Here is a 112580-nt window from a genome sequence, read left to right as displayed (position 1 = left end):
CAGCCGCACGTGCCCGCCCGGGATGAGCCGCTTCAGCTCCTCGGCGGTGCCCTCGGCAGCGATCCTGCCGTCGCTCAGGACCGCGATGTGGTCGGCGAGTTCGTCGGCCTCCTCCAGGTACTGGGTGGTGAGGAAGACGGTGACGCCACCGGCGACCAGCTCGCGGATGATCCCCCACATGGTGTGGCGGCTGCGCGGGTCGAGGCCGGTGGTCGGCTCGTCGAGGAAGATGATCCGCGGGTTGCCGACCAGGGTCATGGCGATGTCGAGGCGGCGCCTCATGCCGCCGGAGTAGGTGGCGGCGGGCTTCTTCGCGGCGTCCACCAGGTCGAAGCGCTCCAGCAGTTCGGCGGTGGTGCGGCGGCCCTCGGCGCGAGAGAGGTGGTGCAGGTCCGCCATGAGGAGCATGTTCTCCTCGCCGGTGATCAGGCCGTCGACGGCGGAGAACTGCCCGGTGACGCCGATCGTGGCCCGCACGGCCTGGGGGTCGGCGGCCAGGTCGTGGCCATCCACGCGGATGTCGCCGGAGCCGGGGCCGGCGGAGATGAGGGTGGAGAGGATCTGGACGACGGTGGTCTTGCCGGCCCCGTTCGGGCCGAGCAGCGCGAAGACGGTGCCGGCCGGGATGCGCAGATCGATCCCGTCGAGGACGAGCTTGTCGCCGTAGGACTTGCGCAGGCCGGCGGCGGAGATGGCGGCGGGCGGCTCCTGGCCGCTGCCGTTTCTGGACGTGGGCATGACAGGCGAAGGCACGTGCCCTCCCGATCGAAGGCTGGAATGGAGTGGATGGCGTGAAGGGTGTGAAGGGCGTGAAGGGCGTGAACGGACCGGCGGAGCGGTCCGCCGGGGTGGGACCTCAGGCGCGGGCGCGGTGGATGTCGATGTTTCCGTAGCGCGTACGGGCGCGGACCTCGACGGTGTCCTCGGACGCCTCCGGCCCCTCGGACGCCGTCAGCGAGTTGCGCACGCTCCCGGAGCTCGAACTGACGTCGAGCCAGGCGGCCGTGCCCTCGCGCACGCCCAGGTCGATGGCCCCGTAGGAGGTCTCCAACTGGACTGTTCCGCGTGCCACTTCGAAGACACGCACCGCGCCGTTCGCGGTGGTGGCCGCGACGGAGGCGCGGGCGCGCTCGATGATGATGTCGCCGTTGGCGCCGCTGACCCGCAGGTCGCCGGTGGCGTCGCCGACACTGGTGGTGCCGTGCGAGTTCTTCAGGACGGCGGTGCCCGTCACCGTGCCGACGCGCATACTGCCGGAGCTGGTGGTGATCTCGGCGGGGCCCTCGACGCGGTCCACGGTGATGGCCCCGTGGGACGCGCTCAGGTACAGCGGGCCGGTCGTGTCGAGGCGGACGTCGCCCGACGAGGTCTTCACATGGACCTCGCCGAGGCGCCCGTCGCCGAGCACCTGCGTCCAGGCGCCGGTCATGTCGACGCGCGAGCCCGTGGGCAGTTCGACCGTCACGTCGACGGTGCCGGTGCGCCCGAGGGGGTAGCGCGACTTGCGCGTCCTGACCGTCAGGACGCCGCTCACGTACGTGACCTCGGTCTGGTCGGCCGCCCGCACGTCCTGGTCCTTCTTCGGGTCGCGGGGGGCTACGCCCACGACGGTGTCGGCGCGGTCGGCCGCGGCGAACTGGATGGTTCCGGCGTCCACACGGGCGTCGACCGAGATCGGCTGGGGAGTGTCGAAAGAAGGCATGGCTGTCCCGTCCTCTTGACTGTTCGTGGCGTCCCCGCAGGTGGGACGTGGTGTGGGTGAAGTCGTTCGGAAGGGCTGGTCAGCGCACCCAGCCCGTGAAGTTCTGGCCGATCGTCCTGGTCCTGCCGGTGGTGTGCGGGGTGGCGGCGCCGCCCGTGTCGACCGCGGCCGACACGACCCGTACGAGCCATGCGTTGACCGACAGCCCCTCGCCGGCCGCCGCCTCCTCGGCGCGGTTCTTGAGGTGGGCGGGCAGGCGCAGATTGACGCGGGCGGTGCCACCCTCGTCCGGGTCGGCGGGGGCGGCGGGGGCCGGGGCCGCCGCCGGTGCGTCGAGCGATCCGGTCCGGCCCTCGTCATGCGGCAGCGCCACCACGAAGTCCGGGTCGAGGCCACGCAGTCGTACGTCGACCGAGCCGGGGGCGAGTTCACGGGTGATCTCGCCCATGGCGTCGGACAGCACGTTGAGCAGGGTCAGGCGGGCGGCCGACTCCAGCGGCGCGGTCAGCCGCTCGGCGAGCTCGCGGGCTTCGTCGCCCCCGGCTTCGGCGGCGACCGCCAGTTCCCTGCGGAGCGTTTCGACGTACGGCGTGAGGTCCATGACCCCACTATGGCGCCATAGTGGCGCCACTGGCAAGCCGTGAGGCGCAACGCATGGCACAGAGAGGCGATCAGGGACGCCAGGTGGGGTCATTTCCGCAGGTCAGAGCCGCACTATGCGCGCACCATCCGTGGCACCAATATTTTTCGAGGTGGCACCGCACGACCTCACATGGCGCCGAGTGGCGCCGCATGGCACACACAGCGCCGCCCGGCGGCCCGTGGTGGCGCCACTCAGCCCCGGTCGCCCTTTCCGGGCCGGAGCGCCCCCTCCACCAGCTCACCCCACTGGGCCACCACACGCTCGCGCCGCTCCGCGTCGTCCGTGAGCAGGTTCGCCAGGCCCAGCCCCCGCGCCATGTCCAGCAGGCCCTGCACCGTTTCCCGTACGCCGGGCACGGACTCGTCCGCCCGCAGCAGCTGTACGGCGATCCGGTGCGACTCGCGGCCCACCCGGGCCTCCAGCTCCGTGACGCGGGCGTGCAGCTGCGGTTCGTTCGACGCGGCCACCCACAGGTGCAGGGCGGCCCGGAACAGCGGGCCGGTGTAGAGGTCGACCAGGGCCGCCACCACGGTGCGGCGGTCCTGCGGGGGCAGGGTGCGCAGGGCGGTGGAGCGTTCCTCTGCCACGTACTCGACCGCCGCCGTGAACAGGTCCTCGCGGGTCGGGAAGTGGTGCTGCGCGGCCCCCCGGGAGACGCCCGCGCGCTCCGCGACGGCGGAGACGGTGGAGCCTGCCCAGCCGTGCTCGGCCAGGCACGAGACCGCGGCTTCCAGCAGGCGCTGCCGGGTGGCCCGGCTGCGGTCCTGCTTGGGGCCCCGGCCCGTACCGCCGCTGCCGCCTGTACCGCCGCTGCCCCGGTCCGTCACAACACCCATGCGGGATCCCGTCGTTCGAGGAAGGCCCGTACGCCCTCGTGCGCCTGGGCGGACGCGAAGAGGGACGCCGAGTGGGCGATGAGGTCTTCCGTGTTGCGGTCGAAGTTCTCCAGCACCGTAGCGGTGACCAGCGCCTTCGATGCGGCCAGGCCCTGCGGGGAGGCCCGGCGCAGTCCGTCGATGACCGGGGCGAGCGCCGCGTCCACGTCGTCCGCCGCGCCGGTGATCAGTCCCGTACGGGCGGCTTCGGCGGCGTCGAACCGTTCGCCCGTGAGGTAGTAGCGGGCCGCGGCCCGCGCGTCCATGCGCGGCAGCAGCGGCATCGAGATGACGGCGGGGGCCAGGCCGAGCCGGGACTCGGTGAAGGCGAAGGAGGCCCCGGGCCCCGCCATCGCGATGTCGCAGGAACCGAGCAGCCCGAGCCCGCCGGCCCGGACGTGTCCGGTGACGCGGGCGACCACCGGCCGGGGGTGCGCCACGATCGCCCGCATCAGCCGTACGAACGCGGCCGGGTCCGGTGGCTCCTTGAGGTCCGCGCCCGCGCAGAAGGTGTTCCCGGTGTGGGTGAGGACCACCGCGCGTACGGAGTCACCGGCCGCCGACAGGGCCTCTTCCAGCTCCGCCACCAGCTGCGCGGAGAGCGCGTTGCGGCTCTGCGGGGCGTCCAGGGTCAGGGTGGTGATCCCCCGGTCGTGGGCCGTCCGGATCACGCCGGGTGTGGATGCCGCGGACGTCACGCGCGCCGCCCCCCGGTCTCCCGGCCGCTGTTCCGCCGTTCCCGTTCCCGCAGTTCACGCCGGAGGATCTTCCCCGAGGTGGCGCGCGGGACGGCGCCGATGAACTCGGTCCGCCGGATCTTCTTGTACGGGGCGACGCGCTCGGCGACGTACGCCATCAGCTCCTCCTCCGTGAGACGCGCACCCGCCTGCCGGACGGCGAACGCCTTGGGCACCTCGTTGCCGTCCTCGTCGTACACGCCGATGACCGCCGCGTCGGCCACCGCGGGATGGGTGAGGAGCAGCGCCTCCAGTTCGGCGGGGGCCACCTGGTAGCCCTTGTACTTGATGAGCTCCTTGACCCGGTCGACGATGAAGAGCCAGCCGTCCTCGTCCACCCGGCCGATGTCCCCGGTGTGCACCCAGCCGTCCTGGTCGATCATCTCGGCGGTGGCTTCCGGCCGGCCGAGGTAGCCCTTCATGACCTGCGGCCCGCGGATGGCGACCTCGCCCTCCTCGTCCACCCCGAGATCGCGCGCGGGCCCCGCCCCGGGGCCCTCCCCCGGCTCCTCCAGCGACAGGATGCGCATCTCGGTGCCGGGGAACAGCTTCCCGACCGTTCCCGGCGGCGGGTTCTCCGCGTCGAGCGGGACGACGTGCGTGCCGGGTGACAGCTCCGTCATGCCGTACGCCTGGCGCACCGGCGGCAGCCCGAGCCGGGCCGAGCAGGCGGCGGCAAGACCGGCGTCGAGCGGGGCGGCGGCGCTGACGATGTACTCCAGCGAGGACAGGTCGTAGCGCGCGACGGAGGGGTGCTTGGCGAGGGCGAGGACGATCGGCGGGGCCACGTAGAGCCCGTTGATGCGGTGCTCCTCGATGGCGGCCAGGAACTGTCCCAGCTCGAACCGGGGCAGCACCACGACCGTCGCGCCGTACCGCAGCGGTGCGTTGAGCAGTGCGGTGAGCCCGTAGATGTGGAAGAACGGCAGCACGGCGAGGATCCGCTCGCCGGGCCCCATCCGGGCGAACGGGTGCAGCTGGACCAGGTTGGTGGAGACGGACCGGTGGGTGAGCATGACGCCCTTGGGGGCGCCGGTGGTGCCCGACGAGTACGGGAGGACGGCGATGTCCTCGGCGGGGTCGATCGGGACGGTGGTGCCGGGGGCGCGGTCGCGGCTCTCCGACGAGTCCCCCGGCCGGGCCCCGGACAGGTCGAGCACCGAGCGGTGGCCCTCGGCCCGGTCGCAGACGAAGATCTCCTCGATCCCGCCGACCAGTTCGGCCGCCCGGCGGGCCACGTCCAGCAGGCGGGACACGGTGATGATCCACCGCGCGGCGCAGTCCCGTATCTGTGTGGCGAACTCCTCGGGGGTGGCGAGCGGGTGCACGGTGGTGACCGTGGCGCCCGCCCGGCACGCACCGTGGAAGACGGCAGGGTAGGCGATGCTGTTGGGGCTGTGCAGGGCGACGACATCGCCCTTGCGCACCCCGGCGGCGGCCAGCCCGGCGGCGACCGACCGGTGGAAGAAGTCGAGTTGGCGGTAGCTGACGGTGGTGCCGTCCACCGCGTCGATCAGCGCGGGGGCGTCTCCGTACTCGGCCGCCCGGCCGAGTACCGCTTCGTGGATGGGCTGGTCGAGAACCGGTACGTCCTCGTACTCGCTGTGGAACACCATGCCAGTCCCCTTCGACGCGCGACATGTGCGTGGAGCCCGGTGCCTCAGCGCCCTGGTGCCTCAGCGCCCCGGTGCCTCAGCGCCCTGGTGCGCCGTTGTACCGGGCCGGCTCCTGGGCCGAGTCCGGTCGGGCCAGAATCGCCCCTGTCAGTAGGACTTGGGGAGACCCAGGGACTGGTGGGAAACGTAATTGAGGATCATTTCCCGGCTGACCGGTGCGATCCGGGCCACCCGGGACGCGGTGATGAGCGCCGCCAGACCGTACTCGCGGGTGAGCCCGTTGCCGCCGAGCGTGTGCACCGACTGGTCGACCGCCTTCACACAGGCCTCGCCCGCCGCGTACTTGGCCATGTTGGCCGCCTCCCCCGCGCCGAGGTCGTCGCCCGCGTCGTAGAGCGCGGCGGCCTTCTGCATCATCAGCCGGGCCAGTTCGAGTTCGATGTGGGACTGGGCGAGGGGGTGCGCGATGGCCTGGTGGGAGCCGATGGGCTCCTTCCAGACCTGCCGGGTCTTCGCGTAGTCGACGGCCTTCGCCAGCGCGTAGCGGCCCATCCCGATCGCGAAGGCGGCGGTCATGATCCGCTCGGGGTTGAGCCCGGCGAAGAGCTGGAGCAGCCCGGCGTCCTCATTGCCGACCAGGGCGTCGGCGGGCAGCCGTACGTCGTCGAGTACCAGCTCGAACTGCTTCTCCGGCGCCTGGATCTCCATGTCGATCTGCGTGCGGTGGAAACCGGGGGCGTCGCGGGGCACGAGGAAGAGGCAGGGCTTGAGACGTCCGGTCCTGGAGTCCTCGGTGCGGCCGACGATCAGAGTCGCGTCCGCCATGTCGACGCCGGATATGAAGACCTTCCGGCCGGTGAGCAGCCAGTCCCCTCCTCCGTCACGGCGGGCGGTGGTGGTGATGCGGTGGGAGTTGGAGCCCGCGTCCGGCTCGGTGATGCCGAAGGCGAGCGTGAGCGATCCGTCCGCGAGGCCGGGCAGCCACCGCTGTTTCTGCTCGTCCGTGCCGAAGCGGGCGATGACGGTGCCGCAGATGGCGGGCGAGACGACCATCATCAGGAGCGGGCACCCGGCGGCTCCCAACTCCTCCAGCACGATGGAGAGTTCACTGATACCGCCGCCTCCGCCGCCGTACTCCTCGGGGAGGCTGACTCCGAGATAGCCGAGCTTCGCCGCGGCGGCCCAGAGCGCCTGCCGGTCGTAGTCGCGGTGGCTGGTGCCCGCGTGGCGCCTGCCGAGGGCGGCCACGGCGGCGCGCAGGGCCGCGCGCTCTTCGGATTCGACGGCGGTACTCCCGACGGCGGTACCCGTCTGCGTGCCCGTCTGCGTGCCCGTGCTCGTGCCAGTGCTGGTGCTCATGACTCCAGGGCCTCCTGTGCGTCCGGCTGTGCGTCCTGTGCGGTCTGTACGACGGCGAGCAGTGCGCCGACCTCGACCTGGCGGCCCGGGGCGGCGTGGAGTGCGGTGAGGGTGCCGGATGCCGGAGCGGTGATGCGGTGCTCCATCTTCATGGCCTCCAGCCAGATCAGCGGCTGCCCGGCGGTGACGGCGTCCCCGGCCGCGAGCCCGTCGGCGACCCGGACGACCGTGCCGGGCATCGGCGCGAGCAGCGAACCCGGCACCGCGCGGGCAGCCGGGTCGGGGAAGCGGGGCAGCCGGGTGAGGGTGTGCGGGCCGACGTGGGCGCGGTCGCCGTGCACCTCGACGTCGAAGTGGCGCAGCACCCCGCCGGCTTCGAGCGAGACCCGGTGCGGTGTGGCGGCGTGCAGCCGTACGCCGGGGAAGCCGTCGGCGCGCAGCCCGTCCCGGGTGAGGCGGTAGCGGATCTCGTACACCTCGCCGTCCGGTTCGGAGCGGTAGGTCTTGGTCTGCGGCTGGGACGGTACGTTCCGCCAGCCGCCGATCCGGGCCCGTGCCGCGTCCGCGAGGGCGGCGGCGAGCGCGGCGAGCGGGTCGGGGGCCGGGACGGTGAGTCCGGGCAGGTGCCGGTCGTAGAAGCCGGTGTCGAGCCGGGCCGCGCTGAAGTCCGGGTGGCGCAGGGACCGTACGAGCAGGTCGCGGTTGGTGACCGGCCCGTGGATACGGGCGCGTTCGAGGGTGTACGCGAGGGTGCGCAGCGCCTCGGTGCGGGTGGGGGCGTGAGCGATGACCTTGGCGAGCATCGGGTCGTAGTGGATGCCGATGGTGTCGCCGCCGGTGTAGCCGGTGTCCAGCCTGACGGTGGTACCGGCACGCGTACCCCCGGGCGCGCCGCCGGTACCGGGCACGTCGAGCCGGTGCAGGGTGCCGGTCTGCGGGGCCCATCCGGCGGCCGGGTCCTCCGCGTAGAGCCGGGCCTCCACGGCGTGGCCGTGCGGCGGCGGGGGGCCGCCGGGCGGGAGCGGTTCGCCGTCCGCCGTCCGGAGCTGGAGCGCGACCAGATCGACTCCGAACACGGCCTCGGTGACGGGGTGTTCGACCTGGAGCCGGGTGTTCATCTCCAGGAAGTACGCCCGGTCGCCGCTCTCCGTGACGAGGAACTCCACGGTCCCGGCGCCCCGGTACTCCACCACTCGGGCCGCGGCGGTGGCGGCCTCGTGCAGCGTGGTGCGCAGGGCGTCGGACAGGCCCGGGGCGGGGGACTCCTCGATGACCTTCTGGTGGCGGCGCTGGAGTGAGCAGTCCCGGGTGCCGAGCGTCCAGACCGTGCCGTGGGCGTCGGCCATGATCTGGACCTCGACATGGCGCCCGCGCTCCACGTACGGCTCGGCGAAGACCTCACCGTCCCCGAAGGCGGACCGCGCCTCGGCGACGGCGGCCGTCATCTCGCCCTCCAGCAAGCCGAGTTCGCGTACGACGCGCATACCGCGGCCGCCGCCGCCCGCCGCCGCCTTGAGCAGCAGCGGCAGGTCGTCGGCGGTGGCGCGGTCCGGGTCGACCGGGGCCAGCAGGGGGACTCCGGCCCCGGCCATGAGCTTCTTGGCGTGCGTCTTGGACGCCATCGCCTCGATGGCACCGGCGGAGGGCCCGACCCAGATGAGTCCGGCGGCGGTGACCGCGCGGGCGAAGGCGGCGTTCTCGGAGAGGAAACCGTACCCGGGGTGGACGGCGTCGGCGCCCGCCGCGAGCGCGGCCGCGACGACGAGGTCGCCGCGGAGATAGGTGTCGCCGGGGGCCGCGCCCGGCAGCCGTACGGCGGTGTCCGCCTCCCGTACGTGCAGCGCGTCCGCGTCCACGTCGGAGAAGACGGCCACGGTGCTGATGCCCAGGGCCCGGCAGGTACGGAAGATGCGGCAGGCGATCTCGCCGCGGTTGGCGACAAGGAGGGAGGTGATCATCTTCGTCCTCACATCCGGAAGATGCCGAAGCCGCCGCGGGCGCCCTCGACCGGTGCGTTGTGGATGGCGGACAGGCACAGACCGAGCACGGTCCTGGTGTCGCGCGGGTCGATGACCCCGTCGTCGTACAGCCGCCCGGACAGGAACATCGGCAGGGACTCCGACTCGATCTGCTGCTCGACCACGGCGCGCAGCGCGGCGTCCGCTTCGTCGTCGTACGGCTGCCCCTTGGCCTGCGCGGAGGCGCGGGCGACGATCGACAGCACGCCGGCCAGCTGCTGCGGTCCCATCACGGCGGACTTGGCGCTGGGCCAGGCGAAGAGGAACCGGGGATCGTAGGCGCGCCCGCACATGCCGTAGTGGCCCGCGCCGTAGGAGGCGCCCAGCAGGACGGAGAGGTGCGGGACCTTCGAGTTCGAGACGGCGTTGATCATCATCGCGCCGTGTTTGATGATGCCGCCCTGCTCGTACTCCTTGCCGACCATGTAGCCGGTGGTGTTGTGCAGGAAGAGCAGCGGGATGTCGCGCTGGTTCGCGAGCTGGATGAACTGGGCGGCCTTCTGCGACTCCTCGGAGAAGAGGACGCCCCGCGCGTTGGCGAGGATGCCGACCGGGTAGCCGTGCAGCTCGGCCCAGCCGGTGACCAGGCTCGGCCCGTAGAGCGGCTTGAACGCGTCGAAGTCCGAGCCGTCGGTGATGCGCGCGATGACCTCGTGCGGGTCGAACGGGGTCTTCAGGTCGCCGGGCACGATACCGAGCAGCTCCTCCTCGTCGTACCGGGGCGGCACCGCGGGGCCCGGCGGATCGGGCTGCGCCTTGCGCCAGTTGAGGCGGGCGACGACGCGGCGGGCCTGGCGCAGCGCGTCGGGTTCGTCCAGCGCGAGGTGGTCGGCGAGTCCGGAGACCCGGGCGTGCATCTCGGCACCGCCGAGGGACTCGTCGTCGGACTCCTCACCGGTCGCCATCCTCACCAGGGGAGGGCCGCCGAGGAAGACCTTCGACCGCTCCTTGATCATGATCACGTGGTCGGACATGCCCGGTACGTACGCGCCGCCCGCCGTCGAGTTGCCGAACACCACGGCGACGGTGGGGATCCCGGCGGCGGAGAGCCGGGTGATGTCCCGGAAGAGCGCGCCGCCGGGAATGAAGATCTCCTTCTGCGAGGGGAGGTCGGCGCCGCCGGACTCGACGAGGCTGATGCAGGGCAGGCGGTTGGCGTACGCGATCTCGTTGGCCCGGAACGCCTTCTTCAGCGTCCAGGGGTTGCTGGCACCGCCGCGCACCGTGGGGTCGTTGGCGGTGATCAGGCACTCGACACCCTCGACGGTACCGATGCCGGTGATCATGGAGGCACCGAGCGGGTAGTCGGTGCCCCAGGCGGCGAGCGGGGACAGTTCGAGGAAGGGCGTGTCGGGGTCGAGCAGCAGCTCGATGCGCTCACGGGCGAGGAGCTTGCCGCGTTTGCGGTGCCGGTCGGTGTACTTCTCACCGCCGCCCGCGAGCGCCTTGGTGTGCTCGGCCTCCAGGTCGGCGAGCTTGGCGAGCATCGCGTCGCGGTGGGCGGCGTATTCGGGGGACGCGGGGTCGATGGCGGTACGGAGGGTGGTCATCCGGGGCTCCTGGGACTCCTGGGGGGGCGGGCTCGGGCTCTGCGGCGTACGGAGGCTCGCCCCCGGTCACGGGCCGGGCAGCACCTCCGCCGGCACGTCGACCAGTCGGCTCCGGAGCCACTCCCCCACCCCCTTGCCCTGCGCGTCGAACCGTTCCTGTGCGGCGACGCCCTGCCCCAGCAGCCCCTCCACCACGAAGTTCAACGCCCTCAGCTGCGGCAGCACATGGCGTGACACCACCAGGCCCCGCGTCTCGGGCAGCAGCTCCTGGAACCGTTCGACGGTGAGCGCGTGCGCCAGCCACCGCCACGCCGTGTCGGTCCGCACCCACACGCCCACGTTCACGTCACCGCCCTTGTCGCCGCTGCGGGCCCCGGCGACCCGCCCGAGCGGGACGCGCCGTAGGGCGCTGCCCCCGGGGAGCACAGCGGGCGCCTCGGACCGGCCGGGCAGCGGCTCGGGCAGGGCCGGCTCGGCGACCGCCGCCGGCTCCGAGGTACGGGGCGGATCAGGCACCACCACCCGTTCCCCGTCCGGGAGTACGGCCACCTGCCGCACCGCGCCCCGGTCCACGTACACCGCGTCGAAGACCCCGTACGGCGCGCCCTTCCCGGGCGGGGCGGTCACATGGAATCCGGGGTAGCTGCCGAGCGCCAGCTCGATCGCGGCGCCGCTCACCACCCGCCCGACCGCCTCCCGGTCGCTGTCGCGCACCACCAGGCGGAGCAGCGCGCTCGCGCACTCCTCGGTGTCGGCATCGGCGCGGTCCGTACGCACCAGCTCCCACCGCACGTCCGCCGGACGGGAGGGGCCCGGCCCGCCCGTCGCCGCGCCGAAGGCGTCCTCCACCTGATCGCGGACCAGCGCCGCCTTGGCCTCGATGTCGAGACCGGTGAGCACGAACACGACCTCGTTGCGCCAGCCGCCGATGCGGGTCACCCCCGCCTTGAGCGTCGGCGGCGGCGGCTCGCCCCGTACGCCCGAGATCCGCACCCGGTCGGGCCCCTCCTGCACCAGCCGTACGGTGTCGAGCCGGGTCGTGACATCGGGCCCCGCGTACCGCGCGCCGCCTGTCTCGTACAGCAGTTGCGCGGTCACCGTCCCGATGTCGACCACCCCGCCCGTACCCGCGTGCTTGGTGATCACGGCTGATCCGTCGGCGCGGATCTCCGCGACCGGGAAGCCGGGGTGGCGTATGTCGTGGCCGGTGAAGAAGGAGTAGTTGCCGCCGGTCGCCTGGGTCCCGCACTCCAGGACGTGCCCTGCGGTCACCGCGCCGGCGAGCTGATCGAGGTCGCCGGGTCCCCAGCCGAAGTGCCAGGCGGCGGGCCCGGTGACCAGCGCCGCGTCCGTCACCCGGCCGGTGACCACCACATCGGCCCCGCCCCGCAGGCAGGCGGCGATCCCGGCACCGCCCAGGTAGGCATTGGCGGTCAGCGCGCCGTCCGGCAGCGGCAGGGCATCGCCCTCGACATGCGCGACCCGCACCGGGACACCGGTCCGCTCGCTCAACTCCCGAACGGCATCGGCGAGTCCGGCCGGGTTGAGACCGCCCGCGTTGGTGACGACCCGCACCCCCCGGTCGTGCGCCTCGCCGAGGCACTCCTCCAGCTGGCGCAGAAAGGTCCTGGCGTAGCCGGTGCGGGGGTCCTTGAGGCGGTCGCGGCCGAGGATGAGCATGGTCAGCTCGGCGAGGTAGTCCCCGGTCAGCACGTCCAGCCGGCCGCCGGTGAGCATCTCCTTCATCGCGCCGAACCGGTCGCCGTAGAAGCCGGAGGCGTTCCCGACCCGCAGCGGCCTCACACCGCGCCCTTCGGGGCGTCCTTCGGAGCGTCCTTCGCTGCACCCTCCGTCGCGCCCTTCGGCGTTCCCTTTGCCGCGCGTCCGGTTCCGGGCGGGCCTGCGAAGGCCTGCGCGATGTCCAGCCACCGGTCGGCGTCGGCGCCCGTCGCACGCAGGGCCAGGTCGTCGCGGTGGGCGCGCTGGGTGACCAGCAGGCAGAAGTCGAGGGCGGGCCCGGTCACCCGCTGAACGGCGTCGGCGGGCCCGTACTCCCAGAGTTCCCCGTCCGGCGCGGTCAGTTCGACCCGGAACTCCTCACCGGGCACGGCGAGACCCCGTGCGCCGAAGGCGAAGCCCCGGGCCCGTACGCCGATCCGCGCCACATGCCGCAGCCGCGCGGTCGGTGCACGCCGCACCCCGAGCGCGTCCGCCACGTCCTGGCCGTGTGCCCAGGTCTCCATCAGCCGCCCGGTGGCCATGGACGCGGTACTCATCGGAGGGCCGTACCAGGGGAAGCGGGCGCCGGCCGGGGCGGTCCGCAGCGCCCGCTGGAGCCGTTCGCGGCCGTCGCGCCAGTGGTCGAGCAGTACGGCCGGATCGAGCCCCGCGCCCTCCTCCGCGCCGTCGTCCACAAAGGTCCCGGGCGCGGCGAGCGCCTTCTCGACCTCCGCACCGAAGGCGTCGGGCTCGGTCACGGCAAGCAGTGCGGCCCGGTCGGTCCAGGCCAGATGGGCGATCTGATGGGCGATGGTCCACCGGGGCGCGGGGGTGGCGAGCGCCCACTGCCCACGATCCAACTCCGCTACGAGAAGGTCCAGTTCGGCACTCTCGCCGACCAGATCATCCAGCACGGCACCTGCATCGGACACGGATCGCTCCCTCCGGGGGCACGGCTTCGTGTCCGGGAGCATGGCAGCGACCATGAAAACAAGCAAGCGTGCTTGCATTATTTTTACGGAGCGGGAGCGGGGCGGGGTTCGCACCTCACGCCAGGGACAACTCGCCGCGTCCGCCGGGGGGGGCACCAATAGGTACGGATGTCGGCTTCACTTCCGCCCTGTCTGCCGTTCTCGATTCGGGAAACCTTCGACTCCTGCCACCCGGTGACAGCAGCAGATGCCCGGCCGCTGGAGAATCCGGCATCCTTGCGGAACCCTCGCAACCGGGCGCCCAGCACTGTGCGCGCTTCTTGTGCTTGGTTACTCACCGAAGAGTCAGGGCTTGTACTCGGTGTGGTGGATGGCGGAGGCCCAGAGCAGATCCCTGATACGGATGCACTCGGCCACGGACTCGGGATCTTCGATCAGCTCCGACCCGAGGACACGCCCTTCCGCGTCGAAGTGGCCCACGGCCAGCAGACGGTCATCGAAGAGCCACCAGTCGTTGCCGGACAGGGGGAAGACCAGCCCGACCGGGAGCTGGTGCCGTGGGAGCCACCTGATGTCTTCGCCAGCCGCCGCATTCAGATGAGTGAGAGAGTTCTCCCAGCCCACGTACGGAGAATGCGGCTCAGTGACCACGCGGACGCGCCGCACCGTCCTGCCCTCGCCAGTCACCCGCTTCATGAGCGTCATCCACGGATCAAGCCACGCGTAGTCGTCAGGCTCTCCCCGCTGCCACCGAGCGTATGGCGTGTCCTCAACGGGCGAACCGTAGTCGTCCCTCAGCTCAAGGTGAAAGGCACTGCGCTCGAACCTGTTGAACAGCTCGTCACGCTGGGCGCTGGTGATCAGGTCCACTGTTCTCCTCCAGGGCCTTACGCAGCCAGTCCAACGGCCCCTGGCCGAGCAGTTCATCGGCCAGGCGACAGGCCGTCTCCGTGACCAGCCGTCCGCGGCTGTTGTCGATCCAACGCTGTGCGCTCTCGTAGCCCTGTGGTCGATACTCGATGCCTTGGAGCAGGCACTCAAGCTTGTCCGCGTCCCTGGCGCAGATCGCCTCGGCGGTCTCCTTGTCTTCGTACTCCCGGACCAGTTCGCGCACCGTCGCGGCCAGCACCTCGGGCATGCCTGCCGTCTGGTCTGCGGTCACCTCCTCCGGGTCCGCGCCGGAGGAGTACTTCTTCCCGAGATGGTTGACGTCCCCCGTGCGGGACTCCTGCGAGTCGTGTCACACCGCAAGGAAAGCTGCCCGCGCGGGATCAGCACCCTCCAGTTTCGCGATGATCGAGGCGATGAGCGACGTGCGCCACGAGCGGTCAGCGATGCTCTCGGGATCACGCACATCGGCCATCCACCACCCCGTACGCCGGGTCTGCTTCAGCGTTCCTGCCTCGTACAGGAAATACGCTACTGCGGACAAGTCGTCAGCCACACCCGTCCCCTCTCACGCCTCAGCAAGGCGGATCGCGTATCGAATACCGTCCAGCTCCCTGCGCGTCCGCGCCGTCAACTCCTGCGTATCCAACATCACGGGCAGCTGCGTGCGCAGGCTACGCACCGATGTTGATCCAGAGCGCAGTACTGCGGGCCGGGCGACGAGCAGCGCCCACAGGGTGTGGACGTTGAGGTCGAAGAACCCGTGCTCCGGTGTCATTGCGCGGCCCTGGCTCGTGCCGACGCGGAGTGAACCGTGCGACGGGCATCGAGCTGCAGCACACGTGGCGGGATGCGAAGAACGAGGCGCTCTCGTGATCTGCGCGAGCTGCGACCGGCCGATCCTGCCCGGCGAGCCGTCGCAGGAGTACGAGATCAGCGGCGGCACCGGCGTGGTCGCGGCGGTGCGCCTGCACGTCGTCTGCCCGGTCCGGGTGCCGCCTGTGCGCCGTTACTCCCCATGAACCGCCGCCCCGGCCGGATCTCTTGGCGGATGCACCGGCCGACCGCCCGCGTGCTCGACTGCTATGAGCCCAGCGTGCACTTGACGTACACGATCAGGAACGCACTCCGCTGTGGCCGGCCGAATAGCTGGGGGCCGGGGCCGTTGAAGGCCAGCCAGGCGAGTTGTGGACCCGGCGGAGGTGACCCTCACCTGCCAACCGTTTCACCGGCCGCCTGGGCGCCCGCCCCCGTACCCGTGCCCGTCTCCGTCAGCGCCGCGCGGTCGATACCCAGCTCGCGCGCCAGCGCCTCGTCCGTCCACTCCAGCATCGTGGCGCGGGCGAGCGACCCGGTGTACCCGGTGTACGACGTCATCTGCACCGCGAGCCCGTCGAGCAGCGCCGTCAGCCGCCACGCCGCGGCCGACGGATCCGCGCAGGGGAACTCGCCCGCCTCGACGCCCTCCGCGATGACCTCGGTCAGCGCGGCCTTCCACTGCTGGTCGAGATCCCGGGTCACCTCGCGCAGGCCCGGGTCCCGCAGCGCCGCCGACCAGCCCTCGATCCACAGCCGCCAGCCCTTGGCCTTCCCCGTCGGCGCGTACCAGCGCACCGCGGCACGCAGCCGGTGCACCGCCGGGGTGCGGCGCCCGAGCAGTTTCCGCAGCTGCGCCAAGTCGCCTTCGGCGGCGTGGTGGAACGCGGCCGCCACGAGCTTCTCCTTGGTCGAGAAGTGGTAGAGAACCAGCGCGTTGCTCACACCGAGAGCCGAGGCCACATCGGCGATCCGCACGGCGGGCACGCCCCGCGCCTCGATCTGCTCGACGGCCGCGCGCAGCATTTCACCGCGCCGCTCCTCCACGCTCAACCGCACTCTTGCCATGCCGTCACCCTAAGGGGCCCTCCCCCGTGCCGGAGGCCGATCGCGTGCGACAGGAGTCAACGGGCAGGCCAGACAGGGGCCGACGGAGTATTGACACCGGGACACGGTGGGGGACACAGTCTCTCTACTGACTGGCCATTCAGTTAGTTACATGTGCCGCGCCAGTACGCTCCAGTACCGCCGTAGGAGTCCCCCCGTGACCCAAGCACCTCCCACCCCGGCCTCCCAGCCCGCCCCGCGGACCCCCGACCTGTCCACCGGCTGGGACGAGCAACGGGGACGGCTGCGCAAGGATCTTCGCCGCCTCGACGTCCTGTTCTTCCTCATCTGCACCCTCGTCGGCCTGGACACGATCGGCTCGGTCGCCGCGCGGGGACCGCAGGGGCTGACCTGGATGGCGATCCTCGCGCTCGCCTTCTTCCTCCCGTACGGACTGCTCGTCGCCGAGCTCGGCTCGGCCTTTCCGGTCCAGGGCGGGCCCTACGTCTGGACGCGGCTCGCCTTCGGGCGGCTGACGGCGGGGCTCAACCAGATCCTCTACTGGATGTCCAACCCCGTCTGGGTGGGCGGCAGCCTCTGCATCATCGCCCTGACGACGTGGGAGGAGTTCTTCACGCCCCTGCCCGGCATCTGGAAGTACGCGGCCGGGCTCGTCTTCATCTGGGGCGGCGCCCTCGCCATCGTCCAGTCCGTGCGGGTGGGCAAATGGGTGCCCGTCGCCGGAGCCGTGGCCCGGATCGTGCTGCTCGGCTTCTTCCTGGTCTCCGTCGTCGTCTTCGCCGCCGAGAACGGCCTGCACGGCCTGCCCGCAGGGGAGTTCACCCCCACGTACACCGGGTTCGTCGCCCTCGTCCCCGTCCTCATCTTCAACTACGTCGGCTTCGAACTGCCCAGCTCCGCCGCCGAGGAGATGACGAACCCGCGCCGCGACATCCCCCTCTCCATCCTCCGCTCCGGGCTCGCCTCCCTCGTCCTGTACGGCGGCCCCATCCTCGGCATCCTCTTCGTCCTGCCGGGCAAGGAGATCGGGAGCCTCGGCGGGTTCATCGACGCCTGCAAGGCCGTGTTCACGGTGTACGGCGGGCACATCGCCACCGACGGCACCGTCACCCTCACCGGCGCGGGCGCCGTCTTCGGCGGAATCGCCGCCGCGGGCCTCATCGTCGGACTGCTCACCTCCGGCGTCACCTGGGCGATGGGCGCCCACCGCGCCCAGGCGGTGGCCTGCGCGGACGGGGCCGGGCCGGCCTGGCTCGGCAGCATCTCCGAGAAGCACGGCACTCCGGTCCGGGTCAACGTGCTCTCCGCCGTGCTCGCCTCGGTCCTCTTCGTCGTGGCGCTCAACCTCACCGGCGGCAACGGCGAGAAGTACTTCGCGGCGGGGCTGAGCCTGACGATCTCCACGACGTTCATCTCGTACGTGATCACCTTCCCCAGCCTGCTGGCGCTGCGCCGCAAGTACCCCGACGCCCCGCGCCCGTACTCGGTGCCCGGCGGACGCGTCGGCGCGTGGACGGTGACGGTGCTCGCCACCGGTCTGGTCGCGTTCACCGTGATCGTGCTCATCTGGCCCGGGTTCGGCGTCGGCTGGTTCGGCACCACGGGCTCGCCGTCCGCCTCACTGCCCGCGTCCTTCGCGGGCCAGCGCCTCGCGTACACACTCACCGAGGCCGTGCCCATCCTGCTGTTCCTGGCCGTCGGGGTGGTCTTCTACGCGCTGGGCACGAAGACCCGCCGGGCAGCGGGACAGGGCCCCGCCGCTTCTCGCGCAGCGGGCGCTCTCAGAGCGGGCGCCGTACGGCGATGACGTTGTCGGTGACGGTCGCGGTCCGGCCGTCCGGCCCGCCGGCGGTCCGCCGGGGCGCGTGGCACCGCTCGGTGTGCCAGCCCTCGTCGAGCCGCAGGGACGCCAGCACCTCCCCGGGTGAGGGGAAGTGCACGTCCTCACCGGCCTGCCAGGACCAGGGCGCCAGCGAAGCGTGCTCCACCACGAGCAGCAGGCCGCCCGGCGCCACCGCACGGGCGGCCCGGCGCAGCACCTCCTCGCGGGGAATCTCGACCGGTGTGTGGAAGTAACTGGCGCTGACCAGGCCGAAGGAACCCTCGGGGAAGGTCTCGGCCAGGTCGTGCCGGGCCGGGTGCACCCGGTCGGCCGTCCCGGCGGCCTCGGCGCCGGCGGCGACCCGGTCCAGGGCCGTGGCGGAGACGTCGACCGCGGTGACGTCCCAGCCCCGCGCGGCGAGCCAGAGCGCGTCGCCGCCGTGCCCGCAGCCCAGGTCCAGCGCGGCGCCCGGAGTGGGCGCCAGGGCGGTGACGAGTTCGGCCAGGACCGCATTGGGCCGGGTGCCCCACTGCGGCGGGAGTTTCGCGTAGTGGCTCTCCCAGAAGACGGTGGAGTCGGTGGTGCTGTTCATGGGATCGGCCTCTCTGCGGCGGTTGGTGTGTGGCCTGTGCTGAGGACACTGCGCCGGGCCCCGGCGGAGTTGCAAAGGTTCATGCCGGTTCGGCATCTTGAGGGGCATGGGTACCGCGAAGAAGGACGTGCTGGACGCCGTCGGGCCGCGCCTGCGGGAACTGCGCCGCAGGCGCGGCCTGACGCTGGCCGAACTGGCCGAGCGGACCGGGATCAACGGGAGCACCCTGTCCCGTCTGGAGGGCGGGGCCCGCAAACCGACCCTGGAGCTGCTGCTGCCGCTCGCGGAGGTGTACGCGGTCCCCCTCGACGAGCTGGTCGGCGCCCCGCGCACCGGCGATCCGCGCATCCACATCCAGCCGGTCACCCGGGACGGCATGACGTACGTGCCGCTCAGCCGCCCCGGTGGCGTGCAGGCCCACAAACTGCTGATCCCGCCCAGGCCGGGCACGGAGCCGGAGCTGAAGACGCATGCCGGGTTCGAATGGGTCTACGTGCTCGCCGGCCGGCTGCGGCTGATCCTGGGCGAGCAGCGCCTGGCCCTGAAGGCCGGCGAGGCGGCCGAGTTCGACACCCACGTCCCGCACTGGCTCGGCGCCGAAGGCGACCGGCCCGTGGAGCTGCTCGTCCTCTTCGGGCACCAGGGCGAGCGGGCCCACCTCAAGGCCCGCACCGACTGACGGGGAGCGGCTGCCGCCCCTGTCCCGCCGGCCGACCCCAACCTCACAGGGCGATACATCTAGGCCGGCGTGCGCCCGTACACCTGCTTGCCGAGCCACTGGCCGCCGTCCAGCGTCAGACACTCGCCGGTCACGTACGCGGCCTTGTCACCCAGCAGGAACAGGGCCGCCTCCGCGATTTCCGCCGGGTCGGCGAACCGGCCCGCCGGGACGGTCTCCAGCACCCCGGCCCGCGCCTCGTCCGTCGCCCACAGCGCCGCGCCCGCGCCCTCCGTCTCGGTCGGGCCGGGGGCGACGCAGTTGAGGCGGATGCCCAGCGGTGCGAGTTCGACCGCCAGGGTGCGTGTCATGGCCAGCACGCCCGCCTTCGCCGCGGCCGAGTGGACGGTCCCCGGGTGCCCGTGCCAGGCGTAGCTGGCGATCACCGACAGCACGGATCCCCCGGTGCCCTGCTCGCGCAGTCGGCGGGCGACGGCGCGCGTGCAGTAGTACGACCCGTTGAGGACGATGTCGACGACCGCACGCCAGCCGTTCGGACTCAGATCGATGCCGGGCACGACGAAGTTCCCCGCCGCGTTGTTGACCAGGCCGTCCACCCGGCCGAAGTGGTCGACGGCGGCGGCCACGAGGGCGTCGACGGCCTCCGGGTCCCGTACGTCCGTCGGTACGGCGAGGGCCCGGCCGCCCTTCTCCTCGACGAGGGCGACGGTCCCGGCCAGCCGTTCCGGGGTCCGGCCCGCGACGACGACCTGCGCGCCCCGGCCGCCCAGGGCCAGCGCGACGGCACGGCCGATACCGCTGCCGCCGCCGGTCACGATGTACGTACGGCCGGCGAACTCACCCGCGCGCACAGGCTGTTCGGTCCGGGTGGGCTCGGGGCTCGTTCCAGAACTCATGCCAGGACTCCATGTGCGTCGAGGGCGACCGCGCCGCCCGGATGGACGAGCAGCGGATTGACTTCGAGCTCGGACAGCTCGGGGTGTTCGACCGCGGCCCGCGCGAGCGCGCAGAGCGCCCCGGCAGCCGCGTCGAGATGGGCGGCGGGAGCGCCCCGCCAGCCGGTGAGCAGCGGCGCATGGCGCAGCGTGAGCAGCAGGTCGCGGGCGCGCCCGGGGGTGAGGGGCGCCAGGGCGAGGGCGGTGTCGGCGAGCAGTTCGGCGGTGACCCCGCCGATGCCGACCATGGCGACGGGCCCGAAGGCCGGGTCGCGGCGTACGCCCGCGATCAGCTCGACGGCGTACGGAGGCCGGGCCATCGCCTCCACGGCGTAGCAGTCGGACCCGGTCGCCTTCCGCATCCGGCGGAAGGCCCTCCGCAGCGCCGCTTCGTCGCAGAGGCCGAGGGCCACTCCGCCCGCCTCGGTCTTGTGTGCCAGTCCCATCGCCTTCAGCACGAGTGGATATCCGGTGCGGTGGGCCGCGTCGGCCGCCGCGTCCTCGGTGCTGACGAACTCCGCTGCGGGAAAGACCATCCCGTACGAGCAGAGCAGCGCGCGGACGGTCCGGTAGTCCCCGTCGGGGAGGCGGTGCGGAGCGGCGGCCGACGGCGCGGACGGCCGGGTGGACGGAGGTGTGGATGGTGGTGCGGACGGCGGCGCCGGGGGCCCGGTCCTTCTCAGCCGGTCCGTGGCCGCCAGCGCGGTCGCCGCCTGCTCGATGCGCTCGTACACGGGGACGCCGTGCTGACGCAGGACGGCGAGGGCCGGTGTATCGCGGGCCATGGTGTGCACGACGAGCGTACGGCCCGACTCCCTTGCGGCGCGGGCCAGTTCGCGGGCGACTTCGCACTCGTGCGCCGCCTGGGCCGGGTTGGCGGTGGCGTAGTCGCCGAAGTAGCCGGTGAGGACGGTGGCCTCGGTCTCGCCCGCGAGGAGCAGTGCCCCGGCGATCCGGGCGTAGTTACCGATGTCCGACTCACCGGCCCCCGCCAGGTCGACGGGGTTGCCGCAGCCGCTGCCCGGGGGCAGGTGCGCGGTGACGGCCGCCCGCGTGGCGGCGGAGAGTACGGGCACCACCAGGCCGTTCGCGCTCAACACGTCTGCGGCCAGGGCCCCTTGCCCTCCGCTGTCCCCGACGACGGCTATCCGGAGCGGCGGCGGCAGGGCGGGGGTGGCCGGTGGGACGGGCGCGCCCGGCCGGCCCTCAGCTGCCAGCAGGCACAGGGCGACATCCACCAGTTCGCCCGCCGTGTCGAGGAGCAGCGCACCCGAGTCCCGGCACACCGCCGCCACCACCGCACGGGCGCTGACCAGGGCGCCGGTGTGCGAGGCCGCGGCACGGCCGGACGCCTCGCTGCGGCCGACGGTCAGCAACAGCACCGGCTTGCCCGCCGCATGGGCGGCGGCGAGGGTGCGGGCGAGGCGGCGCCCGTCGCGGAAGTCCTCCACGTAGGCAGCGATCACGCGGGTCGCGTCGTGCGCGATCAGGGAGTCGAGCGCGTCCGCCGCGTCGATGTCCCGCTGGTTTCCCAGTGACACGAAGCGGGAGAAGCCCTGCCCCGCGCGGGCCAGCAGTCGGCCGATCTCCAGGGCGAGATTGCCGCTCTGCGAGACCAGACCGATCTGCCCCGCCGGGAAGTCGCCCCAGCTGAGCCGGAGTTCACTCGTCGTGTCGACCACACCCATGCAGTTGGGGCCGAGGAGCCGGGCACCGTGCGCAGTGACGAGGGAGGCGAGGCCGCGCTCCGCATCGGCCGTCGCGCCTGCCGCACCGGTGCCCGTACCGGCCACCGCCCCTCCCGAGGTGATCACCGTGAAGCAGCGCGCCCCGATCGACAGCCCCTCGGCCACCACCGGCCATACGTGCTGGGGCGGCACGGCCACCACGACGTGCTCGGGGGCGGCGGGCAGGGACGCGAGTCCAGGCAGGAACGGCACTCCGCCGAGGCCGCCGCCGCGCCGGTTGACGAGATGGACGGTACGGCGGTGACGCCCGGCCAGAGCGCCGGATGCGAGCCAGTAGCCCCACTTCTCCGGACGGTCCGAGGCCCCGACGACGGCGACCGACTCCGGGTCGAACAGCGCGCGGAGAGCGTCGGACGGGCCACCGCTGTCAGTGCCGCCCACCCGCTCCCCGGCCGTGGGTTCTGTGGTCATCCGTACCACCCGAAGCGCTCGGCGATCACCGGCAGCCGGTCCGCGACGATCGCGTGGGCGGCCGCGCGCGGCGGGGTCCCGTCGGCCTCCGACCGGGCCAGCATCTGGTCGATGAGGGTCCGCATCGAACGCCGGATGTGGGCGAACGCCTCGTCCGCGTCGGCGCCGATGTCACCGAACAGCGTCCACCACCACCACGCGTTCGTGGCCGAGTTGACGACCACATCGGGCAGCACGGTGATGCCGCGCTCCGCGAGCAGGGCCTCCGCCTCCGGCAGCACGGGCATATTGGCGGCCTCGACGATCCAACGGCCCTTTATGCGGGCCTGGTTGACGGTGTCGATGGCGTACGAGACAGCAGCCGGCACGAGCACCTCGGCGTCGGCCGAGAGCCAGGCGTCGCTTTCCGGCAGCTCCACGTCGCCGGGGCCGAGGGCGGTACGGTCGACCGCCCCGTACGCGTCCCGCGCGGCCAGCAGCGCCTCCACGTCGAGCCCGCCGGGGTTGGCGATGGTGCCCTTGACGTCGGCGACGGCCACGATCTTCAGACCGGCCGCGGCGAGGAACCGGGCGGTCGCCCCGCCCATCGTGCCGAGCCCCTGCACCGCGACGCGCGTCCCCTCGTACGGGACTCCGGCCCGGTCCAGGACCGCCAGCACCGATTCGGCCACGCCACAGCCGCCCGCCAGTTCGTCGAGGCCGATGCCGTCCACCTCGACAGCGAACGCGTCCGCCAGCCGCTGCCGGGCCGTGGACTCGTCGTCCAGCAGCGGATAGACGGCCTGGATGGAGGAGACGAGGCCCGCCTCGGCGGCGGCCCTGTCCACGATGTCCTGGCTCAGCCCCAGATCCTCGCCGGTGGTCCAGAACCTCTCGATGTACGGCCGCATGGCCCGCAGGTAGCGCACCAGGACGCCGTACGCGTCGGGGCTCCGCGGATCGCAGTCGATACCGCCCTTGGCTCCGCCCAGCGGGATGTAACGGGCCGTCGGGTCGTCGCCGTTGAAGTGCAGGGCCTCCTTCATGGTCATGCCCCGGGCGAGCCCGGCGACCTCGTCGAGGGTGCAGCCCTCCCGCATCCGCAGGCCACCGCTGGACACACCGCGCACCAGCCGGTCGACCACCAAGTGGCCCGCACGGCCCGTGACATGGTCGGTCCAGGTCAACGAGATCAGCGGGGCGGCGGGGGCTGTGGGGGTGGCGGGGCTCGGCTGAGTGGTCATCGGCGTATCTCCTCCGGAACGGTGATCAGGGTCGGGCCCGGCGCGGTCAGCGCCCTGGCCAGCGCGTCGGCCAGCTCATCGGTTGAGTGGGCCCGCTCGCCGAAACCGCCGTAGGCGCGGGCGAGTGCGGGCAGGTCGACGCAGGGAAGATCGACGGCGGTGGGGGTGTCTCCACGGGCGGTCATCTCGTCGCGGATCTCGCCGTAACCGCCGTTGTCGAACACCACGACGGGCAGCGGGAGCCGCAGGTGCGCGGCGGTGGCCAGCTCCTGGACGGAGAACTGCAGGCCGCCGTCACCGCTGAGAGCGACGACCTGCCGGCCGGGGCAGGCGGTCTTCGCGCCGATCGCGGCCGGCAGGGCGTAGCCGAGCGTGCCGAACCCGGTGGGATGCAGGTACCGGCCCTCGGGTCCGACGGGCAGATGCGGCAGCGCACCGTAGTAACAGCACTGGGCGCTGTCGGATGTGATGACGGCGTCGGGGGCGAGCACCCGGCGGACGGCCCGCAGACAGGGCACCCAACGGGCGTCCCGGGCGCGGGTCTCGTCGTCCCGGGCGACGCGCAGCGCGGCGACGGCGCGGGCGGTGCCACCCTCCGGTACGGACGGGATCCGCCCGGCGGCAGCCCCGGCAGCGGCAGCCCCACGACCCCTCGCCCGCAGCGCATCGATGACAGCGCCCAGCGTCGCGCGGGCATCGCCCACCAGGGGGTGCCCGGCGACCGGCTCCGCGTACATCTGGGCCGGGTCGACGTCGATCCGGATCAGGGCGCCGTTCAGCTGCGGCGGAGCGGACCACAGGTCCGACTCCGCCAGCTCCGTACCGACGGCGACGACGGTGTCCCGGTCCGCCAGCCACTTCTGGACGGCCGGGCTGTGCAGCGACACCCCCACCGACAGGGGGTGTGTCTCCGAGACGATGCCCTTGCCGTTCGCGGTGGTCACCACCGGGGCGCCCAGCTCCTCGGCGAGTGCGAGGCACTCCGCCCCCGCGTCGCGCGCACCGCCCCCGAGCACGATCGCCGGGCGCCGCGCCGCGCGCAGGGCGTCCGCCGCCCGGTCCACCTCGGCGCGCGGGGGAACCACCGGCGCGGCGGGCGGGGCGAGCCGGATCGCGCCCACCGGTTCGGCGGCCTCCAGCAGGTCGAGCGGGATCTCGATGTGCGCGGGCCGCGGCCGGCCCGTACGGAACAGCGCGAACGCCCGCGCCACGGCCGCGCCGATCTCGTCGACCGACGACACCCGGTGGCTGAAGGCCGCCACACCGCGCACCGCGTCCGTCTGGCTGCGCATCTCGTGCAGCAGCCCGTTGGAGAGCCGGGGGTGCCGCAGCGGCATGCCGGGCGAGACGACGAGCAGCGGCACGCTGTCCGAGTACGCCTGTCCGACCGCTGCGGCGACGTTCAGCAGCGCGGGCCCGGTGGTGGTGATCGCGACCCCTGGCCGGCCGCTCACCCGGGCGTACGCGTCCGCCGCGTAGCCCGCACCCTGCTCGTGACGCGGCGTCACCTGGTCGATGCCGTAACGCCGCAGGTACCGGTACACCTCCAGGTTGTGGGTGCCGGGGATCCCGAAGACCTCCCGCACGCCGTGCGCCGCGAGGGATCTGACGACGGCTTGTCCGCCGGACATCGCGGACTCGGCTCCGCCGGAGAGGCGGGGTGCGCTGTGCTCGCTCATCTCACATCCCCCGCGAGATCACGAGGCGCATGATGTCCGATGTGCCCTCCTCGATCTCCTCCAGCCTGGCGTCGCGCATCCACTGCTCCACCGGATACTCGCGGGAGTAGCCCCATCCGCCGAGCGTCTGGACCGCCGCCCAGGTGCAGTACGCGGCGGTCTCCGATGCCGTCAGCTTGGCCATGGCGGCCTCCGCCGTGGCGTCCAGGCCGGCGTCGAGCCGCTTCGCGGCCCGCCAGGTCATGAGCCGCGCCTGCTCGACGCGCGTCCGCATGTCCGCGAGCCGGAAGGCCACCGCCTGGTGCTCGATGACCGGCTTGCCGAACTGCTGCCGGGTCTTCGCGTAGTCGCGGGCGTACTCGTACGCGGCCCTGGCCACGCCGGTCGCGGCGGCGCCCAGCACGGTGCGGGAGATGTCGAAGGTGCGCATGAGCCCGTGGAACCCCTGGCCCTCCGCGCCGAGCCGGTCCGCCTCGGGGACGAACGCGTCGCTGAAGAAGATCTCCCGGCAGACGATCGCGCGCTGGCCCATCTTCCGCATCGGTTCGCCGAAGGTGACCCCCGCGGTGTCCTTGCGGAGCAGGAAGGCGGTCACGCCCCGGGAGCGCAGGGACGGGTCGGTCTTGGCGAACACGACGTACTGCTCGGCCTCTCCGGCGTTGGAGATCCACGCCTTCTGACCGTTCAGCAGATACCCGCCGTCCGTGCGCGTCGCCGTGGTGCGGATGGAGGCCGCGTCGGATCCGGAGCCCGGCTCGGTGACGGCCAGCGAGGTCATGGGGGTGTCCGGACCGGCCAGCGGGGTGAGCCAGGCGCGCTTCTGGTCCTCGGTGCCGAGCGCGAGGAGGGGGTCGGCGAAGAAGCCGTTGGAACAGAGCAGATTGCCGATGCCCAGATCACCGACGCACAGCTCCTCCTGGACCAGGCACTGGGTGAAGACATCGGTGAAGCCGCCGCCCCCGTACTCCCCGGGAAGCATGAATCCGGTGATCCCGACCCTGGCCGCCCTGCCCCACAGATCCCAGGGCGTCTCGACATCGGCCTCGTCCACCGCGCGCGCCCTCGGGCGGATCTCGTCGCGCGCGAAGGTCCGGGTGAGTCCGACGATGTCGCGCTGATCGTCGGTGAGCGGAACCAGTTCGGCGGGCAGCTCGGACATGATGCCTCCAGACACGGCAGCAGAAGCGATTTACTGAACCGTCAGTCAGTATCTGGAGGATGGAGCGCCACTGTCAACGAGTGCGCTACTGAATCATGAATCAGTTAATGTCGGCTCTCGCCGTCACCGCGGCCGGTGACGCCGGGCCGGGTGTTCCAGGACCACATGTGCGTGCACCGCGGGCACTGGAGGTGGACGACCGGCCCCTTGTTGGAGATCAGATAGCGCCAGTGCTCGAAGCAGTTGCGGCGGCCGGCGCAGGTCTCGCAGTGGCGCGCGTCGTCACAGACGGGGCAGGCCACCCAGGCGCGACGGCCGGAGTCCGCCTGCGGATCAATGGGCAGCCGCACGGCCCGGCTCCTCCCCGGGCAGGACACCCGCCGCCACCAGCATGTCGTAGGTGCGCCGCTGCTCCGCGTCGAGACCCGAGTAGAGGAGGGCGTACGCCTCGTCCTCACCCCGGAGTGCGGCCACCGGGTCCCAGCCGGGCCCGAGCGCGGCCACGACCTCGGCCCGCCGCCGGGCCTCCTCGAAGGTCAGGTCGATCGCGAAGGGGGTGAGCTCGGTGGCGTTGTCCGGATTCATGGCGACACTTCCGACGTACTGGCAGAACCACCCCCATCCCTACCAGGCCCGCAGGGCACTGGGGAAGGGTGACCTAAGTCGCCCCCGGGCGGCCCGGGGCCGCGTCCCGCCCGGGCCACCGCCGGGACGTCCCCGGATCCACCGACGGGGGCGGGCCGTTGCCGGCACCAGACCCTGAACGCACCGGTACGGCCCCCTCAGGGCCCTGTGACGTACTTCATGGGTCTGCCCCGCAGGACGGAGTGAGCGCGGGTGCGCAGACCGGCACCACCACGCCGGCCCCGCGTCACTTCCCGGTGACCTGCGTGCGTACCGCGCCCATGCTCGCCACGATCACCAGCGCGATCGCCAGCGCGTCCACTCCGGACAGCGCCTGGTGCAGCACGAGGAAACCGGCCGTCGCCGCGATGGCCGGCTCCAGGCTCATCAGGACCGCGAACGTCGAAGCGGGCAGTCGGCGCAGGGCGAGCAGCTCCAGGGTGTACGGGAGTACGGACGACAGCAGCGCCACCGCCGCGCCGAGACCCAGCGTGCTCGGGACGAGCAGTTTCGAGCCCGCGTCCGCGATGCCCAGCGGCAGCATCAGCAGGGCGCCCACCGCCATCGCCAGCGCCAGCCCGTCCGCGCGCGGGAAGCGGGCGCCGGTGCGGGCGCTGAAGATGATGTACGCGGCCCACATGCAGCCCGCCGCGAGCGCGAAGGCCACACCGGCCAAATTCAGACCGCCGAATCCGCCGCCGCTCAGCAGCACCACCCCGCAGAGGGCGAGCCCCGCCCACAGCAGGTTCACCAGGCGGCGTGAGGCGATCACCGAGAGGGCCAGCGGGCCGAGCACCTCCAGGGTCACGGCCGCGCCCAGCGGGATGCGGTCGGCCGCCTGGTAGAAGAAGCCGTTCATGGCGGCCATCGCGACCCCGAAGACCAGGACCGTGCCCCAGTCCGTCCGGGACAGCCCGCGCACCCGGGGGCGGCACACGACGAGCAGCACGATCGCGGCGACGGCGAGCCGCAGCGAGACGACCCCGAGCGCCCCGGCCCTCGGCATCAGCCAGACGGCGACGGCCGCCCCGAACTGCACCGAGATCCCCCCGGCCAGCACGAGCCCGAGCGGCCCCAGCCGACCGCGCAGCCCGGTGGCTCCGGAGTCACCAGCGGCGACGGGGGCGGCGGAGGGTTCGGTCAGCGCGGTGTCGAGGGCCTTGGCGTCGGCGGGGGCGATCGGATCCATGACGTCCAGAGTAAGGGCCCGGGGCCGTATCTCCCTCTTACGGTTTCCGGTCGGCTCCCGCCCGGCCCTCGCCCTCCACGGACCTGTCCAGCCCCTCGGCCAGTACCTCCGCCAGATGCCGTCCCGGCCGGCCGCCCAGCCCGGACAGCTGCTCCAGCTGCGTACGGCAGGAGAAGCCGTCCGCCAGGATCTCCGCCCCGGTCCCCGCCGCCCGTACCGAGGGCAGCAGCTGCTCCTCGGCGCAGGCGACCGACACCTGGTAGTGGCCGCGTTCGAAACCGAAGTTGCCGGCGAGACCGCAGCAGCCGCCGCTGAGTTCGCCCGTCAGGCCGGCCCGGTCGCGCAGCCGGCGTTCGGCCGCGTCGCCGAGGACGGCGTGCTGGTGGCAGTGGGTCTGGCCCGCCACCTCGCGGTCCAGCACCGGGGGCCGCCACTGCGGGGCCTGCTCCTCCAGGGCCTGGGCGAAGGTCCGTACCGCCTTCGCCAGCCGGTGCGCGCGCGAATCGTCACCGAGCAGCTCCGGCAGGTCGGTCCTGAGCGCGGCCGCGCAGCTCGGTTCCAGGACGACGACGGGCAGCTCCGCGTCGAGCAGCGGCTCCACCCGGTCCAGCGTGCGCCGCATGACCGCGCGGGCCTGGTCGAGCTGACCGGTCGTCACATAGGTCAGCCCGCAGCACACCCCGTCCGGCGGCAGTGCGATGCCGAGCCCCGCCGACTCCAGGACCCGCACCGCCGCCCTGCCCACCTGCGGGGCGAGGTGGTCGGTGAAGGTGTCGGGCCACAGGACGACGCGTGCGGGCGGCTGCACCCGGGTGCCGAACCACCGCCGGAACGTCTGCGGCGCGAGCGCCGGGATGGTCCGCTCCGGCGCGATCCCGCCCAGGCGTTTGGCGAGCGACGCCAGCGGTCCCACCCCGGCCAGCGCGTTCACCGTGCGGGCGTAGGGCGCCGCCGCACGCAGCCAGCGGGGCAGCCGGCCCATCGCGTAGTGCGCGGCGGGCCTGCGGCGGCCCGCGTAGTGGTGGTGCAGGAACTCCGCCTTGTACGTGGCCATGTCGACGCCGACCGGGCAGTCGCTGCGGCAGCCCTTGCAGGAGAGGCAGAGGTCGAGGGCGTCGCGCACCTCTTCCGAGCGCCAGCCGTCGGTGACGACCTCGCCCGCCAGCATCTCGTGCAGCAGCCGGGCGCGTCCGCGCGTGGAGTGCTGCTCGTCGCCGGTGGCGCGGAACGACGGGCACATGACGTCGGTCCCGGACGCCGTCTCCGTACGGCACTTGGCGACGCCCACACAGCGGCGTACGGCGGCGGAGAAGTCCCCCTGGTCGTGCGGGTAGCCGAACTCCACGTCCACCGGCTCCGACGGCAGCACCGCGAAGCGGAGGTTCTCGTCCAGCCGGTGCGGCCTGGCGAGCATGCCGGGGTTCATGCCGCCCGCCGGGTCCCAGACGTCCTTGAACCGGCCGAAGAGGCCGACCAGTTCGTCCCCGTACATCGTGGGCAGCAGCTCGGCGCGGGCCTGCCCGTCGCCGTGTTCGCCGGAGAGCGAGCCGCCGTGCGCGACGACCAGCGCGGCCAGTTCCCCGGAGAAGGTACGGAAGCGCGCGACACCGCCCGGGGTGAGGAGGTCGAAGTCGATCCGTACGTGGATGCAGCCGTCCCCGAAGTGGCCGTACGGCGTACCCCGGAGACCGTGCGCGCTCAGCAGCGCGCGGAAGTCCCGCAGGTACGCGCCGAGCCGGGCCGGCGGCACGGCGCAGTCCTCCCAGCCGGGCCAGGCCTCCGACCCGTCCGCCGTGCGCGTCGCGGTACCGCTCGCGTCCTCGCGGATGCGCCACAGGACGCGCTGGGCCGCCGGGTCGTCGATGACCAGGGCGTCCAGCGCGTCGGCCGCGCGCACGATTCCGGCGGCCCGCGCGCGGGCCTCGGCCCGGTCGGCGCCGCCCGTCTCCACGAAGAGCCAGGCGCCGCCGCGCGGCAGCCCGGCGGGCTCGCGCACCAGGTCGGCGGCCATGCCCTCGACGGTCAGCGGGTGATGCGGCAGCAGCCCGGCCGCCGCGTCGGCCGCGTCGCCCTCGTGGGCGTAGCCGAGGACGGCGAGGGCCCGCGCGCGGGGCGCTTCGACCAGCCGTACGGTCGCCTCGGTCAGCACCCCGAGCGTGCCCTCGCTGCCGCAGAAGGCGCGGGCCAGATCGGTGCCGTTCTCGGGGAGCAGGGCGTCGATCGCGTATCCGGAGATCCGGCGCGGCAGACCGGCCGGGTAGCCGGTGCGCAGCAGTGCCAGGTGCGTGTCCACGAGTGCGCGCAGGCCGGCCGGTGCGCCTTCCCAGCCCCGCCCGAGCCGGTGGGTGCCGCCCTGGTAGGCGGCGGTGGTCAGCCGGACGACGTTGTCGGCCGTGGTGCCCCAGGCGACCGAGTGCGAGCCGCAGGAGTTGTTGCCGATCATTCCGCCGAGCGTGCAGCGGCCGTGCGTGGACGGGTCGGGACCGAAGGTCAGGCCGTACGCGCCCGCCGCCGACCGCAGGTCGTCGAGGATCACGCCGGGCTGGACCACGGCGGTCCTGGCCCCGGCGTCCAGCGAGACGATCGCGCGCATGTGCCGGGTGAAGTCGAGGACGACGCCGGTGCCGGTGGCCTGTCCCGCGATGGACGTACCTCCGCCGCGCGGCACCACGGGCACTCCGTGGGCGCGGCACACGTCCAGTACGGCGGCCACGTCGTCGGCGTCGCGCGGGGCGACGACACCGCGCGGGACCCGGCGGTAGTTGGAGGCGTCCATGGTCGTCAGGGAGCGGGCGGTGACCCCGAATGCGACATCTCCGCGCACGGACCGGCGCAGCGCGCGCTCAAGATCGTCGCTGCTCTGACCACTGCTCTGACCACTGCTCAGGCCACTGCTCAGGCCACTGTTCTGCCCGCTCCGCTGCCCGTCCCGGTGCTCACCCATGGCTCCAGCATGCCCCTGTACACAATGTGTATCTGAGCTAACAATTTCCACACCTGCAACTTCCCAAACCGATCACCAACCCTCCTATAGTTGGCATCTGTTACACAGGAATATTCGTATCCCTTTAGTTCACTGATAACCGTTTTACTCCACTTCCACCCCTTCTGACCTATCCGTCCATGAGGACTCCGCCAGATGACAGAGCGCCCCCCGCTCCGCCCGACCGCGCTGGCTCTGCTGATCTCCGTGATCGCTTCGGGCCTGCTGTGCGTATGGGCGGTGGCCGCAGCCCCCGACCACATACGCACCCCACTCGCCTGGTGCTCGGCCGTGGCAGCCCTGCTGTTCAGTGCCGCCGTCGCCACCGCCGTCCACGCGGTGACGTACGCCGGCAGAACATCGCGGAGTCTCCGCGCCCGGATCGATCAACTGAGCGCGGAGAATTCGCAGTTCGGCGCGCGGGCCGCCCGTGCCGACGCCGAGTACGAGAACCGGGCCGCCCAGCTCACCTCCGCCTACGAAGCGAGGATCGCCGAGCTGATCGGGCAGCGTGAGGCCACCGCCGCCGGGCTCACCGGGGAGTACAACGCGAAGACCGCCGAGCTGACCGCCCGGATCAACCGCGCCGAGTCCGTGCGCTCCGCCGCCCTGTCGGCGGCCGCCAACGCCGCCGGCCGGATGCAGGCCCTGGCCACCGGGATGCTCGCCGACCTGCGCGAGATGGAGCACCGGCACACCGACGAGGACGTACTCGGCGATCTGCTGCACCTCGACCACCGCACGGCCCAGGCGGGCCGGCTGGCCGACTCCATCGCCGTCCTGGCCGGTGCGCGCTCCGGACGCCGCTGGGCCAAGCCGATCGTCATGGAGTCGATCCTGCGCGGCGCGATGGGCCGGATCGCCGGATACCAGCGGGTACGCCTCCACTCGACCAGCGAGATCGCCATCGCGGGCCACGCGGCCGAGGGCGTCATGCACGCGCTCGCCGAACTCCTGGACAACGCGGCGAACTTCTCGCCGCCCACCGCCGAAGTGCATGTGTACGTCGAGGAGGTCCCGGCCGGCGTGATCCTCACCATCGAGGACAGCGGCCTGGTCATGAGCGACGTCCAGCTGCGCCGCGCCGAACGGGCCGTCACATCGGAGACCACCCAGCAGACCGACCTCGCCGGTCTCTCCGGGACCAGGCTCGGCCTCGCTGTGGTCGGACGGCTGGCCCGCAAGCACGGGCTGACCGTGTCCTTCCGCCCGTCGGCGCGCGGCGGCACCGGTGTCCTGGTGCTGCTCCCGCACGAGCTGATCACCCGCACACCGCGTCCGGCCGCACCGGCGCCGCTGGCCGCCCCGGCCCAGCACGCCAGGGCGGAGGACCGGCGCACCCTGCCGGAGACCCCGCTCGCCCCGCAGGCCACCGAGGTCCCGCAGATCGCCGAGGCCCCCCGGCTCACCGAGACCCCCGGGGCCGCACCGGCTCCCCTGCCCACGCGCTCGCCCGCACCGGCGTCCGTGCCCGTATCCGCGTCCGTGCCCGCGTCCGCATCCGCATCCGCATCCGCATCCGCATCCACGGAAGCGGAGCCGGCGGCGACCCCCGCCGACCGGTCCGCTTCCGCCTCCGAGCCCGAACCGGCCCACTCCGGCGCCGAGTTGGGCGAGAGCGGACTGCCCAAGCGGCGGCGCGGCCAGACCATGGCGGCGGCGCATCCGGAAGGCACCCGTATCCCCGGGTCCTCCAAGCCCGTCGACTCGACCTCCTCCACGACATCCGCCGCCAGGTTCAGCACGTTCCGCCAGGCCCTACGTGGCGATTCCCCGAACCCGGAAGGCAGCAGCTCATGAGCACGACCACCACCGACGAGAAGCTCAACTGGCTCCTGGAGAGCCTCCTTGAGCGCACCCCTGGCGCCCGGCACGCCCTGGTCCTCTCCCGTGACGGACTCAAGCTCTGCCGCACGTCCGCGCTCTCGGTCGACCAGGCCGACCAGCTGGCCGCCATCTCGGCCGGTATCCAGTCCCTGTCGCACGGCGCGTCCATCGAGTTCGGCGACGGCACCGGCGGCGTACGGACCGCGATGGCCGAGTTCTACGGCGGCGTGCTGTTCATCGTCGAGGCGGGCGACGGCGCCCACCTCTCCGTGGTCGCCGACGAGTCCGCCGACGTCGGCCTCATCGGGCACAACATGAGCGAACTGGTCGAGCAGCTGGGCGAACACCTCAGCGCCGAGCCGCGCGCGTGACCGCCCCGGTGCCCAGGCCCAGGCCGGGGCGTGACGACGATCCGCACCGCCTCTACACCGTCACCGGTGGACGCAGCCGGTCCGACGCCACCGCCTTCGACCTGGTGACCCTGGTCGTCGGTGAGTGCGACCCGACGCCCGGCATGCAGTCCGAGCACGCCACGATCCTGCGGATGTGCGGCCGCCCCACGGCCGTCGTGGAGATCGCGGCCGGGCTGAAGCTGCCCGTGTCCATCACCCGGATCCTGCTCTGCGACCTGCTCGACACGGGCCGGATCAGCGCCCGCCACCCGCGCACCGCACGCGGCGCCGACAGCCTTCCCGACCCTCACATCCTGGAGCAGGTGCTCGTTGGACTCCGCAACCTCTAACCAGAACGCCCTGGCCGGCACCGCCGACAACGGTCTCAAGATCGTCATCGTCGGCGGGTTCGGCGCAGGGAAGACCACCATGGTCCGGTCGGTCAGCGAGATACGCCCGCTGAACACCGAGGAGACGATGACCCAGGCGGGGGCGGCCGTCGACAACACCGACGGGGTGCAGGCCAAGACCGCCACCACTGTCGCCTTCGACTTCGGCCGCATCAGCATCGACGAGCGGACGATCCTCTACCTCTTCGGCGCGCCCGGCCAGGAGCGCTTCTGGTTCCTCTGGGACCGGCTGTTCTCCGGCACGCTCGGCGCGGTCGTCCTGGTCGACACCCGCAGACTCGCCGACTCCTGGTACGCCATCGACCGGCTGGAGCACCACGGCACACCGTTCATCGTCGCCTGCAACGACTTCGGCGGCCCGGTCCACTCCCTGGAGCAGCTCCGTGAGGCGCTGGACCTCTCCCCCGAGATCCCGCTGATCGACTGCGACGCCCGGGACCGTACGTCGAGCAAGTACGTACTGATCACCCTCCTCCAGCACCTGCACGCCCTGTCCTCAGCGTCCACAGCGTCCTCGACATCCGCGGCGGCATCCGCAGCGGCGTCCGCACGGGAGCCAAGCACCACATGACCACCGACACCCCGCCCACTCCGCTGAGCGGCCCGCGATTCCAGACGGACCCGACGCAGCTCTACCGGGAGATGCGGCGCGCGCACGGCCCGGTGGCGCCGGTGCTGCTCGACGGCGACGTACCGGCCTGGCTGGTCCTCGACTACCGCGAGCTGCACCAGGTCACCGCCGATCCGGTGCTGTTCAGCCGGGACTCCGACCTGTGGAACCAGTGGGACCGCATCCCCGACGACTGGCCGATGCTGCCGATGATCGGCCGCAAGCAGCCGTCGATCCTCTACACCGTGGGCGAGCGCCACCGCGAGCGCGCGGGGATGATCGGGGACGCGCTGGAGTCGGTCGACCCGTTCGAACTGCGGCGTATCGCGGAGCAGTTCGCCGACGAGCTGATCAACTCCTTCTGCGGCAGGGGAGAAACGGACATCATCGGCCAGTACGCGATGCTGCTGCCGGTCCGGGTGCTCGCCCGGCTGTACGGCTTCCCGGACGACGAGGGCCCGGCCCTGGTCAAGGCGATGAACGACATGATCGACGGCCGTGAACTCGCCCTGGCGGGAGCGCAGTACCTCGGGCAGTCGATGGCGAACCTGCTCGCCATCCGGCAGGTGTCGCCCGCCGAAGATGTCGCCTCGCACATGCTGGGCAACGAGGCGGGCTTCACCGTCGAGGAGATCGCCCAGGACCTGATGGTCATGATGGCCGCGGGCCACCAGCCCACCGCCGACTGGATCGGCAACTCGCTGCGGCTGATGCTGACCGACGACCGGTTCGCCGCCTCGCTGTCGGGCGGCCGGCACAGCGTCGCCGAGGCGATGAACGAGGTTCTGTGGGAGGACACCCCCACCCAGAACGTCGCGGGCCGCTGGGCCTCGCGCGACACCCACCTCGGCGGCCGGCACATCCAGAGCGGCGACATGCTGCTGCTCGGTATCGCCGCCGCCAACGCCGACCCGCAGGTGCGCACCGACGGTTCGGCGCTGACCGGCGGCAACAACGCCTTCTTCTCATTCGGCCACGGCGAGCACCGCTGCCCGTTCCCGGCCCAGGAGATAGCGGAGGTCATCGCGCGTACGGGGATCGAGGTCATCCTCGACCGCCTTCCCGACGTCGATCTCGCGGCCCCCGGGGAGAGCCTCACCCAGCGTCCTTCTCCCTGGCTGCGCGGCCTGTCCACCCTGCCCGTCACCTTCACACCGGTTCCCGCACTGTGACCCGAAGACCCTCGCAGTGCGGCCGTTCCCGCCACAGGAGGCACAGATGAGTTGCCCGGTCGACCACGGAAGCCACGCCGAGAGCATCGCCCTGGATCCGTTCGTCCAGGATCTGGACAGCGAGAGCGCCGCACTGCGCGCGGCGGGTCCGCTGGCCCGTGTCGTCCTGCCGGGCGGGGTGGCCTGCTACGCGGTGACCCGGCACGCCGAGGCCAGGCAGCTGCTCACCGACTCCCGGCTGGTGAAGGACATCAACCTCTGGGGCGCCTGGCAGCGCGGTGAGATCCCGCTGGACTGGCCGCTGATCGGGCTGGCCAATCCGGGCCGCTCGATGCTGACGGCCGACGGCGCGGAGCACCGCAGGCTCCGTACGCTCGTCGCGCAGGCGCTGACCGTACGCCGGGTGGAGCGGCTGCGCGCCGGGATCGAGAAGCTGACCACCGGGATGCTGGACCGGCTGGCGGAGATCCCGGCCGGGGAGACGGTCGACCTGAAGGCGGAGTTCGCGTACCCGCTGCCGATGAACGTGGTCAGCGAGCTGATGGGGGTCGACGCCGCCGACCACCCCCGGCTGAAGACCCTCTTCGAGAAGTTCTTCTCGACGCAGACGCCGCCGGAGGAGGTCCCGCAGATGATGGCGGACCTCGGCACCCTCTTCTCGAAGATCGTCGAGTCCAAGCGGGCCGAGCCGGGCGACGACCTGACGAGCGCGCTGCTCGCGGCGTCCGAGAACGGCGACCACCTCACCACCGAGGAGGTCACCAACACCCTTCAGCTGATGATCGCCGCAGGCCACGAAACGACGATCAGCCTGATCGTCAACGCGGTCGTCGCCCTCCAGGCCCACCCCGAGCAGCGCAGGATGGCGCTCACGGGCGAAGTGCCCTGGGAGAACGTCATCGAGGAGACGCTGCGCTGGTCGACCCCGACCTCGCACGTCCTGATCCGCTTCGCGTCCGAGGACATCGAGGTGGGCGGCACGGTGCTGCCGAAGGGCGAGGGACTGATCATCTCGTTCGGCGCGATCGGCCGCGACGAGGAGGCGCACGGCCCGACGGCCGACGACTTCGACATCACCCGCACCCCGAACCGCCACATCTCCTTCGGCCACGGCCCGCACGTCTGCCCCGGCGCCGCGCTCTCGCGCCTGGAGGCGGGCGTCGCCCTGCCCGCGCTGTTCGACCGCTTCCCCGAGCTGCATCTGGCGGTCCCCGCGACGGAGCTGCGCAACAGGCCGGTGGTCACCCAGAACGACCTCTACGAGCTGCCGGTGAGGCTGGGCGGCTGAACGGACGCCCGCACCCCGGGACAGCGCGAGCCCCGGGGCGGGCCCGGCGGGGAGAGCCCGCCGGGCCGGGCGGCCGGGAGACCGATGTCACGCCCCGTAGCGCCCGTCTCAGCGGCCGGACCCTCTGTCCGTAAACGCCCGGAACCGGCTACGCTCCGGCACGTGGCTGAGATCCGGATTCCCGCTGACATCAAGCCCGCCGACGGCCGTTTCGGCGCGGGCCCCTCCAAGGTGCGTACGGAGGCGCTGGACGCCCTCGCCGCGACCGGTACTTCCCTGATGGGCACCTCCCATCGCCAGGCCCCGGTGAAGAACCTGGTCGGCGCGGTGCGCGCAGGCGTACGCGACCTCTTCCAGCTTCCCGAGGGCTACGAGGTGATCCTCGGCAACGGCGGGTCCACCGCCTTCTGGGACGTCGCGACCCACGGGCTCATCGAGTCCAAGTCGCAGCACCTCAACTTCGGTGAGTTCTCGTCCAAGTTCGCCAAGGCCTCCAAGCTGGCCCCGTGGCTGGCCGAGCCGACCGTGATCGCCTCCGACCCGGGCACCCACCCGGACCCGAAGGCGGAAGCGGGCGTGGACGTCTACGCACTGACGCACAACGAGACGTCGACGGGCGTCGCGGCCCCGATCAAGCGCGTCACCGGTGCCGACGAGGGCTCCCTCGTCCTGGTGGACGCCACATCCGGCGCGGGCGGCCTGCCGGTCGACATCACCGAGACCGACGTCTACTACTTCGCCCCGCAGAAGTCCTTCGCCTCCGACGGCGGCCTGTGGATCGGCGTGTTCTCCCCCGCAGCGCTGGAGCGCGCGTCGCGCATCCACGCGTCGGGCCGCCACGTCCCGGAGTTCTTCAGCCTGCCGACGGCGATCGACAACTCGCTCAAGAACCAGACGTACAACACCCCGGCCCTCGCCACGCTGTTCCTGCTGAACGAGCAGCTGACCTGGATGAACACCCAGGGCGGCCTGGACTGGACGGTCGGCCGCACGGCGGCGTCCGCGCGCGCCCTGTACGGCTGGGCCGAGCAGTCCAAGTACGCGACCCCGTTCGTCACCGACCCCGCGAAGCGCTCGCAGGTCATCGGCACGATCGACTTCGCGGACGAGATCGACGCGACGGCCGTCGCGAAGGCGCTGCGCGCCAACGGCATCGTGGACACCGAGCCGTACCGCAAGCTGGGCCGCAACCAGCTGCGGGTGGCGATGTTCCCGGCGATCGACCCGAAGGACGTCGAGGCGCTGACGGCCTGCGTCGACTACGTGATCGAGCAGCTGTAGTCCTCCGGACACGGCCTGTACGAGAGGGCCCCGGCAGCCAGTGGCTTGCCGGGGCCCTTCGCCGTACCGCGCCGCAGGTGCCTGCTCAGGCCCCGTCTCCGCAGGTGCCTGCTCAGGCCCCGTCGACCAGCCGCTGAAGCGCGGGCCCGCACAGGTCCGCCAGCCGCTCGGGCGTGGCCAGTTCGCCCGCGCCCGGCCGGTGCAGGCTGAGCGCCGCGCCGATGCCGAGGAGCTGGCCCGCGATCAGTTCGGCCCGCAGTTCGCGCTCGTCGCCGGTGAGGCGGGCGGCCAGCCGGGAGGTGACCTGCTCGCGGAAGCGCTCCTTCAGCAGGGAGCGTTCGTCCCGGTTGCCGAGGGAGAAGACCACCCGCAGCAGCGGGTCGGCCTGCCGCTCGCGGCGGCTCCGTACGAGAGCGAGCACCAGGTGCCGGCCGAGCGAGCCGAGGGGCGCGTCGAACAGCTCGTCGGCGGCCGAGCCGAAGTCGGCGACCGTGTTGAACAGCTCTTCCTTCGTGCCGAACCGCTTCACGATCAGCGAGGCGCTCACGCCCGCGTCGGCGGCGATCCCGCGCATGGTCACCTCGGCGTACGGACGCTGGGTGAACGCGCGCCGGGCGGCGAGCAGAATGGCGTCGCGCCCCGTCGCACCGGGATGCGCGCCCCTGCCGCTCTCACCGGTGGCTTCCGTACCGCTGACTCCCGTACCGCTGACTCCCGTACCGCCGATGGTCATGCGTCCTCCCGGACCAGCGTGTGCGGACCTCGCTCCCCGACCGTACCGGCCACACCGGTCGCACCGGTCGCACCGGCCGGGCGCCCGGGAATGCACAGCGTGACGGCCAGCGCGGCGAGCGCGGCGCCCGCGGCGATCAGGAAGACCAGCAGATACGCGTGCAGGGTGGGCGCGGTGTGGCCACCGACCCGGAAGGTGACGTTCGCCAGCACGGCGGCCACCACGGCGCTGCAGAAGGCCTGGCCGACGGAGCGCATCAGGGTGTTGAGCCCGTTGGCGGCTCCCGTCTCGCTCACCGGGACCGCCCGCATCACGAGCGAGGGCAGCGCGGAGTAGGCGAGGGCGGTGCCGGACGCGACGACCGTGGCGCCCACGATGATCAGCCACAGGCTGTGACTGGTGAAGAAGCGCACGAGGTACCCGACGGCCAGGACGCCCGAGGCGAGCGCGAGCGTGACCTTGGGCCCGTACCGGGCGGAGATCCGCGCGGAGACCGGGGAGAGCGCCACCATGGAAAGCCCGCCGGGCAGCAGGCAGAGCCCGCCCACGACGATGGAGGCACCGAGGCCGTATCCGGTGCTCTTCGGCTCCTGCACCATCTGGGCGGTGGAGAGGGAGTTGGCGTAGAAGGCGAAGCCGATCAGCAGCGCGGCGAGGTTGGCGAACAGCACGGCGGGACGGGCGGATACGCGCAGGTCGACCATGGGCGAGGCGACCCGCAGCTCGTACCGGCCCCAGACCAGCCCGATCACGACGGCGGCGGCGAAGAGGCCGACGATCCGCCCGGATCCCCAGCCCCACTCGCCGCCCTGCGTGGTGGCGAGGAGCAGGCAGACCAGTGCGCCGCTCAGCCCGAGAGCGCCCAGCGCGTCGAACCGTCCGCGCGCCCGCAGCGGCGATTCCGGTACGACGGCCACCACCAGCACGATGTCCAGCACCCCGAGCCCGGCGGACGCCCAGAACATGGTGTGCCAGTCGGAGTGTTCGATGACCATGGCGGCGACCGGGAGCCCCACGGCGGCGCCGATCCCCAGCGTCGAGCTCATCAGCGCGACGGACGAGAGCACCCGGGCGGGCGGCAGCTCGTCGCGCATGATGCTGATGCCCAGCGGTACGACGGCGAGCGCGGCGCCCTGGAGCGCGCGCCCGGCGATGAGCACCCCGATCTGCGAACTGACCGCGCAGAGCACGGACCCGACGACCAGCACCCCGAGCGCGGCGACGAGCACCCGCCGCTTTCCGTACATGTCACCGACCCGCCCCAGGACGGGCGTGCAGACGGCCCCGGTCAGCAGCGTGACGGTGACGAGCCAGCTCGCGGCGGCGGGGGTGGCCCCGGTGAGCGCCGGAATGTGCGGCAGCAGGGGCACGACGAGTGTCTGCATGACGGCGACGACGACACCGCAGAAGGCGAGAACGCCGACGAACATCCGCGGGTGGGGAGCCTTCTCGGGCGCATCAGGTCCGGATATGGCTGGGGACATGTACGGCTCTCCGTAGGACGCAAAGGGGTGCACACACGTTCACGCCACAGGGTAAACGCTTGTGCACCCCGGCCGGAACACGTCTGTCCCGACAGCCCTCGGGCGGACCGGCACGCTCGCCGCATAAAGTGAAACTCCCGCCCCATCCGCACAACCCCCATCTGCCCCACCCCGGAGGCCTCTGCCCGTGCCCGACGACATCCGGTCCGGCCAGCGCCTGAGCGGCAACTGCGCGAACTGCTTCGGGCTGTGCTGCGTCGCCCTCCCCTTCACCGCGTCCGCCGACTTCGCGGTCAGCAAAAGGGCGGGACAGCCCTGCACCAACCTCCAGTCGGACTTCCGGTGCGGCATCCACACCCGGCTGCGCGACAAGGGTTTCCAGGGCTGCACGGTGTACGACTGCTTCGGCGCGGGCCAGCAGGTCTCACAGGTCACCTTCGGCGGCCGGGACTGGCGGCAGGCGCCGGAGACGGCGGAGCGGATGTTCGCCACGTTCCCCGTCGTGCGCCAGCTCCACGAACTGCTCTGGTACCTGACCGAGGCGCTGGCCCTCGCCCCGGCCGCCCCGGTCCACCCCGGCCTCCGCGACCTGCTCGAAGCCACCGAGGCACTCACGCTGCTCGGCCCGGACGAACTGGCCGCCCTGGACGTCGGGGCCCACCGCCAGCAGGTCAATGAACTGCTGCTCCGCACCAGCGAACTGGTCCGCGCCACGGCGGACCAGGCCCAGAAGGAGGAGTTCCGGAAGAACGAGGCACGAAAAGGCCAGGCACGGAAGGGCCAGGCACGGAAGAACCACCGGGGCGCCGACCTCATCGGTGCCCGCCTCCGGGGCGCGGATCTGCGCGGGGCCACGCTGCGCGGGGCCTATCTGATCGCAGCCGACCTGACGGGCGCCGACCTCCGCCTGGCCGATTTCATCGGGGCCGACCTCCGCGACGCCGACCTCACCGGCGCGGACCTCACCGGCTGCTTCTTCCTCACCCAGCCCCAGCTGAACGCAGCCAAGGGCGACGCCACGACCAGGCTCCCTCCGTCCCTGGTCAGACCGGGTCACTGGGGCGCGTAGGGACGGGCTCCCGGCAGCCCCCGTACCTCGCTTCACGCGTCCGGGCGACCGTTTCGGAAGCCCGCTCAGCAGCCCGGACCGGCCTACCATGATGTTCTCGACACCAGCCACCAGGAGGCCCTCATGTCTGCCGCAGCAGTCGAGCGCCCCTGTGACGGCGAGCCGCCGACCCTGCTCGAAGAGGCCGACACCCCCATGGAGCAGCCTCGAAGTCACATCGAGCAACTACAACCAGGACCTGCGGGCCAAGGTGTCCGTGTATGCCGAGGCCGACATCCCCGTCTACGTGATCGTGAACCGCAAGCACCAGCGCGTCCACGTCCTCACCGAGCCGGTCGGCAGTGACTACGCCAGCCACCAGATCTTCGCCGCAGGGCAGCAGGCCCCGTTGCCCGCCTCGATCGGCGGCGACGTCACCCTCGATGTCACCTCGGTCCTCCAGGCCGGGGCGCCTGTCCGCGCCAAGGACTGACGCACCGGCAGGGCAGCCGGCGTCACCTCCGCCCCCTGCCGAACAGCCGCTTCACCCCCATGAACAGCACGAACAGCACGGCGAAGACACCCACACCCCATGCCGTCGGAGACCCCCCGGAGTCACCCCCGCTCCCCGCGCCCGACGAACTCCCGCTGCCGGAAGACGACTTGCCGCCGCCCGACCCCGTCGGCTTCTCCACCGGGAAACGCAGCACCCGGCTCTGCGCCCCCTCGGAGCCCATCATCAGCGCCGATCCGTCCGGCGTGTACGTCACCGACTCGGCCTGGCCCTGGAACGGAACGCCCAGCTCGTGTTCGGTGCCGAGTCCGCCGCCGGGCTTCCAGTCGTACGACTCCGCCCCCAGATAACCCCGCAGGGTCAGCTGCTTCCCGTCCGGCGAGAACGCGCCGTCGGTCACCCACGGCACGTCGTCGATCCGCCGGAAGACATTGGTCTTCGAGGCGGACAGCTTCGCGGGCCCCACGTACAGCCCGCCCTTGGTCTGGTTCTTCGACGCGATGTAGACGCGGCCCGTCTTCGGGTGGACCATCAGCGCCTCCGCGTTGCGGGGCCCGTCGGCGTACTTGACGGTGAACTGCGTGGCCCGGACCGTCTCTTCCTTCTTGAGCTGCTTCGGCTCGGGGAAGCGGTAGATCCAGACGTGGTCCCAGCTCCCGTCCAGGTTGTCGCCGATGTCCCCGACGTAGATATCGCCGTCGGGCCCGATCGAGATCGCCTCGACGTCGCGCGGCGCCCCGACACCGCGCATCGTGACCCGGGCCACGGTCTGCCCGGTCTTCGAGTCCACCGCGTAGACGTACGGGCCGTCACTGCTGTCGTTGTGGGTCCAGTAGATGCCCGGGTGGAGACGGCTCGCGGCCAGGCCGCTGGACTCCGTGATCCGGGGATCCTTGATCGTGAAGCCGCCGTCGTCCGCGGCTGCCGGGCCGGCCGGGACAAGGGCGAACAGGACGGTGGCCGCGGCCCCGGCGACGTACTGAAGCGAACGCATGCCCCCAAGATTGCCACCCCCGCACCATCGGCGATGATGACGGGATGCGTCTGAGGATGATGTTCGTCGGTGATTCGATGACCATAGGCCGCGTCGGCGACTACACCTGGCGCTACCGCATGTGGCAGCACCTGGGCGACGGCTGCGAGATCGTCGGGCCGCGCACCGGGCTGTACGAGTCGAGCACGGCGTACGCGGGCCCCGACTTCCCCGCCGTGGCCCGCCGCCATCTGTCGGGCTGGGGCGAGGGCTGGCAGCACATGGCCCCGGTGATCCGCGAGACGGTGGCCGCCCACCGCCCGGACCTCCTGCTCGTCTCCCTCGGCCTGATAGACCTCGGCTTCTACACGGACGCCGAACAGACCGCGCTCCACACCCACCGCTTCCTGACCGAGGCACGCGAGGCCAACCCGCACATCCGCGCGGTGGTGCTCCCGGTGATCCCGAACATCCGCGCCGAGACGGACGCCCCGTTCGCGGCGGAGGTCGCCCACTTCAACGTGCTGCTGGCGAAGACGCTCGCGGACCTGGACGAACCACGCTCCCCCCTCCTGCTGGCCTCGCGGCCCGAGTCGTACGACATCCACACCGATACGTACGACGGCACGCACCCCAACGAGAGCGGCGAACGGAAACTGGCCGGCGCCTTCGCGGACGCGCTGCACCAGGGCTGGGGCGTCGGCGGGCCGTTCGCACCGGAGGAGACCGCGACCCCCCGTTCCCTGCTGGGGGCGTGACAGACGGAGACGGATGTCTCCGCGGGGACCCCGAACCCGCACTCGGGCCGGTCAACTACGTTGGACGCCGCCGGTGGGGGACGACGGCCGGCAACGACGTCAGCAGAATCGGAGAACAGCAATGCGGCACGAGTCGTCCGCCCGGACCGACACATCCGTTACGCCCTCTCTCGCGAGGCCGGCCTCGCGCCGCCGGCTGCTGGGAGTGTCCGGCGCGGCCCTCCTCACAGCGGCGTGCAGCGCCACGGGCAAGCAGCCGAGCGGGAAGGGGAGCAAGCAGCCGGATCCGACGGGCAGCCACGCCCCCACGGGCGAGGCGCCGGACGGCGCGCTCGGGGTCAACTTCAACGAAGACCCGTCCGACATGGACTTCGCCGAGATGAAGGCCCTTTCGGCGAAGTGGGTGCGCGGGTTCGTCCCGATGACGGACGATCTCGACCAGCAGACCGCGACCCAGCAGCGGGCCGTCGCCCGGCTCCTCGACGCGAGCGGGAACGGCTTCAGCACGATCCTCTCGATGAAGTTCCCCTTCCAGACCCACGCCCAGCCGCTGCCCAAGGCGGGCAGCACGGAGATGGAAGCGCAGCTGAAGCGCGTGGACCGGGTGCTGGACGCTGTCATGGGGAAGACGGACATCCTCACCATCGGCAACGAGCCCTTCCTGGAGACCAGGAAGGACGAACGCGACGCGCGGCTCAATGTGTTCTACGAGTACGTCGCCGAACACGTCATCGCCTACCGCAGCAGGAAATTCCCGCAGGGCTGCAAAACCCGCCTGTACATGGGGGCACTCAACCACCTCGACAGGAAGGAAGCGCGCACGCAGGCCACCGAGCGGTGGGTCGCCTTCGTCAACAGGAAGCCGGAGATCGAAGGTCTCGACATCCACCCGCACGTCGACTCCCTTCAGGCGGCGGGCCAGTACGTCCAGTACGTCGTGTCCCGCCTGGACAAGGGCAAGAAGTTCCTCGCCACGGAGTTCTCCCTGGTACTGCTCTGGCAGAAGCACATGGGTGACACGATCCCGGCGGCCTATGCCGAGAAGTACAAGGTGTCCCCGAACACCCGCGTGTGGCAGGTGATCGGTAACGCGATCAAGAAGCCCTTCCCTCAGGAGAGGTGGGACGACTTCCTCACGATGAGTCCGTGGTTCGCATCCAACAAGGACTGTCTGACGCAGCAGGTGCAGATGTTCCGGGAGACCGGGAAGCTCGCGGTGGCCACTTACGGGGTGGTGCAGATCGAATCCATGCAGACGGGCTGGGGCCCCGACAAGATGCCCTGGATCATCAACCCCCTGTACGCGAACCGCACCGTCAGGGAGGAAAACGGAAAGACCGGGCGGACCACCGTCTGGTTCGACTCGTTCCACGGCCTGCAGGATTCCTGAGCGGCTCACCGGTACGGCTCCTGCGCGGGTGCTCGCACGTGACGCTCTCCGCTCTCCCGCCCGACACCGCACGTACGAGGGAGAGCCGGTCCTCCACCTGGCGATCGCCCGCATCAGCCACCGACGACCGATGGCCTCAGACCCCCGTGCTGCCGTCGATCCGCTCGCGGATGAAGTCGGCGTGCCCGTCGTGCCGGGCGTACTCGCCGAGCATGTGGGTGTAGATCCACCGCAGGCTCACCTCGCCGCCCATGAACGGCGCGGTGTCGTCCAGCGACCGCGACGCGCAGTTGACCCGGGCCCGGCTGATCTCGTCCTGCCAGGTGTTCCGGGCGGTCTCGAACGAGCTCTCCCCTGAGAGGCCGAACCCCTCGTCGTGCCCGACCGGTTCGGCCTTCCCGGCGTAGATGGCCGGCGCTTCCTCACCCGTCAGCACACGGCGGAACCAGTTCCGCTCGACCTCCGCCAGATGCTGGACGAGCCCCAGCAGCGTCAGCGGCGAAGGCGCCACGGAGGCCGTGCGCAGCTGCTCCTCCGTGAGGCCCTCGCACTTCATGGCCAGCGTGGCCCGGTAGAAGTCGAGCCAGCTCTCCAGGTTCACGCGCTCGTCGGCGTTCAGGGGCGGCATGGGTCGTTGATCGCTCGTACTCGTCATGAGTCCACAGCCTGCCAGCCCGGTCTGACAACGGGCCGCCGACAACCCGGCGGCCCGCCGTCACCCGGTGGACCTCACCAACGGTGCTCAGGCGTAGAAGTTCCGCTGCCACCGGTGCTTGGCCAGTACGGCGAGCTGGTCCGCGGTGAGCGTCCGGCCGTCGCTCAGGGCCGTGTTGCGCTCCACATTGCGCACGGTCCGCATCCCGGGAATGACGGTGGAGACCGCCGGTGAACTCAGTACGAAACGCAGCGCGGTCTCCGCGATCTCGTCCGGCGCGATACCGAGGTCGGCGACGATCGCCGCCACCCTCTGCTCGACCTGCGCCGGGCGGTCGTCGCGGAAGTACCGGTGGCGCCAGTCGCCCTCCGGGAACGTGCTGTCCGCGGTGATACGGCCGGTGAGACCGCCCTCGTCCAGCGCCACCCGCACGATGACCCCGACACCGTGCTCCTCGCAGGCCGGCAGCAGCGCGTCGGCGGGCGACTGGTCGAAGACGTTGTAGATGACCTGCACGCTGTCCACGGCCCCGCTGCGGACGAGCGCGAGTGCGTTGTCCGGCTCGTGGTCGTTGACGGAGACACCGAACAGGCCGATCTTCCCCTCCTGTTTCAGCGCGGCGATCGTCTCCAGCCAGTCGCCCCGGCCGACCCAGTCGTCGCTCCACACATGGAACTGCAACACGTCGAAGTGGTCCAGGCCGCTGGTCCGCAGACTGGTCTCCAGGGTCTTACGGATGTGCTCACCCGGAAACACCTCGGCCGGGTCAAGACCGGAGGGTGGCGGCCAGACCCCGTTCCTGGGGGGCACCTTGGTCGCGACGCGCACCTCGTCACCGGCCCGCTCACGGACCACACGGCCGACGATCCGCTCGCTCTCACCGTAACCACGCGCGGTATCGATGAAGTTCACACCGAGATCGACGGCCCGGTGCAGGGCGCGGACGGACTCGTCCTCCGTGGCCCCCACCCAGCTGGACTCACCGATGCCCCAGGCGCCGTAACCGATCTCGGACACGGACAGTCCACTGCGTCCCAATGCGCGGTATCGCACCATCATCCCCAACGTCTCGGCGGAAATCCCCCTGACGGTAGGTGACTTGGCCGAGGGATGCAGCTGGTTTTCCCAGCGTCCGGTCATCGCCTCCGGCCAACCGACCGGGCCAACTGTCCGGGCCACCGGTCCGGGCTGGTCTTCCCCACCACCAACCCGTCATCAAGCGGCGCAAGTTCGACAACGACCACAGAGGCTGCTCAGGCATCGCGCCGCGCGGGGTTCCGTCCGTACGTCGGCGGTGGAGTAGGCACGGGCCCAGCCCTCCGGTAGCTCCCGCTCGTCCAAGGCCCGGAAGTAGAGGCTGATGAGGGTGCTGATGTCGAAGTGATCCGCCCGGCTCGTCATGGGCCGATCATGTCGCCCCGGCCGCGCTCGGGGTCGGCGCCGTGCCGGTCGGCGGCGCTCCGTGTGTCAGCTCGGCCGTCGCAGGAAGTCCAGCAGAGCGGCCGTGAGTTCGGCGGGGGCGTCCTCCTGCACGAGGTGGCCCGCGCCCGGGATCGGCTCAAGCCGTGCGCCCGGGATGCGGGCGGCGAGCTCCCGGCCCTTCGCCACGGGAATCCAGGTGTCGTCGTGGCCCCAGCACACCAGCGTCGGGATGCCGATCTCGCCGTACCGGTCCTGCATCTCGTCGGTGTAGCGCTCGTCGGCCTGGGCGATCTGCCGGAACGTCCTGACCGGCGGACATCTCCGATGCCCCGTAACCGGGCATGTCCCACACGAACACCTGGTGGCGGCGGGCGAGTGAGCGGGCGACGGCGCGCCAGACGTACGAGGAGAAGGGCGTGCCGTGCAGCAGGACGACCGGATCGTCACCGGGCGATCCGAGGCGGTCCCACCGGACGTCCCCGGAGGTGCTGCGGAATGTCTCGGTCAGCTGCCATTCGCTCACGGTGCGGTCCCCGAACTCACTTGGAACTCATCCAGTACTCACTGCGAACTCACTGCGAACTCACGTGGCGTCACACCATAGTGATCAGGCCCACCCTCCGCGACCTGGTCCCTGGCCCGCACATCAGGGGCCCGGAGCGGTACCCCGGAAGCCGTCCGGACACCACCTCGGCGGCGAGGGGCGGCCCGCCCTTCGCACCGAACCCATGTGCGGATACTGTGAACAGAATGGGAGTTCACTGATTCAACTGTGAGGAAAGCATGGGGAAGGCCGAAGAGCGCAGCACCCTCTATCACGAGTTCCTCAGACTCGCGGGGCAGGTCGAGCGGCTCCTGACCACCGACCCGGCGCAGACCACCATGAACCCGGACGAACTGGTGCGCTGGAAGAACCTCTGCCGCGAGCCGGAGGCGAAGACCGTCCTCCACCGCCGCGACTCCCTGCTGCTGCCCGGTTCCATACCCCTGTCCGACACCCTCCGCGAGTGGAACGCCCACGCGACGGAAGTACTGCGGACGGCGCCCCAGCAGCCCGCACGCTGAAGCGGCCGGGCACGCCGGCCCGGCCCCACCGCATCTCCCCCGCGCTTCCCCCGCGCTTCCCCGTCGGACGTCCCTCAGGCGCTCCTCGGATACCCCTCGGGCGCCCCGCCCCGGATGGCCCCACGCGTCCTTGATTCGAGCGCACTCCAAGGGGTTGGCTGAGCCTCATGAAGTACACCCAGCTTGGACGCACCGGACTCAAGGTCAGCCGACTGGTCCTCGGCACGATGAACTTCGGGCCGCAGACCACCGAGGCCGACAGCCACACGATCATGGATTCCGCGCTCGCCGCGGGGGTCAACTTCTTCGACACGGCCAATGTCTACGGCTTCGGCGAGAACAAGGGCCGCACCGAGGAGATCCTCGGGACCTGGTTCGCCAAGGGCGGCGAGCGGCGCGACAAGGTCGTGCTCGCCACCAAGATGTACGCGAACATGAGCGCGGACCCCGAGGCGTGGCCCAACCACGACAAGCTCTCGGCGGTCAACATCCGGCGTTCCGTCGACGCCTCGCTGAAGCGGCTCCAGACGGATCACATCGACGTGTACCAGTTCCACCACGTCGACCGGAACACCCCGTTCGAGGAGATCTGGCAGGCGATCGACGTCCTGATCCAGCAGGGCAAGATCCTCTACGCGGGCTCGTCGAACTTCCCCGGCTACAAGATCGCGCAGGCGAACGAGCTGGCCGCCCGCCGTGGTTCGGTCGGGCTCGTCAGCGAGCAGTGCATCTACAACCTCGTGGAGCGCCGCGCGGAGATGGAGGTCATCCCGGCCGCGCAGGAGTACGGCCTCGGGGTCATCCCGTGGTCGCCGCTGCACGGCGGGCTGCTCAGCGGAGCGATCCGCAAGGAGCGCGAGGGCCACACCAGCCGCAGCACGGCGGGCCGCTCGGCGGACGCGCTGGCCGACCAGGCCCTGCGGGCGAAGGTCCAGGCGTACGAGGACCTGCTCGACAAGCACGGCCTGGAGCCGGGCGAGGTCGGCCTGGCCTGGCTGCTGACCCGGCCGGGCGTGACGGGTCCGATCGTCGGCCCGCGCACGTCGGAACAGCTGGATTCGGCGCTGCGCGCGATCGAGCTGGAGCTTCCGGAGGCCGTGGTGTCCGGGGTCGAGGAGATCTTCCCCGGTCCTGGCCCGTCACCGGAGGCATTCGCCTGGTAGGAACGCACGCTTGGGGGCGGGCGCACACGGACCTGGACCACGCCTGACCCGGGTCACGGCCTGCCTGCCCGGGGCACGTCCCGCCCGGCCGCGCCCGCGAAGTCGCGTCGTGGCGGCCGCCGTCACTGTCCGACGGCGGCCGCCACGGCGACGACGACGAACAGCAGCACAAGCACACCGGCCATGATCCGGTTCCTGGTTTTCGGGTCCACGCTCCGAGGTTACTTGCCGGGCCCCAGCGGCCAGGCGGCGACCACCTCGTACCGGGGCTGCCACCCGCTCCGTACGAGGGCCAGTTCCCGCACGGTCCACGGGCTGCTCACGAAGCCCGTCAGGGTCTCCGCGTACGGATCGAGGCCGGTCCGGCCGTCGCCGCGGGCGAGCGTGAGATGAGGCACGTACGGGTGCTCCCGCTCCATGGGCACGCCCGCATCCCGCGCCGCCGCCTCCACCCCGGCAGCCAGCCGCCCCACCGCGTCCACGCCCCCGGCGGCACCCGCCCACAGCGCCCGGTCCCCGAACCGGCCGCCACCGGCGATCCGCAGCGTGAAGGGCGCGTGGTCCCGGGCGGCCGGCGCGAGCCGCGCTTCCACGGCGGGCACGAGAGCGTCGTCCACCTCGCCCAGAAAGGCGAGCGTGAAGTGCCAGCCGGGCCGCTCGGTCCAGCGCAGCCGGCCGGCGCCGGGCAGCGCCCGCGCCCGGTCGACCAGCGCCCCGAGCTGTTGGGCCGCCTCCGGCGGGGGCAGCAGTGCCACGAAGAGCCTCATGCGGACAGTGTCCCGGGTGGCCGGCCGGGCCCGGCCCGTTCCCGGCGTACCTCCGTCACCGTGCGTATCGTTGTACCGCGCGACTGCCCGCACCCTGCGGCAGTGGGGAGGAGCGCCACCATGACCGTCGTCGACGACAGGATCGAGATGGCCGACAGCCTGGACCTGCTCTTCGAGCAGCTGGAGTCCGCCCCCGAGGGCTACCACGTCGAGATTGTCGGGGGAACCATCCACATGTCGCCGCAGCGGGACGCGCACTGGCAGATCATCCGCAGGATCGTGCGGGCCCTGGAGGACGCGTTCGGGATGGACGTCAAGGTCACGTCCGACGTCCGGATCGACTTCCCCGGCCATCTGAACGGCTTCGCCCCCGACGTGGCCAAGCTGCGGGCCGAGGCGGTGAAGGACGCCCGGGGCCGCTGGCGGTACCAGGACGTCGAGCTGATCGCCGAGGTGATCTCGGAGGGCACAGCCGCCAACGACTACGGTCCCAAGAAGGCCGCCTACGCCGCCGCCGAAGTCCCCGTCTATCTGATCGCCGACCCGTACACCGGCGTCTGCCATGTCTTCACGTATCCCAAGGACGGCGAATACCACGGCACCGTGACGCTCGACTTCGGCTACCCCGTCGACCTCACCGGCACCGTCATCGGCCTCACCCTGGAGACCGGCGACTTCCCCCGCGACTGAGACCCGGGGACTGACCCGCGGGGGCTGACACGCGGGGCTGAGGCCCAGGGCTGAGAATCGCGGCTGAGACCGGTCCGGCCCGGCGGGCCCGCGTACGGGCCCGGCCCGTTCCCGGCGTACCTCCGTCACCGTGCGTATCGTTGTACCGCGCGACTGCCCGCACCCTGCGGCAGTGGGGAGGAGCGCCACCATGACCGTCGTCGACGACAGGATCGAGATGGCCGACACCAGCGACGAGCGCACTCTGGACTCGATGTTCGAGTGGCTTGAGCCGACCCCCGAGGGATACAAGGTCGAGATCGTCGGGGGGAACATCTTCATGTCACCGCAGCGGGACACCCACTGGGACATCATCCTGGACATCGTCGAGCAGCTGCGTGCCGCGTACCCCCGGCAGCGGGTGAAGTCCGATGTACGCATCGACTTCCCCGGGCTGCTGAACGGCTTCGCCTCGGACGTCGTCGCTCTCGTGGAGGGGGCCGTCAAGGACGAGAAGGGGCACTGGCGCTACCAGGACATCGAGTTCGTCGCCGAGGTGATCTCCAAGAACACCGCCGCCAACGACTACGGGCCGAAGAAGGCCACCTATGCCACCGCCGGTGTTCCGGTGTACGTCATCGCCGACCCGTACACCGGCAGGTGGCATCTGCACACGCTGCCCAAGGACGACGAGTACCACGGCACCGTGACGCTCGACTTCGGCTACCCGATCGACCTCACCGGCACCGCCGTCGGCCTCACCCTGGAGACCGGCGACTTCCCCCGCGACTGAGACCCGGGGGCTGAGTCCCGGGGCTGAGAAGCAGGGTTGAGGACGACCTCGGTCGAGACCGGTCCCGCGGGCCGGGGCTGTCCGCCCCGGCCCGTTCGCGGAACCGTCCGGGCTCACGCCGCCGTGGCGAGCTGTTCGCGCGGGACGAAGCCCACGTGACGGCGGCCGCGCCTGAGGTCGACCTCCAGGCGGAGGTTGGCCGCGCGGGCCAGCATCAGGCCGACGCCCATCGCCGCCAGTGCGCAGATCGCGCCGCCCAGCGTGAAGCTCACGCGGACCCCGTACGAGTCGGTGAGCCAGCCGAAGAGCGGGCCGCCCAGCGGTGTACCGCCGGTGAAGACCATCATGAACAGGCTCATCACCCGGCCCCGCATCTCCGGTTCGGTGCCCATCTGCACCGAGGAGTTGGCGGTGACGTTGACCGTCAGACCGAGGATGCCGATCACGGTGATCAGCGGGACGAACATCCAGATCGACGGGGACCAGGCGGTGATGACCTGGAGAGCGCCGAAGACGATCGCGGCTCCGACCAGGATGCGCAGCCGCGACGCGCCCCGCCGGGCCGCGAGCAGGGCTCCGACCAGCGAGCCGATGGCCATCAGGGTGTTGAAGAGGCCGTACATCCCGACGCCGCCGTGGAACGTGTCGTTGGCGAACGCGCTGAGCCAGATCGGGAAGTTGAAGCCGAAGGTCCCCACGAAGCCGACCAGGACGATCGGCCAGATCAGATCGGGGTGCTTCGAGACGTAGTTCAGGCCCTCGCGGAGCTGGCCCTTGCCTCGCCGGGTGCGGAAGGTGTGGTGCAGCTCGCTGCTGCGCATCAGCAGCAGCCCGGTGAGCGGGGCGAGGAAGGAGAGGCCGTTGGCGAGGAAGGCCCAGCCGGGGCCGACGGCCGCGGTGAGTCCACTCGCGACGGCGGGGCCGATGAGCCGGGCGGACTGGAAGTTCGCCGAGTTCAGGCTGACGGCGTTGCGGACCTGGTCCGGGCCGACCATCTCGGAGACGAAGGACTGCCGGGTCGGGTTGTCGATGACGGTGACCAGGCCGGTGAAGAAGGCGGTCACGTACACGTGCCAGACCTCGACGTTGCCCGTGAGGGTCATCGCGGCGAGGAAGAGACCGCCGATGCTCATCGCGCCCTGGGTACAGAAGAGCAGCTTCCGCTTGGAGAAGCGGTCGGCTATGACTCCGCCGTACAGGCCGAAGAGCAGCATCGGCAGGAACTGCATCGCCGTCGTGATGCCGACCGCGGCGGACGATCCCGTGATGCTCAGGACCAGCCAGTCCTGGGTGATGCGCGCCATCCATGTGCCGGTGTTGGACACGACGGCGCCGGTGGCGAAAAGCCGGTAATTACGGATCTTCAACGAGCTGAACATCGAAGTCCGGGTAGCAGTTTCTTGCGGTGCGGGGGCGGAGTCTGCTCCGGGTCCCGAACTCAACAGTGGTCGCCTCCTGGGCGTAGACATGGCGTGGACATCGCGTGGACAAGGTCACCGGGTGACCGCGTACAGGGCGGGGGTCAGAGCTGGGCGAGTTTCTCCAGGACGGGGGCGGCGGCACGCAGCTTCACCCAGTCGTCCTCGTTCAGCCCCTCGGCCAGCTCGGCCAGCCAGACATTGCGGCGCCGCCGGCTCTCCACGAGCATCGCCTGCGCCTCCTCGGTCTGGCTGACGACCTTCTGTCTGCGGTCGTCGGGGTGTGGTTCCAGCCTGACCAGGCCCTTGGCCTCCAGGAGCGCCACGATGCGAGTCATCGAGGGCGGCTGCACATGCTCCTTGCGGGCCAGCTCACCGGGGGTGGCGGAGCCGCAGCGGGCGAGGGTGGCGAGCACCGACATCTCGGTCGGGCTCAGGGACTCGTCGACACGCTGGTGCTTGAGCCGACGGCTCAGGCGCATCACGGTGGAGCGCAGTGAGTCGACGGCGGCAGCCTTGTCGGCGGGCGAAAGGTCAGGCATGTTCGTTAGCGTAACTCATTACCTATGCTAAAGACCAACCCGGTATGCCATCCGGTGAGCGAGATCACCCGTACGAGTGAGAAGAGGCGCGAAAGTGACGCGCAACGGCGGCGGGTCCCACGACGCTGTCGGGTATGGGATCGAACGTGCTCAGCCTGCGCATAGACGGGGAGCTGCTCTCCCGTCTCCGGAACCACGCGGCCAAACGCGGAATGAGCGTCCAGGACTACGTGGTCCGGACGCTCATTCGCGACGACTTCGACGAACGGTTCCAATCGGCCGTCGACGAGACGGAGAGGTTCTACGGGCGTACCTAGACGCGGATACGGGGGCGGGCCCGGGTTCTCACCCGGGCGGGCCGGGCATCACGTCAGGCCGAGGGCCGGCATCGCGTAGTAGAAGACGAAGACCAGCGACACGATGTACATCGCGGCCGGCACCTGGCGCCAGCGCCCGACGGCGATCCGCAGGACGGTGAACGAGATGAAGCCGATCCCGATGCCGTTGGTGATCGAGTAGGTGAACGGCATCATCACCATCGCCAGGAACGCCGGGATCGCGATGGTGAAGTCGGACCAGTCGATGTCCCTGACCGAGCCCGCCAGGATCAGGAAGCCCACCGCGAGCAGCGCCGGGGTGGCCGCCTGCGAGGGGACCATGGTCGCGATCGGGGTGAGGAACAGCGCCACCGTGAAGAGCAGACCCGTCACGACACTCGCCAGCCCGGTCCGGGCGCCCTCGCCGACCCCTGCCGTGGACTCCACGAAGCAGGTGTTGGCGGAGGACGAGGTCGCGCCGCCCGCGGCGACCGCGATGCCGTCCACGAACAGCACCCGGTTGATGCCGGGGAAGGTGCCGTCCGGCTTCGTCAGCTTCGCCTCGTCGCCGACGCCGAGGATGGTGCCCATGGCGTCGAAGAAGGACGAGAGCAGCACGGTGAAGACGAAGAGGATGCCGGTCAGCACGCCGACCTTGTGGAATCCGCCGAACAGGCTGACCTGACCGACCAGACCGAAGTCCGGCGACGCCACCGGGTTGCCCGGCCAGTGCGGGGTGGTCAGGCCCCAGCTCGGGACCGTCGCCACGGCGTCGACGATCACCGCGGCGATCGTCATCGCGACGATGGAGATCAGGATCGCGCCGGACACCTTGCGGACGATCAGCGCCAGGGTCAGCAGCACGCCGACCACGAAGATCAGGATCGGCCAGCCGTGCAGATGGCCGTCCGAGCCGAGCTGGAGCGGGACCGTGGTGTGCGCGGCGTCCGGGACGCGGGAGACGAAGCCCGAGTCCACCAGGCCGATCAGCAGGATGAAGAAGCCGATGCCGATCGCGATGCCCTTGCGCAGGCTGAGCGGGACGGCGTTCATCACGCGTTCCCGCAGCCCCGTGGCGACCAGCAGCATCACGACGATGCCCGCCAGGACGACCATGCCCATCGCGTCCGGCCAGGTCATCCGCGGTGCGAGCTGGAGGGCGACGACCGTGTTCACCCCGAGTCCGGCCGCCAGCGCGATCGGCACGTTGCCGATGACGCCCATGAGCAGCGTGGAGAAAGCGGCGGTCAGCACGGTGGCGGTGACCAGCTGACCGCTGTTGAGCTGGTGCCCGTTCATGTCGTGCGCGCTGCCCAGGATGATCGGGTTCAGCACGATGATGTAGGCCATCGCGAAGAAGGTCGCGAAACCGCCGCGGATCTCACGGGCGACGCTTGAGCCGCGCTCGGTGATCTTGAAATAGCGGTCAAAGGCATTCTGCGGCCCGCCGGATGGCGATGGTGGAACAGCGTCGACCGGAGCGGTGGCCGAGGGTGACATGCGCGCGACCTCAAATGTCATCTGATGAGAAACGGCCATATTTGGACGTTTAAACGAAAGGAACGAGCCAATCGAAGGCCGTTTCAGTATGAATACATAAGTCGAAGATCGCTATCTCCGCGCGTAGAGCCTTGGGCCACCTGGCCCGCCGCGGTCGCGCACTCCCCCGCATAGACTGTCGGCCATGGCGAAGTGGACACCAGCACATGAGGCACCCGAGCCCCTGGAGGGGCCCGTCGTCGCCACCGTCACCGGCGGCACGATCATCTGGTTCGTCCTCTTCCTGGTGCAGCTGCCCTTCTACGGCTGGTTCGACGACCACGGACATCTGTGGTGGCTCTGGACCTGCGCGGCCGGCGGCGCCCTCGGGCTCGTCGGGGTCTGGTACGCACGGGGGCGCGACGCGGCACTCAAGCGCGCGGCGGACCGGGCGGAGACCGGCGAGGGGCCGGGCGCCACGTCCGGCTCCGCGTAGAGCGCTCCGCGTAGAGCGCTCCGCGTAGGGCGCGCCCCCCAGGGCGCTCCTCCCGAGGGCTGATCTTCCGGTATCTCGCCGGGTAAACGTGTGGTTCTGGCCTTAACGTCGGATCCATGACGCAAGGGCCGGATATCGACGCGGGGTCCGAGCTGGACCCCGTCCACCCCGTCGAGCTGCCGCACCCGGCCCGCGCGACCGGGCTGACCACCGCCGAAGTGGCCGAACGGGTGGCCAACGGCGAGGTCAACGACGTACCCGTACGGTCCAGCCGGTCCACCGCCGACATCGTCCGGGCCAACGTCTTCACCCGGTTCAACGCGATCATCGGCGTGCTCTGGGTGATCATGCTGTTCGTCGCCCCGGTCCAGGACAGCCTCTTCGGCTACGTGATCATCGCCAACACCGGCATCGGCATCATCCAGGAGCACCGCGCCAAGAAGACCCTCGACGGACTCGCGGTGATCGGCGAGGCCAAGCCGACCGTACGGCGGGACGGGAAGGCGGGCGAGGTCTCCACCTCCGAACTGGTCCTCGGCGACCTCATCGAACTGGGCCCGGGCGACAAGGTCGTCGTGGACGGCGAGACCGTCGAGGCCGAGGGTCTTGAGATCGACGAGTCGCTGCTCACCGGCGAGGCCGAGCCGGTGCACAAGAAGCCCGGGGACCCGGTGATGTCGGGCAGTTTCGTCGTCGCGGGCGGCGGGGCGTTCACCGCCACCCGGGTCGGCCGGGAGGCGTACGCGGCGCAGCTCGCCGACGAGGCGTCCCGCTTCACGCTCGTCCACTCCGAGCTGCGCAGCGGCATCTCCACCATCCTCAAGTACGTGACCTGGATGATGGTCCCGACCGCGGCCGGGCTCATCGTCAGCCAGCTGGTGCACGAGCGGCACGACCTCAAGGACTCCATCGCCAGGACCGTCGGCGGTATCACCCCGATGATCCCCGAGGGGCTCGTCCTGCTCACCTCCATCGCCTTCGCCATCGGCGTCATCCGGCTCGGCCGCCAGCAGTGCCTCGTGCAGGAACTCCCCGCGATCGAGGGGCTCGCCCGGGTCGACGTGGTCTGCCTGGACAAGACCGGGACACTCACCGAGGGCGGGATGAACGTCACCGGGCTGCGGGCCCTGGGCGGGGCGGACGAGACGTACGTACGGCAGGTGCTCGGCGCGTTCGGCGCGTCCGACCCGCGGCCCAACGCGAGCCTCCAGGCGGTCGTCGACGCCTACCCGGACACCTCGGGCTGGCGCTGCACCCGGGCGCTGCCCTTCTCGTCGGCCCGCAAGTACAGCGGGGCCGCCTTCGGCGAGGGGGACGGCGAGTCGTCCGCCTGGCTGCTCGGCGCCCCCGATGTGCTGCTGCCGGAGGGGGACCCGGCGCTCCAGGAGGTCGGCCGGCTCAACGAGGAGGGGCTGCGCGTGCTGCTCCTCGCACGGGTGGCGGGCGGGCTCGACGACGGCGAAGCGCACGCGGAGGAGGACGGCGGCAGCGACCTGGACAAGGTGGTGGCCGGGGCGCAGCCCACCGCGCTGGTGGTGCTCGAACAGCGGCTGCGGCCCGAGGCGGCCGACACCCTGGCCTACTTCGCCGACCAGGACGTCGCCGCCAAAGTGATCTCCGGCGACAACGCGGTGTCGGTGGGGGCGGTGGCCGCGAAACTGGGCCTGCCCGGCGCCACGGACACCGTCGACGCCCGTCAGCTGCCCACCGGCCAGGAGGAGATGGCGGAAGCGCTGGACTCCCACTCCGTCTTCGGCCGGGTCTCGCCGCAGCAGAAGCGCGACATGGTCGCGGCGCTCCAGTCGCGCGGTCACACGGTCGCGATGACCGGGGACGGCGTCAACGACGTACTGGCCCTGAAGGACGCCGACATCGGCGTGAGCATGGGCTCGGGCTCGGAGGCGACCCGGGCGGTCGCGCAGATCGTGCTGCTCAACAACAGCTTCGCGACGCTGCCCTCGGTCGTCGCCGAGGGCCGCCGGGTCATCGGGAACGTCACCCGGGTGGCGACGCTCTTCCTGGTCAAGACGGTCTACTCGGTGCTGCTGGCCATCCTGGTGTCCTGCTTCCAGATCGAGTACCCTTTCCTGCCACGGCACTTGACCATGCTCTCCACGCTGACGATCGGCATCCCGGCCTTCTTCCTGGCCCTGGCCCCGAACAAGGAGCGGGCGAAGCCGCACTTCGTACGGCGGGTGCTGCGGTACTCGATCCCGTGCGGCATCATCGCGGCGGTCGCCACCTTCGCGGCGTACCTGGTCGCCCGGCACTACTACGTGGGGGCCGGGTCCCTGGACGCCGAGACGAGCGTCGCGACCCTGACCCTGTTCCTGGTCTCGATGTGGGTCCTGGCGATCATCGCCCGCCCGTACACCTGGTGGCGGGTCTGTCTGGTGCTGGCGATGGCCGGGGCGTTCGTGCTGGTCATGGTGGTCCCCGCGCTCCAGCACTTCTTCGCGCTGAAGCTGGTGGGGGAGGCCATGCCGTGGATGGGCGTAGGGATCGCGGCGGTCGCGTCGGCAGGTGTCGAAGTGGTCTGGCGATGGGTCGACCGCCACTACCCGGGCTGACCGGCCGGGTCGACCACCGGGGCGACCACACGCGCCGACCGGCCGAGTCGACCACCGGGCCTGACCCCACGGGCCGACCTCCGGATCCGGGCCCGTCCGCAGGGGCGGTGTGCCGCTGCGGACGGGCCCGGCGGGCGGTGCTACTTCACGTCGACGAAGTCACCGGTGGCGATGGCCGCCGGAGTCGTGGTCGTGCCCGCGAAGTTGTAGCGCCAGTAGCCGTCCTCGACCGCCTTGACGGTCGTCTTCAGGTTGCCGGTGCCGTTCGTCTTCACCGTCTTGACGGTGGTGTACGCGTTGCTGTTCTTCTTGCGGAACTGCAGCTTCACCGGCTGGCCGGTGTAGCCCTGGTACTTGTACGTCTCCCAGTTCGCGCGGGCCAGCTTGCCGGTGACCGTGATGGTCTTGCCCTTCTTCACCGGTTCGGGGGCCGCGTTGACCGTCTGGGTCGACGCGCGCTGGACGTGCTGGGACTTGTACGCGTTGTACTCGACCCACTCGCCGTCCTTGGCCAGTGCGGAGACGTAGACCTTCCACGTGCCGGCGAGGCTGTTCTTGTACAGGTCGTTCTGCGAGCGCGGGTCCACCTTGAAGGAGACCTTGCAGGTGGACGTGGTGGCGTTCACCTTGGTGCACTTGGAGACCTGCGAGGTGTTGTCGTCCACCTTCGGGCCCAGGTAGCCGTCGACGTCGCTGTCGATGTTGCTGCCGTGCCAGAGAAAGACCACGGCGTCCTGGATACCGGAGTTGTCGGTGGCCGTGACGCTCGCCGTGATGGTCTTCGCGACCGTGGTGCCGAGGACGATGTCCTTGCCGCCGTTCACGGTCACGCTGCTGACCCTGGTGTCGACGGCGGCCCGGGTGACGTGGGCCTGCACGCCGTGGGGCGCGGTCTTGAACACGGAGCGGGCGGCATCCAGGACACCCGCCCCGGGAGCCCCGTCCGCCTGGGCGGCGGCCGGGACGACGAGAGCGGAGAGAGCCAGGGCGCCGGTGACGGCGGCCACGGTGGCACGTATACGCATGTTCTGTTCCCCATGTGGAGAAGGGGACCGGCGGAGGTTTCGTCCATCCGCGTGGCCCATGTGGTCTGTGAAACCTGGTGGCTTCACAGACCAGACGGGCGACGAGGGTAAAAGGTTGTGCACGATGTGAAGATTCGGAAACCATGCGGCGCAGCACCGGCCGCCATGGCCTCAGTCGAACCAGCAACACCGCCCGTCACGGCCTCAGTCGAACCAGCGGTCCCGCTCCAGCTCCTCCGTGCGCGATGGGTCCTCGATCAGCGCCGCCACCTCGAAACGGCGCGGCCACTGCCCCGCCGCCCAGGCGAGCCCCGCCGCCACCCCCTCCAGGGTGGCCGCGTGCAGCACGCCGTCGCGGGTCCGGTGCCAGTCCAGTTCGACGCCGTTCGCGAGCAGTTCCTCGTGCTCGACGTATGTACGCGGGGTGCCGGGACCGAGCAGCGCCCGTACCGCGTCCGGGACCTCGTGCTCCTCCCCCGCCGTGGTCACCTCGGCCTCGACGCTCTCGCTCAGCCGCGCGACCTGGAGCAGCTCGGCCAGCTCGGCGGCCCGGTCGGGAGCCACCGGGAGCAGCGCGGCGCCGGACGTCAGCGGGAGCAGGTCGGGGGCGTCCGCGACCAGGGCGTCGGCGGCGTCCACCACCCGTACCTCGCCGTCCACCACGGCACGCAACTCGTCCGGGAGTGTGACCTGTTCCGGGTCGAGACGGGCCAGCTCCCCGTAGAGCGCGTGCAGTTGGCGCGCCGAGACCTCACGGTCCGGGTCGGCGAGCCGGGTCAGCAGCTCCGCCGCGCCGCCGGGCTCGTCGAGCAGGGCGGCCACGGACGTCCGTACACCCAGGGCGCGCAGCACCTGCTCGTCGTCGAATCCGGTCGCGTCCGCCTCGTCGTACAGCCCGGCCAGCAGCGGGTCACCGCCCGCGGCCCGCAGCCCGGCGGGGCGCCGGCCGTCGAGCACCGGGTGGCCGCGCAGCCACCAGGCGGTGTACGGGCGTACGGACTCGGTCGTGCCGTCCGGCAGGAGGACCCGCACCGGCTGGGTCAGGGCGTCCCGCAGCGGCGGGCGGGAGAGCAGCGCGAGGGCCTGCGGCCAGCTGTCGTCGTCGACCAGTTCCAGATCCCGTACGGCGACGATCTCCGTGGCGACCGGCGGCACCGGGCCCTGCGGCAGCTGGTCGAGCACGTCCTCGCACCAGACGTCCACGGCGTCGAGCAGCCCCGCGTCGTCCGGCTCGGCGAAGTCGCCCTCGCGCGGTTCGAGTTCGTCCGGGTCCAGGACCACATCCGTGGTGCGGACCAGGGCGAACGTGGCCAGCACGCCGCAGGCGGTCAGCGGCTGCTCGCCCCAGCGGTCGGCCAGTTCGGCGTCGCACAGGGCCAGTTCGCCCTCGCTCATGACGGCGGCGAACGGGCTTCCGGGCAGCACCAGTTCACCGGCCGGTACGGTCTCGCCGTCCTCGTCGGGGAGGGCGAGCGCCGCGAGCCAGGGCTCGTCACCGGGCTCCAGCTCCGCCTCCCGGACGAGCGCGAGCACGACATCGGCGAGGTCGTCGGCGGCCAGGGCGCCCTCGTCCTCCTCGTCGTACCAGATCTCCCCGGCGTCCATCGAGGCGGCGACGGCCGCCCGCACCTGGGGGGTCGTCAGGACGGCACGCGGGGTGGCGGGCAGGGCGCCCAGCTTCTCCAGGAGCGGGTGCGCGGCATCCGGATGGGCGACCTTCAGGCCGAGCCGGGCCAGGTCGGCGGGGGTGTCGGCCAGCGGCAGCAGGACCTGCCGCGGGCCGACGGCGGTACGGCCCGACGCGAGCGGCACGGGCAGCCCGGAGAGCCGGTCCGGGTCGACCCCGGCCAGGGTCTCGTACAGCCGCCGCCACCAGGACGGGGCGCGTTCGGCACCGCCGATGCGGTCGATGGCGTCGCCGAGCGGCAGCCGGCCGACGCCCAGCGTGCGCAGCTCGGCGCGGCGTTCGAGACCGGCGGGCAGCAGTGTCGGCAGCACTTCGGCCAGTACCCGTACGGTGTCCTCGCCCGCGCCTTCGACGACTTCGGCCTCGAAGGGGCGCAGGGCGTGGCGGCGCTCGCCGCCTTCCCCGTCGGCCTCGCCGCCCACGTCCTCCAGCGGCGCGGCGGGAGCGAGGAACGCCACCCGGTTCAGCCGCTCCAGGATCGCGGCCCGCAGCGCGCCGTCGAGTTCGCCCTTGCCGAGCGGGCCCGGCACCAGGTCGATGGTGGCGACCGAGACCGGTTCCCAGCCGCCGAGCAGCTCCGCGTACGCGTCGGCCGCCCGCTGCACCAGGAAGTCGGTGAGCGGCCCGGGGGCGGGGTGGCGGCGGGTGGTGTCCAGCGGCAGCGAGGCGATGAGCAGCGCGGGCACGCCGAGCGGTTCGTCGGTCGGGGTCGGCGCGTGGACGACCGGGGCGGTGCCGGGGCGTACGGGGGCGCCGTCGCCGTCGACCGGCACGGCCCAGGTGACCGACCAGTGCGGGCGCAGCCGTTCCTCGACGGGCCGGTCCGCGAGCAGGGCGCGCTCCAGCGGGCCGTGGTGGGCGACGGTGCGCCAGCGGTGGATGCCGCCGCCGGCGGCGCTGTCGTCGATGTGGACGTACGCCCCGTGCTCGGAACGGGTCAGGGTACGGATGCCGTCCGGGGTCTCGACCACGATCTCGGCCAGGCCGGGCAGGGTCAGCAGCAGCGCGTCGTCGATCGCGGCGACCAGCCGCCGGGCCAGGTCCTCGGCGCCGGTGTCGCGCAGCGGCAGGATGACGACGGTGTCGTATCCGTCGGGGGCGGTGCCCTCGGCGGGCAGCGGGAGGCGCAGCAGCGGTACGTGTCCCTCGCGGCGGCGCAGTTCGTCGGCGAGGCCGTCGGCCGGTGTCTGCGGCGGGGCTGGCGTGCGGGCTTCCTGCGTACGGGCAGCTCCGGCCGCCAGCTCGCGGGCCTCGGAGAGGGACCACCGGACGCCGCCGTGCCGGCCGACGACCGCCGGCTCGTCGCTCACCGCGAGGACGGCGGCGAACCCGACCCCGAAACGGCCGACCGCGGCCTGTGCGTCGGCGTCGGTGCGCTTGGCCGAGGCGCGGAGCGTGCTCAGCGACTCGACGCCGGCGGCGTCCAGCGGGGCACCGGTGTTGGCGGCGACGAGAACGGCGGGATCGTCGCCCTCGCCGGGCCGCAGGGTGAGGCGGAACCGGCCCGGCACACCGGCGCGGGCCGCCGCGTCGGCGGCGTTCTGGGCGAGCTCGACGACGAGACGGTCACGGTAGCCGCCCAGCGCGAGGTCCTCCTCGGCGTTGGCGTCCTCGCGGAAGCGGGCGGGGGTGGTGGCCCAGGCATCGAGCACGCCGCGCCTCAGGCGGGCCGTCCCGAAGGGGTCGGCGGCGTCTGTCGCTTCCACGATCACGGCTTGTGCTCCTCTGTGGGGCGGGGTGTGGGGGGACCGTCCCGGTCCCGGGTGAAGGTACCGCGTGACGGAGTACGGAGAGAGGCGCGGGTGGGGCGCCTGGGGCGGGCTTGGCTTGTTCCCCGCCCTGCTCTCCCCTGCCCGCCTCGCCTCTCCCCGCCGGTCCTCTTCCTGCGCTCCCCGGCCCTTCTTCACTTCCCGTGGCTCCGTGCCGGGTCCCGCTCCGCGATCTCCTCCGGTCACCCGGCGGTGGGCGGGGGCCGCCCGGAAAGGTCTGTGCCCGACGCGGGTGACGGGACCACCGGAGCCCGCGGGGAGGACGGCAGGCGCGTACCTCATGCCGGCCCGAGCCACCCGAGTCCCCGAGCCACCCGGGTCAGAGGGTGACCACGGTCTGTCCGTGAGCGCGGCGCCCCGCTTGCAGTTCGACGGCTTCCCGGATCCGCTCAATGGGGAAGGTGGCGGCGATCGGCACGGCGATCTCACCGGCGACGACGGCGTCGGTGATCCGCTTCAGGCCCTCGGGCCGCGCGTCGATGCCGCCGGTAGCACGTACGCCCCCGGGCGGGTCGGGGAGAAGGGGAAACCCGGCCCCCGCCTCACGCCCCTCAGCAGGGCCACCCCTCAGGAATGCCCCAGGTCGTCGGCCCCCGACGCCGCCTCCGCCGAGACGGAGACCGAGCCGCCCTCCGGGTCCGGGCGCAGTGCGAACGGGTCCGCGGCGGTCGAGTCCAGTACCAGCGGCGCGGGCCGCGGCGGCTTCGGCATGACCGCCGCCTCCGAGTGCCCGCCGCAGCCGTACGACAGCGACACCACATGCCCGTCCGCCGGGCCGAACTCGTTGCCGCAGACCCCGAAGGCCTGCCGCAGCGAACCGGAGAGCGGGACCAGGAAGGCACACGTCACACAGGAGGCCGGGGCCGCCTGGGCCATCGGGGTCTTCGCGCCGTACTCCTCGTCCCAGCGGTCCGCCGCCTGGTGCAGGCCGTACCGGGACAGCACCCGCGCCCGCCGCATCCCCAGCTCTTCGGCGACCGCGGCGACCGTGCCGCGGGCCGGGACCGCGGTGCGGTCGATGACCTCGGCGTCCTCCGCCTCGACCCGCTCCGCCAGCTCGTCGGAGAGCACGGAGTTGGGCGGCGGCGCGTCCTCGCCCGAGAAGCCGGGCTCCAGGCGCAGGTCCTCCGCCTCGGTGGGCAGCAGGTCGCCGGGGCCCATGTCGCCGGGGCGCAGCCGCTCGCTCCACGGCACCCACTCGGGGGCCAGCAGCGAGTCGGAGCCGGGCAGCAGGACCGTCTCGTCGAGCGTGACGAGCTTCGCCCGGGATGCCCGGGCGACCGTCACCGCCCAGCGCCAGCCCCGGTAACCGGGTTCCTTGCACTCGAAGTAGTGGGTGACCACCCGGTCGCCCTCGGCCACCACAGAGACGTGTTCGCCGACCACCCCGGGGAAGGCAGCTTCCTCCGCCGCCTCACGGGCGAGGTCGACCGCCTCGGCGCACAGGCGGTCAGGGGTACGGCTTCTCGTCGTCGCAGCACTCACAGGTCTCGCTTCTCTCCTACGCCGTCTCACGGGTGCGCCGGACGAACTTCGCGTACGAGCAACGGGCGGAGCGGACCAGAGGACCGCGTCAACGTCCGCACCCGACATGCCCGGGGGCGCACCTTCTCCCACCCATTCTGCGGGATAACGGAGAGGCGCACAGCCAAGGACAACCGCAAGGTGGCGCGCTGGAGGCTGCCGGCCGCACCCGGGCGGAGGAGCCCGCGGCGTCTGGCGCCGTGCATCGCAAGGCGGAAACCGCCCCGGTAACCGAAGTCACTGGGCGGTTCCGACAACGCAGCGAGGTGCGGTGACAGGCGTCGCGGGCCCGCCCGGGAGTGGTCGGCAGCCTCCGTGCACGCTACCCCTTCTCCGGCTCTCGTCCCACCTGCGCGTCCGAATCCCGGTTCGGGTCGTACGGGGTTGGGGCACTATGACGGGGTGACCACCGCAAGGTCGTCCGACGGATTCAGCCCGGCGCGCAGGGTGGGGCGGGCCGTCGGTCATGCCCTCCATCGGCCGTTTACTGGTACCGCAAAAGGGATCAGACGGGCGACGAACGCTCATGGGGCGGGCGAGTCGGGCCTCGGCAAACTGATCGAGCTGCACGCCGTGAACAGCGCGGGTGACGTGATGATCACGGTTGCGCTGGCCTCGACCGTCTTCTTCTCCGTACCGACCGACCAGGCCCGCGGCCGTGTCGCGCTCTACCTCCTGGTCACCATGGCGCCGTTCGCGCTGCTCGCCCCGGTGATCGGCCCGCTGCTCGACCGGCTGCCGCACGGCCGCCGGGCCGCGATGGCCGCCGCGATGCTGGCCAGAGCGGTCCTCGCGCTCGTCATGTCGGGGGCCGTGGCCACCGGCGGCCTGGAGCTCTATCCGGCGGCGCTGGGCGTCCTGGTGGCGTCGAAGGCGTACGGCGTGGTGCGCAGCGCGGTGGTCCCCCGGCTGCTGCCACCACGTTTCTCGCTGGTCAAAGCCAACTCCCGGGTCACGCTCGGGGGGCTGCTCGCGACCGGCGTGGGGGCGATGATCGGGGCCGGGCTGCACCGGATCGGCTCCGCCTGGCCGCTCTACGGGGCGTCCGCCGTCTTCCTGTTCGGGGCGTTCCTGGCGTTCACGCTGCCCCGCAAGGTGGACTCCGCGAAGGGCGAGGGCAGGGCCCGGCTGATGGAGGAGGCCGACGGGCGCAAGCCGTCGCTGCGCACGGTCGGACCCTCCGTGCTGAACGGTCTGGTGGCGAACTCCGCGCTGCGCTCGCTCTCCGGCTTCCTGATCTTCTTCCTGGCCTTCCTGCTGCGCGAGCACCCGATGGCCGGTCAGAACGCCGCCGTGTCGCTGGCCATCGTGGGCGTGGCGGCCGGCGGGGGCAACGCGCTGGGCACGGCCGTCGGCGCGCTGCTGCGCTCGCGCGGGCCCGAGATCATGATCGCCACGCTGCTCGGGGTGGCGCTGGGCACCGCGGTGCTCACGGCCGTCTTCTTCGTCTCGGTGATGGTGACGGTGCTGGCCGCGATGGCCGGGTTCGCGCAGGCGCTGGCCAAGCTGTCGCTGGACGCGATGATCCAGCGGGATGTGCCGGAGACGGTCAGGACCTCGGCGTTCGCCCGGTCCGAGACGGTGCTCCAGCTGGCGTGGGTGGTGGGCGGCGCCATCGCGATGGTCCTGCCGCTGAACGGCGTGCTGGGCGCCTCGGTGGGGGCCGCGCTGGTCGCGGTGGGTGCGATCACGACCGTACGGGGGCTCCTGACGGCGGCGCGGCGCGGCTCGCCGCACCCCCGCGTGGCGTGACCTGTGCCGGGCGATAGCCTTCGCCCCATGACCGTTGCGCTTCTTACTGGTAAGGGCCGCCGCACCGCCGCCGCTCTCGGTGCCGTGTCCGCCGGACTCCTCGTCCTGTCCGCCTGCGACAAGCCGACGCCGCTGGCGACCGTGACGGTCGGCACGAACTCGGTGCACTCCGAGGCCGCATGCTACAACGACGGCAAGAGCCTCGACATGGCCGCTTCCAAGTCCTGTGCCGCGAAGAAGAAGGGCACCAAGTCCATCAAGGTGGACCCGGACAAGACCGTGCGCATCGGGGTGGACCCGAAGATCGCCGACAAGGGCTGGGTGCTGCTGCTCAACGGCCAGCAGCTGACCGCCGTCAGCAAGAAGACCTACACGACGGTCCCGGGAAACGTCTTCTTCAACTCCCAGTACGGCGCCAAGGGCAATTCCTCGACCATCGCCATCGCCGAGGGCGACGGCACCACCAAGGTCTTCGGCCTCTGGTCGTTCGTCTTCAAGAAGGACGCCTGACGCCTTGCGTGTACTCATCGTGACCGCGGTCCCCGCTGAGCGGGACGCGGTCACGCGCGCGTTCGGGGGCACCACCGGCCAGGGCGCGGGGACCGGCTGTTACGACGTGATCGCGGCCGGGGTCGGTCCGGCCGCCGCTGCCGCCGGGACGGCGACCGCGCTCGCGCTCGGCTCGTACGGCCTGGTGGTCTCGGCGGGCATCGGCGGCGGGTTCCACGCCGCGCCGGGCTCGCTGCTGGTCGCCGACGCCATCGTGGCAGCCGATCTGGGCGCCGCGACGCCCGACGGCTTCGTGCCCGTGACCGAACTCGGCTTCGGCTCGGTGGAGCACCGGCCGCCCGCCGCTCTCGTCCGGGCCGTGGCCGACGCCACCGGTGCGACACCCGGCACCGTACTCACCGCTTCCACCGTCACCGGCACCGCCGAACGGGCGGCCGGGCTGCTGGCCGCCCACCCCGCGGCCGTGGCCGAGGCGATGGAGGGTTTCGGGGTGGCCGAGGCGGCTGCGCAGGCCGGTGTGCCGGTGCTGGAGATCCGGGCGGTCTCCAACGCCGTCGGCCCGCGCGACCGCGACGCCTGGCGCATCGGCGACGCGCTGGCCGCGCTCACCGCGGCTTTCGGGAAGCTCGCGCCCGTACTGGAAGGCTGGACCCGCACATGACCGAAGCAACCGAAGCACCGCTCCTCACCGAGGCGCTGAACATCGCGTTCTCGCCCTGCCCCAACGACACGTTCGTCTTCGACGCCTGGGCCCACGGCCGGGTGCCGGGGGCGCCCCGGATCGATGTGACGTTCGCGGACATCGACATCACCAACGGGATGGCCGAGCGCGGCGAATTCGACATCCTGAAGGTGTCGTACGCGGTGCTGCCCTGGGTGCTCGACGAGTACACGCTGCTGCCGTGCGGCGGGGCGCTCGGGCGGGGCTGCGGGCCGCTGGTCCTCACGCGGGGGCCCGGCGTGGACCTCACCGGGAAGACCGTCGCGGTGCCGAGCGAGCGCTCGACGGCGTATCTGCTGTTCCGGCTGTGGGCGGCCGAGGTGGTGCCCGGCGGGGTCGGCGAGATCGTCGTGATGCCGTTCAACGAGATCATGCCCGCCGTGCGCGACGGCAAGGTCGACGCCGGTCTGGTCATCCACGAGGCGCGGTTCACCTACCAGGAGTACGGACTGCACTCGCTGGCCGACATGGGGCAGCACTGGGAGTCCACCACCGGCCTGCCGATCCCGCTGGGCGCGATCATCGCCAAGCGGTCGCTGGGCGAGGAGCGGCTGCGGGAGCTGGCCCGGACGGTCCGCGCGTCGGTACGGCAGGCCTGGGACGACCCCGAGGTGTCCCGTCCCTATGTGCTGGGTCACGCGCAGGAGATGGATCCGGCGGTCGCGGACCAGCACATCGGGCTGTACGTGAACGAGTTCACGGCCGACCTCGGCGAGGACGGCTACGCGGCGGTCCGGGGCCTGCTCACGCGGGCGGCCGCGGAAGGGCTGGTACCGGCGCTGCCGCCCGAGGCGCTGGGCTTCGTCTGAGCACCGGGGCACCGGGTGCCTGCTCCGTCCGGGAACGGGTCCGGCTTCCCGGGGCGGGGCACTGCCCGCCCCGGGAAGCCGGGAGACCATATCCGTACGGTCAGACGTCCAGCTGGTCGGCGACCGCCCGCAGCAGGCCGGCGATCTTCGCCCCGGCCGCCTTGTCGGGGTAACGGCCGCGCTCCAGGCTCGGCGTGATGTTCTCCAGGAGCGTCGTCAGGTCCTGCACGATGGAGGCCAGCTCGTCGGGCTTGCGGCGCTGGGCCGCTGCCACCGACGGCGTGGGATCGATGATGGTCACGGTCAGCGCCTGGTCGCCGCGCTGGCCCGCGACGACGCCGAACTCCACGCGCTGCCCCGGCTTCAGGGCGTCGACTCCGGACGGGAGAACCGACGAGTGGACGAAGACGTCGTCCCCGTCGTCGCGGGAAAGAAAGCCGAAGCCTTTTTCCGAATTGAACCATTTGACCTTGCCGGTGGGCACCGTCTGTCCTCGTCCTCGTAGTCGTAGAAAACGGCTCTGGATAGCACTGCAGCGGGTCACCCGACCCGCCTGGACTCAGGCTAGTGGTCCGGCTCGTGGTCCGGGGACCAGTAACGAGACGTCACTTCGTAGTTCCTCCGCGCTGGGAACTACCCTGGCCGGGTGAGCAATGAAACCCAATCGGCCGACACCCCTGACGACACCCGTGCCGGTGACCGTCTTGTGCAGGCCGGCGCGATCATCTTCTTCGTGGGAGCCGTGGCCACGCTCGTCACGGTGGCCCCGCTGTTCCTCGGCACGCACCCGTTCCCGTCCGTCGCGTATGCCGTGTGCATGCTGATGGGCGTCGGCTTCGTCGTCGCAGCGGCCGGGCTGCTGCGCTCCATCGCGGACCAGCGCCGACGGGCGCGCGCCGTGATGGCGGGTCAGGCGTCGGCGGCGACCCCTGCCGCGTAGCCGTCCAGCCACGCGGGGAACTCGGTGAGGTCCTTGAGGATCACCTCGGCTCCGGCCGTGCGCAGGTCTTCCGCACTGATCGGGCCGGTCGGCACGGCGACGGAGAGCGCGCCCGCCGTGAGCGCCCCGCGCACGTCCCCGATGTGGTCGCCGACGTACACCGACGCGCCGTGCTCGCGCAGCGCCTCCGCCTTGGCCTCCGCCCAGAGCCAGCCGATGACGGCGTCCGGCTCGATGCCGAGGTGAACGAGGTGGCGCACGGCGTCCGGCTGGTTCTTGGCCGTGACGACGATCGCCCGCCCGCCGAGCCCCCGTACCGCCGCCACCGCTTCGGCGGCGCCCGCCATCGCGGTGGACGGCTCTATCGCGTATGTGGGGTAGATCTCACGGTAGCGGTCGCGCATCGCCGGAATGTGTTCCTCCGGAAACCAGTGGGCCAGCTCCATCTCCAGCGGCGGGCCGAGCCGGGTGACCGCGAGACCGGCATCGATGTACGTCCCGGTCTCGGCCGAGAGGGCCGTCAGGGCGGCGTGAATCCCGGGCCGGGAGTCGATCAGGGTCATATCGAGGTCGAAGCCGACCGTCAGCGGGTGTGAAGACATACCCTCCATCCTCCACCTCGCTCCGCCCGGCACCTGACCGGCCTGTCCGGGATGGCTGAGCTTAGACTTAGCCAAGCCTTACCAACTTTCCGGAATGGGTCAGATGTCAACTCCCGTGGCCCGCCGCCGCATCGCCTGGACGGCCGCCGCCGTCGTGGCCCTGCTGCTGGCGGTCCTGCTCAGCCTCGCGGTCGGGGCACGGGCCATCGCACCGTCGGCGGTGATCGACGCACTGCTGCACGGCGGCCACAGCAACACCGCCGAAGTCGTCCGCGAACTGCGCGTGCCACGCACCCTCATCGGTCTCATGGTGGGCGTCGCGCTCGCCCTGGCCGGGACCGTGCTCCAGGGCATCACCCGCAACCCCATCGCCGACCCCGGCATCCTCGGCATCAGCCAGGGCGCCTCCGTCGGCGTCGTGCTGGCCATCGCCTTCGCCGGGATCCACACCCTCACCGGGTACGTCTGGTTCGCCTTCGCCGGGGCGGCGGTCGCGTCCGTCGCGGTGTACGCCATCGCGTCGCGGGGACGCGGCGGCGCCACCCCGGTGAAGCTCGCCCTCGGCGGGGCCGCGATCAACGCGCTGCTCGTCTCCGTGGTGCAGGCGGTCCTGACCACCAAGGCGTCGGCACTGGACGAGTTCCGTTTCTGGCAGGTCGGCTCGATCAGCGGCCGGGACACCGACATCGTCGGCCAGATCTGGCCGTTCCTGCTGGTGGGCGTGGTGCTCGTGGCCTCGGTCGCCCGCGGTCTCGACGCGCTGGCGCTGGGCGACGACATGGCGAAGGGGCTGGGCCAGAAGGTCGCGGCGGTCCGCATCGTCGGCGGCATCGGCGCCACCGTACTGACCGGGGTCGGTGTCGCCGCCGCCGGGCCCATCGCCTTCATCGGCCTCGCGGTACCGCACATCGCCCGCGCGATCGTCGGCAGCGACCACCGCTGGGTGCTGCCGATGGCGGCCCTCATCGGCCCGGTGATGCTGCTGGTGTCCGACACCGTCGGCCGGGTCGTCTTCCCGCCGAGCGAGGTTCCGGCCGGCGTGATGACGGCCCTGATCGGGGTGCCGTTCCTGGTGACCCTCGTACGCCGGAAGGCGGTCCCGGCGTGACAACGGCCGCTCCCGCTCCCTCGACAACGACAGCGCCGGCGGCGCCGGGCGTCCGCCCCGCCGGGTACTCCCTCGTACGGGCCGGGCGCGGGACGTTCCTGCTGCACCGGCGGGCGGCGGCCGTCGCCGTGGCGCTCGCCGTGCTGCTGGCCGTCACGTGTGTCGCGTACCTCTGTGTCGGTGAGGACTTCATCGCACCCGGCGAGGTCGTCAAGGTCATCCTCGGCAGGCCCTCGCCCGACGAACTCGTCGTCGGCACCCTGCGGCTGCCCCGGATGGTCGTCGGGCTGCTCGTCGGCGCCGCCTTCGGCGTGGCCGGGGCGCTCATCCAGACCGTCGCCCGCAACCCGCTGGCCAGCCCCGACATCATCGGCATCAGCAAGGGCGCGGGCGCGCTCACCGTCGGCGCGATGTCCCTCGGCGTGACCTCCACCGCCGTCCTGCCGTACCTCTCGGTCGCCGGGGGGATCACCGCCGCCGCCCTGGTGTACGTCTTCGCCTGGCGCGGCGGGCTGCACGCCACCCGGTTCGTGCTGATCGGCATCGGCTTCGCCATCGCGCTCGGCTCGGTCACCCAGCTCTTCCTGACCAAGGGCGACTACCTGGTCGCCCAGCAGGCCCAGATCTGGCTCACCGGCTCGCTGAACGGCCGCGGCTGGAGCCAGGCCGGGCTGCTCGGCTGGGTGCTGCTCGCGCTCGTACCGGCGATGCTGTGGGCCGCGTACGCCCAGCGCACCGTCTCCATGGACGACGACACCGCGACCGCGCTCGGCATCCGGCTCGGGCGGGTGCGGCTCGGTCTCGTGCTGCTCGGTGTGGTGCTGGCGTCGGTCGCGACCGGGGCCGCAGGGCCCGTCGACTTCGTCGCGCTGCTCGCCCCGCAGATCGCCCGCCGGATGACCAGGACCGCACAGATCCCGCTGCTCTGCTCGGCGCTGATGGGCGCGTTCATCGTCGTCCTCGCCGACCTGCTCGGCCGCAAGCTGCTCTCCCCCACCGAACTGCCGGTGGGCGTCCTCACGGCGGCGGTCGGCGCGCCGTACCTGATCTGGCTGATCGCGAAGAATCACGGCGCTCGCGGCCGTAGTGGAGGCAACGCATGACCAGCAGGCCGACGCCGGAGACCAGGCTGACCGCCCGGGAGCTGACGCTCGCGTACGACGACCGCACCGTCGTCGACGGACTCGACCTCGCCGTGCCCGACGGGCGGGTGACCGTCATCGTCGGGCCCAACGCCTGTGGCAAGTCCACCACCCTGCGGGCCCTGGGGCGGCTGCTCAAACCGCGCAGCGGGGCGGTACTGCTCGACGGGGCCGAGCTGGCCCGTACGCCCACCCGGAAGATCGCGCAGTCGATCGGGCTGCTCCCGCAGTCCCCTTCGGCGCCCGAGGCGATCACCGTCGCCGACCTGGTGGCACGCGGCCGCCAGCCGCACCAGCACTGGTGGCAGCAGTGGTCGGACGAGGACGAGCGCGCCGTCACCGGTGCCATGGAGCGCACCGACATCACGGCGCTCGCCGAGCGGGCCGTGGACGAACTGTCCGGCGGGCAGCGCCAGCGCGTCTGGATCGCGATGGCGCTCGCCCAGGAGACGGATCTGCTGCTGCTCGACGAGCCCACCACCTACCTCGACATCGCCCACCAGGTCGAGGTGCTGGATCTGATGCGCCGGCTCAACAAGGAGCGCGGCAGGACCGTCGTCGCGGTGCTGCACGACCTCAACCAGGCGGCCCGGTACGCCGACCACCTGGTGGCCATGAAGGACGGCCGGATCGTCGCCGAGGGGCACCCCGGGGAGATCGTCACCGCGGAGCTCGTACGGGAGGTGTTCGGCCTGGAATCGGTCGTCATCCCGGACCCGGTGACCGGGTCGCCGCTGGTCGTGGCGGGGGCGCCGTGGAACGCGGGTGCGGGTGCCGGGACGGGCGGAGAAGCGGACGCGGAGGTCCCCGCGCCCGCGGACCTTTCCTGAAGCGCCGTGGAGTGCGCCCCGGAACCACATAGTGGAGGCCCGGGGCGCCGCGTCAGCGCGGTCCGGGCGAACGCCGTCGAAAGGGCTCCTCATGAAGCGCTTACTCCACCGCCACCGTGCCGTCGCGACCGCTCTCGCGCTCACCGGTGCGCTGGCTCTCACCGCGTGCGGTTCCGGCGACACCAGCGGCAAACCGTCCGCGGGGGCGACCGCCACCCACACCATGAAGACCGCCATGGGTGACGTGAAGGTCCCCGACCATCCCCGGCGGGTCGTCGTCCTGGACACCGCCGAGCTGGACTCCGCCGTCACGCTCGGCGTGAAGCCGGTCGGCTCCACGCACGCCGACGTGAAGTCCGGATTCCTCGACTACCTGCCCAAGGACGAGGTCGCCGGGATCAAGGACGTCGGCGAGATGCTCCAGCCCAATCTGGAGACCATCGCCGCGCTCAAACCCGATCTGATCCTGACCAGCAAGATCCGGCACGGCGACAAGTACAGCCAGCTCAGCGCCATCGCGCCGACCGTCATGACGGAGAACACCGGCTATCCGTGGAAGGCGAACTTCCAGGTGCACGCCGAGGCCCTCGGCAGGCAGGCCGAGGCGAAGAAGACCGTCGCCGCGTACACCGCGCACGTCCGGCGGGTCGTGGCCGCACTCGGCGGACCCGCGAAGGCGGCCGCCACGAAGGTCGGTGTGGTGCGGTTCGTGGAGGGCGCCGACATCCGGATCTACGGCAGGAAGAACTACATCGGCACGATCCTCACGGACCTCGGCGTCGGCCGCCCCGCCATCGCCGACAAGGCCAAGGACGGCTTCACGTACGACGTGAGTCCCGAGCGGATCGACCTGGCCGACGCGGACGTGCTCTTCCACTCCACATACGGCGACCCGGCGAAGGCCAAGGAGACGCAGACCACGCGGAGCGGCCTGTGGAAGGACCTGACCGCGGTGAAGAACGGCAAGTCGTTCGGCGTCGACGACCAGCTGTGGATCCAGGGCATCGGCTACACGGCGGCCGACCGGATCCTCGACGAGCTGCGGACGGACCTCACCGGGCGGTGACCGGCCGGGGCAACTGCCCCGGCCCAGCACTGTGCCGCCGCCCCGGGAGGGGGACGGCGGCACAGTGGGTGTGGCTACGCAGTGAGTACGCCGTGGGTAAGCAGTGGGTAAGCAGTGGGTACGACGGCGTATCCGGGGTTACGCGGGTACCTCAGGCTCCGGCCTGCATGGCACCGATCTGGGTACCGGCGTCGACCGAGAGCGAGCCGTCCGCGAAGGACTCGCCGGGGATGATCCCGCCGCCGGGGGTCCTGAGCGTGAACGAGACCTCGTTGGCCTTCGCGCCGCCGGTGCCGCTCGGCACCTGGATGTCGAAGTGGACCGGGTGGCCGGGGCTCATGGTCACGGCCGTGCCCTGCGCCCCGTACGACTTCGCGGTCACACCGTCCAGGGAACCGTGGTTGTAGAAGTGCACCCCGGTGGGCGAGCCGGCCAGCTTGCAGGACTCCGTGCCGGGCGCCGCGGTCAGCGTGACCCGGTAGTGGCGGTGGCCGGCGCTGGAGGCATCCGGAGTGATCTTCGCCGTGTGGTTCGCCGGGCGGCAGGAAGAGACCTTGACTCCGGTCGTGGCAGCCGTGTGCGCTGTGGTGGATGCCTGCGCGACTCCCACACCGGCGGCACCTGCCAGCGCGGTGGCGGCAACCGTCACGACGAACCTGCGAGACATGCCCATGGAACTCTCCTTCGAACATCCGCTCATGATCCGGCTGGTCGAAACTCGCCGAACCCCTGTCTGCGAACAGCCTGCCCGATACACCGACCTGAGATCGTCACAGGAAAGCAACACGCCTGCTACAGCCGCAAACTGAGACACAGTGGACGCGACGGACGCAGCCGGGGCGGCGGGAGGCAGCCGTGCTGCCAGGACCGTACGAGCGGCGTTACGAGCGGCGTTACGGCAGCCGTCTCCGCGCTCGCCACACCAGGTACAGCGCGGTGGCACCGGCCGCCACCCGCAGGACGACCGGCCACACCCCGGAGATCGCGTCACCCATCCCGTGCGCCGGGATCGGCGTGCCCCAGCGCCCGTCGGCCCGTCCCCACAGCCAGACGATCCCGCCCGTCAGGACCAGCCCCGGCAGGCCGAGCACCGCCCACTTCGCCTCGGCGCGGCTGAGCCTGCGCGAGACGTACGCGAGGAGCCAGCCGGCCCCGAGCGGGATCAGCGAGCCGAGGACAGCGCCGACGACCAGCAGTGCCGCCGCGAGCAGCAGGAACGGGCTGGAGAAGCCCCCGGCGACGGCCCGTACGGCGCCGCCGCCCCCGGCCGCCCGCACTCCGCCGCCCCCGGCCGGGCGGCGGCCGAGCAGCGCCCGCCCTCGGCGCGGCTGCGCCTCCACGAACTCACCGTCCGCGCCGTCCTCTTCGGCTTCGCCGACGGCGTCGGCATCGTCCGGGTCGTCGCCGGACTCCGCGCCGGGCGGCGGTTTGAGTATCTCGGGGATCTCCACCCCGCCGGTGAAGCCGGGCACCGCGTCACCGGCCCCGAAGGGTCCCGGCTGGACGCGCCACCAGTCCGGTTCGCCTCCGGACGGGCCCAGTTCGTCCTCGCCCGCGAGGTGGGGCGGTGAGGCGGCCGTCGAACGCGGGGGCTGCGGCTCGGGCTTCTCGCCCTTGCCCAGCCCCCATCTGCCGCCCCCAGGTCCGGACTTGCCCGGTGCCGTTTTACCGAGCGCCGTTTTACCGAGTGCCGACTTGCCCAGACCCACCTTGCCCAGCCCGGTCCGGCCCGGCGCCGGCCCGCCGCCGTCGCCCTCGCCGCCCGGCTGCCCGTTCCGCCGCGGGCGGGGCATGCGACGCGCCCGGTCCTGTACGGGATCGGGGCCCAGTTGCGGCGGGCCCGGTGGGGGGCCGCCGCCCGTCGCCGCCGCCACCTGCTCGGCCGGCGTACCGAGCCGGCCGAGGATGCGGCGCACGTCGGCCTCGCCGCCCGCGTCGGCCCCGGCGCGCTGCCGGTCGATCTCGCCGCGCAGCGAGGAGACGAGCCGCATCCGGTCGGCCGAGGTCAGTTGCCGCTGAGCCAGGTCACCGACCCGGCTCAGATAGTCGTAGACGAGCTGATCGCTCTCGATCCCCACGGACTCGCACCCCTTCACGCCGCTCTGCACCGACCGTAGCGCTCCCACCGCGCACCGTCCGTACTCCCCGGCTCCTTCCGCTGCCCTTTTCCCGGCCTTTTGCCCCGGGCCCTCGCCCCGGCCCGTTCCCGAACCGCCTTACCATGCCCTTTCCTGACCTTCCCTGACCTTTCCTTTCCTGACCTTCCGCAGCCGCTTTCCCGGGGGTTTCCCGGGGGTTTCCCGCACCCTTCCCCCGCACCCCTTTCCGCACCCCTCCCAGTGCTCTCCCGGTGCTCTCCCGGTGTCCTGCCCGCCCGCACCGGGGCGAAGTCATCGGGCCCAACGTGGGGCGATGCGCCATCTCCCGGCAAATCTCAGTAACGTGGGCCGGATGGGGACCCGTCCGCACTATGGGAGGCGCACGTGCCGGAACGAACACGCAGCACGCCACCGCGCACCCTCGCGGAGGCCCTGCGCACCCGCGACGACGCATCCCTGACCGGGCTGCTGCGGGCACGGCCCGATCTGCTGACGCCGGTGCCCAGCGATCTCAGCCAGCTCGCGACCCGGGCGGGCACCCGCGCCTCGGTCGTACGGGCGCTGGAACACCTCGACCGCTTCACGCTCCAGACGGCGGAGGCGCTCGCGGTCGCGCCGGACCCCGCTCCGTACGAGACGCTCCTCGCCCTGATGGCCGGTGACGAGTGCGATCCGGAGGTCGCGGACGCGCTGCCCGGCGCGGTCGAGCGGCTCCGCGAACAGGCTCTGCTGTGGGGCCCGGACGACCGGCTGCGGCTCGTCCGCACGGCCCGCGAACTCCTCGCCCCCTCCCCCACGCACCCCTCGCCGACCGGCCTCGGGCCGACGGTGGCGGAGGCGACGGTCGGGATGTCCCCGGGCCGCGTGCAGGAGATCGTCACCGCGGTCGGCCTCGCGGGCACGCATGACTCGGTCTCCGCGGTGACCGCGCTGACCTCGCTGTTCACCGACCGGACCCGGATGTCGGCGCTGCTCGACGAGGCCCCGACCGAGTCGCTGAACGTACTGAGCAGGCTCGTCTGGGGCCCGCCGTACGGCGAGGTGGCCGCCGCGCCGACCCGGCCCGTGCAGTGGCTGCGCGACCACGGGCTGCTGCTGCCCGCCAGCGCGCGCACGGTGGTACTCCCCCGGGAGGCCGCGCTGCATCTGCGCGCCGGGCGCGCCCACCAGAGCGCGGAGCCGCGGCCGCCCGCCGTGGTGCCCGCACGCGAATACGGTCCACAGGCTGTGGACGCGGCGGCGGCCGGCCAGGCGTTCACCGCGCTCTCCACCATCGAGGACCTGCTCAAGGACTGGGACGAGGGCGGCCCCGCCGTCCTGCGCTCCGGCGGCCTCAGCGTCCGCGACCTCAAGCGGACCGCCGCCGCGCTGGACATGAGCGAGCCGCTGGCCGCCTTCTGGGTCGAACTCGCCTACGCGGCAGGGCTCCTGGCGGCCGACGGCGAGGCCGACGAACGGTTCGCCGCCACCCCCGCGTACGACCTCTGGCTCGACTCGCCGGCCCAGGAGCGCTGGGCGGACCTGGTCACGGCCTGGCTCACCGCCACCCGCACCCCGGGGCTCATCGGCGGCCTCGACCCCAAGGGCCGCGCCCTGTCCACCCTGGGCCCCGAACTGGACCGCGCCGCCGCTCCCGAGGTGCGCCGCAGGATCCTGGGCCTGATGGCGACCCTGCCGGAGGGCACCGCCCCCGACCCTGAGTCGCTGCTGACCCGGCTGCGCTGGGAACGCCCGGTGCGCGGCACCGCGTCCGGCCGCAGTACGGGCCCGGCCACGGCCGCGGACATCCCGACGGCGCGCCACACCCACGGCGCGTCCCCGGTCGGCGATCTGCGCTCGCGCATCGCCCAGTGGACGCTGAACGAGACGGAACTGCTGGGCATCACCGGCCGCGGCGCCCTCTCGACGCACGGCAGGGCACTCCTCGACACCACGCCCGGCACCGGCCCGCGCCCCGCCCCGACCTCCGCCGAACTGGCCGAGGCGCGCTCCCGCGCCGCCGAAGCGATCACCCCGCTGATCCCCGAACCGCTCGACCACGTCCTGCTCCAGGCCGACCTCACGGCCGTCGCCCCCGGCCCGCTGGAGCGGCCGCTCGCCGCGCTGCTGGGGGTCGCCGCCGACGTCGAGTCCAAGGGCGGCGCCACCGTCTACCGCTTCACGGCGGGCTCGGTGCGCCGGGCGCTCGACGCCGGGCAGACCGCGGCCGACCTGCACGCCTTCCTCGCGGCCCACAGCCGTACGCCGGTGCCGCAGCCACTCACGTACCTGATCGACGACGTCGCACGGAAGCACGGCCACCTCCGGGTCGGCGCGGCCTCCTCGTACGTACGCTGCGACGACGACGCGGTCCTCAGCGAGATCCTGGCCGACACCCGGTCCCAGTCGCTGCGGCTGCGCCGCCTCGCACCCACGGTGCTCGCCTCCATGGCCGCCCCGGCCGGGCTGCTCGAAGGGCTGCGCTCGATGGGCTTCGCCCCGGCCGCCGAGTCCGCCGACGGCGCTGTCCTGATCACCCGCGCCGACGCCTACCGCACACCGCCGCGCACCGCGCCCGCCCCGGTCCCGGAAGGGCCGCCGGTGCCCGACGACGTCCTGCTCGGGGCGGCGCTGCGGGCGATCAGGGCGGGCGACACGGCCGCCACGGTGGTCCACGCACCGGTCCAGGAGTACGGGGACCTGCCGCGCACACCGTCCGCCGAGACGCTCGCCACGGTGCAGGCGGCGGCGATGACGGGCGCGGCGCTCTGGATCGGCTACGTCAACGCGGACGGCGCGGCCAGCAAGCGCGTGATCGCGCCGGTCCGGGTCGAGGGCGGCTTCGTCACGGCGTACGACCACACCGCGGACGACGTCCGCACGTATCCGCTGCACCGCATCACGGGCGTTGCGGAGCTGACCGACGACCCGTCCTGACGGCGGACCACCAACGGGACGCCCTGGCGACCGGAGCGGACTTCCGCGCGGGGGCCTTCTTGGCGGGGGCCTTCTTCGCCGGGGTCTTCTTGGCGGAGCTCTTCTTCGCCGGAGCCTTCTTGGCGGGGGTCATCCTGGCCCGCAGGGCGTTCGGCAGCGCCGGCCTGCGGGAAGGGGAAGTGCCCGCCGCCCGCCCGGAGCCCGGCCGGTCCGCCGACGCATCGGGTGCGGCCGGCCCGGTCCGCTCCGTCCGGGGCCTCCGCTGCCACCAGTGCGTGCGGCGCGGGTGCAGCGCCCGTCCCAGCCGCCGCCCGAGCAGCAGATATCCGATCAGCGCGCCCGTCGTGTTGAGGATCACGTCGTCGATGTCGAAGGCGCGCCCGGTGATCAGCAGCCCCTGCGCCGTCTCGACGAGGAGCATCACCACGGCGGTCACCAGCACCACCCGCAGCAGCCCGCGCGCCTTGGGGATCAGTACGGGCAGCAGCACCCCGAACGGCAGCCCGAGCAGCACATTGCCGCCGATCTGCTTGACCGTGTCACGGAAGGCCGGTTGGTCCACGTACGTCCGGATCGAATCACCGGGTGTGAGGTTCGTGTGCGTGAGGTCCACCGAGGCCGCGGACGGCACAAGCGTCACCTTGGCCAGGGCGACGGCGAAGCCCACCATGCACACGAAACCGACCAATAACACAAGGGCGCGCATCACTGCTGAGGCCCACGTACGGCGCTGTAGTCGCGGTTCGGAGTCCATGACGCAGCGTGTACCCCGGCCGGGATGCGCGACACTGGTGGTTTGGCCGTATCGAAAGGCCTCACGGCGCGAAGGGACTCATGGCGTGAACGGACCTCTCATCGTCCAGAGCGACAAGACACTGCTCCTGGAGGTGGACCACGAGCAGGCGGACGCCTGCCGTCGCGCCATCGCACCGTTCGCGGAGCTGGAGCGCGCCCCGGAGCACATCCATACCTACCGGCTGACCCCGCTCGGCCTGTGGAACGCGCGCGCCGCCGGGCACGACGCCGAGCAGGTCGTCGACGCGCTGGTCGAGTTCTCCCGCTACCCCGTGCCGCACGCGCTCCTGGTGGATGTCGCCGAGACCATGGCCCGGTACGGCCGGCTCACGCTCTCCAAGCACCCCGTGCACGGCCTGGTGCTCACCTCGACCGACCGGCCCGTGCTGGAGGAGATCCTCCGCTCGAAGAAGGTCGCCCCGCTGGTCGGCGCCCGCCTCGACCCCGACACGGTCGCCGTGCACCCCTCCGAGCGGGGCCAGATCAAGCAGACGCTGCTCAAGCTGGGCTGGCCCGCCGAGGACCTCGCGGGGTACGTCGACGGCGAGGCGCACCAGATCGACCTGGACCAGGAGAGCTGGTCCCTGCGGCCGTACCAGAAGCAGGCCGTCGAGAACTTCTGGCACGGCGGCTCCGGCGTGGTCGTCCTGCCCTGCGGCGCGGGAAAGACCCTGGTCGGGGCCGGGGCGATGGCCGAGGCGAAGGCGACGACGCTGATCCTGGTCACCAATACCGTCTCCGCCCGCCAGTGGAAGCACGAGCTGATCAAACGCACCTCCCTCACGGAGGAGGAGATCGGCGAGTACAGCGGTACGAAGAAGGAGATCCGCCCGGTCACCATCGCCACGTACCAGGTGCTGACGACCCGCAGGAAGGGCATCTACCCGCACCTGGAGCTGTTCGACTCGCGCGACTGGGGCCTGGTCATCTACGACGAGGTGCACCTGCTGCCCGCGCCGGTCTTCAAGTTCACCGCCGACCTCCAGGCCCGCCGTAGGCTCGGACTCACCGCGACGCTCGTACGGGAGGACGGCCGCGAGTCGGACGTCTTCTCGCTGATCGGACCCAAGCGGTTCGACGCGCCGTGGAAGGAGATCGAGGCGCAGGGCTACATCGCGCCCGCCGACTGCGTGGAGGTCCGGGTCAATCTGACGGAGACCGAGCGGCTCGCGTACGCGACGGCGGAGGCGGAGGAGAAGTACCGCTACTGCGCGACGACCGCGACCAAGCGGAAGGTCACGGAAGCGCTGGTCCGCAAGCACCAGGGCGAGCAGACCCTCGTCATCGGCCAGTACATCGACCAGCTCGACGAGCTGGGCGAGCATCTGGACGCCCCGGTCATCAAGGGCGAGACGACGAACGCGCAGCGCGAGAAACTCTTCGGGGCGTTCCGCGAGGGCGAGATCAGCGTGCTCGTCGTGTCGAAGGTCGCGAACTTCTCGATCGACCTTCCGGAGGCGACGGTCGCGATCCAGGTCTCGGGGACGTTCGGCTCACGCCAGGAGGAGGCGCAGCGGCTGGGCCGGGTGCTGCGTCCGAAGGCGGACGGGCACGAGGCGCGGTTCTACTCGGTGGTGGCGCGGGACACGATCGACCAGGACTTCGCCGCGCACCGGCAGCGGTTCCTGGCCGAGCAGGGGTACGCGTACCGGATCGTGGACGCGGACGAACTGCTGGCGGAGAAGGACGTGGAGACGGACGTGGAGAAGGACGCGGACACCGACGACGGGACGGCTTCCTGAGCGCTCCGCGCTCCGCGGTCAGCGGCGGCCGTGCTCGCCGAGGATCATGACGCTGAAGGCGGCGGAGGCGAAGGCCCCGACCGCGCGGACAGCGCTGCGGACGGGACGGGCCGCGGGGGTACGCGGCGCGGAGGTGCGGGGCGCGGTGGCGGTTGCTGTGGTCATGTATCCATGATGGTTTTCCGGCGGCCGTGAGGCATCGGGCTGTGGTCGGAACACGCCGGGTGGGCCCGTACGACTCAAGTCCCATGGGATCCCCTACGGGACGGCGGCCGGAATCAGGGCCGCCGGCGGGGCCGGACCGCGTTCCGGACGCGAATTCCGCACGGCCCGAACGCCCACGTCGGCGCCAACGACAACGCCCCGCACGGCACTTGGCCGAACGGGGCGTTGCACAGGGGGTCTCCGGGGGGGGGAGGCGGTCAGACCGCTAAATCCCCTTGGGGACCTTGATGATGTCCCACTCGCGGTCGTCCGTGTTGCTGCACTCCTGAAGCGTGAGCCGGCTCTTGGTGGTGACCGGCCGGCCGGGCGGGCTGTTCCCGTCGACGTTCAGGCAGAGGTCATGGCTCGCGATGTTGTGGAACCAGTAGTGGCCGTCCCGCTGCTTTTCGAGCCACCACAGCTGGTTGTCGGGGTGGGTGCCGGCGCAGGTGAACTCGGACACCAGGGCCCCGACCGGCTGGGCTCCGCCGTACGGCGGGTCCATGCAGAAGCGGTCCTTGATGTTGCGGATCTGGAAGAGACTGTTGTTGTGGGGGCCGCCGTGCGGGTGCTGGACCTCCAGGTCCCAGACCTGGTTGTCCGCGTCCGTGAAGTTGCAGTCGCTCTCCTGGACCGGGCCGTCGATCGCGCCGTTGTCCCTGCCGGAGAGTTCGGCACAGAGCTTGGTCACCGAGTTCCTGATGGCCACGTGCTTCTGGTTCGCGGGGTCCGCGGGCTTCTTCTTGGCGCCGGCCCCGTACGGATTCGGTCCCGCGACGGCGTCGGGGGTGCGCAGCGGGGCGGTACGCACCGGTACTCGTCGACGACGTCGCCCGTGTTGCGCAGCCGTAGCCGCACGGTGGCCGTACTGCCGGGGTCCACCGTGGTGGACGCAGGCTCCAGAGAGGTCCGGATGCTCACGCGCCGGACACTCACCACCACCATGACGCCGTGTCACCAGGCTGCGGGGCAGATCCCTTGCCCAACACGGCAGCCTTACGTGCCCTTCGCGCCGACATCCGGAAGGCACCGTTCAGCCCCTGCCACCTGCACGCCTTCCTGCACTGACGCCATCAGAACGCGCGCCACCCCGCCCCGGCCGGCCGACTCCACCGGAACAGGCCAGGTTCCGGAGGTGATCGACCGCCGTTCTCAGCGCTTCCAGCTCGGCCATGCGTTGTGCGTTCCGCTCGGCCATCGCCGCGTTCAGCCCCGCGAAGAACCGCGTGCGGTATGCCAGGTCCGACTCGATGCGCTGCAATTCGGCGAACAAGGCGGGCAGCTCCGGCCGTTGCGGGGCGAGCAGACGCATGATGCGGGGGAAGTACCGCCGCAAGCAGACCTGCACGGACCCTGCGGCGAGGGCCAACCTGACCAGCGAGTGCGTCACGGCTGCTGCCCCCCGTGCTCGGCCTGCCAGTGCCGCCTGCGCAGCACGCGGCAGTCGGTTTCCCTGCTCGCGTCGTGCTCGGCCCTGGCGACGGCTTCGGCGAGGTCGAACTCCTCACACTTCAGGCATGGTTCGGGGTCGCTCTCGTTACCTGACGGCCTATCACTGATGGTCACGATCCCAGCCTCCTGCGGCTCCGCACATTGATCCGTGCGATCTCAGCGGTAAGCAGCTCGACGCGGGTCGGGGTCCGCACCTGCTCGGGAACGGCTTCCCATTCGGCGCCGCCACTGACGGGCCGCAGCGACCAGTACGGGCCGGCGAGCCCGCGGAATTCTCCGACCTGATTGCCGTGCCCCGTGTCGACCATGAGCGTTCCGAGAGCCGGGACGTACGAGGGTTCCTGCCTGTTCGGGCCGTTCTGTACGGACATAGCCGCTCCTCTCTGTAGTCGTTCTGCTACCGAGAGGACTCAGCGTGGCCTACGGTTGAGCTGCCTTCAACTTGCGTTAATTGCTCGGGTAGTTAGGTGGTAGCTGTTGAACCGAAAAGAGTTGGACCCCGAAAAGTCACCAGGCGCAGCGTTCGGACAGTTGCTGCGCAGGTTGCGGGACGAGCATGGATGGACACAGGACGAGCTGGGTGAGCGCCTGGGGTGCTCCGGGACGCACATTTCCGCCGTCGAAACTGGTCGACGCCCTCCAACTACCCGATTCATGAAAAGTGCTGACCAGGTGTTCGGGACCGGTGACAAGTTCGAACGCCAGGGTCGAGCCGTACGGCACACGGCGCTGCTTGAGGGGTTCCCGGAGTACGTCGGGCATGAGGGCCGGGCAGCGGAAATCCGGCTGTACGAAGTGGGCGTCATCCCTGGCCTGCTTCAGACCCCGGAGTACGCGTCGGTGCTGGGAGACAGCACCGTCAAGCGTGGCGTCACCTCGCCCGACCAGGCAGACGAGCGGATAGCGCTCGTTGCACAGCGTCAGGCATCGTTGATCCGGACGCCCGCTCCGCTGGTCTTCGTAGTGCTTGATGAGAGTTGCCTCCGACGGCCCATCGGTGACAGTGCCGTCATGGATGCTCAGTTCGCGCGCTTGGTCGAGTTCGCCGAACTGCCGAACACCGTGCTCCACGTCGCGCCGTTCGACATGGGAGTGCGCCGCCCGCTGAGCCTGCCTGTGACCGTGCTCACGATGCCCGATCGCTCGCTCGTGTCGTACGCCGAGTCCGCCCAACGGGGCCATCTCGAAAGGGAAAGCACCTCGGTGCTGCCCATGTTGACCGCCTACCATCAACTACAGGCCGAAGCGCTGTCTCAGGCTGCGTCCGTGGCCATGATCAGCCAGTTACGAAAGGGCACCCCGTGACGACCGAATCTCCCCGCTGGTTCAAGTCCTCGTACAGTGAGAACGGCGGCCAGTGCATCGAGGTCGCCGCAAACCTCGCCGCCTCGCGCGGCGTCGTCCCCGTCCGTGACTCCAAGAACCCGGGCGGCCCGGTGCTGGACTTCCGCACCAGCTCGTTCGCCTCCTTCGTGGCAGGCGTCAAAACCGGAGAGTTCGGCGCCGTCTGACACCCGGCCCTCACCTACCGAAATCAGGGTTGCCCCATCCTGCGATGCAGGGTGGGGCAGCTCAGATCGGCAGGTCCCAGCCCGGCCCGCCCTCGGTGCCGATCCACACGCGCTGGCGGGCCGCCGAGACCGTGATGCCGAAGCCCTCCTGGTGCGGTTCGCCCGACCGCCTGCCAGCTCCGTACCGCCGTTTCGACCTGATTCCACAGACGGGCCGGTCCACGCTGTACGACTGTCCAGCCCCCGTCGGGCCGAGGTGTGGTCCGCGACTGCGAACCGGTGGACACGTCCCAGAGGATCTGTTCGGCCGCCACTCCCATCCGCTCGGCCGAAGGCGCGGCGAGTTGGGCAACCCAGCTTCCGGCCCAGGTGTCGATGATCTCGGGATCGATCCCGCTCGGGCGCTCCTCACCGGGCAGCAGGGCCAGCGTCGGGCGGGGTGGGCGATCGTGCGGGCGGCCCGGCTTCACCTGGTGCAGCCACGGCACGGGGATGTACCGGACCGAGCAGGTGGCGATCAGGCGGTCGTACGCGACCCCGTCCGGATCTCCCCGCAGACCGTCCCCGATGATCAGCCGGGGAGCGTACCCGGCTGCCTTGATGGCGGAGGCCGCGGCGCCGCCGACCACCGGGTCGTACTCAACGCTCGTGACCCGGTCGGACGTCGAGTTGCTGCCACATGCGCAGCACCAGTGACGGCAGCGTGGACGACGACGAGGGTGAACCCACAACGGTTGTTCCGTCTGCGACCTCATCGGGCCTGAGTTGCCGTTGAGCCTTGTGCAGACCGGCTCGCTGAATCAGCCGCCACGCGGTGGCTTCGGTCGCCGCAGCCCGAGCGGCGTCCATGTACTCCGACTTCACATCCTCCGGTACACCAAGGGCGGTGAGGATGCGATCCACGTCGTCCGCACTCGGTCCGAGCTTGCCCGTTTCGATCTTGCTGAGCTTGCTCGCGGACATGACCGCGCCACGGGCGACTGCTTTGGCTTCCCTGCCGGAAGCGTTCCGCAGTGCTCGCAGCGCGGCACCCAATTCCGAACGGTTCACTCGCCGTGCTTCGCCCACCAGTCCGCGAACGGCACGGAATGCGCGAGAGCGGTGTCACGACAGGTGACGAACTCGGCAGCCCTGTCCTGCAGAAGTACCTCGGCCCCCGCGAACGTCCCACCCTCCGCGTAGCGCATCGGTGCGGGAACGGACGAATCGAAGAGCCAGAAGTCCCCCACACCATCCGGCAGCGGATTGGCCCGGTCGGTCACGTCGAGGATGAAGAACTCCTCACCGGCCTTGGCATTCGTGACATACCCCCACCCCAGCTCGAACCGCAGATACGGAGTCAGCGGCCGACTCAGCACGTGGACCCGGTAGAGGCGGCGCCCAGAAGCGACGTACGACCGTACTTCCGCCAGCCATTCGGCGTTGTAGTTCTCCGGCTGAGGCTGCCCGTCCACGAAGGCACGATAGGCATCCGTGTTGCCCGAGCCGCTGTAGTCGCACAGGGTCTCCAGCCGGAACGCCTCACAGGCGAAGTCGTCGAACAAGTCCCCGAGAGACCTAGCCAAGCTGATCACCGAACGCCTTCAGGATCAGTTCCATGGGGATTTCCACCAGAGTCTCGTGCGCGGGAATCTCCAGACCATGATCGGCCGGCGTCTCGCCCTGCACGAGAATCGTGCCTCGATTGGTTCGGTAGATGGTGGGGCAGTCCTTCTTGTCACACGTCGTCGCCAACACGGTCGGCTTCACAGGCGTTCCCTTTCCGTGGCCGGTGGGTTCGCCGCTGATCCTGACGGGGCCGGGAAGCACCGGGCAAGTGGCTGGACTTTCCAGAACGGGAAATCGGCGGCGTCGGCCCTGCCCGCAGAAACCATTGGCCCCCACCCCCGTCCCCCGCCCCCCGCCCCCCGCCCCCCGACGATGAAGAAGGGCCTCTCGGCAAGCTGCGGTCCGGGGGACACGATCCGGCCCGGGGTCGAGCGCCCCCTCGACCGCATGAATACCCGCACGAATAGCTGGAAGATCCTCCGCGAACTGCCGCCTCAAGGGCGACAGCTCCACCGCGCCGACACGTGGGACGTTCAGTCGAGACAGAACTCGTTGCCCTCGATGTCCTGCATCGTGATGCAGGACTCGTTCTCTTCATCAGCGACCTGCGTCTGCACATGTACTGCCCCGAGCGCGATCAGTCGTGCGCATTCGGCCTCAAGCGTGGCCAGGCGCTCTTCCCCCACGAGGCCGGTGCCGGCCCGTACGTCAAGGTGCACCCGATTCTTGGCGGCCTTCCCTTCAGGAACGCGCTGGAAGTACATGCGCGGGCCCACACCCGAAGGGTCGACGCATGCGGACCATGAACCGTGCAGCTCATCGGGCTGCGCGTGGTTGAAGTCCTCCCAAGTGGCGAACCCGTCCGGTGGGGGCGGTATGACGTACCCCAGCACCTCGCACCAGAATCGAGCGACACGCTCAGGTTCTGCGCAGTCGAAGGTGACCTGGAACTGCCTGATCGCTGACATCGGCGCACCGTACCAGGGCGGCTCCGACCCCCAGTTCCCCCGCAGCTCCGCATACCGCGGCAGGGCTGAACCGGTAAACCCGCACGGAAAAAACCATTGGCCCCCACACCCATCCCCCGACTACAATCGCCGCTTCCCCCGCCTCCCCCAGGGAGCGCCGCCGCCCGGACGGAAACCGGCGGCCGCCACGCCGTGATCAGCCGTACCCGCCCGGAGGCCCCACCGTGCCCACGCACGTCCCGCAGGACATTCCCGACACCCCGGTCACTCCGCCTCCCCCGACCGACGCCCCCGGCGGCCCGGCCGACCCCGCCGACCCGCTCGCGCGCGAACGCGCCCACCTCAGCGGCTCCCGGGCGGCGCTGCGCGCCATGCGCGAGGACGTGCAGGGGCTCGACATCCGCGACGTCACCGCGAACTGGGTCAACGCCGCCGTCCTGGAAGCGCAGATCGAGGACCGCATCAAGGCGCTCGCCGACCTCTCGCACACCCCTCTCTTCTTCGGCCGGCTCGACTACCAGCACGCCCCCGGCGCGGACCTCGCCGAGGGCGGCGAGGGCGAGCGGTTCTACATCGGGCGCCGCCATGTGCACGACGCCGACGGCGACCCGATGGTCATCGACTGGCGCGCCCCCGTCTCGCAGCCCTTCTACCGGGCGTCCACCAAGGACCCGATGGACATCGGGCTGCGCCGGCGTTTCGGCTACACGGGCGGCGAGCTCACCGCGTACGAGGACGAGCACCTGACCGCCCCGGTCGCGTCCGACCAGCACACCACCAGCAAGCTGCTCCAGGCCGAGATCGAGCGGCCCCGTGTCGGACCGATGCGGGACATCGTGGCGACCATCCAGCCCGAGCAGGACGAGATCGTACGGTCCGACCTCGGCGGCACCGTGTGTGTCCAGGGCGGCCCAGGCACCGGGAAGACCGCCGTCGGGCTGCACCGGGTCGCGTACCTCCTGTACGCGCACCGCGACCGGCTGGCCCGCACCGGCACCCTGGTCATCGGGCCGAACCGGTCCTTCCTGCACTACATCGAGCAAGTCCTGCCCGCACTGGGCGAGTTGGAGGTCAAGCAGGCCACGGTGGACGACCTGGTCGCGGGCGTCGAGATCAGGGGCACCGACACGGCCGAGGCCGCCGTCATCAAGGGCGACGCCCGGATGGCGGAGGTGCTGCGCCGGGCCCTGCGCTCGCACGTGACCCTGCCGACCGAGCCCGCGATGGTCGTACGGGGCTCGCGGCGCTGGCGGATCCCGGCGTACGAACTCGAAGAGATCGTCGGCGAGTTGCTGGCCCGCGACATCCGCTACGGCGCCGCCCGTGACGCGCTCCCGCAGCGCATCGCGCACGCCGTGCTGGTCCGGATGGAGCAGGCGGGCGAGGCGCCCGACGACCGGGTGCAGGACGCGGTGGCCCGTAACCCCGCCGTGAAGGCGGTCGTCAAGGCGGCCTGGCCGCAGGTCGATCCGGACAGGCTGGTGCTGCGGCTGCTCTGCGACGCGGAGTTCCTCGCCGCGCACGCGGAGGGCATTCTGACCGACGACGAGCAGCGGACGATCCTGTGGGCGAAGCCCGCCAGGTCGGTGAAGTCCGCCAAGTGGTCCCTCGCGGACGCGGTACTGATCGACGAGGCGGGCGATCTCGTCGCCCGTACGCACTCGCTCGGCCACGTCGTCCTCGACGAGGCGCAGGACCTCTCCCCCATGCAGTACCGCGCGGTGGGCCGCCGCTGCACGACCGGTTCGGCGACGATCCTCGGCGACCTGGCGCAGGGCACCACGCCCTGGGCGACGTCCGGCTGGGACGAGGCGCTGCACCACCTGGGCAAGGGCGACGCGCACGTGGAGGAGCTGACGGCCGGTTTCCGCGTACCGCGCGAGGTCATCGCGTACGCGTCCCGGCTGCTGCCGCACATGTCACCGGGGCTGGCGCCCGTCTCGTCCGTACGGGAGAACCCCGGCTCGCTGGAGGTACGGACGGCTGACGATCTGGACGCGGCGGCCGTCGCCGCCTGCCGGGACTCCCTGCGCCACGAGGGCTCGACGGGCCTGATCGCGGCCGACGCCCGCATTCCCGCCCTGTCGGCGGCGCTGACGGCCGCGGGCCTGCCGCACCTGGACCCGGGCCAGGAGACCAGCGCCGATTCCCGGCTGACGCTGGTGCCCGCCTCGCTCGCCAAGGGCCTGGAGTACGACTACGTGGTCCTGGACGAACCGGCGGCGGTGGTGGCGGGCGAGCCCGACGTACGAACCGGCCTGCGCCGCCTGTACGTTGCGCTCACCCGGGCGGTGTCCGGCCTGATCGTGACGCACACGCTGCCACTGCCGGAGCAGCTCGGCTGAGCCGGATCGCGGAGCAGCTCGGCTGAGCCGGATCAAGCCCCTCCGGCAATGGGGGAGCGGGGTCCGGGGCGGAGCCCCGAACGGCTCAGCCGTCCAGCGCCGTCCGCCACTCCCGCACCGCATCCGCGTCGACCGGCAGCGCCCAGCCACCGGGCCGGGCCGCGCCGCCGATGTGGACGGCGTCGACACCCGCGCCCAGCAGCCGGGGAAGGTGTTCGAGCCGCAGTCCGCCGCCGACCAGGATCTGCGCCTCGTACCCCGGCTCACCGCTGCGCGCCGCCTCCGCGAGCAGGGTCGGCAGGCCGTCGGAGACCCCGGTGGCGGAGCCCGCCGTGAGGTAGGTGTCGAGGCCCGGCAGGTCGGCGAGCTCCTTGCGGAGCGCGTCACGGTCGGCCGCGCGGTCGATCGCCCGGTGGAACGTCCACGGGCAGCCCTCGATCTCGGCGACGATCCGCTCGACCGCCACCAGGTCGGGGCTGCCGTCGGCGTCCAGGAAACCGAGCACGAACTGGTCCGCGCCCTCGGCCCGCAGGTTCCGTGCCGCCGCCACGAGCGCGTCGATGTCACCGGCGGCGAACCCGTCGGTGAGCCGCAGCATCACCCGCAGCGGGATGTCGACGGCGGCACGGATCTCCGCGAACGTCTCACGGGACGGTGTCAGCCCGTCGGCCGCCATGTCGGTGACCAGTTCAAGGCGGTCGGCACCACCGGCCTGGGCGGCGACCGCGTCCTGGGCGGAGAGCGCGATCACCTCCAGAACTGCACGGTTGCTCATCAATTCCCCATCTTCGAGGGCCACGGTCTTCCAGGGTTACGGTCTCCGGGGCCTGCGGTCTGCCAGGGCTACGACCTTCGGGCTACAGGTCTAGTCCAGTGGACACCCTACGGCCCGGCCCCGCGCCCGCGCAGCCCGGATCCGGCTCCGCCGGGCGGTGACCGTCAGCGGCACAATGGCCCCATGCCCCAGGACGCGCCCCCCGACCTCGCCACCCGCTGGCACCAGGCCCTCACCGCCGCCCGCGAAGGCGCCACCGCGCCCGGCGCACCCGCCGCGCCCGACCCCGGCCCGTACGCCGAGAACCTGCTCGCCCGCTGGGCCGAGCCCCACCGCAAGTACCACACGACCGCCCACCTCACCGCCGTGCTCGATCACGTCGACACCCTCGCCGGGCACGCGGCCGACCCGGCGGCCGTGCGGCTCGCCGCCTGGTTCCACGACGCGGTGTACCGGCCGGACCGCTCGGAGAACGAGGAGCGCAGCGCCCAGCTGGCCGAGCGGGCCCTCACCGAGGCGGGGGTGCCGGAAGCCCGTACGGCGGAGGTGGCCCGGCTGGTCCGGCTGACGGTCGGCCACGATCCGGAGCCCGGTGACACCAACGGGGAGGTGCTGTGCGACGCGGACCTGGCCATCCTGGCCGAGACGCCCGCCGCGTACGGGCGGTACGCGGCCGCCGTGCGGGAGGAGTACGCCTTCGTACCGGACCAGGCGTTCCGCGAGGGGCGATCGGCGGTCCTGCGTGAACTGCTCGGGCTGCCGAGGCTGTTCCACACGGAACACGGGCAGGAGCAGTGGGAGCCGAGAGCGCGCCAGAACCTGGCCACGGAGCTGGAACTGCTGACGCTCTGACGGACGGCGGCGCGGCAGCACGGCAGCGCGCGTCGGCCACGCCGGGCCGCGTGGTCCCAGGCGGTCCCAGGCGGCCACGCGTGCCCCCCTGTCAGCCTGCCGACCCGCTCATCGGCAGATGTCGCCCCGGCTGCGGGCGTTGGCCAGCGCATTGCGGGCGATCAGCTGCTCACGCGCGGTGACCGCCCGGAGTGCGTCATCGGGGCACTCCCACTCGGCGCCGCCCGCCGGCGGCCGCAATCGAACGAACCCGGCGTCGTGCCCGATGACCTCTCCGACCTGGCCACGTCGGGTGTCCATGACGTACGCGCCGTTCACCGGCCCGCCGTCCGCCTCCTGGGCATCTGTGCTCACCGTCATGTCTGCTCTCCTCCCCGAACTCCCCCGCGACATGCACAGCGTGACCATGGACCACCCGCCCGCACCACCGGGCCACACCGGACCTGCACCCCTCGGCCACATCATCCGGCCACAACCGGAGCCCGTTTCCGCCCACCACGCACCCGCTCGCACCACCGCCGACCGGTTTGTCCGAACCACCCCCGCGCGGGAATGTCACCTGCTGCACCGTCGTTGGCACCTGTCATGCCCGCTACCGCCGAACGTGCCCGCATGCCGCTTGCAGTCCACATCCTGGGGCTCGCGGTTTTCGCGCTGGGCACCAGTGAGTTCATGTTGTCGGGGCTGCTGCCCGACATAGCCGACGACATGAACGTGTCCATCCCGCGGGCAGGTCTGCTGATCTCGGCCTTCGCGATCGGCATGGTGGTGGGCGCCCCGCTGCTCGCCGTCGCCACCCTGCGACTGCCCCGCCGCACCACCCTGATCTCCCTCATCACCGTCTTCGGCCTGGGCCAGGTGGCGGGCGCGCTCGCCCCGAACTACGCGCTCCTCTTCGCCTCGCGCGTCATCAGCGCCTTCGCCTGCGCGGGCTTCTGGGCCGTCGGCGCCGCGGTGGCCATCGCGATGGTGCCGGTGAACACCCGGGCCCGCGCCATGGCCGTGATGATCGGCGGCCTGTCCATCGCCAACGTCCTCGGGGTCCCCCTGGGCGCGTTCCTGGGCGAGCACCTGGGCTGGCGCTCGGCGTTCTGGGCCGTCGGCGCGGCCTCCGCCATCGCCCTCGTCGGGGTGGCCACGCTGATTCCCCGGATCCCGCTGCCCGCCGAGCGGCCCCGGCTCCGTACCGAGCTGAACATCTACCGCGACCGCCAGGTCTGGCTGTCCATCGTCATCACGGCGCTCGCCGCGGGCGGTGTCTTCTGCGCGTTCAGCTATCTGGCACCGCTGCTCACGGACGTGGCGGGCCTCGCCGACAGCTGGGTCCCGGCGGTGCTGGCGCTGTTCGGGGTGGGCGCGCTGATCGGTACGACGGTGGGCGGCCGGATCGCGGACGCGCACCTCTTCGGTGTCCTGCTGACCGGCATCACGGCATCGACCGCCTTCCTGGTGGCCCTGGCCCTGCTGGCCCACCACCCGGTCGCGGTGGTCGTCCTCTCGTTCCTGCTGGGGACGTCGGCCTTCTACACGGCCCCGGCGCTGAACGCCCGGATGTTCAACGTGGCGGGCGCGGCCCCCACCCTGGCGGGCGCGACCACCACGGCGTCCTTCAACCTGGGCAACGCGGGCGGCCCCTGGCTGGGCGGCGCGGTCATCAGCGGGGGCTTCGGCTTCGCGGCAACGGCGTGGGCGGGCGCGGCCATGACGGTGGTGGCGATCCTCGCGGTCACGGCCTCACTGCGGCTCCAGAAGTCGCAGTCGCGGGTGGTGGCCCGCTCCTCGGACCTCGTCCCGGAGGCGGTCGTGACGGAGAACGCCTGACCCGGCGGGGTCAGGGTTGCTGCTTCGTTCACTCGTCCGTGGGGCGCTGAGCGAAGCGGTGCGATGTCCTGCCGCTGTCGATCTACGCTCGCCCCCGCCGGGCCACCGGAGAAGGGAGTCGCGATGACCGCCGCGATGGCCGAGAACGACCGGATGCCACACCGTCGTCCGTGGGACGACCTGCTGCGGGCCTGGCGGGAGCTGGACGTGCCCGAGGGGTGGCACGCCGAGATCGACGGAGGGCAGATCCTCGTGGTACCGCCGCCACACGCGCATCGCAACGGCATCGCGGAATCCGTGCAGCGCGTCCTGTACCGGACACTGGCCGCTGAACTGGGCATCTACCAGACCCTCGGCATCCACATCGCCCCCTTGGGCAAGCTGTACGTACCCGATCTCGTCGTCATGCCGACGGCGCTCATCGCCGCGGCCGACCCCGACACCAGCGATCCCGTGGACGCCTCCGAAGCGCTGCTGGTCGCCGAGATCACGCCGCGGAGCAATGCCAAGGACGACCGGACCAAGAAGCTCTGGGCCTACGCACACGCTCCCGTGCCGGCCTATCTCCTGATCGACCGTTTTGATGAGCACGGCCCGACGAGCACGCTGTTCAGCGCCCCACTGAACGGTGCGTACAAGCACAGCGAGCGCGTCCCGTTCGGCGAGCAGCTGAAACTGCCGGACCCCTTCGGCGGAATCCTGGACACGGGCGCCTTCCCGCTCTGACCGGCTCAGCGCTCCGGCAGCTCCCCGACCGGCTCAGCGCCGCGGGCGTCCTGCGCCGCCCGCTCTACGCCGGCCGCCCCTTCGGGCGGCGCAGTCCCGCGCCCGTCAGTCTGCGGACGAGTTCCTTCGAGCCGATCTCGACCGCTCCCGCCGCCACCGCGTCCGCGTACCGGTGCGACGGCAGGTCGTAGTGGTCCCGCTCGAAGGCGCGGGCCGGGCAGCCGATCGCCGCGGCGAACGTGTGCAGTTCCTCGTACGAGACGTCGCTGACCAGGTGCGACCACATACGGCCGTGGCCGGGCCAGGTCGGCGGGTCGATGTACAGCGTCACGAGAGCGCGCCCACCGGGGCCACGATCACGGCCTCCTTGGCACAGACCCAGTGCGGGTCGGGGCCCAGTTCCGGTTCGACCTCCAGGGCGTGCGGGTCCTGGCAGACGGGGCAGAGCGGCCAGCGGCCGTACCGTTCGAGCAGCGCGTCCTGGACGTCCTGCGCCACCAGCCCGGCGACGAACTCGGCGCCCTGCGGCCACTGCTCCACCCACCAGCGGCGATGCGTCACCGCGTCCTCCACCAGCGAGACCACATCGGCCTCGGCCACGTCACGGGCCGCGAGATCGGCGAGCACCAGCGCCCGCGCTTCGTGCAGGGACTGTTCCAGGGGAGTCACGGGATCCATGGCTCCATTGTCCCCGGTCGGCGCCGGAGCGGGCCGGACGGTGGCGGCCGGGCAGGGCAGAGGGGGTTGACGCTCCACGGGACCGAAAATATCTTTCACGTGTGACCAACAACGTGAAGGAAATTTTCACCGACGCTTCCGCCCCTCCCGCCCCCGCCGCCCTGGCCGCCAAGGTCCGCACCCTGGCGCCCTCCATGACGCGCTCGATGCAGCTGGTCGCCGAGGCCGTCGCGGGTGATCCGGCAGGCTGCGCGGCCCTCACGGTCACCGGTCTCGCCGAACTCACCGGCACCAGCGAGGCCACCGTGGTCCGTACGGCCCGCATACTCGGCTACCCCGGTTACCGGGATCTCCGCCTCGCTCTCGCCGGGCTCGCCGCCCAGCAGCAGTCCGGCCGGGCCCCCGCCGTCACGGCGGACATCGCCGTCGACGATCCGATCGCGGACGTCGTCGCCAAGCTCGCCTACGACGAGCAGCAGACCCTCGCCGACACCGCGGCCGCCCTGGACACCGTCCAGCTCGGCGCCGCGGTCTCCGCGCTCTCGACCGCCCGCCGCATCGACATCTACGGCGTCGGCGCCTCCTCGCTCGTCGGCCAGGACCTCGCCCAGAAGCTGCTGCGCATCGGCCTGATAGCGCACGCGCACACCGACCCGCACCTCGCCGTCACCAACGCCGTGCAGCTCCGCTCCGGTGACGTGGCCATCGCGATCACCCACTCCGGCGCCACCGGTGACGTCATAGAGCCGCTGCACACCGCCTTCGAGCACGGGGCGACCACGATCGCGATCACCGGCCGCCCGGACGGCCGCGTCTCGCAGTACGCCGACCACATCCTCACCACGTCCACCGCCCGCGAGAGCGAACTGCGGCCCGCCGCGATGTCCTCCCGTACCAGCCAGCTCCTGGTCGTGGACTGCCTGTTCATCGGGGTCATGCAGCGGACCTACGACCGGGCGGCCCCGGCGCTCTCCGCCTCGTACGAGGCCCTCGCCCACCGCCACACCCCGCGCACCAACAGCAGCCGCTGAACCGGCAAGCACAGAGCAACTCCCACCGCAGAGCCCCCGCCATCGCACCGCACGACCGCAGAAGCGCTGAACCGGAAAGAGCCGCACCATGACCTCCACCGCCTCCAACAACTACGGGGCGCTGCGCGCCCAGCTGGCCACCCTCACCACCGAGGCGTTCCGGCCCGAGCTCGCCGAGATCGACCAGCTGCCCACCGAGGAGATCGCCCGGCTGATGAACGGTGAGGACGCCACCGTTCCGGCCGCCGTCGCGGCCCAGCTCCCGCGGATCGCCGCCGCCATCGACGCCACCGCCGAGCGGATGGCCCGCGGCGGCCGGCTCGTCTACGCGGGCGCCGGGACCGCCGGCCGGATGGGCGTACTGGACGCCAGCGAGTGCCCGCCGACCTTCAACACCGACCCGTCCGAGGTGCTGGGCCTGATCGCGGGCGGGCCCTCCGCCATGGTCAAGGCGGTCGAGGGCGCCGAGGACTCCAAGGAGCTCGCGGCGGCCGATCTGGACGCGCTCAAGCTCACCGCCGACGACACCGTGGTGGGCATCTCCGCGTCGGGCCGTACCCCGTACGCGATCGGCGCGGTCGAGCACGCCCGTGCACTCGGCGCGCTCACCATCGGCATCTCCTGCAACGCCCGGAGCGCGCTGGGCGACGCCGCCGAGCACGGCATCGAGGTCGTCGTCGGACCCGAGCTGCTCACCGGATCGACCCGGCTCAAGGCGGGCACCGCGCAGAAGCTCGTCCTCAACATGCTCTCGACGATCACGATGATCCGGCTCGGCAAGACGTACGGGAACCTGATGGTCGACGTCCGGGCGTCGAACGAGAAGCTCCGCGCCCGTTCGCGCCGCATCGTCGCGCTCGCGACAGGCGCGGACGACGCCGAGATCGAGAAGGCGCTGACGGCGGCCGAGGGCGAAGTGAAGACCGCCATCCTCATCGTCCTGGGCGCCGTGGACGCCCCCACCGCCACGCACCTTCTGGAAGCGACCGGGGGACATCTGCGCGCCGCGCTCCAGTCGACGGCCCGGACCAGTTGACTCTGGAACCCCCGCTCGACCCGAGAGCGACCTGCACCAGAGGCGCCACGCACCATGGACACTCCCAGCACGCCGGACACTCCGGGCACCCCTGTGCATCCGGACACCCCCGTGAACAAGAACCGCGCCACCGCCGCCGCGATCCTGCCGCTGGTGGGCGGCGCGCGGAACGTCACATCCGCCGTCCACTGCATGACCCGCCTGCGGCTCGGCCTCGCCGACCGCTCGCTCGTGCAGGATGAGGCGCTGAAGGCACTGCCCGCCGTCCTGGGTGTGGTCGACGACGACACGTACCAGATCGTGCTCGGCCCCGGCACGGTCGCCCGTGTCACGCCGGAGTTCGAAGCGCTGGTGGCGGAGGGCCGGGCGGCCGCGGTGGCGCCGGAGGCGGAGCCCGCCATTCCGGACAGCCCGGCCCCGGCCCCGGCCACACCGTCCGCCGGAGCGGCCCCCTCCGCCGGAGCGGCCACCGCCGGGGAGCTGGCCGCGCAGGGTGCGGCCATCAAGGCGGCGCGGAAGTCGAAGAACGCGACACCGTTCAAGCTCTTCCTGCGGAAGATCGCGAACATCTTCGTGCCGCTGATCCCCGCCCTCATCGGCTGCGGCATCATCGCCGGCATCAACGGCCTGCTGATCAACGCGGGCTGGCTGCCGGGCATCACCCCGGCGCTCGCCGCCGTCGCGTCCGGCTTCATGGCGCTGATCGCGGTCTTCGTCGGCTACAACACGGCGAAGGAGTTCGGCGGGACACCCATCCTGGGCGGCGCGGTCGCGGCGATCATCGTCTACGCGGGCGTGACCGGCGTGAGCGCCTTCGGCGAGAAGCTCTCCCCCGGCCAGGGCGGGGTCCTCGGCGCCCTGGGCGCGGCGGTGCTTGCGGTGTACGTCGAGAAGTGGTGCAGGCGCTGGATGCCGCAGTCCCTGGACGTACTCCTCACGCCCACCATCACCGTGCTGGTCGCCGGTCTGGTCACGCTCTTCGGCCTGATGTACGTGGCCGGTGAGGTGTCCACCGCCATCGGCACCTTCGCCACCTGGCTGCTGGCGCACGGCGGCGCGGGCGCGGGTTTCGTACTCGGCGGGCTGTTCCTCCCGCTGGTGATGCTGGGCCTGCACCAGGCGCTGATCCCGATCCACACCACGCTGATCCAGCAGCAGGGCTACACCGTGCTGCTGCCCATCCTGGCGATGGCGGGCGCGGGCCAGGTCGGTGCGGCCATCGCGGTCTATCTGCGTCTCCCGAAGAACCCTTCGATCCGCAGGACGATCAAGTCGGCGCTCCCGGCAGGCTTCCTGGGCGTGGGAGAACCGCTGATCTACGGCGTCTCGCTCCCGCTGGGCCGCCCGTTCATCACCGCGTGCGTCGGCGGCGCGTTCGGCGGCGGCTTCGTCGGTCTCTTCAACCAGCTGGGCACCACGGTCGGCTCCACGGCGATCGGCCCCTCGGGCTGGGCCCTGTTCCCGCTGCTCAAGGGTGACCACACACTGACCACGTCGATCGCGATCTACGCGGGCGGCCTGCTGGCCGGGTACGTGGTGGGCTTCGCGGCGACGTACTTCTTCGGCTTCAGCAGGGCGCTGCTGGCGGAGTTCAACGCCGACGCGCAGGAAGCGGCGACGAGCCGGACAGCCCCGGCGGCGCCCCCGTCATCACCGGGAACGACCCCGGCCGGCCCGGAAGCCCCGGAGACCCCGGAGGCTCCGGAAACGGAGCCGAGCACGGCCTGAGCCGGGCGGGGGCCGGGGGGCTCAAGGGGAATCCGGCAGAGGCGCGCCACCTGCCGACCGGCTCGAAGCAGCCGTCGGCGTCAACCACGGCGGACACTCCCTCAGAACGTGTGGAGCCCACATGACGCGGCTATTATGTCGTGGACGACATAATACGGTCGGCCGCATGAATGCACCGCACGTGCTCGAAATGGAACCGGAGGTACGCAGGTGGCTGGAGGCACTGCCCATCAAGCACCACCGGAAAGTGGAGGAGTACGCCGAACTGCTGGCAGCCATGGGCACCCGGACACCGATGCCCTTCGCCCGGCCGCTTCGCAACGGCGTGTACGAACTGCGCCCCACACTCGACGGGCAAGCCACGAGGATCACTTACTGGTTCGCCCCCGATCACCGCATCGTGCTCCTCACCGTTCTCCACAAGACCCGTATGCACGAGGAAGCACAAGTGGTCCGGGCCATAGCCGCTCGCACGACGTGCGAGAGCGAACACGGCCCGGCCCACCTGTCGTACAGCCGCACCGAGAGCACCGAGGCAGGAGGCACTTCATGAATCACGCCCGCTGGAAGCTCACCCAGGAGCGGAAACTCACCGAGGGATACGTCGAGTCGCTGGAGGAGGCAGCCGACCGGGCGGAGATCCGGCTGGCGATGGCCTTTGCCAAGGCCGCCTACGACCGCCGACTGGAACTCGGCCTCTCCCAGGTGGAAGTCGCCGAACGCTCCGGGCTCACCCAGTCGAAGATCTCCCGCGTCGAAGGTGCCGACGCCGTACCGACGCTGCCCCTGCTCCGGCGGCTCGCCCGCGCGCTGGATGCCTCACTGAACATCGCACTGGACGACGACCACGAAGAGGTCGTGTTCGTCGCTCACTCAGCGGCCTGAGGTCCGCGGTCCGTCCGGTCCGGGGGCGGCGGACCCTCCGGTGAGGCGGCCGCCCCGGCCTCCGGCATCGCGGGTCCGGGGAAGAAGCGGCGGACAGCGAGGGCCACGTAGACCAGTCCGATCAGGGCCGGCACTTCGATCAGCGGGCCGACGACCCCGGCCAGCGCCTGACCGGAGGTCGCCCCGAACGTCGCGATGGCGACCGCGATGGCCAGTTCGAAGTTGTTGCCCGTCGCGGTGAAGGCGAGCGTCGTCGCCTTCGGGTAGCCAAGGCCGACCGCGCGGCCCAGCGCCATGGAGCCGGCCCACATCACGGCGAAGTACACGAGCAGGGGCAGCGCGATGCGTACGACGTCGATCGGCCGGGAGGTGATGGCGTCACCCTGGAGCGCGAAGAGCACGACGATCGTGAACAGGAGCCCGTACAGGGCGAACGGCCCGATGCGCGGGATCAGCCTGGACTCGTACCAGACCCGCCCCTTGGCCCTCTCGCCGATGCGGCGGGTGAGGAACCCGGCCAGCAGCGGGATACCGAGGAAGATCAGGACCGAGCGGGCGATCTGCCAGACCGAGACGTTCAGCCCGGTCTGTTCCAGGCCGAGCCAGCCGGGCAGGACGGAGAGGTAGAACCAGCCGAGCAGGCTGAACGCGGCCACCTGGAACACCGAGTTCAGCGCGACCAGGACCGCCGCGGCCTCCCGGTCGCCGCAGGCGAGGTCGTTCCAGATGACGACCATGGCGATACAGCGGGCCAGCCCGACGATGATCAGGCCGGTCCGGTACTCGGGCAGACCGGGCAGGAAGATCCAGGCCAGCGCGAACATCAGGGCCGGTCCTGCGATCCAGTTCAGGAACAGCGACGGGATCAGCAGACGGCGGTCGCGGGTGACGGTGTCGAGGCGGTCGTAGCGGACCTTGGCCAGCACCGGGTACATCATCACGAGCAGGCCGAGGGCGATCGGCAGCGAGACGCCGGTGACCGTGATCTTCGCCAGCGCCGCGCCGAGGCCGGGGACCGCGCGGCCGAGACCGAGTCCGGCGGCCATCGCGATCAGGATCCACACCGCGAGGAAGCGGTCGAGGAACGAGAGCCGCGCGGCCACCGGACCCGCGGGCGTGGCCGTGGTGGTGGTGGTGTCGGCGCTCACTGGGCGGCCCCGGCCGTCTCAGCCACGTCAGCCGTGCCAGCCGTCTCAGCCGCGTCAGGAACCGGCGCTCCGGCCGGGCGGGCGAGGACGGCGGCCAGGCGGTCGGTCATCTGCGGCAGCAACCGGTAGTACACCCACGTCCCCCGGCGTTCGGAGTCGATCAGCCCGGCCTCGCGCAGCAGTTTCAGGTGGTGGGAGATCGTCGGCTGCGACAGCTCGAAGGCCGGTGTGAGGTCACAGACGCAGACCTCCCCGCCCGCACGCGAGGCGATCATCGACAGCAGCCGCAGCCGCACCGGGTCCCCCAGCGCCTTGAACACCTTCGCCAGATCGGCGGCCTGGTCCTCGTCCAGCGGTGCGGTCAGCAGCGTGGGGCAGCATCCGTCGACGCCGTCCTGACCGTGGACCGCGCGCTCTTGTTTCGACATCTGTCTATATTGACGCCTTTCGATGCACGACGCAAGCTTGATTCGACGGGCATCGATGCAACAAGGACGCGGGCCTCGCCACCTTCGAGGAGAACGACACCTCCTGCCGCTACGCCCTCCAGGACAGGGTGTGGGTCCACGGCCACGGCAAGGAGCCGTGGGGGCTCCGTCGTCAAGGCCGACGCCGACCGGATGGGCAAGAGCGCCGCCCTGGACGGCGAGGGGCCATGAACAAGGAAGGCGGAGGCGGGCAGCCCGCGATCATGGTCCCGATCGCGACATACTTGGCCGGCCCCGCGACCACGCGACTGTCCGATTCGCACCGCACGCGGACCGGCCAGGCGGGGGCTCCCCCAGCAGCGCCGCACGCACCGCCGCGCACATTCCGGACAGACGCGTCCGCCCCGCATCTGTCCGGAAACCCTCCGACGCCAGTTCGGAATGCGACTTTCGCGCCATACCGGCTACCCCATGTACCGAAGATGACACCGAACGTCATCAACTCCCGTGAGGAAACCTCTCCATGGCCGACCAGAACGCCCCTACCGAGCAGCAGCTCGCCGAGGCGCTGACCGGCGCAGCCCCGATCCTGCTGACCCAGGAACCCGGAGCCGCCGCCCAGCCCGCGCCCTCCCCCGACGACACGTGGACGCTGCACGGCGGCACCGCCTGGGTGTACTACGGCAGCGGCCACCGGGCCCTGACCCGCCCGGTCATCCTGGCGGACGGCTTCAACTCCGGCCCCAGCAACCGCGACCTGCTCTGGGAGCACCTCGACAGCGGCGCGTACGCGTTCCTCACCGAGCTGCGCCACCGGGGCCACGACGTCGTGCTGCTCGGCTTCAACGAGCGCAGCGCCTCCATCCTGGACAACGCCGGGACCGCGTCCGAGGCGATCCTGCGGGCGATCTCGGAACGACAGGGCGACACCCCGCTGGCTGTCGGCGGCCTCAGCATGGGCGGGCTGGTCACCCGCTACGCCCTCGCCAAGCTGGAACACGACATGGTCGACCACCAGACCGCCGTCTACTTCTCGTACGACAGCCCGCACCGGGGCGCCTGGATCCCCATCGCGCTACAGGCGTTCGCGCACTACATCCGGAAGCTGGACAGCCGTTTCTCGGACCAGATGAACAGCCCGGCCGCCCAACAGCTGCTGAGCCAGCACATCCAGGAGTGGGAGGACACCCCCACGCCGAGCCACCAGAGGGCCGAATTCCTGGACGCGTTGCGCGCGGTCGGCGACTGGCCCCAGCGGCCCCGGAAGATCGCCGTCGCCAACGGGGTGGGCACCGGCACGGGCAACGGCATCGAACCCGGCGCGAAGACGTTCCGGGGCAAGGGGCTGGCCATCACCGGCACCGAGCTCTACGCACAGTCCGATGGCGACGACCAACTCGTCGCCCAGCTGCGGGTCGTGACCCTGAAGAAGCCGCAGATCCGCACCTCGGGTCTCCCCGACATCGACGGCGCCCCCGGCGGCACCCTGGAGGGCTTCGGCATCCTCGCCGACGCCCTCAACGCGCTGCCCCGCTATGCGGGCATGGCCTCGGAAGCCCTCATCCGCGAGCACTGCTTCGTGCCGGCGGTCAGCGCCGTGGACATCCGCCCCATCGCCACGGACAACGAGCTGTACACGCCCGTGAACGACCTGGACCCGTACGACAGCGGGCTGGACGAGTTCAAGCTCGCGTCCCGGAACGAGCCGCACACCGCCATCACCGAAGAACTCGGCTCCTGGATCATCGACCGCCTGGCGTGACAGCCGGACCCCGAGCCGAGCCCCGCAGCGGACACCGCTGCGGGGCTCCCTCCGTATCAAGGCAACCGCCCCGCCCGGTTCAGTTCCGCGACCCGCGCCCGCAGCACCTCCCCCGGCAGGGCCGGATCCAGCACCTCCGGCGGACAGTCCCACTCGCGCCCACCGCCGAGCGGACGCAGCTGTACGAACCCGTCCTCGCGTGCCATGACCTGCCCGATCCGGCCGCTCCGGGAATCGACGCCGTACTCGACGGCGGCGCTCACGGCCGCACCTGCTGGAGCACGGCGGCCAGCCGCAGCGCCGTGTCCAGGTTGCACCGCCCCAACTCCACCAGGGGCAGGGGATCGGCGTTCGCACACGACACGGGGTCCACCCGCAGCGACGGCAGGCTGACCCCCACCTCCTTGAATCCCACCCGCAGATCCTCCACGGCCTGCTCGGCCGCCCTGATCCGCTCCTGCTGCGTCAGCGCCATGACCACTGCCTCTCACACTGAGTGTTTCGCTTTCCTCACTCAGCGTGTCCAACCCGGGCTAGCCTGACCAGTACTCAAGGCCCAACAAGCCAACCCGTGGAACGGGAGTTGTCATGCCAGGCCCCAAGAACCTCGACCCGTCCTCATCGCCGCGCGCACTCCTCGGCGCCGAACTCCGCTACGCCCGCGAGAAGGCGGGCCTCAGCCAGGAAGAGCTGGGCGCTCCGCTCTTCGTCAGCGGCTCGTTCATCGGCCAGCTGGAGGCGGGCACCCGGCGGATGCACCTGGAGTACGCCCGGCAGATGGACGAGATTCTGGGGACGGACTTCTTCGTCCGGAACTGCACGGCTGCTGCCAAGTCCAAGTACCCGGATCACTTCGCTGCGGCAGCGGACGCGGAAGCCGATGCGACGACGATCAAGGAGTACGCGCCGCAGCTGATTCCGGGGCTGTTGCAGACGGAGGCGTACGCGCGGGCGGTGTTCTGGGCGTACCAGCCGACGGCCACCGAGGACGTGATCGACGCACTGGTGGCGGCGCGACTGGAACGGGCGCACCTGCTGACCGATCCAACAACGCCACTGTTGTGGGTCGTCCTTGACGAAGCGGTGCTCCGCCGGAAGGTGGGTGGGGCCACGGTGGCGGCGAGTGCGCTGCGGCATGTGGCAGCGCTGGTGCGAAAGCACCGGGTCATCGTGCAGGTGCTGCCGTTCTCGGCGGGTGGGCACGCAGCCATGGGCGGGGCGGTCAAACTGATGGCGTTCGAGGACGCGCCGCCGCTGACGTATCTGGAAGGCTCAGGCGCAGGTCAACTGTTGGATGACCCAGCCGCCGTTGCACGACACGAGCTTGCCTACGATTTCGTGGCCGCCAGCGCATTGTCACCACAAGAATCCCTGGCCCTGATCGAATCGGTGGCGGAGGATTACGAGCATGAAGAAGAGCCCTGATTGCGATCTGTCCGCAGCCATCTGGAAGAAGTCCAGTTATAGCGATGGCAGCGGCGGGAACTGCGTAGAGATCGCGCGCGACTTCCCCGGCGCCGCCACCTGGCGCAAGTCGACCTACAGCGGCGGCAACGGCAGCAACTGCGTCGAAGTGGCCGACCACTTCCCCGGCATCGTCCCCGTCCGCGACTCCAAGAACCCCGCCGGCCCGGCGCTCGTGTTCCGGGCGCCCGCCTGGGCCGAGTTCGTAGCGGACCTCCAGAACGCCTGAAGGAGAACGTCATGGACGCAGAGCCGTTCTCGGTGGACATCGTCGTGCGCGGATACGAGACCGACTCGCAGGGCCACCTCAACCAGAGCGTCTACCTCCAGTACGCGGAGCACGCCCGATGGTCGCTGCTGCGGCACGGGGGCATCCAGCAGAGCGACCTGCTCGACAAGGGTGTCGGGCCCGTGACGCTGGAGACGACCATCCGCTACCGGCGCGAACTCCGCGCGGGCGACGAAGTGGAGGCGACCTGCGCCTTCGTGTTCGGCGAGCGGAAGACGTTCCGGATCGAGCAGGCCATCCGCAAGACGGACGGGACCGTGGCAGCCGAAGTGACCGCCGTGGCGGGCCTGCTGGACCTCACCGCACGGAAGCTCGTCGAGAACCCGCGCGAGTACTTCCAGTCTCTCGCCACGGATCCTGCCGCCTTCGGACTCTGATCACACGACAAGCAACAGGAGAAGCCGATGTATGAATCCGAGGAAGCCTGGCGTGAGGTCGACGCCTACTTCGTGGACACCCTTGTCCCCGAGGACAAGGCGCTGGTCAACGCACGCGAATCCGGTCGGCGGACCACGATGCCGCAGGCCGAGGTGGCCCCGAATCAGGGGAAGCTCCTCGCGATGCTGTGCCAGATGACGGGTGCGACCCGGGTACTGGAATTCGGCACCCTGGCCGGTTACAGCACTGTGTGGCTCGCGCGCGCGGTCGGCGACAAGGGCCGCGTCACCTCGCTCGAACTGGAGGAGCAGAACGCCGAAGTGGCGCGGGCGAACCTCGAAGACGCGGGCGTGGCCGACCGGGTCGACGTCCTCGTCGGCCCTGCGGGGGACTCGGCACGGCGACTCGTGAAGGACGGCGTGGAGCCGTACGACTTCGTGTTCATCGACGCGGACAAGCCCAGCAATCCCGAGTACCTGAGGGCGTCCCTCGCCCTGACCCGCCCCGGGAGCGTGATCGTCATCGACAACGTCGTGCGCAACGGGGCCGTCACCGACCCCGACAGTGACGATGCCCGGGTCCAGGGCGTACGGACGGTGCTCGCGGACATCGCGGCGGATCCCCGCCTGGACGCGACCGCCCTCCAGACCGTGGGCTCCAAGGGCTGGGACGGCTTCACGGTCGTCCGACGGACCGGCTGATCTGCTGCGGCACCCGGACAGGGCCTAGCATCAGGGGCTTCGCCGACCCCTGGAGTGTCTGGAGTGTGCCGCCATGTCGTTGCCGCGTCTCGGAGTGGTCATCGTGACGATGGGCACGCGCCCGCGTGAGCTGGAGGCTCTGCTCGCTTCGGTGGAGAAGCAGGATGTGCCGGCTGCGCGGGTGATCCTCATCGGCAACGCGACGCCTCTCACCGATGTGGACGTGGCGGCGAACGTGACCAAGGTCCCGCTCGATGAGAACCTGGGCTGTCCGGGCGGCCGCAACGTCGGTCTTGAGATGCTGCGCGAGTCGGGCGAGGCCGATGTCGTCCTCGAACTGGACGACGACGGCCTGCTCATCAGCGACGACGTGTTCCGCACGGTCCAGCAGCTGTTCGCGGCGGACCCGGGGCTGGGGATCACCGGGTTCCGGGTCGCCGACGAACACGGCCACACGGAGCGGCGCTGGGTGCCCCGGCTCCGTGCGGACGATCCGATGCGACGCGGACCGGTGACCGCGTTCCTCGGTGGCGGACACGCTCTCGCGATGCCCATGCTCAGGGAGATCGGCCTGTGGCCGGGGGAGTTCTTCTTCGGGCACGAGGAGTCCGACCTCGCCTGGCGGGCACTCGACGCGGGGTGGAAGATCCTGTACGAGCCGGAGCTCGTGCTCCAGCACCCGGCGACCTCTCCGGCGCGCCATGCCGTCTACTACCGCTTCACCGCCCGGAACCGGGTCTGGCTCGCCCGGCGCAGGCTCCCGGCCGCGCTGGTCCCGGTCTATCTCGGCGTGTGGATCGTCCTCACCCTGGCGCGCATCCGCTCCCTCGCCGGTCTCACCGCGTGGTGGGGCGGTTTCGCCGAAGGCGCGCGGAGGCCGTGCGGCCCGCGCGACCCGATGAAGTGGCGCACGGTGTGGCGCATGACCAGGCTGGGGCGCCCGCCGATCCTCTGAAGGGGCAGGCATCTCCTCGTCGGCCGACCGACCGCCCCCGCGCGGCCCCGGGGCTCAAGCCCCGCGCTCCGAGCCCTCTTCACAGTGATGGGGTGGAGGGTCTGATATCCCACCCAACCCCCCTCCCCGCGCGGCATGTTGACTTTTCGTGACCGACTTGCGACGGACGGTCGCCAGGCTCTAGCGTGCTCACAGAACGTAAACGGCCCCGGTCGGTGCGCCAACACCGGCTCCGGGGCCTGACCAACCAGATCGACAAGCATCGAGGTTCGATCCATGGCTGACAGCCACCTTAATCCTGCCCACCGCCCGTCCCACGTGCCCCCTCACCCGATGGCCAACCCCGGGTACGGGAAGCGCTCCGCGACTGACCAACGTCCGTACACCGCATCGGATTTCGCGCACCTGCCGCCCCGCGAAGCGTCCATCGCCGCGTACATCGACCGGCTGCCGGACGGGTCCGACATCTCGGTCAAGACGCTCGCCCGAGTCCTCCCCTACGGGCAGTGCGCCCTGCGCACCGCGCTCAACGCTCTCCAGCGCGCCGGACATCTGCGCCGGGGCAGCGAGCACCTGATCGGGGCGGACAGCGCCCGCTGGGTGACGCGTACGTGGTTCTCCCGGACCGCCCGCGACGACGCCTGGTGGGCAGCGTTCACCACCGGGGACGCACCCGATGACTCTCCTCCGCCCCAACGGCCTTCCCGGTCGCGGGCGTTCATCCTGCTGGCCGCCCTCGGCCGCACCGCGCCCTCGCTGACCCTTTCGGCGGCGGACTGTGCCGCGCTGGAGCCCCTTGCCGCCACGTGGTTCGAGCGCGGCGCCACCGAACCCGAGATGCTGCACGCGCTGACGTCCGGGCTGCCGACCCCCGTACACCGCGCGTCCTCACTCGTCCGCAGGCGGCTCACCGACAAGCTCCCGCCCGAGCGCGCACCGCAGCCCCCGCGCGTCCCACGCCCGGCCCTGCGTGTCCTGGAGTGCGGCAAGTGCGGGGCACCGGGTCGGCCCGAGGCGCTGCCGGGCGGCGAGTGCGCGGAGTGCCGAGGGGTGGCCGTGCGCCGTCCGGCCGCACTGCCCCCCGACCACGTCCGTTCCCGCGCCGCCGAGGCGCGGGCGGCCCTGACCCGGCCCCCCGAGAGGACCCGCACATGACCGTTCAGCTCATTCGTGCCGGAAGCGGGGCACGATGGAGGGGAGGAGGCGACGCCATGACCCCCAGCACCGCTGATCACGCCCAGATGTCCGTCGAGGACTTCGAAGAGCTTGCCCGCCATGCGCCCGAGACCGTGGCACTGGAATTCATCAACGGAAAGCTTGAGGTCAAGCCCGTGCCGGACCAACTGCATGGCGCCATTGTCATGTGGCTGCTGAGGCAGTGCATGCAGCAGCGCCCTGAACTGGCCCTGTATCCGGAGCAGGGCCTCAAAGTGGATTCCTACCGCAGGGGCCGCGCCCGCGCGGACGGCGCCCTGGCCCCGCTCGACCACTACGTGGGCCAGAGCGGCGAGTGGGCAGACACCGATGGCACGCTCATGGCCGTGGAAGTCACCTCGCACGACGCCGACACGGACCTCCGCGACCGCGTGGAGAAGCGTGACGGTTACGCGGCCTCCGGCATCCCGGTCTACCTCCTCGTCGACCGGGACGCGGAGAAGCTCGTCGTCTACAGCGATCCGGACCGGGGCGAGTACCGGACCCGGACATCCCACGCGTACGGCACTACGCTCACGCTGCCCGCTCCCGTCTCGATCACCCTGGAGACCGGGAAACTCAAGGAATACGCGGACTGACGGTCGCGGAGCCCGGTCTCCTCCGGGTACTCGGCCCATCGTGCCCATCGACAACTGGCCAACCGGTCACAGTGGCATCGCGTCGTCCCCCGAAGGCGATGGGACGTGACACTGATGGGCGGCGGCGTCAGCCGGGTCGAGGAGGTCCTCGTACACCCCGACCTTGAACCGGATCAGGTCCAGGGACCCGGTGAGCCCGCACCGCCGGCTGAGTGACCTGAGTGACCTGAGTGACCTGATCGGGGGGAAAGGGGTTCCTCGTTCAGGGCCGAACTGGACTCTGCGGCACGGGGAGTGAACCTTTCCGCCGCGTCGGTCATCCCATCCTGTGATGCGAAATACTCAGCTGAACTCCATGCCTTCTCCCGACAACCTCAGCACCATCGGCAGCCTCGACACCATCGACGACATACGCAGCCGCTTCTTTCCCGTGCGGCTCCCGGGCGCGAGCAGCGGAGTCGGCCGGTGCGTCGACGAAGCGACGTTCCGGGAGGCGGTCGGAGAGATCTACGCGTCCGTCTTCCCCGACCGGGACGCCTACCCGTACCGCCCCAAGTCGGAGGAGCTGATCGCGGAATACCGGACGCTCCACCAGGAGCGGATCCTCATGGAGGACGGCGACGGGAAGCTGATGGGGTGGCTGAAGGGCCGGATGGCCGACCCCGACACCTTCTACCTGGGCACGAGCGGCATGCTGCCCGAGTTCCGCGCCCAGCGCGTCGCCGCCCTCTGTTACGTCAAGCTGCTGGAGTACCTGCAGGCGGTCGGATACGAGCGGGTGACGTCCGAGCACCACCCGAGCAACCGCACCGCGATGATCTTCCAGCTCAAGCACGGATTCAGCATCGAGGGCATGAGCCTGGACGAGCGCTGGGGACCGATGGTCAAGATGGTGCGCTTCTTCGACAAGGACCGCCAGGCCGAGTTCGACCGGCGCTTCGGCTTCGAGCAGTACCCGAAGGGCGCCTGACCGCGCGCTCCGCCCACGCGCCGCACACCGCGGCCGGCGCCCGGTCCCCCGACAGGACACCCGCCACCCACTCCCGTGAACCAGCGGCGGCTTCCGTACGGAGCCGCCGCTCCGGGGCGTGTCCGGAACAGGGCACGGTCCGCGCCCCCACTCAGCGAACCGATGAGGAAGCGTGCACATCACCTACCTGCTCGCCACCGGCAGCAACGCGATCTACGACGGCAAGTACAGCCAGCGCGGGCGCTACCACACCTACGGCCAGCAAAGCTTCGTACTCGACCTGATCAGGACCATGAGCAGAGCGGGCCACACCGTACGGCTCGTCGTCGACACCCCCGCCAGCTTCGCCCTGACGTCGACCTTCCAGGGCATGGACTCCGTCACCGTGACGGAGGAGATCGATCCGTCGGGCAAGACCGATCTGCTCCTGGTCGACGAGGTGCCCGACGAGATGCTGATGCACTTCGACGCGCACATACCGGCGTTCAGGATCGTCCACCACGCGGGTCGCCGTTCGTCCGACTACCTCGTCGCGCGCTGCGAGCGTTTCCTGTGCATGACGGAGAACGCGCTGTCGCTCCAGCGCAGGTACCTTCCCCCGGACCGGGCGGTCCTCGTGCACCAGGGCGTCGACCTGGAGCGCTTCCCCGCGGTCCTCGACAAGAGCAGCGGGCGGCGGCCGCGGGTCCTGATCTACTGCCGGATGGACTCCGGGCGCGAGGCCCTCCTCGGCCGGATCATCGAGAACATCGACCGCGAGGAGTTCCTCGTGTACGTGGCGGGCGACGGTCCGGGGTTCTGGGACACGAGTGACCGCTTCGGCAGCGAGATCATCCTCATCAACCACGTGCCGTGCCAGTCGATACCCAATCTGCTCGGCGAGATGGACGTGGTCATCTCACTCGGGCGCGGTGCGATGGAGGCCCTGGCGACGGGCATTCCGACCCTCTGCGCGGGCCACCACTACGCCGGCCCCATCACGGCGGACAACATCGGCGCCCTCCTGGAGTACAACCTCACCGGCGCCGTCAGCGACCGCGATCCGTCCCTCGTCATGACGGACATCCGTGCGGCACTCGACACCGACCGGCGGACGGTGCGGGCACTGGCCGAGGAACGGCTGTCGGCCGACGCCTTCATGGAGAGCGTGTCCGGCCTGTACGCACAGATCGCCGGATGACGGACGGGACAACGGGCGGGACGGCGCCCGGGACGGGCGCTGCGGCACCGGGCGCGACAACGGACGGGACGACGGGCGCACCGTCCGGTGTACGCGCGCCGGGGCTCCTCTCGTCCCGCAATCCACGGCTCTACTACGCCGGGTTGGTCGTCTCCCAGACCGGCACCAACACACAGCTCGTGGCACTGGGCTGGTTCACCTACCAACTCAGCCACAACGCCCTCGTCCTCGGCGTGGTCACCGCGGCGCCGATCTTCACGATGCTGCTGTTCAGCCAGGTGGGCGGTCTGGCCGCCGACCGCTTCCCGCCGCGCCGGGTGCTGCTGTGCACCCACTCCCTGCTCGCGCTGCTGGCCCTGCTGCTCGGCCTGCTGGCGCACAGCGGCTCGCTCGCGGTGTGGCACCTCGTGGTCAGCGCGCTCTGCGTCGGCAGTATCAACGCGATCGGGCTGCCGACGGAGCAGGTCTTCGTCTCGGAGGTCGCCGGCGATGCCCTGCTGAGGCGGGCGGTCACGCTCAACAACGTCATCCTCAACCTGTCGCTGGTCGTCGGCTCCTCCCTGGCGGGCCCCCTCATGGGGGCGGTGGGCCTGGGCGGGGTGGTCCTGCTGAACGGGCTCTCCTACCTGACGATGCTCGCGGCCCTCCTCCTCATCCGCCCGGCCCGACTCCACGTCCGTCCCCCGCGGACGGGCGGGCGCCCCCGGGTGCGCGGCGCCTGGGGGTACGTGCGGCACAGCCCCGGCCTCACCCTGCTGCTGCTCGTCATCGGCACCGTCGGCCTCTTCGGCACGAGTCTTCCCTCGCTGCTGCTCCTGCTGACCTCCAGCGAACTCACGGGGCAGGCCGGGGCGTACGGCATCCTGCTCGCTGTCATCTCCGTCGGCTCCCTCATCGGGGCCGTGCTGACCTGGCGGACCAAGATCGTGCTGGGCACGGTGCTGGTGGGCAGCCTCCTGCTCGGGATCCTCGAACTCGCCACCGCGGCCATGCCGTCCCTGCTGACCCTGGCTCTGGTGCTGCTGCCGGTCGGAGCGGTCTCCCTCGTCCTGCGGGCGGGCCTGCTGAGCCTGGCGCAGCTCCAGACACTGCCGGAGTTCCGCGGCCGGGTGATGGCGATCTTCCAACTCGTCTACCGTGCGGGCTGGTTCCTCGGCACGCTGGCCGCGAGCTGGGCGGCGCAGACGTGGGGCCCCCGTCCGGCGATCGCGTGGGGCGGAGCGGCGGTGACGGTGGTCGTCGCGGTGATCGTCCTGGTGATGACGGTGTTCCGCGCGATGTCGGTGTCGCTGGTCGCCCGGCGCGTGCCGCGCGTCAGCATCGCCCTGGCACCTGAGCCGGAGGGCCGCCACCGGCGTCCTCCGCGCCACCTGGCCGCGGATTCCTGAGAGCGGCGCGGACCACGGCCCCGGAAGCAACCGCGAACGCCCGAGGGCGGTACCCCTCCGAGAAGGGGTACCGCCCTCGGTCCGTACTGCTTGCCGTACTACTGCTGGAGCAGCCGATCCTCGCTGGAAGAGCTGAGGATCAGAAGTCCATGTCACCGCCGGGCATGCCGCCCGGGGCGCCGCCGGGGGCGGCCTTCTCCGGCTTGTCGGCGATGACGGCCTCGGTGGTGAGGAACAGCGCGGCGATCGACGCGGCGTTCTGCAGCGCGGAGCGCGTGACCTTCGCCGGGTCGATGATGCCCTCGGCGATCATGTCGACGTACTCGCCGGTCGCGGCGTTCAGGCCGTGGCCGACCGTCAGGTTGCGGACCTTCTCGACGACGACTCCGCCTTCGAGACCACCGTTGACGGCGATCTGCTTCAGCGGGGCCTCAAGCGCGAGCTTCACGGCGTTGGCGCCGGTCGCCTCGTCACCTTCGAGCTCAAGCTTCTCGAACACCGCGGAGGCCTGGAGCAGGGCCACGCCACCACCGGCGACGATGCCCTCCTCGACGGCCGCCTTCGCGTTGCGAACGGCGTCCTCGATGCGGTGCTTGCGCTCCTTGAGCTCGACCTCGGTCGCGGCACCGGCCTTGATGACGGCCACGCCGCCGGCCAGCTTCGCCAGGCGCTCCTGGAGCTTCTCACGGTCGTAGTCCGAGTCGGAGTTCTCGATCTCGGCACGGATCTGGTTGACGCGGCCCTGGACCTGGTCGCTGTCACCGGCACCGTCGACGATCGTGGTCTCGTCCTTGGTGATGACGACCTTGCGGGCGCGGCCGAGCAGGTCGAGACCGGCGCTCTCCAGCTTGAGGCCGACCTCCTCGGAGATGACCGTGCCACCGGTGAGGATGGCGATGTCGCCGAGCATGGCCTTGCGGCGGTCGCCGAAGCCCGGGGCCTTGACGGCGACGGACTTGAAGGTGCCGCGGATCTTGTTGACGACCAGCGTCGACAGCGCCTCGCCCTCGACGTCCTCCGCGATGATCAGCAGCGCCTTGCCGGACTGCATGACCTTCTCAAGCAGCGGAAGGAGGTCCTTCACGTTGCCGATCTTGGAGTTGACGATCAGGATGTACGGGTCGTCGAGCGACGACTCCATACGCTCCATGTCGGTGGCGAAGTACGCCGAGATGTAGCCCTTGTCGAAGCGCATGCCCTCGGTGAGCTCAAGCTCGAGCCCGAAGGTCTGCGACTCCTCGACGGTGATGACGCCTTCCTTGCCGACCTTGTCCATCGCCTCGGCGATGAGCTCGCCGATCTGGGTGTCAGCGGCGGAGATGGA

General features: G+C 71.4%; 112 protein-coding genes and 5 pseudogenes (2 of these 117 cut by a window edge). 55 read left to right on the top strand and 62 right to left on the bottom strand.

Annotated features, from left to right (window positions below; all coding sequences use genetic code 11):
- The 15 genes and pseudogenes from OG285_RS20130 to OG285_RS20060 all read right to left on the bottom strand — a co-directional run.
- Positions 1 to 738: the 5' portion of an ATP-binding cassette domain-containing protein gene (locus OG285_RS20130; protein ID WP_371791766.1), read on the bottom strand. The gene continues 282 nt to the left of window position 1, outside the view; only the first 738 of its 1020 coding nucleotides appear in the window; it begins with the start codon at positions 736 to 738; its stop codon lies beyond the left edge, outside the window.
- A 118-nt stretch (positions 739 to 856) separates the two neighbouring features.
- Positions 857 to 1702, bottom strand: a complete 846-nt coding sequence (locus tag OG285_RS20125; RefSeq protein WP_371791765.1) for a DUF4097 domain-containing protein — start codon at positions 1700 to 1702, stop codon at positions 857 to 859.
- Positions 1703 to 1781: 79 nt separating this feature from the next.
- Positions 1782 to 2303, bottom strand: a complete 522-nt coding sequence (locus OG285_RS20120) for a hypothetical protein (protein WP_356828021.1) — start codon at positions 2301 to 2303, stop codon at positions 1782 to 1784.
- Between the two features lie 233 nt (positions 2304 to 2536).
- On the bottom strand, positions 2537 to 3181 hold the full coding sequence (locus OG285_RS20115; protein WP_356828019.1) for a TetR/AcrR family transcriptional regulator: 645 nt from the start codon (positions 3179 to 3181) through the stop codon (positions 2537 to 2539).
- The gene (locus OG285_RS20110; protein WP_356828017.1) at positions 3169 to 3918 is read right to left on the bottom strand and encodes an enoyl-CoA hydratase family protein; all 750 of its coding nucleotides are present in this window, start codon (positions 3916 to 3918) and stop codon (positions 3169 to 3171) included. Before OG285_RS20110 ends, OG285_RS20115 begins: the two co-directional genes overlap by 13 nt.
- A complete protein-coding gene (locus tag OG285_RS20105; protein ID WP_371791764.1) occupies positions 3915 to 5573 on the bottom strand; it encodes a 4-coumarate--CoA ligase family protein in 1659 nt (552 codons plus the stop codon). Before OG285_RS20105 ends, OG285_RS20110 begins: the two co-directional genes overlap by 4 nt.
- Before the next feature lie 147 nt (positions 5574 to 5720).
- A complete protein-coding gene (locus OG285_RS20100; RefSeq protein ID WP_371791763.1) occupies positions 5721 to 6932 on the bottom strand; it encodes an acyl-CoA dehydrogenase family protein in 1212 nt (403 codons plus the stop codon).
- The gene (locus OG285_RS20095) at positions 6929 to 8890 is read right to left on the bottom strand and encodes a biotin carboxylase N-terminal domain-containing protein (RefSeq protein ID WP_371791762.1); all 1962 of its coding nucleotides are present in this window, start codon (positions 8888 to 8890) and stop codon (positions 6929 to 6931) included. The genes OG285_RS20100 and OG285_RS20095 overlap by 4 nt, the downstream gene beginning before the upstream one ends.
- An 8-nt stretch (positions 8891 to 8898) precedes the next feature.
- Complete coding sequence (locus OG285_RS20090) at positions 8899 to 10500, bottom strand: carboxyl transferase domain-containing protein (RefSeq protein ID WP_356828011.1); 1602 nt, start codon at positions 10498 to 10500, stop codon at positions 8899 to 8901.
- A 66-nt stretch (positions 10501 to 10566) separates the two neighbouring features.
- The gene (locus OG285_RS20085; protein ID WP_371793570.1) at positions 10567 to 12246 is read right to left on the bottom strand and encodes an acyclic terpene utilization AtuA family protein; all 1680 of its coding nucleotides are present in this window, start codon (positions 12244 to 12246) and stop codon (positions 10567 to 10569) included.
- A gap of 53 nt (positions 12247 to 12299) precedes the next feature.
- Positions 12300 to 13151 carry a TIGR03084 family metal-binding protein gene (locus OG285_RS20080; RefSeq protein WP_371791761.1) on the bottom strand — a complete coding sequence of 284 codons (852 nt, stop codon included), beginning with the start codon at positions 13149 to 13151 and terminating at the stop codon, positions 12300 to 12302.
- Between the two features lie 83 nt (positions 13152 to 13234).
- Positions 13235 to 13459 carry a helix-turn-helix domain-containing protein gene (locus OG285_RS20075; RefSeq protein ID WP_371793569.1) on the bottom strand — a complete coding sequence of 75 codons (225 nt, stop codon included), beginning with the start codon at positions 13457 to 13459 and terminating at the stop codon, positions 13235 to 13237.
- 37 nt (positions 13460 to 13496) lie between these two features.
- Entirely contained in the window at positions 13497 to 14021 is a 525-nt protein-coding gene (locus OG285_RS20070; RefSeq protein ID WP_371791760.1) for a DUF6879 family protein, read from the bottom strand.
- A pseudogene (locus OG285_RS20065) lies at positions 13993 to 14595 on the bottom strand (HD family hydrolase). Before OG285_RS20065 ends, OG285_RS20070 begins: the two are co-directional and overlap by 29 nt.
- 12 nt (positions 14596 to 14607) lie before the next feature.
- The gene (locus OG285_RS20060; protein WP_356828005.1) at positions 14608 to 14817 is read right to left on the bottom strand and encodes a hypothetical protein; all 210 of its coding nucleotides are present in this window, start codon (positions 14815 to 14817) and stop codon (positions 14608 to 14610) included.
- 94 nt (positions 14818 to 14911) lie between these two features.
- Between OG285_RS20060 and OG285_RS20055 the strand changes: the two genes are divergently transcribed.
- On the top strand, positions 14912 to 15061 hold the full coding sequence (locus tag OG285_RS20055) for a hypothetical protein (RefSeq protein WP_371791759.1): 150 nt from the start codon (positions 14912 to 14914) through the stop codon (positions 15059 to 15061).
- A gap of 187 nt (positions 15062 to 15248) precedes the next feature.
- Here OG285_RS20055 and OG285_RS20050 read toward each other — a convergent pair whose 3' ends face one another.
- Positions 15249 to 15923: a TetR/AcrR family transcriptional regulator gene (locus tag OG285_RS20050; protein ID WP_371791758.1), complete on the bottom strand. Its 675-nt coding sequence runs from the start codon at positions 15921 to 15923 to the stop codon at positions 15249 to 15251.
- 196 nt (positions 15924 to 16119) lie between these two features.
- Between OG285_RS20050 and OG285_RS20045 the strand changes: the two genes are divergently transcribed.
- A complete protein-coding gene (locus tag OG285_RS20045) occupies positions 16120 to 17730 on the top strand; it encodes an APC family permease (RefSeq protein ID WP_371791757.1) in 1611 nt (536 codons plus the stop codon).
- Here the strand turns inward: OG285_RS20045 and OG285_RS20040 are convergent.
- Positions 17705 to 18337 carry a cyclopropane-fatty-acyl-phospholipid synthase family protein gene (locus OG285_RS20040; RefSeq protein WP_371791756.1) on the bottom strand — a complete coding sequence of 211 codons (633 nt, stop codon included), beginning with the start codon at positions 18335 to 18337 and terminating at the stop codon, positions 17705 to 17707. The genes OG285_RS20045 and OG285_RS20040 overlap by 26 nt on opposite strands.
- Before the next feature lie 106 nt (positions 18338 to 18443).
- On the opposite strand from OG285_RS20040, the gene OG285_RS20035 reads away from it, so the two are divergent.
- Positions 18444 to 19016, top strand: coding sequence for an XRE family transcriptional regulator (locus tag OG285_RS20035; protein WP_371791755.1), 573 nt, complete (start codon positions 18444 to 18446; stop codon positions 19014 to 19016).
- A gap of 59 nt (positions 19017 to 19075) precedes the next feature.
- Here OG285_RS20035 and OG285_RS20030 read toward each other — a convergent pair whose 3' ends face one another.
- From OG285_RS20030 to OG285_RS19990, 9 genes are all read right to left on the bottom strand, one after another.
- Complete coding sequence (locus tag OG285_RS20030; RefSeq protein WP_371791754.1) at positions 19076 to 19912, bottom strand: SDR family oxidoreductase; 837 nt, start codon at positions 19910 to 19912, stop codon at positions 19076 to 19078.
- Positions 19909 to 22110 (bottom strand): acetate--CoA ligase family protein, encoded by a 2202-nt coding sequence (locus OG285_RS20025; protein WP_371791753.1) that lies wholly within the window; start codon positions 22108 to 22110, stop codon positions 19909 to 19911. Before OG285_RS20025 ends, OG285_RS20030 begins: the two co-directional genes overlap by 4 nt.
- Positions 22107 to 23333 carry a Glu/Leu/Phe/Val dehydrogenase dimerization domain-containing protein gene (locus OG285_RS20020; RefSeq protein WP_371791752.1) on the bottom strand — a complete coding sequence of 409 codons (1227 nt, stop codon included), beginning with the start codon at positions 23331 to 23333 and terminating at the stop codon, positions 22107 to 22109. Before OG285_RS20020 ends, OG285_RS20025 begins: the two co-directional genes overlap by 4 nt.
- Positions 23330 to 25012 (bottom strand): thiamine pyrophosphate-dependent enzyme, encoded by a 1683-nt coding sequence (locus OG285_RS20015; RefSeq protein WP_371791751.1) that lies wholly within the window; start codon positions 25010 to 25012, stop codon positions 23330 to 23332. The genes OG285_RS20020 and OG285_RS20015 overlap by 4 nt, the downstream gene beginning before the upstream one ends.
- A gap of 1 nt (position 25013) precedes the next feature.
- Entirely contained in the window at positions 25014 to 26171 is a 1158-nt protein-coding gene (locus tag OG285_RS20010; protein WP_356827985.1) for an acyl-CoA dehydrogenase family protein, read from the bottom strand.
- A gap of 104 nt (positions 26172 to 26275) precedes the next feature.
- Positions 26276 to 26521, bottom strand: a complete 246-nt coding sequence (locus OG285_RS20005) for a hypothetical protein (protein ID WP_356827983.1) — start codon at positions 26519 to 26521, stop codon at positions 26276 to 26278.
- The gene (locus OG285_RS20000) at positions 26505 to 26756 is read right to left on the bottom strand and encodes a DUF6400 family protein (RefSeq protein WP_356827981.1); all 252 of its coding nucleotides are present in this window, start codon (positions 26754 to 26756) and stop codon (positions 26505 to 26507) included. The genes OG285_RS20005 and OG285_RS20000 overlap by 17 nt, the downstream gene beginning before the upstream one ends.
- A gap of 286 nt (positions 26757 to 27042) precedes the next feature.
- Entirely contained in the window at positions 27043 to 27984 is a 942-nt protein-coding gene (locus tag OG285_RS19995) for a DMT family transporter (RefSeq protein WP_371791750.1), read from the bottom strand.
- Positions 27985 to 28021: 37 nt separating this feature from the next.
- On the bottom strand, positions 28022 to 30928 hold the full coding sequence (locus OG285_RS19990; RefSeq protein WP_371791749.1) for an FAD-binding and (Fe-S)-binding domain-containing protein: 2907 nt from the start codon (positions 30926 to 30928) through the stop codon (positions 28022 to 28024).
- A gap of 195 nt (positions 30929 to 31123) precedes the next feature.
- On the opposite strand from OG285_RS19990, the gene OG285_RS19985 reads away from it, so the two are divergent.
- The 7 genes from OG285_RS19985 to serC all read left to right on the top strand — a co-directional run bounded on the left by OG285_RS19985 (position 31124) and on the right by serC (position 37947).
- The gene (locus tag OG285_RS19985) at positions 31124 to 32767 is read left to right on the top strand and encodes a sensor histidine kinase (RefSeq protein ID WP_371791748.1); all 1644 of its coding nucleotides are present in this window, start codon (positions 31124 to 31126) and stop codon (positions 32765 to 32767) included.
- Positions 32764 to 33165 (top strand): roadblock/LC7 domain-containing protein, encoded by a 402-nt coding sequence (locus OG285_RS19980; RefSeq protein WP_266855721.1) that lies wholly within the window; start codon positions 32764 to 32766, stop codon positions 33163 to 33165. Before OG285_RS19985 ends, OG285_RS19980 begins: the two co-directional genes overlap by 4 nt.
- Entirely contained in the window at positions 33162 to 33536 is a 375-nt protein-coding gene (locus OG285_RS19975) for a DUF742 domain-containing protein (RefSeq protein ID WP_356827972.1), read from the top strand. The genes OG285_RS19980 and OG285_RS19975 overlap by 4 nt, the downstream gene beginning before the upstream one ends.
- On the top strand, positions 33517 to 34167 hold the full coding sequence (locus OG285_RS19970) for an ATP/GTP-binding protein (RefSeq protein ID WP_356827970.1): 651 nt from the start codon (positions 33517 to 33519) through the stop codon (positions 34165 to 34167). The genes OG285_RS19975 and OG285_RS19970 overlap by 20 nt, the downstream gene beginning before the upstream one ends.
- Complete coding sequence (locus tag OG285_RS19965; protein WP_371791747.1) at positions 34164 to 35378, top strand: cytochrome P450; 1215 nt, start codon at positions 34164 to 34166, stop codon at positions 35376 to 35378. Before OG285_RS19970 ends, OG285_RS19965 begins: the two co-directional genes overlap by 4 nt.
- A gap of 46 nt (positions 35379 to 35424) precedes the next feature.
- Positions 35425 to 36666, top strand: coding sequence for a cytochrome P450 (locus OG285_RS19960; protein WP_371791746.1), 1242 nt, complete (start codon positions 35425 to 35427; stop codon positions 36664 to 36666).
- A 162-nt stretch (positions 36667 to 36828) separates the two neighbouring features.
- On the top strand, positions 36829 to 37947 hold the full coding sequence (gene serC, locus OG285_RS19955) for a phosphoserine transaminase (RefSeq protein ID WP_356827964.1): 1119 nt from the start codon (positions 36829 to 36831) through the stop codon (positions 37945 to 37947).
- Positions 37948 to 38059: 112 nt separating this feature from the next.
- On the opposite strand, the gene OG285_RS19950 is transcribed toward serC, so the two are convergent.
- Both OG285_RS19950 and OG285_RS19945 read right to left on the bottom strand, forming a co-directional pair.
- Positions 38060 to 38680 carry a TetR family transcriptional regulator gene (locus OG285_RS19950; protein WP_371791745.1) on the bottom strand — a complete coding sequence of 207 codons (621 nt, stop codon included), beginning with the start codon at positions 38678 to 38680 and terminating at the stop codon, positions 38060 to 38062.
- A complete protein-coding gene (locus OG285_RS19945; protein ID WP_371791744.1) occupies positions 38677 to 40164 on the bottom strand; it encodes an MFS transporter in 1488 nt (495 codons plus the stop codon). Before OG285_RS19945 ends, OG285_RS19950 begins: the two co-directional genes overlap by 4 nt.
- Positions 40165 to 40351: 187 nt before the next feature.
- On the opposite strand from OG285_RS19945, the gene OG285_RS19940 reads away from it, so the two are divergent.
- Complete coding sequence (locus OG285_RS19940; protein WP_371791743.1) at positions 40352 to 41233, top strand: pentapeptide repeat-containing protein; 882 nt, start codon at positions 40352 to 40354, stop codon at positions 41231 to 41233.
- A gap of 88 nt (positions 41234 to 41321) precedes the next feature.
- Positions 41322 to 41705, top strand: coding sequence for a Uma2 family endonuclease (locus OG285_RS19935; RefSeq protein WP_371791742.1), 384 nt, complete (start codon positions 41322 to 41324; stop codon positions 41703 to 41705).
- Positions 41706 to 41727: 22 nt separating this feature from the next.
- Here OG285_RS19935 and OG285_RS19930 read toward each other — a convergent pair whose 3' ends face one another.
- Positions 41728 to 42720, bottom strand: a complete 993-nt coding sequence (locus OG285_RS19930; RefSeq protein WP_356827956.1) for a WD40 repeat domain-containing protein — start codon at positions 42718 to 42720, stop codon at positions 41728 to 41730.
- A gap of 44 nt (positions 42721 to 42764) precedes the next feature.
- On the opposite strand from OG285_RS19930, the gene OG285_RS19925 reads away from it, so the two are divergent.
- Entirely contained in the window at positions 42765 to 43457 is a 693-nt protein-coding gene (locus OG285_RS19925) for a GDSL-type esterase/lipase family protein (RefSeq protein ID WP_371791741.1), read from the top strand.
- Positions 43458 to 43578: 121 nt separating this feature from the next.
- Positions 43579 to 44847 carry a hypothetical protein gene (locus tag OG285_RS19920; RefSeq protein WP_371791740.1) on the top strand — a complete coding sequence of 423 codons (1269 nt, stop codon included), beginning with the start codon at positions 43579 to 43581 and terminating at the stop codon, positions 44845 to 44847.
- Between the two features lie 136 nt (positions 44848 to 44983).
- Here OG285_RS19920 and OG285_RS19915 read toward each other — a convergent pair whose 3' ends face one another.
- From OG285_RS19915 to OG285_RS19905, 3 genes and pseudogenes are all read right to left on the bottom strand, one after another.
- Positions 44984 to 45475 carry a DinB family protein gene (locus OG285_RS19915; RefSeq protein WP_371791739.1) on the bottom strand — a complete coding sequence of 164 codons (492 nt, stop codon included), beginning with the start codon at positions 45473 to 45475 and terminating at the stop codon, positions 44984 to 44986.
- A gap of 114 nt (positions 45476 to 45589) precedes the next feature.
- On the bottom strand, positions 45590 to 46555 hold the full coding sequence (locus tag OG285_RS19910; RefSeq protein ID WP_371793568.1) for an aldo/keto reductase: 966 nt from the start codon (positions 46553 to 46555) through the stop codon (positions 45590 to 45592).
- A 414-nt stretch (positions 46556 to 46969) separates the two neighbouring features.
- Positions 46970 to 47447, bottom strand: a pseudogene (locus tag OG285_RS19905) (alpha/beta fold hydrolase).
- A gap of 260 nt (positions 47448 to 47707) precedes the next feature.
- On the opposite strand from OG285_RS19905, the gene OG285_RS19900 reads away from it, so the two are divergent.
- Both OG285_RS19900 and OG285_RS19895 read left to right on the top strand, forming a co-directional pair.
- Entirely contained in the window at positions 47708 to 47989 is a 282-nt protein-coding gene (locus OG285_RS19900; protein ID WP_356827946.1) for a hypothetical protein, read from the top strand.
- A 167-nt stretch (positions 47990 to 48156) separates the two neighbouring features.
- Positions 48157 to 49152 (top strand): aldo/keto reductase, encoded by a 996-nt coding sequence (locus OG285_RS19895; protein ID WP_356827944.1) that lies wholly within the window; start codon positions 48157 to 48159, stop codon positions 49150 to 49152.
- A 221-nt stretch (positions 49153 to 49373) separates the two neighbouring features.
- On the opposite strand, the gene thpR is transcribed toward OG285_RS19895, so the two are convergent.
- Positions 49374 to 49919, bottom strand: a complete 546-nt coding sequence (gene thpR, locus OG285_RS19890) for an RNA 2',3'-cyclic phosphodiesterase (protein ID WP_371791738.1) — start codon at positions 49917 to 49919, stop codon at positions 49374 to 49376.
- A 120-nt stretch (positions 49920 to 50039) separates the two neighbouring features.
- On the opposite strand from thpR, the gene OG285_RS19885 reads away from it, so the two are divergent.
- Complete coding sequence (locus tag OG285_RS19885; RefSeq protein WP_371791737.1) at positions 50040 to 50609, top strand: Uma2 family endonuclease; 570 nt, start codon at positions 50040 to 50042, stop codon at positions 50607 to 50609.
- Positions 50610 to 50799: 190 nt separating this feature from the next.
- On the top strand, positions 50800 to 51381 hold the full coding sequence (locus OG285_RS19880) for a Uma2 family endonuclease (RefSeq protein ID WP_356827940.1): 582 nt from the start codon (positions 50800 to 50802) through the stop codon (positions 51379 to 51381).
- A 113-nt stretch (positions 51382 to 51494) separates the two neighbouring features.
- Here OG285_RS19880 and OG285_RS19875 read toward each other — a convergent pair whose 3' ends face one another.
- Together OG285_RS19875 and OG285_RS19870 are read right to left on the bottom strand one after the other, a co-directional pair.
- A complete protein-coding gene (locus OG285_RS19875) occupies positions 51495 to 52823 on the bottom strand; it encodes an MFS transporter (RefSeq protein ID WP_356827938.1) in 1329 nt (442 codons plus the stop codon).
- Between the two features lie 80 nt (positions 52824 to 52903).
- On the bottom strand, positions 52904 to 53341 hold the full coding sequence (locus OG285_RS19870; protein ID WP_356827936.1) for a MarR family transcriptional regulator: 438 nt from the start codon (positions 53339 to 53341) through the stop codon (positions 52904 to 52906).
- Positions 53342 to 53475: 134 nt separating this feature from the next.
- On the opposite strand from OG285_RS19870, the gene OG285_RS19865 reads away from it, so the two are divergent.
- Positions 53476 to 53658: a ribbon-helix-helix protein, CopG family gene (locus OG285_RS19865; RefSeq protein WP_356827934.1), complete on the top strand. Its 183-nt coding sequence runs from the start codon at positions 53476 to 53478 to the stop codon at positions 53656 to 53658.
- Positions 53659 to 53706: 48 nt separating this feature from the next.
- Here OG285_RS19865 and OG285_RS19860 read toward each other — a convergent pair whose 3' ends face one another.
- Positions 53707 to 55158 carry an NCS2 family permease gene (locus OG285_RS19860; protein ID WP_356827932.1) on the bottom strand — a complete coding sequence of 484 codons (1452 nt, stop codon included), beginning with the start codon at positions 55156 to 55158 and terminating at the stop codon, positions 53707 to 53709.
- Between the two features lie 184 nt (positions 55159 to 55342).
- On the opposite strand from OG285_RS19860, the gene OG285_RS19855 reads away from it, so the two are divergent.
- Entirely contained in the window at positions 55343 to 55633 is a 291-nt protein-coding gene (locus tag OG285_RS19855; protein ID WP_356827930.1) for a DUF2530 domain-containing protein, read from the top strand.
- Between the two features lie 116 nt (positions 55634 to 55749).
- Complete coding sequence (locus tag OG285_RS19850) at positions 55750 to 58203, top strand: HAD-IC family P-type ATPase (protein ID WP_356827928.1); 2454 nt, start codon at positions 55750 to 55752, stop codon at positions 58201 to 58203.
- 140 nt (positions 58204 to 58343) lie between these two features.
- Here OG285_RS19850 and OG285_RS19845 read toward each other — a convergent pair whose 3' ends face one another.
- From OG285_RS19845 to OG285_RS19835, 3 genes are all read right to left on the bottom strand, one after another.
- Positions 58344 to 59228 carry a DUF5707 domain-containing protein gene (locus OG285_RS19845; RefSeq protein WP_356827926.1) on the bottom strand — a complete coding sequence of 295 codons (885 nt, stop codon included), beginning with the start codon at positions 59226 to 59228 and terminating at the stop codon, positions 58344 to 58346.
- 204 nt (positions 59229 to 59432) lie between these two features.
- The gene (locus OG285_RS19840; RefSeq protein ID WP_371793567.1) at positions 59433 to 62621 is read right to left on the bottom strand and encodes a sacsin N-terminal ATP-binding-like domain-containing protein; all 3189 of its coding nucleotides are present in this window, start codon (positions 62619 to 62621) and stop codon (positions 59433 to 59435) included.
- A gap of 630 nt (positions 62622 to 63251) precedes the next feature.
- Positions 63252 to 64169 (bottom strand): DUF3027 domain-containing protein, encoded by a 918-nt coding sequence (locus OG285_RS19835; RefSeq protein ID WP_356827922.1) that lies wholly within the window; start codon positions 64167 to 64169, stop codon positions 63252 to 63254.
- Between the two features lie 441 nt (positions 64170 to 64610).
- On the opposite strand from OG285_RS19835, the gene OG285_RS19830 reads away from it, so the two are divergent.
- From OG285_RS19830 to OG285_RS19815, 4 genes are read left to right on the top strand one after another with little or no spacing between them, the layout of a single operon-like run.
- Positions 64611 to 65960, top strand: a complete 1350-nt coding sequence (locus OG285_RS19830; RefSeq protein WP_371791736.1) for an MFS transporter — start codon at positions 64611 to 64613, stop codon at positions 65958 to 65960.
- A 27-nt stretch (positions 65961 to 65987) separates the two neighbouring features.
- Positions 65988 to 66470 (top strand): DUF2771 domain-containing protein, encoded by a 483-nt coding sequence (locus tag OG285_RS19825; protein WP_356827918.1) that lies wholly within the window; start codon positions 65988 to 65990, stop codon positions 66468 to 66470.
- A gap of 4 nt (positions 66471 to 66474) precedes the next feature.
- Positions 66475 to 67131, top strand: a complete 657-nt coding sequence (locus OG285_RS19820) for a futalosine hydrolase (RefSeq protein WP_371791735.1) — start codon at positions 66475 to 66477, stop codon at positions 67129 to 67131.
- Complete coding sequence (locus OG285_RS19815; RefSeq protein WP_356827914.1) at positions 67128 to 68000, top strand: 1,4-dihydroxy-6-naphthoate synthase; 873 nt, start codon at positions 67128 to 67130, stop codon at positions 67998 to 68000. Before OG285_RS19820 ends, OG285_RS19815 begins: the two co-directional genes overlap by 4 nt.
- Before the next feature lie 100 nt (positions 68001 to 68100).
- On the opposite strand, the gene OG285_RS19810 is transcribed toward OG285_RS19815, so the two are convergent.
- Positions 68101 to 68484, bottom strand: a complete 384-nt coding sequence (locus OG285_RS19810) for a cold-shock protein (RefSeq protein ID WP_356827912.1) — start codon at positions 68482 to 68484, stop codon at positions 68101 to 68103.
- Positions 68485 to 68646: 162 nt separating this feature from the next.
- Between OG285_RS19810 and OG285_RS19805 the strand changes: the two genes are divergently transcribed.
- Positions 68647 to 68940 (top strand): hypothetical protein, encoded by a 294-nt coding sequence (locus tag OG285_RS19805; RefSeq protein WP_371791734.1) that lies wholly within the window; start codon positions 68647 to 68649, stop codon positions 68938 to 68940.
- On the opposite strand, the gene OG285_RS19800 is transcribed toward OG285_RS19805, so the two are convergent.
- Positions 68910 to 69551 (bottom strand): HAD family hydrolase, encoded by a 642-nt coding sequence (locus OG285_RS19800; protein ID WP_371791733.1) that lies wholly within the window; start codon positions 69549 to 69551, stop codon positions 68910 to 68912. The two genes, OG285_RS19805 and OG285_RS19800, sit on opposite strands and share 31 nt — an antisense overlap.
- A gap of 94 nt (positions 69552 to 69645) precedes the next feature.
- Here OG285_RS19800 and OG285_RS19795 point away from each other — a divergent pair, with 94 nt between their 5' ends.
- The 4 genes from OG285_RS19795 (at position 69646) to OG285_RS19780 (ending at position 73688) form a co-directional block, all read left to right on the top strand.
- On the top strand, positions 69646 to 70650 hold the full coding sequence (locus OG285_RS19795; RefSeq protein WP_371791732.1) for a FecCD family ABC transporter permease: 1005 nt from the start codon (positions 69646 to 69648) through the stop codon (positions 70648 to 70650).
- Complete coding sequence (locus OG285_RS19790; protein WP_371791731.1) at positions 70647 to 71753, top strand: FecCD family ABC transporter permease; 1107 nt, start codon at positions 70647 to 70649, stop codon at positions 71751 to 71753. Before OG285_RS19795 ends, OG285_RS19790 begins: the two co-directional genes overlap by 4 nt.
- Positions 71750 to 72622: an ABC transporter ATP-binding protein gene (locus OG285_RS19785; RefSeq protein WP_356827901.1), complete on the top strand. Its 873-nt coding sequence runs from the start codon at positions 71750 to 71752 to the stop codon at positions 72620 to 72622. Before OG285_RS19790 ends, OG285_RS19785 begins: the two co-directional genes overlap by 4 nt.
- A 91-nt stretch (positions 72623 to 72713) precedes the next feature.
- Positions 72714 to 73688: an ABC transporter substrate-binding protein gene (locus OG285_RS19780; protein ID WP_371791730.1), complete on the top strand. Its 975-nt coding sequence runs from the start codon at positions 72714 to 72716 to the stop codon at positions 73686 to 73688.
- 151 nt (positions 73689 to 73839) lie between these two features.
- Here OG285_RS19780 and OG285_RS19775 read toward each other — a convergent pair whose 3' ends face one another.
- Positions 73840 to 74361: a DUF4232 domain-containing protein gene (locus tag OG285_RS19775; RefSeq protein WP_371791729.1), complete on the bottom strand. Its 522-nt coding sequence runs from the start codon at positions 74359 to 74361 to the stop codon at positions 73840 to 73842.
- A gap of 220 nt (positions 74362 to 74581) precedes the next feature.
- On the bottom strand, positions 74582 to 75766 hold the full coding sequence (locus OG285_RS19770) for a hypothetical protein (RefSeq protein WP_371791728.1): 1185 nt from the start codon (positions 75764 to 75766) through the stop codon (positions 74582 to 74584).
- A 405-nt stretch (positions 75767 to 76171) separates the two neighbouring features.
- Here OG285_RS19770 and OG285_RS19765 point away from each other — a divergent pair, with 405 nt between their 5' ends.
- Positions 76172 to 78703 (top strand): helicase C-terminal domain-containing protein, encoded by a 2532-nt coding sequence (locus OG285_RS19765; RefSeq protein WP_356827894.1) that lies wholly within the window; start codon positions 76172 to 76174, stop codon positions 78701 to 78703.
- 280 nt (positions 78704 to 78983) lie between these two features.
- Here the strand turns inward: OG285_RS19765 and OG285_RS19760 are convergent.
- Positions 78984 to 79457 (bottom strand): annotated as a pseudogene (locus OG285_RS19760) (VanZ family protein); the annotation flags it as partial.
- 85 nt (positions 79458 to 79542) lie between these two features.
- Between OG285_RS19760 and OG285_RS19755 the strand changes: the two are divergent.
- On the top strand, positions 79543 to 81240 hold the full coding sequence (locus OG285_RS19755) for a DNA repair helicase XPB (protein WP_371791727.1): 1698 nt from the start codon (positions 79543 to 79545) through the stop codon (positions 81238 to 81240).
- An 18-nt stretch (positions 81241 to 81258) separates the two neighbouring features.
- Here OG285_RS19755 and OG285_RS19750 read toward each other — a convergent pair whose 3' ends face one another.
- From OG285_RS19750 to OG285_RS19730, 5 genes are all read right to left on the bottom strand, one after another.
- Complete coding sequence (locus OG285_RS19750) at positions 81259 to 81405, bottom strand: hypothetical protein (protein WP_371791726.1); 147 nt, start codon at positions 81403 to 81405, stop codon at positions 81259 to 81261.
- A gap of 265 nt (positions 81406 to 81670) precedes the next feature.
- On the bottom strand, positions 81671 to 82255 hold the full coding sequence (locus tag OG285_RS19745; protein WP_371791725.1) for an RICIN domain-containing protein: 585 nt from the start codon (positions 82253 to 82255) through the stop codon (positions 81671 to 81673).
- 222 nt (positions 82256 to 82477) lie between these two features.
- Entirely contained in the window at positions 82478 to 82756 is a 279-nt protein-coding gene (locus OG285_RS19740) for a hypothetical protein (RefSeq protein ID WP_356827886.1), read from the bottom strand.
- A 74-nt stretch (positions 82757 to 82830) separates the two neighbouring features.
- The gene (locus OG285_RS19735) at positions 82831 to 83010 is read right to left on the bottom strand and encodes a hypothetical protein (protein WP_371791724.1); all 180 of its coding nucleotides are present in this window, start codon (positions 83008 to 83010) and stop codon (positions 82831 to 82833) included.
- Positions 83007 to 83267 carry a hypothetical protein gene (locus tag OG285_RS19730; RefSeq protein ID WP_356827882.1) on the bottom strand — a complete coding sequence of 87 codons (261 nt, stop codon included), beginning with the start codon at positions 83265 to 83267 and terminating at the stop codon, positions 83007 to 83009. Before OG285_RS19730 ends, OG285_RS19735 begins: the two co-directional genes overlap by 4 nt.
- 103 nt (positions 83268 to 83370) lie before the next feature.
- Between OG285_RS19730 and OG285_RS19725 the strand changes: the two genes are divergently transcribed.
- Positions 83371 to 84201 (top strand): helix-turn-helix transcriptional regulator, encoded by an 831-nt coding sequence (locus tag OG285_RS19725; RefSeq protein WP_356828322.1) that lies wholly within the window; start codon positions 83371 to 83373, stop codon positions 84199 to 84201.
- Positions 84198 to 84407: a DUF397 domain-containing protein gene (locus OG285_RS19720; RefSeq protein ID WP_356827880.1), complete on the top strand. Its 210-nt coding sequence runs from the start codon at positions 84198 to 84200 to the stop codon at positions 84405 to 84407. Before OG285_RS19725 ends, OG285_RS19720 begins: the two co-directional genes overlap by 4 nt.
- Before the next feature lie 61 nt (positions 84408 to 84468).
- Here OG285_RS19720 and OG285_RS19715 read toward each other — a convergent pair.
- From OG285_RS19715 to OG285_RS19700, 4 genes and pseudogenes are all read right to left on the bottom strand, one after another.
- Positions 84469 to 85457 (bottom strand): annotated as a pseudogene (locus tag OG285_RS19715) (helix-turn-helix domain-containing protein).
- Positions 85454 to 85981, bottom strand: a complete 528-nt coding sequence (locus OG285_RS19710; protein ID WP_371791723.1) for a DUF6879 family protein — start codon at positions 85979 to 85981, stop codon at positions 85454 to 85456. Before OG285_RS19710 ends, OG285_RS19715 begins: the two are co-directional and overlap by 4 nt.
- Complete coding sequence (locus OG285_RS19705) at positions 85965 to 86156, bottom strand: hypothetical protein (RefSeq protein ID WP_371791722.1); 192 nt, start codon at positions 86154 to 86156, stop codon at positions 85965 to 85967. The genes OG285_RS19710 and OG285_RS19705 overlap by 17 nt, the downstream gene beginning before the upstream one ends.
- Positions 86157 to 86488: 332 nt before the next feature.
- Positions 86489 to 86923: a VOC family protein gene (locus OG285_RS19700; protein WP_371791721.1), complete on the bottom strand. Its 435-nt coding sequence runs from the start codon at positions 86921 to 86923 to the stop codon at positions 86489 to 86491.
- Between the two features lie 224 nt (positions 86924 to 87147).
- Between OG285_RS19700 and OG285_RS19695 the strand changes: the two genes are divergently transcribed.
- Entirely contained in the window at positions 87148 to 89268 is a 2121-nt protein-coding gene (locus OG285_RS19695; RefSeq protein WP_371791720.1) for an AAA family ATPase, read from the top strand.
- An 85-nt stretch (positions 89269 to 89353) separates the two neighbouring features.
- Here the strand turns inward: OG285_RS19695 and OG285_RS19690 are convergent, their stop codons facing one another.
- Positions 89354 to 90043 carry a copper homeostasis protein CutC gene (locus OG285_RS19690; protein ID WP_371791719.1) on the bottom strand — a complete coding sequence of 230 codons (690 nt, stop codon included), beginning with the start codon at positions 90041 to 90043 and terminating at the stop codon, positions 89354 to 89356.
- Between the two features lie 183 nt (positions 90044 to 90226).
- Here OG285_RS19690 and OG285_RS19685 point away from each other — a divergent pair, with 183 nt between their 5' ends.
- A complete protein-coding gene (locus OG285_RS19685; protein ID WP_356827868.1) occupies positions 90227 to 90895 on the top strand; it encodes a hypothetical protein in 669 nt (222 codons plus the stop codon).
- Between the two features lie 108 nt (positions 90896 to 91003).
- On the opposite strand, the gene OG285_RS19680 is transcribed toward OG285_RS19685, so the two are convergent.
- Positions 91004 to 91255: a hypothetical protein gene (locus OG285_RS19680; protein WP_356827866.1), complete on the bottom strand. Its 252-nt coding sequence runs from the start codon at positions 91253 to 91255 to the stop codon at positions 91004 to 91006.
- Positions 91256 to 91507: 252 nt separating this feature from the next.
- Between OG285_RS19680 and OG285_RS19675 the strand changes: the two genes are divergently transcribed.
- Together OG285_RS19675 and OG285_RS19670 are read left to right on the top strand one after the other, a co-directional pair.
- Positions 91508 to 92716, top strand: coding sequence for a Cmx/CmrA family chloramphenicol efflux MFS transporter (locus OG285_RS19675; RefSeq protein WP_371791718.1), 1209 nt, complete (start codon positions 91508 to 91510; stop codon positions 92714 to 92716).
- 123 nt (positions 92717 to 92839) lie between these two features.
- Complete coding sequence (locus tag OG285_RS19670) at positions 92840 to 93442, top strand: Uma2 family endonuclease (protein ID WP_371791717.1); 603 nt, start codon at positions 92840 to 92842, stop codon at positions 93440 to 93442.
- A gap of 64 nt (positions 93443 to 93506) precedes the next feature.
- Here OG285_RS19670 and OG285_RS19665 read toward each other — a convergent pair whose 3' ends face one another.
- Both OG285_RS19665 and OG285_RS19660 read right to left on the bottom strand, forming a co-directional pair.
- Complete coding sequence (locus tag OG285_RS19665; protein ID WP_356827860.1) at positions 93507 to 93773, bottom strand: DUF4031 domain-containing protein; 267 nt, start codon at positions 93771 to 93773, stop codon at positions 93507 to 93509.
- Complete coding sequence (locus tag OG285_RS19660) at positions 93770 to 94120, bottom strand: hypothetical protein (RefSeq protein ID WP_356827858.1); 351 nt, start codon at positions 94118 to 94120, stop codon at positions 93770 to 93772. Before OG285_RS19660 ends, OG285_RS19665 begins: the two co-directional genes overlap by 4 nt.
- A gap of 101 nt (positions 94121 to 94221) precedes the next feature.
- Here OG285_RS19660 and OG285_RS19655 point away from each other — a divergent pair, with 101 nt between their 5' ends.
- The 5 genes from OG285_RS19655 (at position 94222) to OG285_RS19635 (ending at position 98800) form a co-directional block, all read left to right on the top strand.
- Positions 94222 to 95151: a MurR/RpiR family transcriptional regulator gene (locus tag OG285_RS19655; protein ID WP_356827856.1), complete on the top strand. Its 930-nt coding sequence runs from the start codon at positions 94222 to 94224 to the stop codon at positions 95149 to 95151.
- Between the two features lie 88 nt (positions 95152 to 95239).
- On the top strand, positions 95240 to 96187 hold the full coding sequence (murQ, locus tag OG285_RS19650; RefSeq protein WP_371791716.1) for an N-acetylmuramic acid 6-phosphate etherase: 948 nt from the start codon (positions 95240 to 95242) through the stop codon (positions 96185 to 96187).
- A 54-nt stretch (positions 96188 to 96241) separates the two neighbouring features.
- Positions 96242 to 97915 (top strand): PTS transporter subunit EIIC, encoded by a 1674-nt coding sequence (locus OG285_RS19645; RefSeq protein ID WP_371791715.1) that lies wholly within the window; start codon positions 96242 to 96244, stop codon positions 97913 to 97915.
- A 166-nt stretch (positions 97916 to 98081) separates the two neighbouring features.
- Complete coding sequence (locus OG285_RS19640; protein ID WP_371791714.1) at positions 98082 to 98468, top strand: type II toxin-antitoxin system RelE/ParE family toxin; 387 nt, start codon at positions 98082 to 98084, stop codon at positions 98466 to 98468.
- The gene (locus OG285_RS19635) at positions 98465 to 98800 is read left to right on the top strand and encodes a helix-turn-helix transcriptional regulator (RefSeq protein ID WP_356827848.1); all 336 of its coding nucleotides are present in this window, start codon (positions 98465 to 98467) and stop codon (positions 98798 to 98800) included. Before OG285_RS19640 ends, OG285_RS19635 begins: the two co-directional genes overlap by 4 nt.
- On the opposite strand, the gene arsB is transcribed toward OG285_RS19635, so the two are convergent.
- Together arsB and OG285_RS19625 are read right to left on the bottom strand one after the other, a co-directional pair.
- Complete coding sequence (gene arsB / locus OG285_RS19630; protein ID WP_371791713.1) at positions 98785 to 99948, bottom strand: ACR3 family arsenite efflux transporter; 1164 nt, start codon at positions 99946 to 99948, stop codon at positions 98785 to 98787. The two genes, OG285_RS19635 and arsB, sit on opposite strands and share 16 nt — an antisense overlap.
- Entirely contained in the window at positions 99945 to 100376 is a 432-nt protein-coding gene (locus OG285_RS19625) for an ArsR/SmtB family transcription factor (RefSeq protein ID WP_371791712.1), read from the bottom strand. Before OG285_RS19625 ends, arsB begins: the two co-directional genes overlap by 4 nt.
- A 62-nt stretch (positions 100377 to 100438) precedes the next feature.
- Here OG285_RS19625 and OG285_RS19620 point away from each other — a divergent pair.
- Positions 100439 to 100607 (top strand): annotated as a pseudogene (locus tag OG285_RS19620) (glyoxalase/bleomycin resistance/dioxygenase family protein); the annotation flags it as partial.
- A gap of 292 nt (positions 100608 to 100899) precedes the next feature.
- Positions 100900 to 102138 (top strand): esterase/lipase family protein, encoded by a 1239-nt coding sequence (locus OG285_RS19615; RefSeq protein ID WP_371791711.1) that lies wholly within the window; start codon positions 100900 to 100902, stop codon positions 102136 to 102138.
- 56 nt (positions 102139 to 102194) lie between these two features.
- On the opposite strand, the gene OG285_RS19610 is transcribed toward OG285_RS19615, so the two are convergent.
- Together OG285_RS19610 and OG285_RS19605 are read right to left on the bottom strand one after the other, a co-directional pair.
- Complete coding sequence (locus OG285_RS19610) at positions 102195 to 102401, bottom strand: hypothetical protein (RefSeq protein WP_356828355.1); 207 nt, start codon at positions 102399 to 102401, stop codon at positions 102195 to 102197.
- Complete coding sequence (locus OG285_RS19605; RefSeq protein WP_356827840.1) at positions 102398 to 102613, bottom strand: hypothetical protein; 216 nt, start codon at positions 102611 to 102613, stop codon at positions 102398 to 102400. The genes OG285_RS19610 and OG285_RS19605 overlap by 4 nt, the downstream gene beginning before the upstream one ends.
- Positions 102614 to 102726: 113 nt before the next feature.
- Between OG285_RS19605 and OG285_RS19600 the strand changes: the two genes are divergently transcribed.
- The 10 genes from OG285_RS19600 (at position 102727) to OG285_RS19555 (ending at position 111256) form a co-directional block, all read left to right on the top strand.
- Entirely contained in the window at positions 102727 to 103563 is an 837-nt protein-coding gene (locus tag OG285_RS19600) for a Scr1 family TA system antitoxin-like transcriptional regulator (protein WP_371791710.1), read from the top strand.
- Complete coding sequence (locus tag OG285_RS19595) at positions 103547 to 103831, top strand: DUF397 domain-containing protein (RefSeq protein WP_371791709.1); 285 nt, start codon at positions 103547 to 103549, stop codon at positions 103829 to 103831. Before OG285_RS19600 ends, OG285_RS19595 begins: the two co-directional genes overlap by 17 nt.
- An 11-nt stretch (positions 103832 to 103842) precedes the next feature.
- Positions 103843 to 104268: an acyl-CoA thioesterase gene (locus tag OG285_RS19590; protein WP_356827834.1), complete on the top strand. Its 426-nt coding sequence runs from the start codon at positions 103843 to 103845 to the stop codon at positions 104266 to 104268.
- 27 nt (positions 104269 to 104295) lie between these two features.
- Positions 104296 to 104970: an O-methyltransferase gene (locus OG285_RS19585; RefSeq protein WP_371791708.1), complete on the top strand. Its 675-nt coding sequence runs from the start codon at positions 104296 to 104298 to the stop codon at positions 104968 to 104970.
- Positions 104971 to 105043: 73 nt separating this feature from the next.
- Positions 105044 to 105925: a glycosyltransferase family 2 protein gene (locus OG285_RS19580; protein ID WP_371791707.1), complete on the top strand. Its 882-nt coding sequence runs from the start codon at positions 105044 to 105046 to the stop codon at positions 105923 to 105925.
- Positions 105926 to 106258: 333 nt separating this feature from the next.
- Complete coding sequence (locus OG285_RS19575) at positions 106259 to 107080, top strand: hypothetical protein (protein ID WP_371791706.1); 822 nt, start codon at positions 106259 to 106261, stop codon at positions 107078 to 107080.
- A 56-nt stretch (positions 107081 to 107136) separates the two neighbouring features.
- The gene (locus tag OG285_RS19570) at positions 107137 to 107718 is read left to right on the top strand and encodes a Uma2 family endonuclease (protein WP_371791705.1); all 582 of its coding nucleotides are present in this window, start codon (positions 107137 to 107139) and stop codon (positions 107716 to 107718) included.
- A gap of 355 nt (positions 107719 to 108073) precedes the next feature.
- Positions 108074 to 108688: a GNAT family N-acetyltransferase gene (locus tag OG285_RS19565; RefSeq protein WP_356827823.1), complete on the top strand. Its 615-nt coding sequence runs from the start codon at positions 108074 to 108076 to the stop codon at positions 108686 to 108688.
- Between the two features lie 172 nt (positions 108689 to 108860).
- A complete protein-coding gene (locus OG285_RS19560; protein WP_356827821.1) occupies positions 108861 to 109868 on the top strand; it encodes a hypothetical protein in 1008 nt (335 codons plus the stop codon).
- Complete coding sequence (locus tag OG285_RS19555) at positions 109865 to 111256, top strand: MFS transporter (protein WP_371791704.1); 1392 nt, start codon at positions 109865 to 109867, stop codon at positions 111254 to 111256. The genes OG285_RS19560 and OG285_RS19555 overlap by 4 nt, the downstream gene beginning before the upstream one ends.
- Positions 111257 to 111395: 139 nt before the next feature.
- Here OG285_RS19555 and groL read toward each other — a convergent pair whose 3' ends face one another.
- Positions 111396 to 112580, bottom strand: partial view of a chaperonin GroEL gene (gene groL / locus OG285_RS19550; protein WP_356827817.1) — the 3' portion only. Its footprint extends 441 nt past the window's final position; the window shows 1185 of its 1626 coding nt (coding positions 442-1626); its start codon lies off the right edge, out of view; its stop codon occupies positions 111396 to 111398.

The organism is Streptomyces sp. NBC_01471, assembly GCF_041438865.1.
Taxonomy (GTDB): Bacteria; Actinomycetota; Actinomycetes; order Streptomycetales; family Streptomycetaceae; genus Streptomyces.
Note: the sequence above shows the minus strand (reverse complement) of the source record. Positions and strands in the feature narration are given on the sequence as shown.

Coding starts and splice junctions, on each gene's coding strand:
- OG285_RS20100 (WP_371791763.1), bottom strand. CDS start 6,932: ATGAGCACCAGCACTGGCACGAGCACGGGCACGCAGACGGGCACGCAG.
- OG285_RS20020 (WP_371791752.1), bottom strand. CDS start 23,333: ATGACCACTCAGCCGAGCCCCGCCACCCCCACAGCCCCCGCCGCCCCG.
- OG285_RS19815 (WP_356827914.1), top strand. CDS start 67,128: ATGACCGAAGCAACCGAAGCACCGCTCCTCACCGAGGCGCTGAACATC.
- OG285_RS19730 (WP_356827882.1), bottom strand. CDS start 83,267: ATGTCCGTACAGAACGGCCCGAACAGGCAGGAACCCTCGTACGTCCCG.
- OG285_RS19750 (WP_371791726.1), bottom strand. CDS start 81,405: ATGACCACAGCAACCGCCACCGCGCCCCGCACCTCCGCGCCGCGTACC.
- OG285_RS19555 (WP_371791704.1), top strand. CDS start 109,865: ATGACGGACGGGACAACGGGCGGGACGGCGCCCGGGACGGGCGCTGCG.
- OG285_RS19580 (WP_371791707.1), top strand. CDS start 105,044: ATGTCGTTGCCGCGTCTCGGAGTGGTCATCGTGACGATGGGCACGCGC.
- OG285_RS19615 (WP_371791711.1), top strand. CDS start 100,900: ATGGCCGACCAGAACGCCCCTACCGAGCAGCAGCTCGCCGAGGCGCTG.
- OG285_RS19920 (WP_371791740.1), top strand. CDS start 43,579: ATGCGGCACGAGTCGTCCGCCCGGACCGACACATCCGTTACGCCCTCT.
- OG285_RS19865 (WP_356827934.1), top strand. CDS start 53,476: ATGGGATCGAACGTGCTCAGCCTGCGCATAGACGGGGAGCTGCTCTCC.
- OG285_RS20010 (WP_356827985.1), bottom strand. CDS start 26,171: ATGTCCGAGCTGCCCGCCGAACTGGTTCCGCTCACCGACGATCAGCGC.
- OG285_RS19990 (WP_371791749.1), bottom strand. CDS start 30,928: ATGGGTGAGCACCGGGACGGGCAGCGGAGCGGGCAGAACAGTGGCCTG.
- OG285_RS20085 (WP_371793570.1), bottom strand. CDS start 12,246: ATGAAGGAGATGCTCACCGGCGGCCGGCTGGACGTGCTGACCGGGGAC.
- OG285_RS19685 (WP_356827868.1), top strand. CDS start 90,227: ATGCCCCAGGACGCGCCCCCCGACCTCGCCACCCGCTGGCACCAGGCC.
- OG285_RS19825 (WP_356827918.1), top strand. CDS start 65,988: ATGACCGTTGCGCTTCTTACTGGTAAGGGCCGCCGCACCGCCGCCGCT.
- OG285_RS19640 (WP_371791714.1), top strand. CDS start 98,082: ATGAATGCACCGCACGTGCTCGAAATGGAACCGGAGGTACGCAGGTGG.
- OG285_RS20035 (WP_371791755.1), top strand. CDS start 18,444: ATGGGTACCGCGAAGAAGGACGTGCTGGACGCCGTCGGGCCGCGCCTG.
- OG285_RS20030 (WP_371791754.1), bottom strand. CDS start 19,912: ATGAGTTCTGGAACGAGCCCCGAGCCCACCCGGACCGAACAGCCTGTG.
- OG285_RS19960 (WP_371791746.1), top strand. CDS start 35,425: ATGAGTTGCCCGGTCGACCACGGAAGCCACGCCGAGAGCATCGCCCTG.
- OG285_RS20060 (WP_356828005.1), bottom strand. CDS start 14,817: ATGACACCGGAGCACGGGTTCTTCGACCTCAACGTCCACACCCTGTGG.
- OG285_RS19570 (WP_371791705.1), top strand. CDS start 107,137: ATGACCCCCAGCACCGCTGATCACGCCCAGATGTCCGTCGAGGACTTC.
- OG285_RS19985 (WP_371791748.1), top strand. CDS start 31,124: ATGACAGAGCGCCCCCCGCTCCGCCCGACCGCGCTGGCTCTGCTGATC.
- OG285_RS19915 (WP_371791739.1), bottom strand. CDS start 45,475: ATGCCGCCCCTGAACGCCGACGAGCGCGTGAACCTGGAGAGCTGGCTC.
- OG285_RS19780 (WP_371791730.1), top strand. CDS start 72,714: ATGAAGCGCTTACTCCACCGCCACCGTGCCGTCGCGACCGCTCTCGCG.
- OG285_RS20025 (WP_371791753.1), bottom strand. CDS start 22,110: ATGACCACAGAACCCACGGCCGGGGAGCGGGTGGGCGGCACTGACAGC.
- OG285_RS19950 (WP_371791745.1), bottom strand. CDS start 38,680: ATGACCATCGGCGGTACGGGAGTCAGCGGTACGGGAGTCAGCGGTACG.
- OG285_RS19930 (WP_356827956.1), bottom strand. CDS start 42,720: ATGCGTTCGCTTCAGTACGTCGCCGGGGCCGCGGCCACCGTCCTGTTC.
- OG285_RS19645 (WP_371791715.1), top strand. CDS start 96,242: ATGGACACTCCCAGCACGCCGGACACTCCGGGCACCCCTGTGCATCCG.
- OG285_RS19600 (WP_371791710.1), top strand. CDS start 102,727: ATGCCAGGCCCCAAGAACCTCGACCCGTCCTCATCGCCGCGCGCACTC.
- OG285_RS19575 (WP_371791706.1), top strand. CDS start 106,259: ATGGCCAACCCCGGGTACGGGAAGCGCTCCGCGACTGACCAACGTCCG.
- OG285_RS19845 (WP_356827926.1), bottom strand. CDS start 59,228: ATGCGTATACGTGCCACCGTGGCCGCCGTCACCGGCGCCCTGGCTCTC.
- OG285_RS19635 (WP_356827848.1), top strand. CDS start 98,465: ATGAATCACGCCCGCTGGAAGCTCACCCAGGAGCGGAAACTCACCGAG.
- OG285_RS20120 (WP_356828021.1), bottom strand. CDS start 2,303: ATGGACCTCACGCCGTACGTCGAAACGCTCCGCAGGGAACTGGCGGTC.
- OG285_RS20015 (WP_371791751.1), bottom strand. CDS start 25,012: ATGAGCGAGCACAGCGCACCCCGCCTCTCCGGCGGAGCCGAGTCCGCG.
- OG285_RS19855 (WP_356827930.1), top strand. CDS start 55,343: ATGGCGAAGTGGACACCAGCACATGAGGCACCCGAGCCCCTGGAGGGG.
- OG285_RS20040 (WP_371791756.1), bottom strand. CDS start 18,337: ATGAACAGCACCACCGACTCCACCGTCTTCTGGGAGAGCCACTACGCG.
- OG285_RS19860 (WP_356827932.1), bottom strand. CDS start 55,158: ATGTCACCCTCGGCCACCGCTCCGGTCGACGCTGTTCCACCATCGCCA.
- OG285_RS19885 (WP_371791737.1), top strand. CDS start 50,040: ATGACCGTCGTCGACGACAGGATCGAGATGGCCGACAGCCTGGACCTG.
- OG285_RS19880 (WP_356827940.1), top strand. CDS start 50,800: ATGACCGTCGTCGACGACAGGATCGAGATGGCCGACACCAGCGACGAG.
- OG285_RS19690 (WP_371791719.1), bottom strand. CDS start 90,043: ATGAGCAACCGTGCAGTTCTGGAGGTGATCGCGCTCTCCGCCCAGGAC.
- OG285_RS20050 (WP_371791758.1), bottom strand. CDS start 15,923: ATGGCAAGAGTGCGGTTGAGCGTGGAGGAGCGGCGCGGTGAAATGCTG.
- OG285_RS19850 (WP_356827928.1), top strand. CDS start 55,750: ATGACGCAAGGGCCGGATATCGACGCGGGGTCCGAGCTGGACCCCGTC.
- OG285_RS20125 (WP_371791765.1), bottom strand. CDS start 1,702: ATGCCTTCTTTCGACACTCCCCAGCCGATCTCGGTCGACGCCCGTGTG.
- OG285_RS19795 (WP_371791732.1), top strand. CDS start 69,646: ATGTCAACTCCCGTGGCCCGCCGCCGCATCGCCTGGACGGCCGCCGCC.
- OG285_RS19675 (WP_371791718.1), top strand. CDS start 91,508: ATGCCGCTTGCAGTCCACATCCTGGGGCTCGCGGTTTTCGCGCTGGGC.
- OG285_RS19900 (WP_356827946.1), top strand. CDS start 47,708: ATGGGGAAGGCCGAAGAGCGCAGCACCCTCTATCACGAGTTCCTCAGA.
- murQ (WP_371791716.1), top strand. CDS start 95,240: ATGACCTCCACCGCCTCCAACAACTACGGGGCGCTGCGCGCCCAGCTG.
- OG285_RS19980 (WP_266855721.1), top strand. CDS start 32,764: ATGAGCACGACCACCACCGACGAGAAGCTCAACTGGCTCCTGGAGAGC.
- OG285_RS19660 (WP_356827858.1), bottom strand. CDS start 94,120: ATGGATCCCGTGACTCCCCTGGAACAGTCCCTGCACGAAGCGCGGGCG.
- OG285_RS19680 (WP_356827866.1), bottom strand. CDS start 91,255: ATGACGGTGAGCACAGATGCCCAGGAGGCGGACGGCGGGCCGGTGAAC.
- OG285_RS19670 (WP_371791717.1), top strand. CDS start 92,840: ATGACCGCCGCGATGGCCGAGAACGACCGGATGCCACACCGTCGTCCG.
- OG285_RS19565 (WP_356827823.1), top strand. CDS start 108,074: ATGCCTTCTCCCGACAACCTCAGCACCATCGGCAGCCTCGACACCATC.
- OG285_RS19595 (WP_371791709.1), top strand. CDS start 103,547: ATGAAGAAGAGCCCTGATTGCGATCTGTCCGCAGCCATCTGGAAGAAG.
- OG285_RS19700 (WP_371791721.1), bottom strand. CDS start 86,923: ATGTCAGCGATCAGGCAGTTCCAGGTCACCTTCGACTGCGCAGAACCT.
- OG285_RS20095 (WP_371791762.1), bottom strand. CDS start 8,890: ATGATCACCTCCCTCCTTGTCGCCAACCGCGGCGAGATCGCCTGCCGC.
- OG285_RS19625 (WP_371791712.1), bottom strand. CDS start 100,376: ATGTCGAAACAAGAGCGCGCGGTCCACGGTCAGGACGGCGTCGACGGA.
- OG285_RS19590 (WP_356827834.1), top strand. CDS start 103,843: ATGGACGCAGAGCCGTTCTCGGTGGACATCGTCGTGCGCGGATACGAG.
- OG285_RS19740 (WP_356827886.1), bottom strand. CDS start 82,756: ATGCGTCTGCTCGCCCCGCAACGGCCGGAGCTGCCCGCCTTGTTCGCC.
- OG285_RS20090 (WP_356828011.1), bottom strand. CDS start 10,500: ATGACCACCCTCCGTACCGCCATCGACCCCGCGTCCCCCGAATACGCC.
- OG285_RS20105 (WP_371791764.1), bottom strand. CDS start 5,573: ATGGTGTTCCACAGCGAGTACGAGGACGTACCGGTTCTCGACCAGCCC.
- thpR (WP_371791738.1), bottom strand. CDS start 49,919: ATGAGGCTCTTCGTGGCACTGCTGCCCCCGCCGGAGGCGGCCCAACAG.
- OG285_RS19785 (WP_356827901.1), top strand. CDS start 71,750: ATGACCAGCAGGCCGACGCCGGAGACCAGGCTGACCGCCCGGGAGCTG.
- OG285_RS19935 (WP_371791742.1), top strand. CDS start 41,322: ATGATGTTCTCGACACCAGCCACCAGGAGGCCCTCATGTCTGCCGCAG.
- OG285_RS19800 (WP_371791733.1), bottom strand. CDS start 69,551: ATGGAGGGTATGTCTTCACACCCGCTGACGGTCGGCTTCGACCTCGAT.
- OG285_RS19925 (WP_371791741.1), top strand. CDS start 42,765: ATGCGTCTGAGGATGATGTTCGTCGGTGATTCGATGACCATAGGCCGC.
- OG285_RS19965 (WP_371791747.1), top strand. CDS start 34,164: ATGACCACCGACACCCCGCCCACTCCGCTGAGCGGCCCGCGATTCCAG.
- OG285_RS19895 (WP_356827944.1), top strand. CDS start 48,157: ATGAAGTACACCCAGCTTGGACGCACCGGACTCAAGGTCAGCCGACTG.
- OG285_RS19870 (WP_356827936.1), bottom strand. CDS start 53,341: ATGCCTGACCTTTCGCCCGCCGACAAGGCTGCCGCCGTCGACTCACTG.
- OG285_RS19995 (WP_371791750.1), bottom strand. CDS start 27,984: ATGGATCCGATCGCCCCCGCCGACGCCAAGGCCCTCGACACCGCGCTG.
- OG285_RS19585 (WP_371791708.1), top strand. CDS start 104,296: ATGTATGAATCCGAGGAAGCCTGGCGTGAGGTCGACGCCTACTTCGTG.
- OG285_RS19775 (WP_371791729.1), bottom strand. CDS start 74,361: ATGGGCATGTCTCGCAGGTTCGTCGTGACGGTTGCCGCCACCGCGCTG.
- OG285_RS20000 (WP_356827981.1), bottom strand. CDS start 26,756: ATGAATCCGGACAACGCCACCGAGCTCACCCCCTTCGCGATCGACCTG.
- OG285_RS20115 (WP_356828019.1), bottom strand. CDS start 3,181: ATGGGTGTTGTGACGGACCGGGGCAGCGGCGGTACAGGCGGCAGCGGC.
- OG285_RS19945 (WP_371791744.1), bottom strand. CDS start 40,164: ATGTCCCCAGCCATATCCGGACCTGATGCGCCCGAGAAGGCTCCCCAC.
- OG285_RS19605 (WP_356827840.1), bottom strand. CDS start 102,613: ATGGCGCTGACGCAGCAGGAGCGGATCAGGGCGGCCGAGCAGGCCGTG.